The sequence below is a fragment of the Enterobacter asburiae genome, assembly GCF_001521715.1.
Classification (GTDB): domain Bacteria; phylum Pseudomonadota; class Gammaproteobacteria; order Enterobacterales; family Enterobacteriaceae; genus Enterobacter; species Enterobacter asburiae.
On sequence record NZ_CP011863.1, the window covers coordinates 1762039 to 1875796 of the forward strand.

114 protein-coding genes and 5 pseudogenes (2 of these 119 running past the window's edge) are annotated in these 113758 nt (G+C 55.5%); 36 read left to right on the forward strand and 83 right to left on the reverse strand.

Features of this window, described 5'->3' with window-relative positions; all coding sequences use genetic code 11:
• Positions 1-216, reverse strand: the beginning of a protein-coding gene (locus ACJ69_RS08625; protein ID WP_059346898.1) for a hypothetical protein. Its footprint begins 774 nt before the window's first position; only the first 216 of its 990 coding nucleotides appear in the window; it begins with the start codon at positions 214-216; its stop codon lies beyond the left edge, outside the window.
• A gap of 444 nt (positions 217-660) precedes the next feature.
• On the opposite strand from ACJ69_RS08625, the gene ACJ69_RS08630 reads away from it, so the two are divergent.
• Positions 661-1641 carry an IS5-like element IS5 family transposase gene (locus tag ACJ69_RS08630; protein ID WP_000019402.1) on the forward strand — a complete coding sequence of 327 codons (981 nt, stop codon included), beginning with the start codon at positions 661-663 and terminating at the stop codon, positions 1639-1641.
• 367 nt (positions 1642-2008) lie between these two features.
• On the opposite strand, the gene ACJ69_RS08635 is transcribed toward ACJ69_RS08630, so the two are convergent.
• The 11 genes from ACJ69_RS08635 to ACJ69_RS08690 all read right to left on the reverse strand — a co-directional run bounded on the left by ACJ69_RS08635 (position 2009) and on the right by ACJ69_RS08690 (position 14565).
• Positions 2009-2491 (reverse strand): Hcp family type VI secretion system effector, encoded by a 483-nt coding sequence (locus ACJ69_RS08635; protein ID WP_008502640.1) that lies wholly within the window; start codon positions 2489-2491, stop codon positions 2009-2011.
• A 179-nt stretch (positions 2492-2670) separates the two neighbouring features.
• Positions 2671-3060: a T6SS amidase immunity protein Tai4 family protein gene (locus tag ACJ69_RS08640; RefSeq protein ID WP_054830383.1), complete on the reverse strand. Its 390-nt coding sequence runs from the start codon at positions 3058-3060 to the stop codon at positions 2671-2673.
• 368 nt (positions 3061-3428) lie between these two features.
• Positions 3429-4928, reverse strand: coding sequence for a type VI secretion system contractile sheath large subunit (gene tssC / locus ACJ69_RS08650; RefSeq protein WP_059346899.1), 1500 nt, complete (start codon positions 4926-4928; stop codon positions 3429-3431).
• Between the two features lie 3 nt (positions 4929-4931).
• Positions 4932-5456 (reverse strand): type VI secretion system contractile sheath small subunit, encoded by a 525-nt coding sequence (tssB, locus tag ACJ69_RS08655; protein ID WP_008502644.1) that lies wholly within the window; start codon positions 5454-5456, stop codon positions 4932-4934.
• A gap of 75 nt (positions 5457-5531) precedes the next feature.
• On the reverse strand, positions 5532-6548 hold the full coding sequence (gene tssA, locus ACJ69_RS08660) for a type VI secretion system protein TssA (protein ID WP_029740103.1): 1017 nt from the start codon (positions 6546-6548) through the stop codon (positions 5532-5534).
• Between the two features lie 11 nt (positions 6549-6559).
• Positions 6560-7276, reverse strand: coding sequence for a type VI secretion system-associated protein TagF (gene tagF / locus ACJ69_RS08665; protein WP_059346900.1), 717 nt, complete (start codon positions 7274-7276; stop codon positions 6560-6562).
• A 16-nt stretch (positions 7277-7292) separates the two neighbouring features.
• Positions 7293-10913, reverse strand: coding sequence for a type VI secretion system membrane subunit TssM (gene tssM, locus ACJ69_RS08670; protein ID WP_059346901.1), 3621 nt, complete (start codon positions 10911-10913; stop codon positions 7293-7295).
• Positions 10914-10915: 2 nt separating this feature from the next.
• Positions 10916-12154 carry a DotU family type VI secretion system protein gene (locus ACJ69_RS08675; protein ID WP_059346902.1) on the reverse strand — a complete coding sequence of 413 codons (1239 nt, stop codon included), beginning with the start codon at positions 12152-12154 and terminating at the stop codon, positions 10916-10918.
• A 17-nt stretch (positions 12155-12171) separates the two neighbouring features.
• Complete coding sequence (gene tssK / locus ACJ69_RS08680) at positions 12172-13515, reverse strand: type VI secretion system baseplate subunit TssK (RefSeq protein ID WP_059346903.1); 1344 nt, start codon at positions 13513-13515, stop codon at positions 12172-12174.
• A gap of 28 nt (positions 13516-13543) precedes the next feature.
• Positions 13544-14047: a type VI secretion system lipoprotein TssJ gene (tssJ, locus tag ACJ69_RS08685; RefSeq protein ID WP_054830274.1), complete on the reverse strand. Its 504-nt coding sequence runs from the start codon at positions 14045-14047 to the stop codon at positions 13544-13546.
• Positions 14048-14070: 23 nt separating this feature from the next.
• Positions 14071-14565: a hypothetical protein gene (locus ACJ69_RS08690; protein WP_032658425.1), complete on the reverse strand. Its 495-nt coding sequence runs from the start codon at positions 14563-14565 to the stop codon at positions 14071-14073.
• A 1001-nt stretch (positions 14566-15566) separates the two neighbouring features.
• Between ACJ69_RS08690 and ACJ69_RS08695 the strand changes: the two genes are divergently transcribed.
• Both ACJ69_RS08695 and ACJ69_RS08700 read left to right on the forward strand, forming a co-directional pair.
• Complete coding sequence (locus tag ACJ69_RS08695) at positions 15567-17837, forward strand: FdhF/YdeP family oxidoreductase (RefSeq protein WP_059346904.1); 2271 nt, start codon at positions 15567-15569, stop codon at positions 17835-17837.
• Positions 17838-17859: 22 nt separating this feature from the next.
• On the forward strand, positions 17860-18756 hold the full coding sequence (locus tag ACJ69_RS08700) for a LysR family transcriptional regulator (protein WP_054830277.1): 897 nt from the start codon (positions 17860-17862) through the stop codon (positions 18754-18756).
• On the opposite strand, the gene ACJ69_RS08705 is transcribed toward ACJ69_RS08700, so the two are convergent.
• Positions 18735-19493 carry a phosphate/phosphite/phosphonate ABC transporter substrate-binding protein gene (locus ACJ69_RS08705; protein ID WP_059346905.1) on the reverse strand — a complete coding sequence of 253 codons (759 nt, stop codon included), beginning with the start codon at positions 19491-19493 and terminating at the stop codon, positions 18735-18737. The two genes, ACJ69_RS08700 and ACJ69_RS08705, sit on opposite strands and share 22 nt — an antisense overlap.
• Positions 19486-20457, reverse strand: coding sequence for a fatty acid desaturase (locus ACJ69_RS08710; RefSeq protein ID WP_059347824.1), 972 nt, complete (start codon positions 20455-20457; stop codon positions 19486-19488). The genes ACJ69_RS08705 and ACJ69_RS08710 overlap by 8 nt, the downstream gene beginning before the upstream one ends.
• A gap of 149 nt (positions 20458-20606) precedes the next feature.
• On the opposite strand from ACJ69_RS08710, the gene ACJ69_RS08715 reads away from it, so the two are divergent.
• Together ACJ69_RS08715 and gap are read left to right on the forward strand one after the other, a co-directional pair.
• Positions 20607-21587 carry a GlxA family transcriptional regulator gene (locus ACJ69_RS08715; protein ID WP_054830275.1) on the forward strand — a complete coding sequence of 327 codons (981 nt, stop codon included), beginning with the start codon at positions 20607-20609 and terminating at the stop codon, positions 21585-21587.
• Positions 21588-21665: 78 nt separating this feature from the next.
• Positions 21666-22676, forward strand: a complete 1011-nt coding sequence (gene gap / locus ACJ69_RS08720) for a type I glyceraldehyde-3-phosphate dehydrogenase (RefSeq protein ID WP_054830276.1) — start codon at positions 21666-21668, stop codon at positions 22674-22676.
• Positions 22677-22686: 10 nt separating this feature from the next.
• Here gap and ACJ69_RS08725 read toward each other — a convergent pair.
• Both ACJ69_RS08725 and ACJ69_RS08730 read right to left on the reverse strand, forming a co-directional pair.
• Positions 22687-23384 (reverse strand): IS1-like element IS1A family transposase gene (locus ACJ69_RS08725; RefSeq protein WP_103215986.1). Its coding sequence is split into 2 segments (ribosomal slippage): positions 22687-23135 and positions 23135-23384, totalling 699 coding nucleotides; the frame shifts between segments, so codons are not numbered across the junction.
• A gap of 75 nt (positions 23385-23459) precedes the next feature.
• Entirely contained in the window at positions 23460-24647 is a 1188-nt protein-coding gene (locus ACJ69_RS08730; protein WP_047647475.1) for an MFS transporter, read from the reverse strand.
• Between the two features lie 115 nt (positions 24648-24762).
• Here ACJ69_RS08730 and ACJ69_RS08735 point away from each other — a divergent pair, with 115 nt between their 5' ends.
• Both ACJ69_RS08735 and ACJ69_RS08740 read left to right on the forward strand, forming a co-directional pair.
• Positions 24763-25719: an AraC family transcriptional regulator gene (locus ACJ69_RS08735; protein WP_029740088.1), complete on the forward strand. Its 957-nt coding sequence runs from the start codon at positions 24763-24765 to the stop codon at positions 25717-25719.
• A 102-nt stretch (positions 25720-25821) separates the two neighbouring features.
• Positions 25822-27507: an alpha,alpha-trehalase gene (locus ACJ69_RS08740; RefSeq protein ID WP_059346906.1), complete on the forward strand. Its 1686-nt coding sequence runs from the start codon at positions 25822-25824 to the stop codon at positions 27505-27507.
• A gap of 64 nt (positions 27508-27571) precedes the next feature.
• Here ACJ69_RS08740 and ACJ69_RS08745 read toward each other — a convergent pair.
• Together ACJ69_RS08745 and ACJ69_RS08750 are read right to left on the reverse strand one after the other, a co-directional pair.
• A pseudogene (locus tag ACJ69_RS08745) lies at positions 27572-29673 on the reverse strand (TonB-dependent siderophore receptor).
• A 112-nt stretch (positions 29674-29785) separates the two neighbouring features.
• On the reverse strand, positions 29786-30040 hold the full coding sequence (locus ACJ69_RS08750; RefSeq protein ID WP_008502662.1) for a GlsB/YeaQ/YmgE family stress response membrane protein: 255 nt from the start codon (positions 30038-30040) through the stop codon (positions 29786-29788).
• 207 nt (positions 30041-30247) lie between these two features.
• On the opposite strand from ACJ69_RS08750, the gene ycgR reads away from it, so the two are divergent.
• On the forward strand, positions 30248-30979 hold the full coding sequence (ycgR, locus tag ACJ69_RS08755) for a flagellar brake protein YcgR (RefSeq protein WP_023312174.1): 732 nt from the start codon (positions 30248-30250) through the stop codon (positions 30977-30979).
• A 37-nt stretch (positions 30980-31016) separates the two neighbouring features.
• On the opposite strand, the gene emtA is transcribed toward ycgR, so the two are convergent.
• Positions 31017-31628, reverse strand: a complete 612-nt coding sequence (emtA, locus tag ACJ69_RS08760) for a membrane-bound lytic murein transglycosylase EmtA (RefSeq protein WP_023312175.1) — start codon at positions 31626-31628, stop codon at positions 31017-31019.
• Between the two features lie 107 nt (positions 31629-31735).
• Between emtA and ldcA the strand changes: the two genes are divergently transcribed.
• Positions 31736-32650 carry a muramoyltetrapeptide carboxypeptidase gene (gene ldcA, locus ACJ69_RS08765; RefSeq protein ID WP_059346907.1) on the forward strand — a complete coding sequence of 305 codons (915 nt, stop codon included), beginning with the start codon at positions 31736-31738 and terminating at the stop codon, positions 32648-32650.
• A 97-nt stretch (positions 32651-32747) separates the two neighbouring features.
• A complete protein-coding gene (locus tag ACJ69_RS08770; protein WP_059346908.1) occupies positions 32748-34481 on the forward strand; it encodes a potassium/proton antiporter in 1734 nt (577 codons plus the stop codon).
• Positions 34482-34573: 92 nt separating this feature from the next.
• On the opposite strand, the gene dadX is transcribed toward ACJ69_RS08770, so the two are convergent.
• On the reverse strand, positions 34574-35644 hold the full coding sequence (gene dadX, locus ACJ69_RS08775) for a catabolic alanine racemase DadX (RefSeq protein ID WP_039263625.1): 1071 nt from the start codon (positions 35642-35644) through the stop codon (positions 34574-34576).
• A gap of 9 nt (positions 35645-35653) precedes the next feature.
• The gene (locus tag ACJ69_RS08780) at positions 35654-36952 is read right to left on the reverse strand and encodes a D-amino acid dehydrogenase (RefSeq protein ID WP_059346909.1); all 1299 of its coding nucleotides are present in this window, start codon (positions 36950-36952) and stop codon (positions 35654-35656) included.
• A gap of 321 nt (positions 36953-37273) precedes the next feature.
• Here ACJ69_RS08780 and ACJ69_RS08790 point away from each other — a divergent pair, with 321 nt between their 5' ends.
• Positions 37274-38806 (forward strand): SpoVR family protein, encoded by a 1533-nt coding sequence (locus ACJ69_RS08790; RefSeq protein ID WP_023293929.1) that lies wholly within the window; start codon positions 37274-37276, stop codon positions 38804-38806.
• A 70-nt stretch (positions 38807-38876) separates the two neighbouring features.
• On the opposite strand, the gene fadR is transcribed toward ACJ69_RS08790, so the two are convergent.
• The gene (gene fadR / locus ACJ69_RS08795; RefSeq protein ID WP_023312180.1) at positions 38877-39596 is read right to left on the reverse strand and encodes a fatty acid metabolism transcriptional regulator FadR; all 720 of its coding nucleotides are present in this window, start codon (positions 39594-39596) and stop codon (positions 38877-38879) included.
• A gap of 200 nt (positions 39597-39796) precedes the next feature.
• Between fadR and nhaB the strand changes: the two genes are divergently transcribed.
• Positions 39797-41335, forward strand: coding sequence for a Na(+)/H(+) antiporter NhaB (gene nhaB, locus ACJ69_RS08800; protein ID WP_059346911.1), 1539 nt, complete (start codon positions 39797-39799; stop codon positions 41333-41335).
• Positions 41336-41478: 143 nt separating this feature from the next.
• Positions 41479-42009, forward strand: a complete 531-nt coding sequence (gene dsbB / locus ACJ69_RS08805; RefSeq protein WP_024909807.1) for a disulfide bond formation protein DsbB — start codon at positions 41479-41481, stop codon at positions 42007-42009.
• 123 nt (positions 42010-42132) lie between these two features.
• On the opposite strand, the gene ACJ69_RS08810 is transcribed toward dsbB, so the two are convergent.
• The 3 genes from ACJ69_RS08810 to ACJ69_RS08820 form a co-directional block, all read right to left on the reverse strand.
• The gene (locus ACJ69_RS08810; protein WP_047652292.1) at positions 42133-42573 is read right to left on the reverse strand and encodes a YcgN family cysteine cluster protein; all 441 of its coding nucleotides are present in this window, start codon (positions 42571-42573) and stop codon (positions 42133-42135) included.
• 93 nt (positions 42574-42666) lie between these two features.
• On the reverse strand, positions 42667-43326 hold the full coding sequence (locus tag ACJ69_RS08815) for a fumarylacetoacetate hydrolase family protein (RefSeq protein WP_029742142.1): 660 nt from the start codon (positions 43324-43326) through the stop codon (positions 42667-42669).
• Between the two features lie 47 nt (positions 43327-43373).
• Positions 43374-43649 carry a YcgL domain-containing protein gene (locus ACJ69_RS08820; protein WP_029742143.1) on the reverse strand — a complete coding sequence of 92 codons (276 nt, stop codon included), beginning with the start codon at positions 43647-43649 and terminating at the stop codon, positions 43374-43376.
• Positions 43650-43772: 123 nt separating this feature from the next.
• On the opposite strand from ACJ69_RS08820, the gene minC reads away from it, so the two are divergent.
• Genes minC through minE form a run of 3 tightly spaced genes read left to right on the forward strand, consistent with a single transcriptional unit; the run spans position 43773 to position 45589 of the window.
• Positions 43773-44480, forward strand: coding sequence for a septum site-determining protein MinC (gene minC / locus ACJ69_RS08825; RefSeq protein ID WP_059346912.1), 708 nt, complete (start codon positions 43773-43775; stop codon positions 44478-44480).
• Positions 44481-44503: 23 nt separating this feature from the next.
• Positions 44504-45316 (forward strand): septum site-determining protein MinD, encoded by an 813-nt coding sequence (gene minD / locus ACJ69_RS08830; RefSeq protein WP_029742160.1) that lies wholly within the window; start codon positions 44504-44506, stop codon positions 45314-45316.
• A 3-nt stretch (positions 45317-45319) separates the two neighbouring features.
• The gene (gene minE / locus ACJ69_RS08835) at positions 45320-45589 is read left to right on the forward strand and encodes a cell division topological specificity factor MinE (RefSeq protein ID WP_008500504.1); all 270 of its coding nucleotides are present in this window, start codon (positions 45320-45322) and stop codon (positions 45587-45589) included.
• Positions 45590-45664: 75 nt separating this feature from the next.
• Here the strand turns inward: minE and rnd are convergent, their stop codons facing one another.
• From rnd to ACJ69_RS08860, 5 genes are all read right to left on the reverse strand, one after another.
• Positions 45665-46792, reverse strand: a complete 1128-nt coding sequence (rnd, locus tag ACJ69_RS08840; protein WP_153251260.1) for a ribonuclease D — start codon at positions 46790-46792, stop codon at positions 45665-45667.
• Positions 46793-46863: 71 nt separating this feature from the next.
• Positions 46864-48549, reverse strand: a complete 1686-nt coding sequence (fadD, locus tag ACJ69_RS08845) for a long-chain-fatty-acid--CoA ligase FadD (RefSeq protein WP_133549346.1) — start codon at positions 48547-48549, stop codon at positions 46864-46866.
• Positions 48550-48752: 203 nt separating this feature from the next.
• A complete protein-coding gene (locus ACJ69_RS08850; RefSeq protein ID WP_032658483.1) occupies positions 48753-49334 on the reverse strand; it encodes a Slp family lipoprotein in 582 nt (193 codons plus the stop codon).
• Between the two features lie 37 nt (positions 49335-49371).
• The gene (gene tsaB, locus ACJ69_RS08855) at positions 49372-50067 is read right to left on the reverse strand and encodes a tRNA (adenosine(37)-N6)-threonylcarbamoyltransferase complex dimerization subunit type 1 TsaB (protein ID WP_054829572.1); all 696 of its coding nucleotides are present in this window, start codon (positions 50065-50067) and stop codon (positions 49372-49374) included.
• Between the two features lie 66 nt (positions 50068-50133).
• Positions 50134-52044: an ATP-dependent DNA helicase gene (locus ACJ69_RS08860; RefSeq protein ID WP_059346914.1), complete on the reverse strand. Its 1911-nt coding sequence runs from the start codon at positions 52042-52044 to the stop codon at positions 50134-50136.
• Between the two features lie 133 nt (positions 52045-52177).
• On the opposite strand from ACJ69_RS08860, the gene ACJ69_RS08865 reads away from it, so the two are divergent.
• Positions 52178-52522, forward strand: coding sequence for a RidA family protein (locus ACJ69_RS08865; protein ID WP_029742004.1), 345 nt, complete (start codon positions 52178-52180; stop codon positions 52520-52522).
• A gap of 6 nt (positions 52523-52528) precedes the next feature.
• Here the strand turns inward: ACJ69_RS08865 and ACJ69_RS08870 are convergent, their stop codons facing one another.
• Positions 52529-52720, reverse strand: a complete 192-nt coding sequence (locus ACJ69_RS08870) for a YoaH family protein (RefSeq protein ID WP_023336068.1) — start codon at positions 52718-52720, stop codon at positions 52529-52531.
• A gap of 61 nt (positions 52721-52781) precedes the next feature.
• On the opposite strand from ACJ69_RS08870, the pseudogene pabB reads away from it, so the two are divergent.
• The 4 genes and pseudogenes from pabB to ACJ69_RS08890 all read left to right on the forward strand — a co-directional run bounded on the left by pabB (position 52782) and on the right by ACJ69_RS08890 (position 57969).
• Positions 52782-54106: pseudogene (gene pabB / locus ACJ69_RS08875) on the forward strand (aminodeoxychorismate synthase component 1).
• Between the two features lie 6 nt (positions 54107-54112).
• Positions 54113-54691 (forward strand): CoA pyrophosphatase, encoded by a 579-nt coding sequence (locus ACJ69_RS08880; RefSeq protein WP_023312196.1) that lies wholly within the window; start codon positions 54113-54115, stop codon positions 54689-54691.
• A 184-nt stretch (positions 54692-54875) separates the two neighbouring features.
• A complete protein-coding gene (gene sdaA / locus ACJ69_RS08885; RefSeq protein ID WP_059346915.1) occupies positions 54876-56240 on the forward strand; it encodes an L-serine ammonia-lyase in 1365 nt (454 codons plus the stop codon).
• 130 nt (positions 56241-56370) lie between these two features.
• Positions 56371-57969 (forward strand): EAL domain-containing protein, encoded by a 1599-nt coding sequence (locus ACJ69_RS08890; protein WP_059346916.1) that lies wholly within the window; start codon positions 56371-56373, stop codon positions 57967-57969.
• Between the two features lie 6 nt (positions 57970-57975).
• Here the strand turns inward: ACJ69_RS08890 and yoaE are convergent.
• Together yoaE and ACJ69_RS25970 are read right to left on the reverse strand one after the other, a co-directional pair.
• A pseudogene (gene yoaE, locus ACJ69_RS08895) lies at positions 57976-59533 on the reverse strand (CNNM family cation transport protein YoaE).
• Positions 59521-59730, reverse strand: a complete 210-nt coding sequence (locus ACJ69_RS25970) for a protein YoaL (RefSeq protein WP_071886553.1) — start codon at positions 59728-59730, stop codon at positions 59521-59523. The pseudogene yoaE and the gene ACJ69_RS25970 overlap by 13 nt, the downstream one beginning before the upstream one ends.
• Before the next feature lie 266 nt (positions 59731-59996).
• On the opposite strand from ACJ69_RS25970, the gene manX reads away from it, so the two are divergent.
• The 5 genes from manX (at position 59997) to mntP (ending at position 64150) form a co-directional block, all read left to right on the forward strand.
• A complete protein-coding gene (manX, locus tag ACJ69_RS08900; protein ID WP_059346917.1) occupies positions 59997-60962 on the forward strand; it encodes a PTS mannose transporter subunit IIAB in 966 nt (321 codons plus the stop codon).
• A 46-nt stretch (positions 60963-61008) separates the two neighbouring features.
• Positions 61009-61809: a PTS mannose transporter subunit IIC gene (gene manY, locus ACJ69_RS08905; RefSeq protein ID WP_008500490.1), complete on the forward strand. Its 801-nt coding sequence runs from the start codon at positions 61009-61011 to the stop codon at positions 61807-61809.
• A 12-nt stretch (positions 61810-61821) separates the two neighbouring features.
• On the forward strand, positions 61822-62673 hold the full coding sequence (locus ACJ69_RS08910; RefSeq protein WP_006810994.1) for a PTS mannose transporter subunit IID: 852 nt from the start codon (positions 61822-61824) through the stop codon (positions 62671-62673).
• A gap of 54 nt (positions 62674-62727) precedes the next feature.
• Complete coding sequence (locus ACJ69_RS08915; RefSeq protein ID WP_054829575.1) at positions 62728-63186, forward strand: DUF986 family protein; 459 nt, start codon at positions 62728-62730, stop codon at positions 63184-63186.
• Between the two features lie 397 nt (positions 63187-63583).
• Entirely contained in the window at positions 63584-64150 is a 567-nt protein-coding gene (gene mntP, locus ACJ69_RS08920) for a manganese efflux pump MntP (protein ID WP_029741998.1), read from the forward strand.
• Here the strand turns inward: mntP and rlmA are convergent.
• The 7 genes and pseudogenes from rlmA to mgrB all read right to left on the reverse strand — a co-directional run bounded on the left by rlmA (position 64147) and on the right by mgrB (position 69380).
• The gene (rlmA, locus tag ACJ69_RS08925) at positions 64147-64962 is read right to left on the reverse strand and encodes a 23S rRNA (guanine(745)-N(1))-methyltransferase (RefSeq protein ID WP_059346918.1); all 816 of its coding nucleotides are present in this window, start codon (positions 64960-64962) and stop codon (positions 64147-64149) included. The two genes, mntP and rlmA, sit on opposite strands and share 4 nt — an antisense overlap.
• Before the next feature lie 65 nt (positions 64963-65027).
• The gene (gene ftsI, locus ACJ69_RS08930) at positions 65028-66746 is read right to left on the reverse strand and encodes a peptidoglycan glycosyltransferase FtsI (RefSeq protein ID WP_047647460.1); all 1719 of its coding nucleotides are present in this window, start codon (positions 66744-66746) and stop codon (positions 65028-65030) included.
• 219 nt (positions 66747-66965) lie between these two features.
• Positions 66966-67175: a transcription antiterminator/RNA stability regulator CspE gene (gene cspE, locus ACJ69_RS08935; protein WP_001062678.1), complete on the reverse strand. Its 210-nt coding sequence runs from the start codon at positions 67173-67175 to the stop codon at positions 66966-66968.
• Positions 67176-67188: 13 nt separating this feature from the next.
• Positions 67189-67333, reverse strand: a pseudogene (locus ACJ69_RS08940) (DUF2627 domain-containing protein).
• Between the two features lie 525 nt (positions 67334-67858).
• Positions 67859-68848, reverse strand: coding sequence for an MBL fold metallo-hydrolase (locus ACJ69_RS08945; RefSeq protein ID WP_059346919.1), 990 nt, complete (start codon positions 68846-68848; stop codon positions 67859-67861).
• Positions 68849-68871: 23 nt separating this feature from the next.
• Positions 68872-69162, reverse strand: a complete 291-nt coding sequence (locus tag ACJ69_RS08950) for a YebO family protein (RefSeq protein WP_029741994.1) — start codon at positions 69160-69162, stop codon at positions 68872-68874.
• Between the two features lie 74 nt (positions 69163-69236).
• On the reverse strand, positions 69237-69380 hold the full coding sequence (gene mgrB / locus ACJ69_RS08955; RefSeq protein WP_006175995.1) for a PhoP/PhoQ regulator MgrB: 144 nt from the start codon (positions 69378-69380) through the stop codon (positions 69237-69239).
• A gap of 161 nt (positions 69381-69541) precedes the next feature.
• On the opposite strand from mgrB, the gene ACJ69_RS08960 reads away from it, so the two are divergent.
• The gene (locus tag ACJ69_RS08960; RefSeq protein ID WP_054829576.1) at positions 69542-69781 is read left to right on the forward strand and encodes a YobH family protein; all 240 of its coding nucleotides are present in this window, start codon (positions 69542-69544) and stop codon (positions 69779-69781) included.
• A 68-nt stretch (positions 69782-69849) separates the two neighbouring features.
• Here the strand turns inward: ACJ69_RS08960 and kdgR are convergent, their stop codons facing one another.
• Positions 69850-70641, reverse strand: coding sequence for a DNA-binding transcriptional regulator KdgR (gene kdgR, locus ACJ69_RS08965; protein ID WP_054829577.1), 792 nt, complete (start codon positions 70639-70641; stop codon positions 69850-69852).
• Between the two features lie 179 nt (positions 70642-70820).
• On the opposite strand from kdgR, the gene ACJ69_RS08970 reads away from it, so the two are divergent.
• A complete protein-coding gene (locus ACJ69_RS08970) occupies positions 70821-72194 on the forward strand; it encodes an MFS transporter (protein ID WP_059346920.1) in 1374 nt (457 codons plus the stop codon).
• Between the two features lie 50 nt (positions 72195-72244).
• Here ACJ69_RS08970 and htpX read toward each other — a convergent pair whose 3' ends face one another.
• The 4 genes from htpX to ACJ69_RS08990 form a co-directional block, all read right to left on the reverse strand.
• Positions 72245-73126: a protease HtpX gene (htpX, locus tag ACJ69_RS08975; protein WP_014884290.1), complete on the reverse strand. Its 882-nt coding sequence runs from the start codon at positions 73124-73126 to the stop codon at positions 72245-72247.
• A 193-nt stretch (positions 73127-73319) separates the two neighbouring features.
• The gene (prc, locus tag ACJ69_RS08980) at positions 73320-75368 is read right to left on the reverse strand and encodes a carboxy terminal-processing peptidase (RefSeq protein WP_059346921.1); all 2049 of its coding nucleotides are present in this window, start codon (positions 75366-75368) and stop codon (positions 73320-73322) included.
• A gap of 19 nt (positions 75369-75387) precedes the next feature.
• Positions 75388-76074, reverse strand: coding sequence for an RNA chaperone ProQ (gene proQ / locus ACJ69_RS08985; protein WP_023336085.1), 687 nt, complete (start codon positions 76072-76074; stop codon positions 75388-75390).
• Positions 76075-76170: 96 nt separating this feature from the next.
• Complete coding sequence (locus ACJ69_RS08990) at positions 76171-76668, reverse strand: GAF domain-containing protein (protein ID WP_008500476.1); 498 nt, start codon at positions 76666-76668, stop codon at positions 76171-76173.
• A gap of 132 nt (positions 76669-76800) precedes the next feature.
• Here ACJ69_RS08990 and yebS point away from each other — a divergent pair, with 132 nt between their 5' ends.
• The 4 genes from yebS to ACJ69_RS09010 all read left to right on the forward strand — a co-directional run bounded on the left by yebS (position 76801) and on the right by ACJ69_RS09010 (position 82552).
• Positions 76801-78084: a membrane integrity lipid transport subunit YebS gene (gene yebS, locus ACJ69_RS08995; RefSeq protein WP_059346922.1), complete on the forward strand. Its 1284-nt coding sequence runs from the start codon at positions 76801-76803 to the stop codon at positions 78082-78084.
• A complete protein-coding gene (locus tag ACJ69_RS09000) occupies positions 78053-80686 on the forward strand; it encodes a PqiB family protein (RefSeq protein WP_054829579.1) in 2634 nt (877 codons plus the stop codon). Before yebS ends, ACJ69_RS09000 begins: the two co-directional genes overlap by 32 nt.
• 77 nt (positions 80687-80763) lie before the next feature.
• The gene (gene rsmF, locus ACJ69_RS09005; RefSeq protein ID WP_054829580.1) at positions 80764-82206 is read left to right on the forward strand and encodes a 16S rRNA (cytosine(1407)-C(5))-methyltransferase RsmF; all 1443 of its coding nucleotides are present in this window, start codon (positions 80764-80766) and stop codon (positions 82204-82206) included.
• Positions 82207-82312: 106 nt separating this feature from the next.
• The gene (locus ACJ69_RS09010; RefSeq protein WP_008500472.1) at positions 82313-82552 is read left to right on the forward strand and encodes a YebV family protein; all 240 of its coding nucleotides are present in this window, start codon (positions 82313-82315) and stop codon (positions 82550-82552) included.
• Positions 82553-82586: 34 nt separating this feature from the next.
• Here ACJ69_RS09010 and pphA read toward each other — a convergent pair whose 3' ends face one another.
• Positions 82587-83231, reverse strand: a complete 645-nt coding sequence (gene pphA / locus ACJ69_RS09015; RefSeq protein WP_033145837.1) for a protein-serine/threonine phosphatase — start codon at positions 83229-83231, stop codon at positions 82587-82589.
• A gap of 166 nt (positions 83232-83397) precedes the next feature.
• On the opposite strand from pphA, the gene ACJ69_RS09020 reads away from it, so the two are divergent.
• The 4 genes from ACJ69_RS09020 (at position 83398) to ACJ69_RS09035 (ending at position 87728) form a co-directional block, all read left to right on the forward strand.
• Complete coding sequence (locus ACJ69_RS09020; RefSeq protein WP_059346923.1) at positions 83398-84339, forward strand: VirK/YbjX family protein; 942 nt, start codon at positions 83398-83400, stop codon at positions 84337-84339.
• Between the two features lie 173 nt (positions 84340-84512).
• On the forward strand, positions 84513-85409 hold the full coding sequence (locus tag ACJ69_RS09025) for a glycosyltransferase family 17 protein (RefSeq protein ID WP_059346924.1): 897 nt from the start codon (positions 84513-84515) through the stop codon (positions 85407-85409).
• A gap of 663 nt (positions 85410-86072) precedes the next feature.
• A complete protein-coding gene (locus tag ACJ69_RS09030) occupies positions 86073-86654 on the forward strand; it encodes an antA/AntB antirepressor family protein (protein WP_054829581.1) in 582 nt (193 codons plus the stop codon).
• A gap of 114 nt (positions 86655-86768) precedes the next feature.
• Positions 86769-87728, forward strand: a complete 960-nt coding sequence (locus ACJ69_RS09035; protein ID WP_059346925.1) for a glycosyltransferase family 2 protein — start codon at positions 86769-86771, stop codon at positions 87726-87728.
• Positions 87729-87735: 7 nt separating this feature from the next.
• Here the strand turns inward: ACJ69_RS09035 and ACJ69_RS09040 are convergent, their stop codons facing one another.
• The 37 genes and pseudogenes from ACJ69_RS09040 to ACJ69_RS09200 form a co-directional block, all read right to left on the reverse strand.
• On the reverse strand, positions 87736-88275 hold the full coding sequence (locus tag ACJ69_RS09040; RefSeq protein ID WP_081051426.1) for a tail fiber assembly protein: 540 nt from the start codon (positions 88273-88275) through the stop codon (positions 87736-87738).
• A complete protein-coding gene (locus ACJ69_RS25565; protein WP_197937148.1) occupies positions 88272-89633 on the reverse strand; it encodes a hypothetical protein in 1362 nt (453 codons plus the stop codon). Before ACJ69_RS25565 ends, ACJ69_RS09040 begins: the two co-directional genes overlap by 4 nt.
• Positions 89620-90207 (reverse strand): YmfQ family protein, encoded by a 588-nt coding sequence (locus tag ACJ69_RS09050; RefSeq protein ID WP_041910491.1) that lies wholly within the window; start codon positions 90205-90207, stop codon positions 89620-89622. The genes ACJ69_RS25565 and ACJ69_RS09050 overlap by 14 nt, the downstream gene beginning before the upstream one ends.
• Positions 90207-91286: a baseplate J/gp47 family protein gene (locus tag ACJ69_RS09055; protein WP_054829587.1), complete on the reverse strand. Its 1080-nt coding sequence runs from the start codon at positions 91284-91286 to the stop codon at positions 90207-90209. Before ACJ69_RS09055 ends, ACJ69_RS09050 begins: the two co-directional genes overlap by 1 nt.
• Positions 91279-91692, reverse strand: a complete 414-nt coding sequence (locus ACJ69_RS09060) for a phage GP46 family protein (protein ID WP_054829588.1) — start codon at positions 91690-91692, stop codon at positions 91279-91281. The genes ACJ69_RS09055 and ACJ69_RS09060 overlap by 8 nt, the downstream gene beginning before the upstream one ends.
• A gap of 3 nt (positions 91693-91695) precedes the next feature.
• Positions 91696-92229: a phage baseplate assembly protein V gene (locus ACJ69_RS09065; protein ID WP_054829589.1), complete on the reverse strand. Its 534-nt coding sequence runs from the start codon at positions 92227-92229 to the stop codon at positions 91696-91698.
• On the reverse strand, positions 92229-93284 hold the full coding sequence (locus ACJ69_RS09070; protein ID WP_059346927.1) for a phage baseplate assembly protein: 1056 nt from the start codon (positions 93282-93284) through the stop codon (positions 92229-92231). The genes ACJ69_RS09065 and ACJ69_RS09070 overlap by 1 nt, the downstream gene beginning before the upstream one ends.
• Entirely contained in the window at positions 93281-94624 is a 1344-nt protein-coding gene (locus tag ACJ69_RS09075) for a DNA circularization protein (RefSeq protein ID WP_054829590.1), read from the reverse strand. Before ACJ69_RS09075 ends, ACJ69_RS09070 begins: the two co-directional genes overlap by 4 nt.
• A 33-nt stretch (positions 94625-94657) precedes the next feature.
• A complete protein-coding gene (locus tag ACJ69_RS09080) occupies positions 94658-96580 on the reverse strand; it encodes a phage tail tape measure protein (protein WP_059346928.1) in 1923 nt (640 codons plus the stop codon).
• A gap of 84 nt (positions 96581-96664) precedes the next feature.
• Complete coding sequence (locus tag ACJ69_RS09085) at positions 96665-96991, reverse strand: phage tail assembly protein (RefSeq protein ID WP_054829591.1); 327 nt, start codon at positions 96989-96991, stop codon at positions 96665-96667.
• Positions 96988-97344, reverse strand: coding sequence for a phage tail tube protein (locus ACJ69_RS09090; RefSeq protein WP_054829592.1), 357 nt, complete (start codon positions 97342-97344; stop codon positions 96988-96990). Before ACJ69_RS09090 ends, ACJ69_RS09085 begins: the two co-directional genes overlap by 4 nt.
• Positions 97344-98858, reverse strand: a complete 1515-nt coding sequence (locus tag ACJ69_RS09095) for a phage tail sheath subtilisin-like domain-containing protein (protein WP_059346929.1) — start codon at positions 98856-98858, stop codon at positions 97344-97346. The genes ACJ69_RS09090 and ACJ69_RS09095 overlap by 1 nt, the downstream gene beginning before the upstream one ends.
• On the reverse strand, positions 98842-99012 hold the full coding sequence (locus ACJ69_RS24025) for a DUF2635 domain-containing protein (RefSeq protein ID WP_071886554.1): 171 nt from the start codon (positions 99010-99012) through the stop codon (positions 98842-98844). Before ACJ69_RS24025 ends, ACJ69_RS09095 begins: the two co-directional genes overlap by 17 nt.
• 3 nt (positions 99013-99015) lie before the next feature.
• The gene (locus tag ACJ69_RS09100) at positions 99016-99576 is read right to left on the reverse strand and encodes a phage tail terminator protein (RefSeq protein ID WP_054829593.1); all 561 of its coding nucleotides are present in this window, start codon (positions 99574-99576) and stop codon (positions 99016-99018) included.
• Positions 99573-100085, reverse strand: coding sequence for a hypothetical protein (locus ACJ69_RS09105; RefSeq protein ID WP_059346930.1), 513 nt, complete (start codon positions 100083-100085; stop codon positions 99573-99575). Before ACJ69_RS09105 ends, ACJ69_RS09100 begins: the two co-directional genes overlap by 4 nt.
• Complete coding sequence (locus ACJ69_RS09110) at positions 100057-100461, reverse strand: phage head closure protein (protein ID WP_054829595.1); 405 nt, start codon at positions 100459-100461, stop codon at positions 100057-100059. Before ACJ69_RS09110 ends, ACJ69_RS09105 begins: the two co-directional genes overlap by 29 nt.
• Positions 100458-100781 (reverse strand): head-tail connector protein, encoded by a 324-nt coding sequence (locus tag ACJ69_RS09115; RefSeq protein WP_054829596.1) that lies wholly within the window; start codon positions 100779-100781, stop codon positions 100458-100460. The genes ACJ69_RS09110 and ACJ69_RS09115 overlap by 4 nt, the downstream gene beginning before the upstream one ends.
• Before the next feature lie 79 nt (positions 100782-100860).
• Positions 100861-102090 (reverse strand): phage major capsid protein, encoded by a 1230-nt coding sequence (locus ACJ69_RS09120; protein ID WP_059346931.1) that lies wholly within the window; start codon positions 102088-102090, stop codon positions 100861-100863.
• A 9-nt stretch (positions 102091-102099) separates the two neighbouring features.
• Positions 102100-102702, reverse strand: a complete 603-nt coding sequence (locus ACJ69_RS09125; RefSeq protein ID WP_059346932.1) for an HK97 family phage prohead protease — start codon at positions 102700-102702, stop codon at positions 102100-102102.
• Positions 102695-103912 (reverse strand): phage portal protein, encoded by a 1218-nt coding sequence (locus ACJ69_RS09130; protein WP_059346933.1) that lies wholly within the window; start codon positions 103910-103912, stop codon positions 102695-102697. Before ACJ69_RS09130 ends, ACJ69_RS09125 begins: the two co-directional genes overlap by 8 nt.
• On the reverse strand, positions 103906-104064 hold the full coding sequence (locus ACJ69_RS25475; RefSeq protein ID WP_167347075.1) for a hypothetical protein: 159 nt from the start codon (positions 104062-104064) through the stop codon (positions 103906-103908). The genes ACJ69_RS09130 and ACJ69_RS25475 overlap by 7 nt, the downstream gene beginning before the upstream one ends.
• Positions 104061-105791, reverse strand: coding sequence for a terminase large subunit (locus ACJ69_RS09135; protein ID WP_059346934.1), 1731 nt, complete (start codon positions 105789-105791; stop codon positions 104061-104063). Before ACJ69_RS09135 ends, ACJ69_RS25475 begins: the two co-directional genes overlap by 4 nt.
• Positions 105791-106228, reverse strand: a complete 438-nt coding sequence (locus ACJ69_RS09140; protein WP_059346935.1) for a phage terminase small subunit P27 family — start codon at positions 106226-106228, stop codon at positions 105791-105793. Before ACJ69_RS09140 ends, ACJ69_RS09135 begins: the two co-directional genes overlap by 1 nt.
• Before the next feature lie 108 nt (positions 106229-106336).
• Positions 106337-106705 (reverse strand): HNH endonuclease, encoded by a 369-nt coding sequence (locus ACJ69_RS24030; protein ID WP_071886555.1) that lies wholly within the window; start codon positions 106703-106705, stop codon positions 106337-106339.
• On the reverse strand, positions 106686-107336 hold the full coding sequence (locus ACJ69_RS09145; RefSeq protein ID WP_054829597.1) for a class I SAM-dependent methyltransferase: 651 nt from the start codon (positions 107334-107336) through the stop codon (positions 106686-106688). Before ACJ69_RS09145 ends, ACJ69_RS24030 begins: the two co-directional genes overlap by 20 nt.
• Positions 107317-108183 (reverse strand): glycosyltransferase family 9 protein, encoded by an 867-nt coding sequence (locus ACJ69_RS09150; RefSeq protein WP_059346936.1) that lies wholly within the window; start codon positions 108181-108183, stop codon positions 107317-107319. The genes ACJ69_RS09145 and ACJ69_RS09150 overlap by 20 nt, the downstream gene beginning before the upstream one ends.
• Positions 108184-108190: 7 nt before the next feature.
• Complete coding sequence (locus tag ACJ69_RS24035; protein WP_071886557.1) at positions 108191-108730, reverse strand: hypothetical protein; 540 nt, start codon at positions 108728-108730, stop codon at positions 108191-108193.
• 72 nt (positions 108731-108802) lie between these two features.
• Positions 108803-109213: a gas vesicle accessory protein GvpU gene (gvpU, locus tag ACJ69_RS09155; RefSeq protein WP_059346937.1), complete on the reverse strand. Its 411-nt coding sequence runs from the start codon at positions 109211-109213 to the stop codon at positions 108803-108805.
• Between the two features lie 106 nt (positions 109214-109319).
• Entirely contained in the window at positions 109320-109511 is a 192-nt protein-coding gene (locus ACJ69_RS25700) for a hypothetical protein (RefSeq protein ID WP_054829602.1), read from the reverse strand.
• Positions 109462-109725 carry a hypothetical protein gene (locus tag ACJ69_RS09165; RefSeq protein WP_054829627.1) on the reverse strand — a complete coding sequence of 88 codons (264 nt, stop codon included), beginning with the start codon at positions 109723-109725 and terminating at the stop codon, positions 109462-109464. Before ACJ69_RS09165 ends, ACJ69_RS25700 begins: the two co-directional genes overlap by 50 nt.
• A gap of 22 nt (positions 109726-109747) precedes the next feature.
• On the reverse strand, positions 109748-110377 hold the full coding sequence (locus ACJ69_RS09170; protein WP_054829603.1) for a glycoside hydrolase family 19 protein: 630 nt from the start codon (positions 110375-110377) through the stop codon (positions 109748-109750).
• On the reverse strand, positions 110374-110670 hold the full coding sequence (locus ACJ69_RS09175; RefSeq protein WP_081051427.1) for a phage holin family protein: 297 nt from the start codon (positions 110668-110670) through the stop codon (positions 110374-110376). The genes ACJ69_RS09170 and ACJ69_RS09175 overlap by 4 nt, the downstream gene beginning before the upstream one ends.
• Positions 110667-111071, reverse strand: a complete 405-nt coding sequence (locus tag ACJ69_RS09180) for a putative holin (RefSeq protein ID WP_054829604.1) — start codon at positions 111069-111071, stop codon at positions 110667-110669. Before ACJ69_RS09180 ends, ACJ69_RS09175 begins: the two co-directional genes overlap by 4 nt.
• Positions 111072-111402: 331 nt before the next feature.
• Positions 111403-112017, reverse strand: a complete 615-nt coding sequence (locus ACJ69_RS09185; protein WP_054829605.1) for a hypothetical protein — start codon at positions 112015-112017, stop codon at positions 111403-111405.
• Positions 112014-112370: a RusA family crossover junction endodeoxyribonuclease gene (locus ACJ69_RS09190; RefSeq protein WP_059346938.1), complete on the reverse strand. Its 357-nt coding sequence runs from the start codon at positions 112368-112370 to the stop codon at positions 112014-112016. Before ACJ69_RS09190 ends, ACJ69_RS09185 begins: the two co-directional genes overlap by 4 nt.
• Position 112371: 1 nt before the next feature.
• Positions 112372-113613: pseudogene (locus ACJ69_RS09195) on the reverse strand (DNA cytosine methyltransferase); the annotation flags it as partial.
• Positions 113606-113758 carry the 3' portion of a Ref family recombination enhancement nuclease gene (locus ACJ69_RS09200; protein ID WP_054829607.1) on the reverse strand. 144 nt of this gene lie beyond the right edge of the window, so the window shows 153 of its 297 coding nt (coding positions 145-297); the start codon falls outside the window, past its right edge; its stop codon occupies positions 113606-113608. The gene ACJ69_RS09200 and the pseudogene ACJ69_RS09195, both read right to left, overlap by 8 nt.

Sequence of the window (113758 nt, forward strand, 5' to 3'; positions counted from 1 at the left end):
CTGTAATTGCTTAAGCTGCACAGAATTATTACTTCCTGGTGCACCAAGAATCAACATCTGCCCAGGTTTTGACCACTGCACATCACTATTAACCTGCATGAAATAACGTGCAGCATCACTATTTGGATCGTTGAATAAAAACCTTGTCTGGAAATCCAGGGTTCCGGGTTGCTGAACAATACAATATCCCGGATTAACTAATGATTGGCTAGCCATATTCATTCCCTTTGATTTTTACAAAAACGCTCACAAATAAGCATACCCATTTAAATAAAAACGGAGTTAAATTAATATCCAAAGGTTGACACTTTCTTAAAAACATCAACATTTGAAAACGCTCCTATTCTATTCTTGCCAGCGATAATTCGCCTCTGGAATTTACACTGAGAATAAAGCGAGTCGCATATCGAACAATAGTATTATGATTTCTCGATTGTAATACCACATCATACTCCCCTGACTGCCAGTCTACTTTATCCCAGCGTAGGCACTCTTCAGATTTCAAAAAGCGGCTGGAAGGAAATGCTCCTGGAGAGAAGATGCTTTCCCATTCGTTACCTACACGTCGAGATATCGAGGGTTCATAAACTAGGGAAGGTGCGAACAAGTCCCTGATATGAGATCATGTTTGTCATCTGGAGCCATGGAACAGGGTTCATCATGAGTCATCAACTTACCTTCGCCGACAGTGAATTCAGCAGTAAGCGCCGTCAGACCAGAAAAGAGATTTTCTTGTCCCGCATGGAGCAGATTCTGCCATGGCAAAACATGGTGGAAGTCATCGAGCCGTTTTACCCCAAGGCTGGTAATGGCCGGCGACCTTATCCGCTGGAAACCATGCTACGCATTCACTGCATGCAGCATTGGTACAACCTGAGCGATGGCGCGATGGAAGATGCTCTGTACGAAATCGCCTCCATGCGTCTGTTTGCCCGGTTATCCCTGGATAGCGCCTTGCCGGACCGCACCACCATCATGAATTTCCGCCACCTGCTGGAGCAGCATCAACTGGCCCGCCAATTGTTCAAGACCATCAATCGCTGGCTGGCCGAAGCAGGCGTCATGATGACTCAAGGCACCTTGGTCGATGCCACCATCATTGAGGCACCCAGCTCGACCAAGAACAAAGAGCAGCAACGCGATCCGGAGATGCATCAGACCAAGAAAGGCAATCAGTGGCACTTTGGCATGAAGGCCCACATTGGTGTCGATGCCAAGAGTGGCCTGACCCACAGCCTAGTCACCACCGCGGCCAACGAGCATGACCTCAATCAGCTGGGTAATCTGCTGCATGGAGAGGAGCAATTTGTCTCAGCCGATGCCGGCTACCAAGGGGCGCCACAGCGCGAGGAGCTGGCCGAGGTGGATGTGGACTGGCTGATCGCCGAGCGCCCCGGCAAGGTAAGAACCTTGAAACAGCATCCACGCAAGAACAAAACGGCCATCAACATCGAATACATGAAAGCCAGCATCCGGGCCAAGGTGGAGCACCCATTTCGCATCATCAAGCGACAGTTCGGCTTCGTGAAAGCCAGATACAAGGGGTTGCTGAAAAACGATAACCAACTGGCGATGTTATTCACGCTGGCCAACCTGTTTCGGGCGGACCAAATGATACGTCAGTGGGAGAGATCTCACTAAAAACTGGGGATAACACCTTAAATGGCGAAGAAACGGTCTAAATAGGCTGATTCAAGGCATTTACGGGAGAAAAAATCGGCTCAAACATGAAGAAATGAAATGACTGAGTCAGCCGAGAAGAATTTCCCCGCTTATTCGCACCTTCCCTAGCACAGAGTCACCTGGTTCAGTGTCATTCGAAACGCCAAAACAGGGTGCATTTTTTTCCACCTTAACAGTTAAACTCTGAAACTGAGCAGGGTGGGATATGCAGGCGCTACATGATAATACAATGGGTATAACCGTTAACGCTCTTTCCATCGCAAATACGCGCCGAATAGTGAAGCAATCATAATGACCGGGGAAAACTCCCCGGCCACATACGCAATTACGCTTCTTTGTTTTCTTTGATGTTCCAGCCAGCGCTGCTTTCAGCACCTTTACCACCAGACGTGGTCTGCTCCCAGTACTGCTGTTTCACTTTCGCGGCCTGGAATGCATAGGTCACACCAACGGTATCGCCGTTGTCTGCACCGGTGTACTGAACAGAGGTGACCAGCACATCTTCCAGCGTGATGCGGGAGTATTCCACCTGCTGGCCGCCGGCTTTACAGACGGACAGCTCAACTTTGGTCAGGTGTTTACCGCTGGCGCAGTGTTTCAGGATAGCGGTGGTGGATTTGTCGATCAGCGCGTTAACGTGCAGGTCGTTAAAGTTAACTTTACCGGCACCGCCGCCACCGCCAACGCTCATATTACCTGGCTGGGAAGCGCCCCAGGAGAAGGAGGTAATATCAGTCCAGCCGGTGTGGTTAGAATCTTTAGATTCGCCCGTAACACCCTCGACCTTCAGAAACATATCAATAGCCATAATATCTACTCTTCGTGGATGAACAATATTGCTTTCGAAAAAGCACTTATATGGCAAACAGGAAAGCATGGGGCTGAATAAAACCGTCCATATTTTACCTCTGCCTCACATCAAATGACCCGTGTCATTTGACAGTCTTACATTCTCCCTGAATGAACGGAAAGAATGTGAAGTCTTTACTACTGCGGGTTATCCTGAATCCAGGTGCGGTCAGGATCGCCTATGATGACCTGCGGAACCAGTTTGTTCAGCTCATCGCTATGATAAAGACGTAAACAGTTTAAGGTTACGCCTTTGACATCGGGTTTTCGCTCTGAATGAAAACCGTTAATTTGATTTTTATATTTTCCGATGAGGGCATCCACTTTATCAGTGCCATTTTCGGCATCAAAAGGTATCCACTCAATGAATGCACTCGCACTGCGGGCAGCATCAGCAGAAAACTGGCTGCCTTTATCTGCTACCTGCGCCAGGCAGCGCGCCAGAACAATATCTTTTAAAACCTGCCGGTATGTTTGCTGATGATAAAAATCAGGATAGTTATTTCCGGCACACACATAAAAGGTCATAAATACGAGGAAAAAACAGAAACGTTTCACCTTAATATCCTTTGCCTTAGGATCCGCAGCGCATCAGTCCGCGTAAAATACTAACTTTTTTCTTTCCATTTCTCTGCCACAACGTATATCGCTATCGCTAATGCATTAAGTCCAGTGCATAAGAATCCATGCATTGCGATTCGCGGGACATCTTCCGGCCAGTCAAAGATAAACAGATAGTAGCCGGATACCGTCACAAACAGCATGAATGAAATTATTAGCAACGTATAAATGGCTAAATAGCTGATGAATTTTCGTATTAACGCTGTCAGAGTCAAATTCATTAGCTATCTCATATTCACCGAAAAGTAGCCGACCCAATGGGCCGGCTACACTCATTACGCGTCTTTCGTCTTCAGCGACGGCAGTTTAGAAACCAGACGCAGGGAAACGGTCAGACCTTCCAGCTGGTAGTGCGGACGCAGGAAGAACTTCGCGGCGTAGTAGCCCGGGTTATCTTCAATCTCCTGCACCTGCACTTCCGCTGCCGCCAGCGGTTTACGGGACTTGGTCTCCTGAGAGGAGTTCGCCGGGTCACCGTCGACGTAGTTCATGACCCAGTCGTTTAGCCAGCGTTCCATCTCTTCGCGCTCGCGGAAGGAGCCGATTTTGTCGCGCACGATGCACTTCAGGTAGTGCGCAAAACGGCAGCAGGCGAACAGGTACGGCAGACGAGAGGCCAGACGCGCGTTGGCGGTGGCATCCGGGTCATGGTACTCGGCCGGTTTCTGCAGCGACTGCGCGCCGATGAAGGCGGCAAAGTCGGAGTTTTTGCGGTGAACCAGCGGCATAAAGCCGTTTTTCGCCAGCTCGGCTTCACGACGATCGCTGATGGCGATCTCGGTCGGGCACTTCATGTCCACGCCGCCGTCATCGCTCGGGAAGGTGTGGCACGGCAGGTTTTCAACCGCCCCGCCCGACTCCACGCCGCGAATCGAGGTGCACCAGCCGTACTCTTTGAAGGAGCGATTGATGTTGGCGGCCATCGCATACGCGGCGTTAGCCCAGGAGTAGCTGTTGTGGTTCGCGCCGTCGGTCTGCTCTTCAAAGTCAAAGCTGTCGACCGGGTTGGTGCGAATGCCGTACGGCAGGCGCGACAGGAAGCGCGGCATCACCAGGCCCAGATAGCGGGCATCTTCGGATTCACGCAGCGAACGCCAGGCGGCGTATTCGGTGTTCTGGAAGATCTTGGTCAGGTCGCGCGGGTTAGCCAGCTCCTGCCAGGACTCCATCTGCATCACGCCCGGCGCGGTACCGGTGATAAACGGACAGTGCGCCGCAGAGCCGATGCGCGCCATTTCGCCCAGCAGCTCAACGTCCTGCGGGCTGTGGTCGAAGTAGTAGTCGCCCACGATGCAGCCAAACGGCTCGCCGCCGAACTGACCGTACTCCTGCTCGTAAATTTTCTTGAAGATCGGGCTCTGATCCCAGCCCACGCCCTTGAAGCGCTTCAGGGTGCGGCCCAGCTCCTGCTTGGAGATGCTCATAAAGCGGATCTTCAGCATCTCGTCAGTTTCAGTGTTGTTCACCAGGTAGCTCAGACCGCGCCAGGCGCTCTCCAGCTTCTGAAACTCTTCGTGGTGAATGATCTGGTTTACCTGCTGCGACAGCTGTTCGTCGATACCGGCGATCAGGTTCTGAATGGTGCGGTAGGTGTCGTTGGAGAAAGTGACGGTATTTTCCAGCGCCTGCTGCGCCAGAGTTTTAACCGCGTTTTCTACGGCTGAACGGGCCTGATCGGTTTTTGGGCGGAACTCTTTGTTCAGCAGCGCGCTGAATTCATCCTGGCTGAACGCCTGACCCGCCTGCTGCTCGTGTTGTTGAGTCTGGTTGCTCATCGATTATTCCTCGCTACCTTTCGCGCTTTCGTCATTTTTCGGCAACTGGCTCAGGGATTTGAGCAGCGTCGGATCCTGCAGAATTTTAGCGATCAGCTCTTCCGCACCGTTTTTGCCGTCCATATAGGTCAGCAGGTTGGAGAGCTGGGTACGCGCTTCCAGCAGCTTGTTCAGCGGCTCGACCTTGCGGGCCACTGCATCCGGCAGGAAGTCGTCCATGCTGTCAAAGGTCAGATCCACGTTGAGCTTACCTTCGCCGGTCAGGGTGTTATCCACCTGGAACGCCACGCGCGGCTTAAGCGCCTTCATGCGTTCGTCAAAGTTGTCGATGTCGATTTCGAGGAATTTACGCTCGTCGACGGCCGGCAGATTTTCTACCGGTTTGCCGACCAGATCGGCCATGACGCCCATCACAAACGGCAGCTGGATTTTACGTTCTGCACCGTAGATCTCTACGTCGTACTCGATCTGCACGCGGGGGGCACGGTTACGTGCGATGAATTTCTGCCCACTGTTACTCATTGCCATGATGTTCTCCATCAAAGATGCGCGGTGAAGGTGAAACGGCAGGCTCCATGCCTGTCGTCATAATGCCTGGACGCGTTATTCGCGGCGCCCAAAGATGTTTTCAAGTTGGTTAACGCCGTCTGGCGCCAGGTCGCGAATAATGTCCATAAAGTTAAGTTCTGACAGCCGCTGCACCCGTTCAATCATCAGCGGTGCGGGGTGGCTCGGTTCGTACTGCGCAAAATACTGCTTCGCTTTTTCCAGCATCAGCTGCGCGTCGGCGCGGCTGGTGACCTGGACGCTTCGCCAGTCGGTGACCGGCTGAGCGGGCTGCGCTGTCGCCGACTGCTGCTCGGCCTGTGGTTCTGCCTGCGCCTCACGGTTCGGCAGCAGCTTGCTGATGTCGGTTACCTGACACGCGCTGGCGACCAGTCCGACGGTTTTCAGCAGCTGCTCCATCTCGGGCACGCCGCTTTCACCGAGATGCCCGGTGAGCAGCTCGCGAATCGCCAGCAGACGTTCGTTAATGACGATAACCGCGGCGGTTCCCGGCTGGTCGCCGCGGGCCAGTTCGTCAATCAGCCGTGGACGGCCGCCGGGATAGTCCGGGCATTCCGTTTTGCTGCCGTCCAGCAGTGCCTGGGCATCCCGGAGCGAAATTTCATCGCCGTTTGAACGCAGAAGCGAGGCGTTTCGCACGGCGACGGTGAGGTCGGATTTATCGCTCAGCCCTGCCAGGGCGTTAATGCGATAGAACGGATCGGTTTCGCCATACTCTTCCAGCAGCGGATAGAGCGTCTCCCAGTAACGGGCGATCGCCTCCTGCACCAGCAATAAACCGTCCGCGTAGCCCGCAAGCCCGCGCCGGCGCGTCCAGGCATGGGTTAAAGCCAGCAGTACGCGAAGATCTTTGGTGCGGGTCAGCAGGCTGGTGGCATATTTTTCCACCGTGTTCCAGTCAGCTGGCTCTGCCGGGATAATGGTGTCGCCAAACTGCTGTTCCGCTTTCCCCTGACTGGCCTGATTCATGATCTGGAAGTCGGCGTCGTACTCCAGGTTTTCGCCGCAGGGTTTTTCAGGACTGATTGGCGCGAGAAATTCTTCGATATTCATAAGATCCCTGCTTATTCAAACATGGGCGGATAAAGACCGTGACGCCCCGGACGGGCGCCCCCTGCCGGGTCGAACAGCAGGGTGAAAAGCTGCCCGGTAAAGTTACCGCTGTGCACGTGGGTGTACAGCGGGTAGCCGTCACAGCGGTTGGTCCACCAGTAGCTGGTCTGACGCAGCGGATCAAAACACTCGGCCGCCTGCGGCCAGCCCAGCGTGCTCTGGCCGTCCTCGTCATAGCCAATCACATCAAGTATGTCGGAACGCTTTTGCGGCTCGACGGGCTGCGGTGCCGGGATGGTCATCAGCATCTCATCCAGCTGCGAGGCGGAAAAACTGTTGCGCACCGCGTACAGCCCCAGGCGCCCAATCTGCTGGTACCAGCTTTCGGCCTGGCTGAGCAGGCTGGTCGACCACTCTGACGGGGCGAAGCTCAGCTGAAGGCAAACCGGATACTGGCGACCAACGCTGTCGCGGCCGGGCAGCAGACAGCCCATCTGGATCATCTGGCTGCCCAGCATGGGCGGTACCACAAAATTCCAGACTGGCGCTTTCTGGAACTGGCGCTCGCCGCTGCGCTGCTCTTCCTGCTGCCAGGCCAGCAGACCGACCTGGAACCAGTGTGACCACTGGCGCTGTAAAGTGTCAGGAAAGCGACGCTGCAAAAAATCTCCGGCGCTGGGTAACTTGCCATACCAGCTGTAGCGGTTCATCGCAGGGGTATTCGTCATACGGCTGTCCTTGCGGTTATGGGCATGAGAAACGGGGAAGCTGGAACGGGTTACGAATGCTGTTAGGCGCAAACTCCAGCGTGACCTGATGTCCGTCGACGCTGAAGGTGGCCTGACGGCTCAGGCTACCCGCGCCCGGGCTGGTGCTCGCTTTATCGAAGAAGCGGTTGAGCGCCCAGGCGCCGTTGGTGACCAGCGTCGCCGTGCTGCCGTTAGCCAGCCCCAGCTGCATGCGTACCTGGTTGGTGCCGCCCGGCCCCGGCCAGTTCATGATCTGCACGGCCTGCGGACCGTGGCTGTAGCGCAGCAGCTGGCCGTCAACGTCCAGCGTCAGGTTCAGAATGGTGTTATCCATTCGCACGGTGCGAACCGTCACCTTGAAGGACGGCGTCGTGGCGCCATTAGCAAAGAAAGCGTCGCGAATCGACTGGGCCTGCTGGAACGGTCTCAGCAGCCCTTCGCTTCCCGGCAGCGTTTTACCGTCGATGCCCGGCATAAAGCGCCAGTTTGCCTGCGTGGTATCCACTTTATTGGTCAGATTGTCGCGGAAGAAAGCGTCCATCAGCCCGGTTCCCGGCGCAAACATGCGCGCGAGATCGTCAGGGGTGACCTCGGTGCTGGCGCTGCGTACCAGCGGGTAGCGACCGGCGATCGCCTGACGGCAGAATCCGCCCACCTCAACGTTAATCCGCTTACGCACGTTTTCGAGGTCTCGGCGCTGGGTATCGCTGCTGGCACCCACCGCCATATTGCTGAACATGGTTTGCAGCCCGCCCGGCAGGCGACCGGCGCTGGCCTGCAGACGGCTGATCGCCTCGCCGCCCGGTGCAGGCATGCCGCTGTTGGCCGCGTCCTGGACGGCGGTCAGGTAGCGATAGAGCTCATCCACCTGCTTGAGAAAATCATCAAACACGATGGTCTTCCCGCCCTTCTCCAGCGGCTGCGCCAGCTCAATCATCGGCGCGTAGTGGTCGGTGACCAGCTGTTCCGGCGCCTGGGTGACCACGGCGGCCTGGGTCGGCGCAGCGTCATTGTTGCTGAATAGCGCTTCCAGCGTGCGGGTGGCGCGGTTGCTCTGCGCCTGCGCTTTATCCGCATCTTCCGGCGCTGGCGCATTGCGTGACAGCGTCAGGACCTGGCTCAGGTTCTGCACCAGACGGCGCAGCGGCGAGTTTGCGCCGGAGAGCAGGCGCGCGGTGTTGATGCGCTGGGAAAGATCGGCGCTGTTATTGAGCTGGATGTCGGCGAGGAAGCGATCCCAGTTCGCGATAAAATCGCGCATGTAGAGCTGGCGCACGGCGTTATCGATCTGCTGTTTATCCTCCTGCGCCGTGGCGGCCCCCAGCACCCAGGCGTCGTCCTCGTGCAGAGCGGTGGTTACACTGTCAATCTGGCCGTTAAAGCTTTTCCAGTAGCCGTCCGGCGTATACAGGCCCGGCACGTCTTCGCTCACCGGCTTGCCGCTTTTGCGTGAAAACACCAGCTCGCTCTGCGGTCCGCCCAGGTCGGAAAGGGAGACCGGCTTGAGGTTGTCATCATGCTCCAGCAGGCGTTTGAGACGACCATATACGCGCGTGGAGAGCGGCTGCTGGCCGATCATCGCTCTTTCGCGGGCAACCAGGGATTCATCCTGCGCGTACGGCGAGGCCTGAATTTTCGGTTCCAGCAGCTGCGTCAGGTGCCATTCAAGCTGCTGCAGCTGCGCCTTCGTGACGTTCTGCGGCAGATTTCGCTGCAGGTTGAGCATCACCCACGAATGCAGGAATTTACCGTCGTAGTGCTTCGGCTGATACAGCATCTGATAGGCTTTCAGCGCTTCATAGCTGTATTCCACGTCGCTGCCGTTGTCGTTGCGAAGCCAGGTGGTGATGTGCATGGCAACGGCAGGCAACAGCATCTGATCCAGCGCTTTCTGGTACAGAGACTGCGCGGCATCGCTGACGTCATCCCCGCGATAGAGACCCATACGTCGGGATACGGGCGGATCGTTGACATCAAAGTCGTCGCTTTTCGGCAGGTCGACCAGACCGTTCAGCAGCGGCAGCAGATCGAACAGGTCACGCTGGGTCTGGTTCTGTAACGCCTTGCTCTGCTGGTCCAGCAGCGGCACCTTCGCATCCACCTCTTCCAGATAGGCCTTGTTTTTGGCATAGCTGGTCAGCCACAGACCGCCGAGGATCGCCAGCAGGGCCAGCAGCGCCGCGTAGCCGGACCAGATCACCGCCCGGTTGCGCAGCTCCCACCAGCGGTTTTCGCCCGCGATCCCGGCTTCCTGGAAGATGACGTTTTGCAGGAGGTTCTTAATGAAGAAACTCTGACCTTTTGCCCCCGGGATAGGCGCTTCTTTGCTGACCGAATCCCAGTTATCCGCCTCTCCCCCTTCCGGCAGCGACAGCGCGCGGTTCAGTTCGCCCATCACGCGGTCGAACGGCATGCCTTCCTGCGTCCCGCTGGCGAAGTAGATCCCGCGCGGAGAGAACTCGGTTTCGAAGTTGGAGCGGGCGAAGACCGTGCTCAGGTAGTCCGCCAGCAGCGGACGCAGCGCGGCGAACTCCTGCGGGAAGAGATACGCTTCCGCGCGGGTTTTCGCGTCATGCTCTTTCAGCATGGTTTCCGGCAGCCCGGCATCGAGGCGCTGCTGCAGCAGAGAAAACTCCTGCTGGAAGTTGCCCATCAGGTCGTAATCGGCGTGTTTGGTTTGCTCCCACGGCAGCGTGAAGCCCCAGATCTGGTCGCGCTGCGCTTTATCGTAGTCGGCAAACCAGGCGCGGAAGCCTTTAAGCAGGTCGGCCTTGGTCACCATCACGTACACCGGGAAGCGGATGCCCAGCTGTTCATGCAGCTCGGAAAGACGCTGGCGCAGGTTCACCGCCTGCTGGCGGGACGCCTCGGCGGACTGGGTGAGCAGGTCAGAAATGCTGATGGTGATGATGACGCCGTTGATCGGCTGGCGGCGGCGATACTTACGCAGTAACCCCATGAACTCCAGCCATTCGCCGGCGTCCTGCACCTGCTCGCTCTCCTGGGTGGTATAGCGGCCCGCCGTGTCCAGCAGCACCGCCTCATTGGTGAACCACCAGTCGCAGTTACGCGTGCCGCCAATGCCCCGCAGCGCGGTCTTACCGAAACGATCGGCCAGCGGGAACTGCAGCCCGGAGTTAACCAGCGCCGTGGTTTTACCGGAGCCCGGCGCGCCGATAATGACGTACCACGGCAGCTGATAGAGATATTGTGTGCTGAAGCGCTGCGTCCACTGGGCGCCCTGGCCCGCTTTGCTGAAGTGCGCTTTTTTAAGCATCTGCGCGGCTTCATCAAAGCGGCTGGCGAGGATCTGCTCCTCGCTGTTCAGCCGCTTCTGCGGGTCCGCCGCTTCCGGGCTGGCGGTGTTCTCTTTGAGCTTGTCCATCAGCTTGCGGTTCAGCCAGGCATTGTACAGGCGCGGCAGAATGTGGCCCTGCGCCCAGAGCAGATAGACCACGGCAATGCTGATAATACGGTTCTGTTCAGACTCAAGCGGTCGGGTGTCCACGATGGACAACAGGGGACCAATCATCCAGATCACCGCCGCAAGCGCCGTTACGCCGAGGAAGCTCCACAGAATGCGGTTGGTCAAAATGGAAAGAAGTGTAGTCAGCATCCTTAGTTTCCTTGCGGCAATCCGTTCAGCTCAGCCTGAGTGTTTTCAGGCGACACCAGCAGAGTAATTTCCACACGGCGGTTACGGGCGCGGTTTTCAGGCGTCGTGTTCGGCGCCACCGGGTTAATCTCGCCCCGCCCTTCCGCTTTCACGCGGCCAGGCTGAGAGAGGCTTCCCTGCAGCATTTTCTGTACCGAGCGGGCGCGTTCCAGAGAGAGTTCATAGTTAGAGGCAAAGCGCGCGCTGCGGATCGGCACGTTGTCGCTGTAGCCCACCACCAGAATTTTGCCGCTGACGTTATTCATCGCCTGCGCAATGCGGTTGATGACCGGTTCAAAGCGGTCACGCACGACGGTAGAGGCAGAGGCAAACAGCCCGTCGCCCTTCAGGATAACGACGCTGCGATCCGCTTCGTCTTTCACCGCAACCAGGCCAGCCTCGATTTCAGGCTTCAGGAAGCCGCGCAGGTTCAGCACCGCCGGTAGCTGACGGGCCGGCTGCTGAATAGTGGTTTCCGGCAGCTGGGACTGATAAATCTTCGCCAGCACCGGGTTGGTGTTATCGCCAAGGCGCCAGTTAAGCACGATATAAAACAGACAGGCGATAAACCCGGCCAGCGCCACGCATGCCCACAGGGGAACCATCGGCCGCCAGAGCTTGCGCAGCACCGGACGATCTTCCGGATGGGGAGAAAGCGGCGGCGGATAGCTGCCGCGCACGCCGCGGATCATCTGCCACAGCCGCTGCTTGATGGTTTCAAGCTGCGTGCGGCCATTATCCAGCACCCGATAGCGTCCTTCGAAGCCCAGCAGCAGGCAGTAGTTGATCATCTCCAGCAGCAGAATATGCTCGCGCGGGTTCTGCGACAGGCGAGCCAGCAGCTGGAAGAACTTCTCGCCGCCCCAGGTTTCGTTATGGAACGTCACCAGCAGACCGTTGCTTGACCAGACGCCGCTGCTGCCCCAGGGGGTGAGCGCGGCGGCCTCATCGAGCGCCGTACACAGGCAGTAACGCGCCCCGACGATCACTTCGTAGGGCAGCCCCGCCTGCTGGCAGCGGACTTCGAAACGGCGAATCTCATCGATCAGGCGCTGGCGTAACGCCACCTGATCGTCATGGGAGACCGAATGACGGATCTGCGGAATCGCGTTGAGCAGCGGATTGGCGGCCGCCACCAGCTGATTGTTGCTACTGGCTCCGGTAAACCCGGCATCACTGCCGGTGTCCTGTCGTTCCTGCATATTAAGCGCTCGCTTTATTATTCTGTCGGGCTACGGATGGCCCAAAACTCCATATCCAGCCCCGGGAATTCGCCTGCAAGATGCAGGGCGAATGCGCCGGACTTATCAATCTCGTGCCACAGCTCGCTGCCCTTCTCCAGTTCAAAGTAGCTGTAGCCGGCATGCCACGGGATCTGCGGCGGCGCGACCGGCATGGCGCGCAGCATAATGCCCGGCAGCTGAAGCTGAACCAGATCGCGGATTTTCGACACCGGCGCGACCTTCATCTGCGCCGGGAAATGGGTTTGCAGGTGTTCGCCAGGCACGTTGGCTTTTACCGCCAGCACGAAGCCGAACTCGCGCACCATGCTGGTTTCAGGCACCGTAGCGATGTTCAGGCCGTGAGAGCGTTCGTTAAGCGGCAGCTGAATCGCGTGGTCTTCCATCACCAGCGACAGCCCCTGACGCAGCATCAGCATCAGTTTGCTGAAGCAGTTAGCCAGATCGTCATGATCGTAAATCGGCAGCACGCTTTCGGCGGTACGCTGCGACGTCCAGGTGGCGAGCTCGGTCGCAAACGGCAGCCAGCTGCGCCAGAGCGTTTCCGGATGCAGCAGCGGGAGGGTTTTTAAATGAGAAACCTCGCCCAGATGACGGTTAACCAGCGACAGCAGCGTGAACTCAATCAGTTCGGAGGTGTTAAAGCGGCCAGGCTGGCGCAGACGACCGCCAATTTGCTGGCTGCGCTGGACCAGCAGACCGTGCAGATCGTTGATCATGCTGTAGATCTGCGGGCTGTTGTTGGCGTTGAGCATCGGCGGGATGTAGCTGTTATCGAGGCGCACGTGGTTGTCGTTACGTTTCTCCGTCACAAACGCCACGCCGATGGCGGTCCATTCTGCCGTGAGGTCTTTTTCCAGCATCAGGGTCAGACGCAGACGGCCAAACTGGACGGTGGCATCCCCCACCGACATGGCGTTGTCGTCTTCCACCTCTTGCTCGAAAGCGATGAAGCGCGCCAGCGAGGCCGGCTCTTCGCTAAAAATCACCTCTTCTCGCTCGCCGCGACGAACCGGCAGCGCGAGCACCACCTTTTCGTTGGTGAGGTTGTCAGGAATTTTTAGCGGTACAGGACCGTTGCGCCCGTTACGCACCTGGAAAAAGGTGCCGTCCGGCAGCAAACCACTGCAGTAGCTCAGGGCAATGCATCCCTGACGAAGCATCGCTTCATCCAGTTCAACGTCAAGAAAGCCCCAGAGATATGACCGCTGTAGCGCACCCCATTCACGAACATGGTTGAGCAGATAACTTTCAGTCCGCTGAAAATGGTGTGGACGCAGGAACATGCCTTCGGTCCAGACGACCTTTTCTGCTTTCGTCATGATGATGTGTTTCCTGTGTTGAAGCGCGTTACTGGCTGATGACCCGAATGCCGTTCACGTCGAGAAAAACGTTGGCCTGAAGTTCATCCGCGGACCATTTCCAGAACTGGTAGATATGATTTTCGCCATGCACAGGCAGAGGGAGTGAAACGCGCCATTTTTTGCCATCCAGCATCTGATACTCCGCCATCACGCCGATGTAGCGGGCCTCCGGAGAGCTTTGCCCGCTGAGGGTTTTGGACAGCTGTCCCGGCATCAGGAAGAACACGTCGCTGTTCAGCAGATTCGCGCCAAGCGTGGCTGACGCGTTGTTCTGCAGGGAGTAGAAGTCGCTGGACATGAAATCCGCATCGGATTTCAGCAGCAGCACCCGGACCTTAAGCGGCGCAGATTCATTGATTTGTGGATGAGCCTGAAACTGCAGATTGTAGCGGGAGGGGTCGCTGTGTGAAGACGACGAACAACCACTGACCAGGGCGAAAATCACCGCGTAAAAGAATAACCACAGCTTATGAAAATTTTTATTATTCATAAAAATGCGCTCATGAAAGCCGTTTAGTTCAGGATCCAGGTACCGTTAGCGCTGTCTTTGCAGGCTTTGCTGTTGCCATCGACATCGACACAGGTCGCTTTTTTACGCGCTTTCGGACGAATAGCCTGTTTACGCACGGCGGCGTCGTACAGGTCGGCCTTGATCACGGCGCGCATCGGGACGTAACCAATCAGCTGATCGTTACCTTCATCGGCAAGCGCCATCCAGTAGTGTTCAACCTGCCCCAGCACCACGTACGTTTTTCCGGTCTCGAGATTACGGATAACTTTGCCGCCGAAGTCAGGACGGCTCATCAGGGAAGCCGGATACATGGCGCGATACGGTTCGTTGACCGGGTTAAACTCCGCCGGCGGCGTAACAGCGTGACGGTGGGTTAAGGTCACGCCGTTGACCTGGCTGGTCTCGATCGTATCGTCGTTGATCACAGGTTTCTGCGGCGCTTTACAGCCCGCCACCGCCATTACAAACAGAAGTGAAAACAGTACGCGCATTTTCATATGCTTTTCCGTAGCGATATTTCGATGATGAAGATAAGGGAGTGAAGTTTGACTTAAGTGCTATTGTTAAAATAGCCAGGATATTTTCGGGGCGTTACTATTTTAAGGGCATAGCTACCGCACGAGCCCTTCAGAATAAGGCCCAGTGTCTTCCTGACATATTTTGACAAACGGTAAACAAGTTTACATGAGCTTCGCATCAATTCAATATTTACCGCTACGTAACTGTTGGTAAATGAAGCAGTCGGAAAATTATAGGATTAATCCTATGAAAAAACCCGATATGACCTACACTCTGTTATTTCCCCACCACAACGTCACGCAAGCACATGTTTTATATACAAAAAACACAAAAGAGAACCACTTTCATTAACGCAATACTGCTATTATCGCCACTACCATAATTAGTAGAATTCGCGTATTGGTGAGGTCCACAGAATATATGAACGCTGAATTATTTGTTGCACTAGAAGGGTATCTTTAATATTGAATGCATGCGACAACGAGAGTGTGACTATTTCACTTATGTTGCACGACGTTAATTTCACGACTCAAAATAACTTTATATTTCGCATTGTGACAATGACCCGGTCAGGCCTGAATTTTATCCTTTAATCATTAAGCCAGAGTTAACCTTCCTGACATTTTCACAGTTGAAAATGCTTGCGATGACCCGCCAGCTGCGAAAAGTGTTTATTGCTGTCGCTCACAGGCTTCATTCGAAATTTTATTGCTGCTACATCCTCTCCGGCTCGCCCCATCTATCTTGCCTACCGTTTGATAGATAATATTTATTATTAAAATGATAAAATTTCGTTATAATTTCTTTAAATATTTAAGCATCAAATCTGATAAATCGCTGTAATAAAACGAATTTAAGATAAAGCATTTTTCCACGCCGCATGCGCATAGCCATTCGGTCGTCATTGCTTTCACTTATTGTCCGTTACAGCGTTTTTATGGGTTCAGACGTTGTGTGACCGAAGAAATCAGGAGTGGGTATGAATAAGAAAAGACGCTCGGTGCCGGGTATCAGACACTATGACGGTCCTGCCGGAGGCTGGGGCGCGTTAAAAGCGACGGCTATCGCGGTACGTACCCAAATGGATACCCTTGATGCTCCCGCCACGCTGCTGCGCACCAACCAGCCTGACGGTTTTGACTGCCCGGGCTGCGCGTGGCCCGATAAAGAACACAAGTCGACATTCCAGTTCTGTGAGAACGGCGCCAAAGCCGTGACCTGGGAAGCCACCAGCAAACGCGTTACCCCCGCGTTTCTGGCCGAAAACAGCGTCTCCTCGCTGCTGGCAAAATCGGACTTTGAACTGGAAGGCTACGGTCGACTGACGCATCCCCTGCGCTATGACCGGGCAAGCGATACCTTCCGGCCCGTCGACTGGGACGAGGCGTTTCAACGCATCGGCGAAGCATTGCGCGGGCTCGAACCGGACCAGGTCGAGTTCTATACCTCCGGACGCGCCTCTAACGAAGCGGCGTATCTGTTCCAGCTGTTCGCTCGCGAATACGGCACCAACAACTTCCCCGACTGCTCGAATATGTGCCACGAGGCCACCAGCGTCGGTTTGCCGCGCTCGATTGGCATCGGGAAAGGCACCGTCTCGCTGGACGACTTCGATAAGACCGAGCTGGTGATCTCCATCGGCCACAACCCCGGCACCAACCATCCGCGAATGATGGGGACTCTCCACGAGCTGGCCCGTCGCAACGTGCCGATTATCGTCTTTAACCCGCTGCGCGAGCGCGCCCTCGAACGTTTCGCCGACCCGCAAAGCGTGATTGAAATGGCAACCTACGGCTCAACGGATATCGCCTCGACCTATTTCCAGGTGAAGGCCGGGGGCGATGCCGCCGCGCTGAAAGGCATTGCCAAACACCTTCTCGAAATGGAGGCCGAGCGCGGTGACGTGCTCGACCATGCGTTTATTGCCGAACACACCCAGGGCATAGAGGACTTCGCCGCCGATATCGCGCAAACCCGCTGGGACGAGATCGAGCGCGAGTCGGGCCTGAACCGGGCGGCGCTCGGGAAGGTGGCCGACGCCTATGCGAAATCAAATGCCACCATCATTACCTACGGAATGGGCATTACCCAGCACAATAAAGGCACGGCGAACGTCCGCCTGATCGCTGACCTGCTGCTGCTGCGCGGGAATATCGGCAAGCCCGGCGCGGGTATCTGCCCCCTGCGCGGCCACTCAAACGTTCAGGGGAACCGCACCGTCGGGATTAGCGAGAAGCCTACCCCGGCCTTCCTGAACCGTCTGAAGGACGTTTTCGGCTTTGAGCCGCCGTCTCACCACGGACACGATGCGGTGCAGGCCACGCAGGCGATGATCGACGGCCGCGCGAAGGCGCTCATCTGCCTTGGGGGTAATTTTGCCGTCGCGATGCCCGATCACGAGCGAGGTTTTCCGGCGATGGGTAACTTGGATGTGAGCGTGCACGTCGGTACCAAGCTCAACCGCACTCATCTTCTGGTGGGCAAAGAGACCTTTATTTTTCCGTGCCTCGGCCGTACCGAGCTGGATCTCCAGGCCACCGGTCGTCAGTCCATTACCGTCGAAGATTCCATGTCGATGGTGCACGCCTCGTCCGGCAAGCTGAAGCCCGCCTCGCCGTTGCTCCTCTCGGAACCGGCTATCGTCGCCGGCATGGCGAGAGCCACGCTGCCGGAAACCCGCGTGGACTGGCTAACGCTGGTTGAGGATTACGATCGGATCCGCGATCTGATCGAGCAGACCATTCCGGGCTTTGAGAACTACAACGCGCGGATCCGCGTTCCCGGCGGCTTCCGCATGCCGCTGCCGCCAACGCAGCGCATCTGGCCAACGGCGACGGGAAAAGCGATGTTCTCGGTGTTCGACGGCGTTCACGAGAACGCCAGCGGCGAAGGTGAGCACGTTCTGCGACTGATCACGCTGCGCAGCCACGACCAGTACAACACCACCATTTACGCCCTGGACGACCGCTACCGCGACGTGCTGTTTATGAACGAAGACGATATGGCGCAGTCAGGCCTGGAACACGGCGACCGCGTGGATATCGAAACCGCCCTCCCCGGCAGCGTTCAGCGTCTGAAAGACATCACCGTGGTGGCGTATAACATCGCGCCGGGCACCGTCGGCGCCTATTACCCGGAGGCCAACGTGCTGGTACCGCTTGATTATCTGGATAAGGACAGCGGTACGCCGTCGTATAAATCCGTTCCGGTTCGCATCACCCTGCGCTCGAAAGAGATCCGCATGCTGTAAGGCTGCTCGCGCAGAGAATATGATGGATATTAAACAGTTAAAATATTTAATCGCGCTCGACGAGACCCGTCACTTTGGTAAAGCGGCCTCGCAGTGCAACGTCACCCAGCCGACCCTCTCCATGCGCATCCGCAGCCTGGAAGAGGAGCTGGGGCTGGTGCTGATTGTGCGCGGGCAGCGCTTTGAAGGGTTTACGCCGGAGGGGGAACGCATCCTCGCGTGGGCCCGCGCCCTGCTTGCCGCGCATGACGGGCTACAGGCGGAAGCCGCGCTGTGTAAAGGTCAGGTGGTAGGCGAATTACGTCTGGGGATGGTGCCGCTAGCGAGCGTGGATCCGATGATCTTTATTCGTCTGCTGACGCAAAAATACCCGGAGCTGACCTACAGCCTCTATTCCATGTCCTCAGCGCAGATTGCCGACGGCGTCAGCCGCAATCAGCTTGAGCTGGGAATTTGCTACCTCAACAGCATCGACACCAGCCTGTTTGACATTATCCAGCTGCCAAAAACGAAGATGGGCCTGCTGCATGACGTCCGCCATTTCCAGCTCGGCCAGGCAACGCTGACGTGGCACGACCTGACGGATTTTCCGCTGGGGTTCCTGACCAAAGGGATGCACTACCGGGCGCACATGGAGGCCAGCTTTAAATCTGCTGGCATCGAACCGACGTCCGTTTTCGAGAGCGACTCGACGTTCCAGATCATTCAGGCGGTTCAGAGCGGCGTGTGCTGCGCCGTCATGCCGCTGAACAACGGGCTGGAAGCGCTGAACAGCAACTTCAGGATTGTCCCCATCAAAGATGCGAACATTGAGGCTCCCGTCGGCCTGATTATGCGCAGACAGAAGCCCGTCTCCTCGCTGGCGCTACGCTGCTTTACCGACGCGCAGGAGATTTATCACGCGGACAATGAGGCGTAGGCCTCGCGCGTCACCTCGCTAAAACCGCCGATCAGCACCGCGTCGCGCACCTCCCGGTATTCCGGTGCATCCACCAGCTCGCGGAGCGCATCGCGAATGGCGTTAAGCGTTTCAGGCGAGGTGTTATGCGAGGTAATCAGCGGCAGTCCCGGCGTCAGCGGGGTACTGTCAATGATCGCCAGCCCCGCAAGCCGTTCCGGCTCATGGCGCTGCAGTAGTGCCCAGGTTACGCAGTCGATGGCCGCGATATCCCCCGCCCCGCGTTTCACATCAATCAGCGACTGGCGATGGCTGCCGCTAAAGGACGTTTGCGCGAAAAAGGGACTGCCGCTCGCCAGGGGAGCCACTATTTTTCGCAGCGCATTGTAGCCGGACTGGGAATCCGGGGAATTACAGACCGCCCGGCGTCCGCGAAAATCCGCCAGCGTCAGGTGCCGATCCTCCTCGCGCACCGCCAGAAAGCTGCGGTACTGGATCCCTTCGCAGCCCGGCGCCGCGTAGTGAAAACAGCCGACCACCTGCACGTCCGGGAGCTGCGTGACCAGCGGATAACCGCAGGTCTGGCTGAGGATAAGCGCAGGCTGTTGCCAGTGGGTCAGCAGATCGGACTCCGGCCAGCCGGGGTCACGATCGACGGACACACCGCGCGCGGCCAGCAGCCCCTTTACCGCCAGCCAGAGCGCGCGGGTGTCGGCGCGATCCACGGCATACATGGGAAACGCCAGCAGGTTACTCATACCCTTCCCCCTGTTGTTTTGCGGGATGAACGGTGACGTCGACGGGCCTGGCCCAGAACTGACGCAGCCATACACCATAGCCCCTGACGACAAAACCGTGGTTTCGCTGCTGGTACGCCTCCCGGTTTTGCTGGTAGATGGCCTTCAGCCCGTACCAGGGAACGCCCGGCAGATCGTGATGGACTGAATGATAGTTGAGATTCAAAAACAGCACCCGCCAGAATAACCCGGCCTCGTTAATAACGGAGCGCGCCAGCGGATCGTCCGCCGCGCGATGTTCGAAAAACGATCGGACCTTGGTCAGCGCCAGCGCCGGATAGCTGACAGCCAGCACGAACCAGACGGGTGAAAAACCGGTATGCGTCATCCACGCGAAGAGCGCCAACAGCAGCAAAACGTGAACCAGCCACATCGCCATCGCCCGCAGGTGAAGGTGACGAAACGCCGCCACGGCGCTGCCCAGCGTCTGCAGGATATCCAGCAGCGGCGCCAGCACCAGCCGCCCGGCGAAAGTATTCCGGGCGCGGATCGTACGCTTCTGCCAGGGGCAAAAGCGCGCCCAGCTCTCGTCGGTAAAATAGTATGACTCCGGGTCATCCACCGGATGGGTCAGGCTATGGTGCCGATGATGGGCAAGATGGGAGTCCCGGTACAGGCCATACGGATACCAGACCGCCAGCGGGAGCGTGCCAAACAGCTGGTTGAGCCAGGCATAACGCGTGGGGTGCCCGTGGATCAGCTCATGCTGCAGGGACATGTACCAGGCGGTAAACCCGATGAGCAGCAGCGTGGCGGGCAGCAGGCCGAGCGTTTGCCAGAACGCCAGCGTGGCAAACCAGCCTACATAAATAGTGATAATCAACAGCCACGTGGGCAGTTCGCTTCGCCATAAAAAACCCGATGCAAGGTGGCGGATTTGTTCGCGTTGTTGCGGATGTAAATAGAGGGAGCTTCGTTGACTCATTCCTTCAGACGCCGTTTCGCCAGAGATAATTCTCTGACGATCGGGGATAACGTCTGAAATAACAAAGAACTTAAATCGCATTGCTTTGCCAGAAACGTGGGGCGCACGCGTCGCTTGACTTATTTTGTGATAAAGGTACTTTTCAGGACATGAAGAAGATCCTGATTATTGTTCCCGACGGCGGCATGCTGTTTGAAGCCGCCGGTATCGCCGACATTCTGATGCAGGCCAACCGGCTGCATCCGGAAGGGCTTTCCCACCCCCGCTACCGGATTATCATTGCCACCACCCAGCCTCACCAGGTGATCCACGGCCAGTCCGGCCTGAATCTGCTGGCGGACTATCGCCTGCCGGAGCTGGATCCGCGTGAACCGCTGGATACCATTATCATCACCGGACGCGGCATGAACGAGCAGGAGAGCACGGCGGTGGTGGACTGGCTGCACCTCGCTGCGCCGCACGCCCGGCGGGTAGCCTCTATCTGCGGCGGCGCGATGCTGCTGGCCCAGACCGGTCTGCTGGATGGTCGCCGCGCGACCACCCACTGGCGGCTGCTGGAGACGATGCAAACCCAGTATCCGGCTATCCACGTCGAAGGCGGTCCGCTGTATATTCAGGATGGCCCCATCTGGACCTCCGGCGGCGTGAGTTCCGGGTTCGATCTGACCCTGGCGCTTGTGGAAGACGACTACGGATTTACCCTCGCCCGCGACGTGGCGCAGGATATGGTGATGTATCTGCGCCGTCCCGGCGGCCAGCTGCAGTTCAGCCGCTACAGCCTGCAGCAGCCCGGCACATCCGGTCCGATAAGCGAGCTGCAAACCTGGATCCTGCAAAACCTCACCGCCGACCTGTGCGTGGAAAATCTGGCCGAGAAAGCGGCAATGAGCCCGCGTAATTTCACCCGCGTGTTTACCCGCGACGCGGGCGTTTCTCCGGCCCGCTACGTGACCGAAGCGCGTCTGGCCGCGGCCCGACAGCTGCTTGAGCAGACCCATGACTCCCTTGAACGCGTTGCCGAGCAAAGCGGGTTTGGCACCAGCATTAATTTGCGCCGCATCTTTGAGAAACAGCTCCACCTCACGCCCGGCGAGTACCGCCAGCGATTCCACTGCCGCAAGATGGCGTAATCTGATCCTTTTTTGTCGTTTACGCCAACCGGCCCGACGCCTACAGTGACTCCAGACAACAGAGATAAGGAGTGCACCATGGTTAAGGTCGGTATTAACGGTTTCGGCCGTATCGGACGTAATTTCCTGCGCGCGGCGCTGGGCAACCCGGATCTGCAGATTGTGGCCATTAACGATCTGACGGACAGTAAAACCCTCGCCCACCTGCTGAAGCATGATTCCCTTCTGGGCAAGCTGCCCGCACCCGTAGAAGCGGCAGACGACGCGCTGCAGGTAGACGGGCAGCGGATCGCCGTATTTAGCGAACGCGATCCGGCGAATATCCCGTGGCGTGACGTCGGCGTTGACGTGGTGATTGAGGCCACCGGCTTCTTTACCGAGCGGGAAAAAGCGGCGGTGCATATTACCCACGGCGGCGCTAAGCGCGTCATCATTTCCGCCCCCGGGAAGAACGACGACCTGACGATTGTGATGGGGGTTAATCACGAGCAGTACGATCCTGCCCGACACGCGGTGGTGAGTAACGGGAGCTGCACCACGAACGGTCTGGCGCCAGCCGCTCAGGTACTGCATCAGCAGTTCGGGATTGAGCATGGCCTGATGAACACCACGCATGCCTACACCAACAGCCAGGCGCTGCACGATCAGCCGGAGAAAGACCTGCGCGGCGCGCGCGCGGCGGCGCTGTCGATTGTGCCTTACTCCAGCGGCGCGGCAAAAGCGCTGGGGAAAGTGATCCCTTCCCTTGACGGTAAACTGACCGGGTACTCCCTGCGCGTGCCGGTGCCGGTGGTGTCGATTGTGGATTTAACGGTAACGCTGAGCCGTAACGTAACCGTCGAACAGGTGAACGAGGCGTTCCGCAACGCGGCCGCCAGCGGGCCACTGAAAGGTGTTCTGGGCTATAGCGATGAACCGCTGGTCTCCAGCGATTACCAGGGCGACCCACGCTCCTCGATTATCGACGGGCTTTCCACGCTGGTGATTGGCGGGAATATGGTGAAGATCCTGGCGTGGTACGACAACGAGTGGGGCTTCTCTAACCGTCTGGTGGATCTGGCGGTGTGGATGGATAAGAAAGGGCGGTAATGACTCCAAATTATTGATAGTGTTTTATGTTCAGATAATGCCCGATGACTTTATCATGCAGCTCCACCGATTTTGAGAACGACAGCGACTTCCGTCCCAGCCGTGCCAGGTGCTGCCTCAGATTCAGGTTATGCCGCTCAATTCGCTGCGTATATCGCTTGCTGATTACGTGCAGCTTTCCCTTCAGGCGGGATTCATACAGCGGCCAGCCATCCGTCATCCATATCACCACGTCAAAGGGTGACAGCAGGCTCATAAGACGCCCCAGCGTCGCCATAGTGCGTTCACCGAATACGTGCGCAACAACCGTCTTCCGGAGCCTGTCATACGCGTAAAACAGCCAGCGCTGGCGCGATTTAGCCCCGACGTAGCCCCACTGTTCGTCCATTTCCGCGCAGACGATGACGTCACTGCCCGGCTGTATGCGCGAGGTTACCGACTGCGGCCTGAGTTTTTTAAGTGACGTAAAATCGTGTTGAGGCCAACGCCCATAATGCGGGCGGTTGCCCGGCATCCAACGCCATTCATGGCCATATCAATGATTTTCTGGTGCGTACCGGGTTGAGAGGCGGTGTATGTGAACTGTAACTGCCATGTTTTACGGCAGTGAGAGCAGAGATAGCGCTGATGTCCGGCAGTACTTTTACCGTTACGCACCACCCCGTCAGTAGCTGAACAGGAGGGACAGCTGATAGAAACAGAAGCCACTGGAGCACCTCAAAAACACCATCATACACTAAATCAGTAAGTTGGCAGCATCACCCCCAAGGAGAGGGAAAAGGCTCACTCCGCTTTTACTTTCACACCCATAAACACAATCACCATCGCCGTTACCAGCAGAAGCCCGCTGCCCGCGAATACGCCGCTGGCGCCGTTGAGATCAAATACCGCGCCGCCCCCGGCCGCACCGGCACTGATTGCCAGCTGAATTGAGGCCACCAGCAGCCCGCCTGCACTTTCGGCTTCATCCGGAACGGTGGTAGCAAGCCAGGTTGACCAGCCCACCGGAACCAGACCAAATGCAAAGCCCCACAGCGCGACCAGGAACCCGTCCAGCATCGCCAGATGACCGAACGCCACCATCGTGAGCGCGAGAACGCCCATCGCGAACGGCACCAGCGCCAGCGTCAGGCGCAGATTACGCGCCAGCAGATGCCCGGCAACGGAGGTGCCGACAAAGTTGGCGAGCCCAAAACCCAGCAGGATCAGCGAAATGGTCTCAACGCTCGCCTGACCTACCGTTTCCAGGAACGGGCGCAGGTAGGTAAAGAAGGCGAAATGGCCGCTGAAGATCAGGATGGTCGCCAGCATGCCGCCGATCATCCCCGGACGACGCAGCACGCGGAACAGCGTACTCAGGCTGCCGCTGCTCTCCGGCTTCATGGACGGCAGTACCCACAGCTGCCACAGCAGCGCCAGCATGCTAGGCAGGATGCAGAGCACAAAGACGTTGCGCCAGCCGATCAGGCTGCCCAGATAGCTGCCGAGCGGCGCCGCGACCACCGTGGCAATCGATACGCTGGAGAAGATCACCGCCAGCGCCTTCGGCACTTTATCTGCCGGAACCAGACGCATCGTGGTCGCCGTCGACATCGCCCAGAATCCCCCGATGGCGATACCCAGCAGCAGGCGCCCCATCAGCAGGACGTGCAGCGTCGGCGCAAAGGCTACCAGCAGGCTGGAGATAATTTGCAGCACCGAGAAAAACATCAGCACCCAGCGGCGGTCGATGCTTTTGGTGGCCGGCGTAATCAGCAGTCCGGTTACCAGCGCAACCAGCGCGGTGGCGGTGACGGCCTGTCCGGCCATTCCCTCACTCACGCCCAGGCTCGCGGCCATCGGCGTTAACAGACTGGCGGGCAGAAATTCTGCCGTAATCAAACCAAACACCCCCAGCCCCAGTGAATAGACGGCCCGCCAGGCGGGTTTTGCAGGCGCTACCGCCTCGCTCGCCGCGACACATGAATTCATCTGTTTTTCTCCCGTTATAAAAATGTGACAACTGTCGCAAAAGCATAGAAGGTTCACCCTGGACGATCTATGACATATAATCTCCACTTATTGATTATTCGTCCGGAGTTGCGCCATGACCGTACAGTCACCCGATCTGATCAGCGAACTTTTACGCGGCATGCGCCTGTCAGGGGTGAAATACCGGCGGATTGAAGCCAGCTCGCCGTTTGGCGTCGCGTTCCATCACGCCCCCGGCAAAGCGCAGTTTCATTTCGTAAGCCACGGCAGCGCCCTGCTGCGAATGGAGAGCGGCGCGGCCTTTCAGCTGAGCAGCGGAGACGCCCTCTTTATTCCAGGCGGCAATTCCCATGCCCTGCTCTCCGACGAGCGGGCCACTATTACCCCGGTCAGCGACTTTCCCAGCGAGCCTATCTGCAGCTCGGTCTGCGCCATCACCTGCGAGCCCTGCCCGGAAAGCGAGAACACCATCATCTTTAGCGGGTGCATGGATTTTGAGCTGGGCGGGATGCAGCCGCTGATCAAGGCGATGCCGGAAGTGATGATGGTCAGCCGGCTGATGTCCACCTGGCCGGAGATCCACCCGCTGCTGGCGGCGATGGAGCGGGAGTCCGTGGCGCGTCAGGCTGGGTACGCCGGGATCCTCGCGCGCCTGGCCGACGTGGTGGCGGCGTTAATCGTGCGCGGCTGGGTTGAAGGCGGCTGTGGTAAAGCCACCGGCTGGGTGCAGGTTCTGCGCGACCCGCGCCTGAGCCGGGCCATTTACGCTATGCACCAGCAGCCCGGCCTGAACTGGAGCGTGGCGGATCTGGCAAAAGAAGCGGGCACGTCCCGTTCCGTGTTCGCCGAACGGTTTCTGGCCGCGACGGGAACCACCCCGGCAAAATATCTCAGCGAACTGAGGATGCGCCTGGCCATCCAGTACATTCGCCACGAAAATCAGCCGATTGAAACCGTCGCGCTGCGGCTGGGGTACGGCTCTCTGGCGGCGTTTAGCCGGGCATTTAAGCGCATCATTGGACATGCGCCGGGCACGCTGCGGGAAGCCAGCCAGACGCCGGAAGAGGTCTGACTGGCAAGCAATATTTAACGCGAAGCGGGCAATATTCGTCTAAGGTTTTCAGGTGATTGACAACAGCGGTCACGCTGTTTAGTGAAGACAGGAGACGAACTGATGATAAGACCTCGTACACTACGCCCCGCGTTCTTACCCCTTGCGTTAGGAGGCGCGCTGCTCGGCGTCACGACTTTCGGCTATGCCGACGATAGCCCCGCAGCCCAGACAACCTCACCCGATATTTTGCTGGGCCCGCTGTTTAATGATGTGCAAAGCGCCAAACTGTTTCCCGACCAGAAAACCTTTGCTGATGCCGTCCCCAAAAGCGACCCGCTGATGATTCTGGCGGATTACCGGATGCAGCACACGCAGTCCAGCTTTGACTTACGCCACTTTGTCGAGATGAACTTTACGCTCCCTGCGGAAGGGGAAAAATATGTTCCGCCTGCTGGACAAAGTTTACGTGAGCACATCGACGATCTCTGGCCCGTGCTGACGCGCACCACCGATAAAGCCAGTAACAAATGGGATTCCCTGCTGCCGTTACCCAAACCTTACGTTGTGCCCGGCGGACGTTTCCGCGAGGTCTACTACTGGGACAGCTATTTCACCATGCTGGGCCTGGCAGAGAGCGATCATTGGGACAAAATCAGCGACATGGTGGATAACTTTGCGTATGAGATTGACACCTTCGGCCACATTCCCAACGGCAACCGCAGCTATTACCTGAGCCGATCCCAGCCGCCGTTCTTCTCGCTGATGGTGGAACTGCTGGCAACGCACGACAGCGATGCGCTGAAGAAGTATCGTCCTCAGATGGAGAAAGAGTATGCCTACTGGATGGACGGCGTCGACGCCCTTCAGCCGGGGCAGGCTAACAAACGCGTGGTGAAGCTGGATGACGGCGCTATCCTCAACCGCTACTGGGACGACCGCGATACCCCGCGCCCGGAGTCCTGGCTTGACGACGTGAATACCGCCAAAAGTAACCCTAACCGGCCTGCGACCGAGATCTACCGTGATTTGCGTTCCGCTGCGGCCTCGGGCTGGGACTTTAGCTCCCGCTGGATGGACGATCCGCAAAAGCTCGGCACCATCCGGACCACCAGCATTGTCCCCGTGGACCTGAACGCCCTGATGTTCAAGATGGAAAAACTGCTGGCGCGGGCAAGCCAGGAGAGTGGCGACGCCGCCGGCGCAAGCAAATACGAGGCGCTGGCGACGGCGCGTCAGAAAGCCATCGAGAGCCACCTGTGGAATGATAAAGAGGGCTGGTACGCGGATTACGATCTGAAAAGCAAGAAGGTACGCAATCAGCTCACGGCGGCAGCCCTGTTCCCCCTTTACGTGAAGGCGGCGGCGCAGGATCGGGCCGATAAAGTCGCCGCGGCAACTTCATCGCGCCTGTTGAAACCGGGTGGTATTGCGACCACCACCGTCAATAGCGGCCAGCAGTGGGATGCGCCAAACGGCTGGGCCCCGCTGCAGTGGGTGGCCGCGGAAGGGCTGCAGAATTACGGGCAGGAGAAGGTCTCGATGGACGTGACCTGGCGCTTCCTGAAGAACGTTCAGCATACTTACGACCGCGAAAAGAAACTGGTCGAGAAATATGACGTGTCGACAACCGGTACGGGCGGCGGCGGCGGCGAGTATCCGCTGCAGGACGGCTTCGGCTGGAGCAACGGCGTGACGCTGAAAATGCTGGATCGGGTCTGTCCGAAAGCAAAACCGTGCGACAGCGTGCCGGAGAATCAGCCTGCGGCGAATGAGGAGGCTGCGCCGGTGAAAGCTGCGGCGCAGTAAGGGAGTATTGCCGGGTGGCGGCTACGCCTTACCCGGCCTGCATTTTGGACTCACAGGGAGTTACTTAGAAACTATAACTCGCCCCTAGCTGATACGTCCTGTCACGCCCAATCCAGCAGTTGGTCGCATCGTAGCAGGTGAGCGTCTCTTTATTGGTGATGTTCTGCGCGCTGGCTTTGAGCGTTAGCCCTGCCAGCGAGGGCAGGATTTCGCCCATCCGGTACGAGGCCGCCAGATCGTACTGCGTGGTGCCGCCCAGTTTACCCGCATCGTTTGCCGGAGAGATTTCCATCGGCCCGGTGTAGCGTGCGCCCGCTCCCAGCATCAGTCCTTTCAGCGGCGTGTTCTCAAAGGTGTAATCCCCCCAGAGGTTGAAGGCATTCTCCGGGACCTGCGTTGGGCGTTTACCTTTGTACTTGTCATCTTCCCGGTTGATCGCGTGGGTGTACGCATAGTTGGCAATCAGCGTCAGGTTGTCCGTCGGACGGCTGATGGCGGACAGCTCTGCCCCTTTGGATTCCACTTCCCCGGTCTGACGATAGTTCAGGAAGCCCGGATCGGAGGTGACGACATTTTTCTGACGGATGTTAAACACCGAAGCGGTAAAGGTGGTGGCGTAGTCGGCCAGCAGATATTTCACCCCGCCTTCCACCTGCCTGCTGGTGGTCGGCTTGACGTCTTTCGCCACGAGCGTGCCCTGCGGTGACACCGGCGCAAAACCTTCTGAATAGCTGATAAACGGCGAAATCCCGTTATCGAAGGCGTAAAGCGCGCCCAGGCGTTTGGTGACGCGGTCCTGCGATACCCAGGCTTTATCACCGTTTTGCAGGTAGTTAGTGGTGACGGAGCGGTAATCGTCGTAGCGCAGGCTGCCCAGCAGGTTGAGGCCGCCAAACTCTACCTGATCCTGCAGGTAGTAACCGTTTTGCTGGTAGCTGAGGCGGTTTTTCTGGGCGGTATACAGCCCCAGCGTGCTTTCGCCGATCTGCGAATAGTCAGGATGCCGCATATCGATACCCGGCGTGGCCGACGCGTAGCGATAGTGGAAATGGGAGTTCAGCTTCTGATAGTCAAACCCGGCCAGCAGATGGTGTTTCCACTCGCCCAGCGCAACGGTTTTAGTCACCTGATTGTCGATGTTGAAGCTCTTAAGGTCTTCATCGGTGGTGTAGGCAAAGCGGTTGAGCTGATACACCTCGCTTCCCGTCCCTGTGGCGTAGACGCTGCGCTGGTGGGTATCGACGTCGAAATAGCGCGCCTTCTGGTTAAAGCCCCAGCCGCTGTCAAATTCATGTTCAAAGCTGTAGCCCAGCATCCACTGACGCTGCTTAAACCCGCTCCACTCGTCTCCGGCGTAATCGCGCTTGCCCGCGTATTTTGAGCGCAAGTAGGCGAGCGGCAGCGGGTTAGACGGCGTCAGGCTCGGGGTGTTTTGCGCCAGCGCGTCCAAGGTGAGACGGGTTTTGCTGTCCGGCTGCCAGGTGACGGACGGAGCAACCAGGTAGTTTTCATACCGGGCGGTGTGCGGCTGATCGTCGTTTTCCGTGGCTTTGCCCAGCAGACGGTAGTTCCAGTCGCTGTCGGCAATCTGCCCGGTTGAATCGAGATAGCCCTCTTTAAGATTACGGTTTCCGGTGTTAACGCCGATTTCGGTTCGGGCTTCCCGCTGCGGTTTTTTACTTTGAATATTCACCAGCCCGCCCGGCGAACCGCCGCCGTAAAGGACCGATGAGGGGCCTTTCAGGATATCAACGCTGTCAATCAGCAGCGGATCGATGCGCGCTTTGGTATTGCCGGTGACGTTATAGGGCAGCTGCAGCCCGTTGTAGAACTCCTGGTCGACGGTAAAGCCACGAATTTTATATTCGCTCATGTAGGAGGTATTGCCCCGCACCTCGGTTGAGACGCCCGGGCATAGCGCAGGATTTCATTCACCGAATTCGCGTGACGCTTTTCAATTTCCGGCGCAGAGAGGGTCGTGATGACCTGCGGCGTTTTACTTTCGGCAACGGCCGATTTCGTGGCGCTGTTCGTCCAGGCCGGCAGCGCGCTGCCCTGCTCTGAACCTGTGACGACGATGGTGGATTCTTCGGCGAGCGCCGGGACCTGCAATGCCAGCGTGACGGCCCCTGCCAGGGCGCAAAGCGTAAAACGTGAGGTATTCATAATGTCGTCTTGTTGTTAGATGCAATACGGAACGACAATTATTATCATTTAGATTAACAAATCAATACTCAGGCAAAAAAACGGCCCTCCGCAGAGAGCCGTTCACGTCAATTTATGCTCGTCGCAGTAACCTGAATATGCCCAGCACCACAATGGCACCCACGACAGCGACCAGAAAACTGTGCAGGTCGAAACCACTTATGTTGCCTCCAAAGCCAAACATCGTCGCCAGCCAGCCGCCCACAACCGCACCAACGACCCCGAGTACACAGGTCAAAATAAAGCCGCCGCCATCGTTTCCCGGCATGATCAGTTTAGCGATAGCGCCAGCAATAAGACCAAAGATAATCCAGGCGATGATACCCATAGCGATGCCCTCTTGCAGGTTTAACGCGTGCGCAGAAAACCTTCTGCACAGCTAACGTAAGTATAGGTCATCGCCGTAAAACCATTTTCATCTCACCGACTTATCTTTGCTTAAACAGGCAAAAAAACTCACCGGTTTGTATTAAGTTTCATTGCAGATTGCCGATAACGCTAAGACAGTCTGTCATCTATCAAGGAGCCATCCGGCGTGAGTCATTACAGTGAGCAGTTCCTCAAGCAAAATCCGCTGGCTGTATTAGGGGTGTTACGCGACCTGCAAAAAGGTGAAGTGCCGCTGCGCATCAGCTGGTCGAATAATCAGTTCATCAGCAAGATCCTTGACGCCTCGCAGGATCGGCTGGTGATTGATTTAGGCAGTCAGGAGTATGAAAACCGCGCGGCGCTTAAAGCGGAGAATATCGCGGTGATGGCCGAAACGCAGGGCGCCAAAGTAGAGTTTGTCCTGTCGCGGCTGGAACTGAGCGAATATCAGGGACTGCCGGCTTTTGTTACCCCGCTTCCGACCAATCTCTGGTTTGTTCAGCGTCGTGAATATTTCCGCATCAGCGCCCCGCTCCACCCCGCCTATTTTTGTAAGGCCAAAATGCCGGACAAAAAAGAGATCCGCTTCCGCCTCTTCGATTTGTCGCTGGGCGGCATGGGCGCGCTGATGGATACGCCGAAACCTGACGGGCTGGTAGAGGGCATGCGGTTTACGCAAATTGAACTGGATATGGGGGGCTGGGGTCGTTTTTATTTCGATGCACAGCTGATTGCCATCAGCGACCGCACCGTCGTGGACAGCAAAAATGAGACCATCACCACGCCGCGTCTGAGCTTCCGTTTCCTGAACGTCGGGCCCGGCGCAGAGCGTGAGCTTCAGCGTATTATCTACTCCCTGGAGAGGGAGGCGCGGGAACGCGCAAATAAAGTCCTGTGAAGAAATCGGGCAGCGTGACCGCCGCCCGTCTGCGGCATTACATGGCATCCATCGCTTTCTGCACTTTCCAGATATAACGAGGCGCCTGTGGTGCCGGGTGATTTTTCGCCACATGTTCAAAGAATTCGTCTTTGTCCATATCGTTAATCTCTTCTATCGCCTCTTTGCGGTCAGAGGAGAAGGTTCTGAGCAACGCGCCGGCACCGTTAACGTACGACACCACCAGCGCGTACTGCATCACCTCTGGATCCTTAATCCCCTTCAGCACGCCATGCTCCATAATGCTCAGATAGGCCGTGCCCATTGAAATGTTGCGTTCCGGGTTTTTCAGCTCGCTGGTCGACGGCTGGCCGCTCCAGCCCATGTAGCGATAAACCTCTCTCCCCGCCGTTGACGCTTTAAGCTGCATCAGCCCCACCGCGTTGGATTTGCTGACAAGCGTGGGATTACCGCCGGACTCCACCGCAATGATCGCCGTGATGAGACGCGGGCTGACGCCCCAGGCCTTCCCGGCTTGTTCACTGATCGGCATCCACTGCATGGCCCGTTTCACCGGCACTTCCGGATTCCAGGGCGGGTTTTGATAATCATGTTTTGAACTACAGCCAGCGAGCAATACAATCAAAAAAGCAAACCATCTCAATTTCACGTCATCTATCCTTATAGCCGGTCATCGCGGTGCGCCGCCACTTGAAGCAGGCAGCGTATAAGCGGCATGATATAGACAATTAGTTTCTCATTCAGCAAGGAATTGCCATGTCTCAGTTTCATCTTATCGCGCCGTCGGGCTACTGCATTAACCAGGACGCGGCGCAGCGGGGCGTTCAGCGTTTGCTGGAATCTGGCCATCAGGTAGAAAATCAGACGATTATCCCCCGCCGCCAGCAGCGTTTTGCCGGTACCGAAGCGCAGAGGCTGAATGATATCAATAGCCTGGTGAACCTGACGGGCGAAAACCAGATTGTGCTTGCGGTACGCGGCGGATATGGTGCGAGCCGGCTGCTGGAGAGCATTGACTGGCAGGGGCTGGCACTGCGCCAGCAGCAGGATCCGCTGCTGATCTGCGGCCACAGCGATTTCACCGTCATCCAGCTCGGGCTGCTGGCCCTGCATAACGTCATCACCTTCAGCGGTCCGATGCTGGCTGGTAACTTTGGCGCACCGGAGCTGGATGCGTTTACCGTGGAACATTTCTGGCGCGCGCTGCGCAATTCCACCTACAGCGTGGAGTGGCAAGGCAATGGACCGCACTGGGAATGTGAAGGTCAGCTCTGGGGCGGCAATCTGGCGATGCTGGTCTCGCTCATCGGCACGCCGTGGATGCCGCAAATCGAGGACGGCATTCTGGTGCTGGAAGATATCAACGAACATCCGTTCCGCGTCGAACGCATGCTATTGCAGCTTTATCATGCCGGTATTCTTGAACGCCAGTCCGCGGTTGTGCTGGGCAGCTTCAGCGGCTCTGCCCCGAATGACTATGACGCGGGCTACTCCCTTGAGACCATGGTCGACTTCGTTCGTTCGCGGCTGGATATTCCGGTCATCACCGGTCTCGATTTCGGCCATGAGCAGCAAACCGTGACCCTGGCGCTGGGGGCGCATGCCTCCCTGATCCACAACGATTCCGGCAGTCGGCTGACCATCAGCGGCCATCCTGTCATAAAGGCATAAAAAAGCCGTTATACCCCCTTAATAAAACGCTGTTGCCGTTGTTAATATGTTAGGGTTTTAGTAACAGCGTTAACATTGAGGTGGGAGTAAGAGAACATTGGATGCCGCAGCGATAATCAGCCTTTTCATTTTGGGTTCCGTCCTTGTAACCAGCAGTATTTTATTAAGTTCATTTTCATCGCGTCTCGGCATACCTATTCTTGTCATTTTTCTCGCCATCGGCATGCTCGCCGGCATTGATGGCATTGGCGGTATCCCATTCGATAACTACCCCTTCGCCTACATGGTGAGTAACCTCGCGCTGGCGGTGATCCTGCTGGACGGCGGGATGCGCACCCAGGCAAGCTCCTTCCGCGTGGCCTTAGGGCCTGCGCTGTCGCTCGCCACGGTCGGCGTGTTGATTACCTCTGGCCTCACCGGGATGATGGCCGCGTGGCTTTTCCATCTCAATATCATGGAAGGTTTGCTGATTGGCGCCATCGTGGGCTCAACCGATGCGGCAGCGGTGTTTTCCCTGCTCGGCGGAAAAGGGCTTAACGAACGCGTTGGCTCTACGCTTGAGATTGAATCCGGCAGTAACGATCCGATGGCGGTATTTCTCACCATTACGCTTATCGAGATGATTCAGCAGCATGAAAGCGGGCTGAGCTGGATGTTTGCGTTACATATCCTGCAGCAGTTCGGTCTGGGGATTGTCATCGGCCTGGCGGGGGGCTATCTGCTACAGCAGACGATCAACCGTATATCGCTTCCTCTGGGGCTTTACCCTCTGCTGGCGCTGAGCGGCGGCATTCTCATTTTTGCCGTCACCACCGCAGTGGACGGCAGCGGTATTCTCGCGGTCTATCTCTGCGGGTTCCTGATGGGCAACCGCCCTATTCGCAACCGGCATGCCATTTTGCAGAACTTCGACGGCCTGGCGTGGCTGGCGCAAATCGGCATGTTTCTGGTGCTGGGCCTGCTGGTTACGCCATCGGACCTGCTGCCGATCGCCGTTCCGGCGCTGCTGCTGTCCGCGTGGATGATCTTCTTCGCCCGTCCGCTGTCGGTGTTTGCCGGCCTGCTGCCGTTTCGCGGCTTCAACCTGCGCGAGCGGGTCTTTATCAGCTGGGTGGGCCTGCGCGGCGCGGTGCCGATTATCCTTGCGGTGTTCCCGATGATGGCCGGTCTGGATAACGCGCGGCTGTTCTTTAACGTGGCGTTCTTCGTGGTGCTCATTTCCCTGCTGTTCCAGGGAACCTCGCTCGGGTGGGCGGCGAAAAAAGCCAAAGTCGTGGTCCCGCCCGTGGGCTGGCCGGTCTCCCGCGTGGGGCTCGATATTCATCCGGAGAACCCATGGGAACAGTTTGTCTATCAGCTGAGCGCCGACAAATGGTGCGTAGGAGCCTCGCTGCGCGATTTGCACATGCCGACCGAAACGCGCATTGCCGCACTGTTCCGCGATAATGTCCTGCTGCACCCTACCGGCAGCACCCGCCTGCGCGAGGGGGATATTCTTTGCGTGATTGGTCGCGAGCGCGACCTGCCCGCGCTGGGCAAGCTGTTCAGCCAGTCGCCTCCGGTGGCGCTGGATCAGCGTTTCTTCGGCGATTTTATTCTGGAAGCCAGCGCCAAGTTTGCGGATGTGGCGCTGATTTACGGTCTGGATGAAGGGGCTGAAGACGGTGAAAACCCGCAAACGCTGGGTGAAATCATCCAGCAGCGGCTTGGCGCAGCCCCGGTCGTGGGCGATCAGGTTGAGTTTGCCGGGATGATCTGGACCGTTGCCGAAAAAGAAGATAACGCGGTGCGGAAAGTCGGTTTAAGGCCGATGGAAGAGGAAGCGGAGTAGTTTTTTTGCCGGGTGGCGGTTTCGCCTTACCCGGCATACAAAACCCTCGAACGTAGGCCGGGTAAGCGTTAGCGCTACCCGGCGAACATAGGTTACACCGTCACAACCGGCACTCGAGGCGCCAGCGCGCACATCAATTCGTACCCCACCGTGCCCGCCGCGGCAGCCACGTCATCAATTTTGATTTCGTTACCCCACAGCTCGACCGGTGAACCAATGCCCGCCTGCGGGCATGGCGTCAGGTCAACGGCCAGCATATCCATAGATACGGTGCCCACCGTTCCCGTGCGGACCCCATCGACCCAGACCGGCGTGCCGGTCGGCGCGATGCGCGGGTAGCCGTCGGCATAACCGCCCGCCACGATGCCAATCCGCTGCTCGCCCTTTGCCCGGTAGCGGCTGCCGTAGCCCACCGTGTCACCGGCCTTCAGCGTCTGCACGCCGATGATTTCACTGCGCAGGGTCATGACCGGCTTGAGGCCGCTGTTGGCGATGTCCTGCCACTGGCCTGAGGGAGACGCGCCGTAGAGAACGATCCCCGGACGCACCCAATTATAGTGCGCCTCGGGATGCCACAGCGTGGCCGCCGAGTTCGACAGCGAGCGCGGGCAATCCAGCCCTTCAGCCGCCTGCTCAATGCGGACCATGGCATCGGCAATACCGTCGGGTTTTTCCGCGTCGGCAAAATGCGCCATCAGCGTCATTTCGCCCACGTTCTTCATCGCGCGCAGCTGCTGCCAGACCGTATGCACCCGCTCAGGCTGAAAGCCCAGGCGGTTCATGCCGCTGTTCACCTTGAGGTAGATATCCAGCGGAGCATGGAGCTTCGCATCCTGGATCGCCTTAATCTGCCAGTTGCTGTGAACGCTGGTGGTCAGACGGTACTTGTCCAGCAGCGGCAGATCGTCCGCGTGGAAGAACCCTTCCAGCAGTAGAATCGGCCCTTTCCAGCCGCGCTCGCGCAGCAGAATGGCCTCTTCCAGATTCAGTAGCGCAAAACCGTCGGTCGCGCTCAGCGCGCTCCAGATACGGTCAATACCGTGGCCGTAGGCATTCGCTTTCACCACCGACCAGACGCGCGAACCCGGTGCCGCCCGACGAACAATTTGCAGATTATCCTTCAGGGCCTGCAGGTTCAGCTGGGCCAGAACAGGACGGGACATGACAACTCCTTAGCTATGCGCGCCGTGCAGGTGCTGTGGACGCGAAGGCGTAAACCCCGATTGATAGCGCGCGGCACTTAAATCATCAAACGGAATTGCCGGCGTGCGCCCGGAAATCAGGTCGCTCAGCAGCTGGCCCGATCCGCAGGCCATCGTCCAGCCGAGCGTGCCGTGTCCGGTATTGGTCCACAGGTTTTTGTACGGCGTGCGGCCTACGATCGGCGTGCCGTCCGGGGTCATCGGACGCAGGCCGGTCCAGAACGTCGCCTGCTCAACAAAACCTCCGCGCGGGAAGAGATCGCCCACGACCATCTCCAGCGTTTCACGACGCGGCTGCAGCAGTTGGGTGTTGAAGCCCACGATCTCCGCCATGCCGCCCACGCGAATACGGTTGTCGAAGCGGGTAATAGCGATTTTGTAGGTTTCATCCAGAATGGTCGAGACCGGCGCGCCGCTCTCTTCTTTCACCGGAATGGTCAGCGAGTAGCCCTTCAGCGGATAAACCGGAATGTCGAGAATGCCTTTCAGCATGGCGGTGGAGTACGAACCAAACGCCATCACGTAGGCATCGGCTTTGATCACCTCGTCGCCGCACTTCACGCCGTAAATTTTTTCGCCTTCCGACAGCAGCTTGTCGACGGAGGTGTTAAAGCGGAACTTCACTCCCGCCTGCTCGCACATTTGCGCCAGACGTTGCGTAAAGAGCTGGCAGTCGCCGGTTTCGTCATTCGGCAGGCGCAGGCCGCCCGTCAGCTTATGCGCAACTTCCGCCAGCGCCGGTTCAACCTGACCAAGCTGGCTGGCTTCCAGCAGCTGGTACGGCACGCCGGCATCTTCCAGCACGGCGATATCGCGGGTGGCATTTTCGTACTGTTGCTCGGTGCGGAACAGCTGTAGCGTGCCACCCTGGCGGCCTTCGTACTCAATCCCCGTCGACGCGCGCAGCGCTTTCAGACAGTCGCGGCTGTATTCCGCCAGGCGCACCATGCGCCCTTTGTTCTCCATGTAGTGGCGGGTGTCGCAGTTGCGCAGCATCTGCCACATCCACTTCAGCTGGAACTGCGTGCCGTCAAGGCTGATGGCCAGCGGCGCATGGCGCTGGAACATCCATTTAATCGCTTTCAGCGGAACGCCCGGCGCAGCCCACGGCGCCGCATACCCCGGAGAGATTTGCCCGGCGTTCGCCGCGCTGGTTTCAAGCGCGGGACCGGATTCACGATCGATAACGGTTACGTCATGTCCCGCCTGACTTAAATACCAGGCGCTGGTTACCCCAACGACACCACTTCCCAGTATGACAACACGCATAGCCACTCCATTATGTGCAAAAGAACAATCTTCTAATTACAGATTGATAACCTAGTTGAAAATATTATTCAACATACGACTTTTTTATGGTGACTTACCTCACACATCCCCCAGCATCAGGGGATAGTGCCAATTTGGGATCTCCTGCTGCGCGTTATTTTTAACCAGCATAATATGCTGAGACATACCGTTTTTTTGCCGTATCAAAAACGCGAAATCGCAAAGAAAAAATTTCTGCCCCAGCACGCTTTTTAACACGTTGATCTATGCTTGAAAGGAGGCTCTCCAGACAGAGAGAGCACCCACAACGAGGGCGCGCTAATGGCTACTATTGATTCCCTGAACAAGGACAACACACGTCTGAGCGATGGACCCGACTGGACCTTCGAGCTGCTGGATGTTTACCTCGCCGAAATCGACCGGGTCGCAAAGCTGTATCGTCTGGATACCTATCCCCATCAGATTGAAGTCATTACGTCCGAGCAGATGATGGACGCCTATTCCAGCGTCGGGATGCCGATTAACTATCCGCACTGGTCGTTTGGTAAAAAATTTATTGAAACCGAGCGGCTGTATAAGCACGGCCAGCAGGGGCTGGCGTATGAGATTGTGATTAACTCCAATCCGTGTATCGCCTATTTAATGGAAGAGAACACCATTACCATGCAGGCGCTGGTGATGGCGCACGCCTGCTACGGGCACAACTCATTTTTCAAGAATAACTACCTGTTCCGCAGCTGGACGGATGCCAGCTCCATCGTCGATTACCTGATCTTCGCCCGCAAATACATTACCGACTGCGAAGAGCGCTACGGCGTGGACGAAGTGGAAAAACTGCTCGACTCCTGTCACGCGCTGATGAACTACGGCGTGGATCGCTACAAACGTCCGCAGAAAATCTCCCTGCAGGAGGAGAAGGCCCGGCAGAAAAGCCGCGAAGAGTACCTGCAAAGCCAGGTGAACATGCTGTGGCGTACCCTGCCGAAGCGTGAGGAGGAAAAAACGATCGCCGAAGCGCGTCGCTATCCGTCCGAGCCGCAGGAAAACCTGCTCTATTTTATGGAGAAGAACGCCCCGCTGCTGGAGCCGTGGCAGCGTGAGATCCTGCGCATCGTGCGCAAGGTGAGCCAGTATTTTTACCCGCAAAAGCAGACTCAGGTCATGAACGAAGGCTGGGCGACCTTCTGGCACTACACCATTCTTAACCATCTGTACGACGAGGGAAAAGTTACCGAGCGGTTCATGATGGAGTTCCTCCACAGCCATACCAACGTGGTGTTTCAGCCGCCCTACAACAGCCCGTGGTACAGCGGAATAAACCCGTATGCGCTTGGCTTCGCCATGTTCCAGGATATTAAGCGCATCTGCCAGTCGCCGACGGAAGAAGACAAGTACTGGTTCCCGGATATCGCCGGTTCTGACTGGCTGGAAACGCTGCACTTTGCGATGCGCGACTTTAAGGATGAGAGCTTCATCAGCCAGTTTATGTCGCCGAAGATCATGCGTGACTTCCGCTTCTTCACCGTGTTGGACGATGACCGCAACAACTATCTGGAGATTTCCGCGATCCATAACGAAGAGGGGTACCGTGAGATCCGCTCTCGCCTCTCTTCCCAGTACAACCTGAGCAACCTTGAGCCGAATATTCAGGTGTGGAACGTCGATTTGCGCGGTGACCGCTCCCTGACGCTGCGCTATATCCCGCACAATCGCGCGCCGCTGGATAAAGGGCGTAAAGAGGTGCTGAAGCACGTGCATCGCCTGTGGGGTTTTGACGTGCAGCTGGAGCAGCAGAATGAAGACGGGAGCGTCGAGCTGCTGGAACGTTGCCCGGCGCGGTTGAATACGCTTTAGTGACGTTTTTGCCCGGTGGCGCTACGCTTACCGGACGAAAAAAAACCTCTCGTATGAGAGGTTTTTTCTTTTAGCGGGTCTGAATCGCTAAATCACCCGGCAGCGTTTTCTGCATACGGTGCCAGATTTCACCGGAATCGTGACCGTAGCGGCGCACCGTCTCATAAACCTGATCGTGCAGGCCTTCGGTACAGAGCTTGCTCAGCTTATGGTAGAAGCCCAGCGCCAGGCTACGCGCTTCCGGATTGGCAAAGTAGTGGCGGCCAATGCGGGTGTAAAGCCCCTTCATACCGTTGAGGATCAGGCCGTACACCGGGTTGCCGGAGGCAAACGCCAGGCCGCGAAACACGTTGTAATCGAGGGTGGCAAAAGCATCGGCATGATCTTCCACCTCGTTCGCTGTGGCCAGTACCGCAAGGGCGTCTTCAGGATGCTGACGGAAAGCGGTACGAATAAAGATCGTCGCGATGTTGGTACGGACGGAGAGCAGATTATCAATGAGCTGCGGCACGCTTTCATGGTCGAGACGCGCCAGCGTTTCAAGAATGTTCAGCCCGGACGTTTCCCAGAAGTTGTTCACTTTCGTAGGCTTACCGTGCTGGATCGTCAACCAGCCATCGCGCGCCAGCCGCTGGAGCACTTCACGCAGCGTGGTGCGAGTGACGCCAATCAGTTCAGAGAGTTCGCGTTCAGCCGGAAGAATGGACCCCGCAGGGAAACGATTATTCCAGATGCTTTCAATGATGTACTCTTCCGCGAAACCCGCCGGGCTCTGCGCCTTAATGACCATAGTGAGATTTCCATTACACAGCTTTAGCAAATTGGACTCATCATACCAGAGGCACGCAGTGGCAGGTAGCGCGGCAAAGAGAGAAAAGAGGGATCGCCGTTTCATTTTTGTGAAATTTACAATGCTGCCTTATCCGCCTCCAGGCCGCGATTTTTGCGTATACTGATGTTTTGTCTTACTTGACGGGAAGGACGTCTGTTGTGGAAATTTCTTTTGGGCGCGCGCTGTGGCGCAATTTTTTAGGTCAGTCTCCTGACTGGTATAAACTGATACTGCTGGTTTTCCTGGTCGTAAATCCCATCATTTTTAGCGTGAATCCCTTTATCGCCGGCTGGCTGCTGGTGGCGGAGTTTATCTTCACCCTGGCCATGGCGCTGAAATGTTATCCCCTGCTGCCGGGCGGATTGCTGGCGTTTGAAGCCGTCGTCATCGGTATGACCAGCGCCGAGCATGTCAAAGCAGAGCTGGCGTCAAATCTCGAAGTGCTTCTGCTGCTGATCTTTATGGTGGCGGGCATCTACTTTATGAAACAGCTGCTGCTGTTCATCTTCACGCGCCTGCTGCTCAGCATTCCGTCGAAAATGTTCCTCTCGCTGGCGTTTTGCCTTGCCGCCGCCTTCCTGTCGGCCTTCCTGGATGCGCTGACGGTCGTCGCGGTGGTGATAAGCGTTGCGGTTGGGTTTTACGGTATTTATCACCGCGTGGCCTCCTCTCGCCCAAATGAGGACCTGCAGGATGACAGCCACGTCGAGGCGCATAACCGTGACGTGCTGGAACAGTTCCGCGCGTTTCTGCGCAGCCTGATGATGCATGCCGGCGTGGGTACCGCGCTGGGCGGCGTGATGACCATGGTGGGCGAGCCGCAAAACCTGATCATTGCCAAAGCGGCGGGCTGGCACTTCGGTGAGTTCTTCCTGAGAATGGCCCCGGTGAGCGTACCGGTGCTGATCTGCGGGCTGGCGACCTGTCTGCTGGTGGAGAAGTTTCGCCTCTTCGGCTATGGGGCGCAGCTCCCGGAGCCGGTACGTCAGGAACTGCATAAATTCGATGTGCAGAGCCGAAGCCAGCGGACGCGCCAGGAGACGCTACGACTGATTGCTCAGGGGATCATCGGCGTCTGGCTTATCGCGGCGCTGGCGTTCCATCTTGCCGAAGTGGGGCTGATTGGCCTGTCAGTCATTATTCTCGCCACCACCTTTACCGGCGTGACGGATGAACATGCCATCGGCAAGGCGTTTACCGAAGCCCTGCCGTTTACCGCCCTGCTGGCGGTGTTCTTTGCCGTCGTGGCGGTGATTATCGACCAGCACCTTTTCGCGCCGATTATTGCCTTTGTACTACAGGCATCACCGGATGCTCAGCTCTCGCTGTTTTACCTGTTTAACGGCCTGCTCTCATCGATCTCAGATAACGTCTTCGTCGGGACGGTCTACATCAACGAGGCCAAAGCTGCCATGGAGCAAGGCGTTATCAGCGCCGGACAGTTTGAGCTGCTCGCCGTGGCGATCAACACCGGCACCAACCTGCCGTCGGTAGCGACGCCAAATGGCCAGGCCGCCTTCCTGTTCCTGCTGACCTCCGCCCTCGCGCCGCTCATACGTCTTTCTTATGGCAGGATGGTGTGGATGGCGCTGCCCTATACGCTGGTGCTCACGATCGTCGGATTGCTTTGCGTCAAAATTACCCTCATTCCCTGTACGCAATGGCTGGTACAAGCGGGTATACTTGCGGCGCAGTAAACTATGCATCTCGGGCAGTTCGCTGCCCGTTTGCCTTTTCGCACGATAAACATCCAATTACGTTTTATTTCGCCAGGTACAGGTGGCGCGAAAAACGAATTCGTTTACACTGCGCTTTCTAAGCATGTTCCAGGGAAATGATTATGTTGAGATTTTTAAACCAGTGCTCCCGCGGTCGCGGAGCGTGGTTGCTAATGGCCCTGACCGCCTTTGCGCTGGAAATGGTCGCGCTGTGGTTCCAGCACGTAATGGGACTGAAACCTTGCGTGCTGTGTATTTACGAACGCTGCGCGCTGTTCGGCATTATGGGTGCGGGCCTGGTCGGCGCGATTGCCCCAAAATCGCCGCTTCGCTATGCCGGTATTGCCATCTGGATCTACAGCGCCTGGAAAGGAATTGAACTCTCCTGGCAGCACACCATGATGCAACTGCATCCGTCACCGTTTATGACCTGTGATTTTGCCGCCCGCTTCCCGAGCTGGCTGCCGCTGGACAAATGGCTGCCGCAGGTGTTTGTCGCATCCGGTGACTGCTCCGTTCGTCAGTGGGAATTCCTGACGCTGGAGATGCCGCAGTGGCTGGTGGGTATTTTTGCCGCCTACTTCGTCGTGGCGCTGCTGGTGCTGATTGCCCAGCCGTTCAAACCGAAGAAACGCGATCTGTTCGGAAGGTAAAAGCAAAACGGCAACCTCGGTTGCCGTTTTTAGCGTTTGCGCCCTCTCCCGTGGGAGAGGGTTGGGGTGAGGGCATCAGGCCGCACAAACACAAAAAAACCCGCCTCGGCGGGTTTTTTATTCTCAACGGGTCGGGTGGTTCATGATGTGATCTTCCCAGTCACGCACCTCGGACTCTTTCACCGCGATGTGGCGCACAGAAATACGTTCACCGTGCATCGCCGCTTTTGACCCGGTCAGCAGCGGGTGCCAGTTCGGTAAATCTTTCCCTTCCGCCAGCAGGCGATACGCGCAGGTATGCGGCAGCCATTCAAACGTTGGCAGATTATCCCGGGTTAGCTTGATGCAGTCAGGCTCAAATTCAAACCGGCGCTCATAGTTGCGGCACTGGCAGGTTTTAATGTTTAACTGCTTGCAGGCAACGTTGGTGAAGTAGATTTCGTCCGTATCTTCATCCATCAGCTTGTGCAGGCAGCACTGCCCGCAGCCGTCGCACAATGATTCCCATTCCGCGTCAGTCATGTCGTCGAGAGTTTTGCTTTGCCAGAAAGGGATGTCGTTCATCAGGATGTCCACACGTCAAAAGAAAGCGCACCTTATAACGAGTCTGGCACGTTGTTGCAAGTTTTGCCGCCCTCTTCAGGCGGCAAGATGGGGTTACAGCACGCGGGTTTTCAGCGACAGGCCGTTAAAACCGACCTCTAGCTCGTCACCGCTGAGTAGCGGACCAACGCCTTCTGGGGTCCCGGTCAGGATCACATCGCCTGGTTTAAGGGTAAAGAAGCGGCTCATGTAGGCGATCAGCGGCACAATCTTATGGATCATGTCTGCCGTGGTGCCCTGCTGGCGGATCTCGCCGTTGACCTTCAGGCTGAGCGGCGTGTCCTGCGGATCGCCGGTAAATTCGCTCACCGGCACAAACGCCGAAATCGGGCAGGAATTATCAAACCCTTTGGCTTTTTCCCACGGCTGCCCTGCTTTCTTCATTTTGCCCTGCACGTCACGCAGGGTGAGGTCCAGCGCCACGCCGTATCCGGCAATCGCTTTTTTAACATGTTCTTCTGAGGCCTGGCGCAGCGTCGCGCCGATCAGCACCGCAAGTTCAACTTCGTGATGCACCGAGCCCAGCCCCTGCGGCAGCGCCAGCGGCTGGCGAATATCGCAAAGCGCCGTTTCAGGCTTAATAAACAGGACCGGCTCTTCTGGCGTCGCGCTGCCCATCTCCTGAATATGTTTTGCGTAGTTGCTGCCCACGCAAACCACTTTGCTGACGGGATAATCCAGTAATGCACCTTGCCAGTTATGATGTTGATACATGGTCGACCCCTAAACGGTTGATGTGTTGTGCCCAAAAACAGTTGAGACTATTTTTTACCGTTCGCCTCAAGATGCTGTTTTAATAAATTCTCGGGTGGCGGTGGAAGCTGTAAATAATAGCCTTGCTCGGCTAAGGCCGTTTTCACTTTATCCAGATCGGCATTAATCAGTTTCTTACGACCATCAAGCGGCAGCAGCATCGCCAGCTGTGGTCGGCCAAAGTTCTTCATTAATTCTTCAGGCACGCGTGAAAAATCGTCTTTCTTTTCGACATAAAGATAGGTCTGGTCACGGCTTGTACTTCTGTAGATCACACAAAACATGTTTTTACTCTGAATTAATGGGTGGTTGCTTGCCTCAATATACTCCTGACTATAACATGCCTGATACTCTTCGGAATATCGCAGCGAGTGGTTGCGGTTAATAGCAAATTGAGTAAGGCCAGGATGTCAAACACGCCCATCGAGCTTAAAGGCAGTAGCTTCACCTTATCAGTGGTACATTTGCATGATGCAAAACCCGAGGTTATTCGTCAGGCGTTAGAAGACAAAATCGCCCAGGCTCCCGCCTTTCTGAAGCACGCCCCTGTTGTTATCAACGTCAGCGGTCTTGAGGCTCCGGTTAACTGGAAACTTCTCCAGCAGGCCGTCTCCTCGACCGGACTGCGAATCGTGGGCATCAGCGGCTGCAAAGATGCTGAGCTGAAAGCGGAAATTGAGCGTGCGGGGCTGCCCCTTCTGAATGAGGGCAAAGAAAAAGCCTCGCGTGCGGCACCCGCTGCCGTGCAAACGCCCCCTCCTGCGGTGCAAAACGTTACTACCGTCACAAAAACGCGAATGATTGATGTGCCGGTTCGTTCCGGTCAGCGCATTTATGCACCAAACTGTGATCTGATTGTTACAAGCCACGTCAGTGCTGGCGCTGAGCTGATTGCAGATGGCAATATTCACGTATACGGTATGATGCGTGGACGTGCGCTCGCAGGTGCAAGTGGCGATCGAGATGCGCAAATATTTTGTACTCACCTGACGGCGGAACTGGTGTCCATCGCAGGTGAATATTGGCTGAGCGACAAGATCCCAGCCGAATTTTATGGCAAAGCGGCTCGCCTGCTTCTGGCAGACGACGCGTTGACCGTTCAACCGTTGAATTGATCCCTTTTTAACAAGGAATTTCTATGGCACGCATTATTGTTGTTACTTCGGGTAAAGGAGGCGTTGGCAAGACCACCTCCAGCGCGGCCATCGCTACTGGTTTGGCCCAGAAGGGAAAGAAAACCATCGTTATCGACTTCGATATCGGTCTGCGTAACCTCGACCTCATCATGGGATGCGAGCGTCGCGTCGTGTATGACTTTGTAAACGTCATTCAGGGCGATGCCACGCTTAACCAGGCGATGATCAAAGACAAGCGCACCGAGAACCTCTACATTCTCCCGGCTTCTCAGACGCGTGACAAAGACGCACTGACCCGTGAAGGCGTGGAAAAGGTGCTCGACGATCTGAAAAAAATGGATTTCGACTTCATTGTCTGCGACTCCCCTGCGGGCATCGAAACCGGTGCCCTGATGGCGCTCTACTTCGCTGATGAAGCGATCATCACCACCAACCCTGAAGTTTCATCCGTGCGTGACTCAGACCGCATTCTGGGCATCCTCGCCTCTAAATCCCGTCGTGCGGAAAATGGCGAAGACCCGATTAAAGAACACCTGCTGCTCACCCGCTACAATCCGGGCCGCGTGAACAAAGGTGACATGCTGAGCATGGAAGACGTGCTGGAGATCCTGCGCATTAAGCTGGTAGGCGTTATCCCGGAAGATCAGTCCGTGTTACGCGCGTCTAACCAGGGCGAGCCAGTGATCCTTGATACATTGGCAGATGCAGGTAAAGCTTACGCCGATACCGTTGACCGTCTGCTGGGAGAAGAACGTCCTTTCCGCTTCATTGAAGAAGAGAAGAAAGGTTTCCTCAAACGCCTGTTCGGAGGATAAGTTATGGCATTACTGGACTTTTTTCTCTCGCGGAAAAAGAACACCGCCAACATCGCAAAAGAACGTCTGCAAATTATCGTTGCGGAGCGTCGTCGTAGCGACGCCGAGCCTCACTACCTGCCGCAGCTGCGCAAGGACATCCTGGAAGTGATCTGTAAGTATGTGCAGATTGACCCGGAGATGGTCACGGTGCAGCTGGAACAAAAAGACGGGGATATTTCGATTCTGGAGCTGAACGTTACGCTCCCGGAAGCGGAAGAGTCACGTCCGTAGGTTTGTGTTTTCGTCGCCCCGGTAAGCGCAGCGCCACCGGGGAAATATGCCGGGTATATCGCCCGGCATATTTTTTTATCGCGGATAACCGTCCAGCAGCGTATTCAGGCGATCGGCCATCAATTCCCCGCGCCAGCCCGCCATCATCTCCGGCACGCCATTCTGCGGCTTCAGCTTCCAGTGCCAGTTCAGCAGCTGGTTAATCTGACGACGTGAGGCGAGCAGTTCCGCGCTCAGCTTGCTTTCCGTTGCAACTGCCTGCACCAGCGCTTTGATATCCTTAAACGCTTTGCGATAGCCCGGCATGTCCATCAGGTTCAGCAGCGGTTCCGGCAGCGCATCTTCCGGCAGCTCCTGCGCTTTGGCGACCAGCGCCAACAGGGTTTTACCGTGGAAGCGGATCTCGCTGCCCGAAAGGCCAATGCTGTCCAGCTCGCCCAGGCTGCCAGGCATATAGCGCGCGACAGCCCAGAGATGCTCTTCGCGAACCACGAAGTTAACGGCCAGATCGCGCTCGCGCGCTTTACGCAAGCGCCAGTCTGCCAGCAGCTGCAGGCATGCCAGCTGACGCGTACGCAGCTGCCAGGCGTTGCTGATATCGCGCCAGGCCTCTTTCGGGTCAACCACTTCCTGACGACGCTGCTGGGTCATACGGCACTCGTCCAGCGCAGCAGACAGCCAGCCGGAGGCTTCCGCCTCTTTCATCAGCTGTCCGGCAATCGGCAGCAGGTAAAACACGTCTGCCGCCGCATACTCCAGCTGACGCTCGGTAAGCGGGCGCGCCAGCCAGTCGGTACGGGATTCGCTTTTATCCAGCGTCAGGCCCGTATACTCCTCCACCATGGCAGCAAAGCCCCATGAGAGCGGACGATTGCTGAATGCCGCGAGGATCTGCGTGTCAATCAGCGGCTGGGGCATGATGCCAAAAGTGTTCAGAAAGACTTCCAGATCTTCACTGCCTGCGTGCAGGTATTTCGTCACGGCGGTATCGAGCAGCAGGTCACGCATCGGCGTCCAGTCGGTAATGCCGAGAGGGTCAATCAGCGACACGTGTTTACCGTCGTACATCTGAATCAAACCCAGCTGCGGATAATAGGTCCGGGTACGGACAAACTCGGTATCCAGGGCAATGGCAGGAAAGTCGCGCGTCACTTCGCACAGCGAAGCCAGCTCGTCGTTGGTCGTGATCATCTGGTAATTCAAAACGGGTTCTCTTTTGTTTGCGCCCATAAAAAACGCCGGCTTAACCGGCGTCTGGGCGATTAGCGTGAAGCTCAGGCCTTATTGTCTACTTTGCCACGGGCTTCGTCACGTAATTCTCGTCGTAATATCTTTCCGACGTTGGATTTAGGCAGCTCATCGCGGAACTCAACCAGCTTCGGCACCTTGTAGCCCGTCAGCTGACGACGGCAGAACGTTACCAGCGCCTCCTCCGTCAGGGAAGGATCTTTCTTGACCACAAATATTTTAACCGCTTCACCGCTGCTGCCGGAAGGGACGCCGACAGCCGCCACTTCGAGTACGCCGCTGTGCTGCATAACCACGTCTTCGATCTCATTCGGATAGACGTTGAAGCCGGAGACCAGGATCATGTCTTTCTTGCGATCGACGATGCGCAGGAAGCCCTCGTCATCCATTACCGCAATATCACCGGTGTGCAGCCAGCCGTCTTTGATGATTTCGTCGGTCGCATCGGGACGCTGCCAGTAGCCCAGCATCACCTGCGGACCTTTGACGCAAAGCTCACCCGGCTCGCCCGGCGCGACTTCGTTATCGTTATCATCGACCAGTTTGGCCTCGGTGGAAGGAACCGGCAGACCAATGCTTCCACTGTGATAATCGATATCGTGTGGGTTCACGCTGACCAGCGGAGCACATTCCGTCAGCCCATAGCCTTCCAGCAAATACTGGCCGGTGAGCTTCACCCAGCGCTCGGCGACCGCCTGCTGAACCGGCATGCCGCCGCCCGCAGAGAGATGCAGCGTGGAGAAATCCAGTTGCTGGAACTCTTTGTTATTAAGCAGCGCGTTAAACAGGGTGTTCACCCCCGTCATGGCGGTGAACGGATATTTCGCCAGCTCTTTCACCAGGCCCGGGATATCGCGCGGGTTGGTGATGAGGATGTTCTGACCACCCAGTTCAATAAACAGCAGGCAGTTCATGGTCAGCGCAAAGATGTGATACAGCGGAAGCGCGGTGATCACCACCTCTTTGCCCGGATGCAGCAGCGGCCCGTAGGTGGCGTTCACCTGTTCAAGGTTTGCCAGCATATTGCGGTGGGTGAGCATGGCCCCTTTGGCGACGCCGGTGGTCCCGCCCGTATATTGCAGAAACGCAAGATCTTCCGCGACCACTTCGGGTTTCACATACTGCATACGGTAGCCCGCATGCAGCGCGCGGCGGAAGGAGATGGCGTCCGGCAGGTGGTATTTTGGCACCAGACGTTTGACGTATTTGACGACAAAGTTAACCAGCGTGCCTTTGGCGGTTGAGAGCTGATCCCCCATGCGCGTCAGGATGACGTGTTTAACCTGAGTTTTGTCGACCACTTTTTCCAGGGTATGGGCGAAGTTGGACACAATGACAATCGCGGCCGCGCCGCTGTCGTTCAGCTGATGCTCCAGCTCGCGCGGGGTATACAGCGGGTTAACGTTGACGACAATCATCCCGGCTCGCAGGATACCGAACAACGCCACCGGGTATTGCAGCAGGTTTGGCATCATCAGCGCGACGCGGTCCCCTTTTTGCAGCCCCAGCCCTTCCTGAAGATACGCCGCAAAGGCGCGGCTACGCTCCTCAAGCTTACGGAACGTCATGACCTCGCCCATATTCACGAATGCGGGCTGGTCCGCGTAGCGCCTTACCGAGTGCTCAAATAATTCCACCAGGGATTGATAACGGTCAGGATTGATCTCAGCAGGAACATCTGCGGGATAACGGTTAAGCCAAACCTTCTTCAATGCATCACCTCTGAAATGAGTGTTCGTCGTCATCACAACCCCGATAATAAACAGTTTGTTAACATTATATTAACTCAGCGTACCAGTTTATTAATTGTTCACATTTAAGGTTGCGAAGCGCGTCACTCTTTTTTTTCGTTTTATCCGTAAAAAAACAGAGACAGCGGCTGAGCCGCTGTCTCTTTTCTAACAATAACAGTAAGTTACTCAGTAACGATCGTCTGAACCTGTGCAGGACCCGGGTTATACCAGCCCCAGCCCGGGTAGCCGTAACGATAAGGATGTGGACCCCACATCCACGGATCCATCGGCTGAGGCGGCATGATCACCTGCTGTGCCAGCCGCCAGCGTTTATACCCGTTGACCTGCATGGTCATAAATTTATACGGCGTGCTGCCGATTTTACCCTGCACGGCGCCGGTAATCGGCCCGACGACGGTCACCAGCTGTCCGCGAAAATCGACCGGATCGAGGAAACCACTGACGTCCGCATAGATACGCCCGCGAGAGGCCTCACCCAGTACCGGCCGCGCGCCGCTGTCCAGCGGAACGGTCGCGATCTCCAGACGGGTTTTCCCCTGCTGGTTTTGTACGTCGATGACCTTACCGCCAAAGCGCGCTTCCTGGCCGACGTAAAGCTCAGGCGCATTCATCACTCGCACCAGATCCTGCTGTGGCGTCGGGCTGCTGCCCTTAATCGCATCAGGAACGGAAACGCATCCGCTCAGTGCTATGGCAACCGCGCCTGCCATAATAAGGCGTACTACTTTAGTCTGAACCGCCATGATGCGACTCCTTTTTCTCAGTTCCTGTTACTGAGATTCACTCGCGGCCCGGAAGTTTCTTCCACGCAACGGTGTTTCGCAAATAAACCGGCTCCGCGTGTTCAACGGCAACGGTTTTTCCTGCCGCGAGCAGCTGGCAGGCAATCGGAAGCATGTCTTCCGCAGCCGGCAGCAGCATGTTGCCGTCCACCAGCATCACCCCGGTGTCGTTTGCCATGTCAGGCCACGCCGGCCAGCCGGTACCGACGGTCGCCCACTCACCGGAGAGCTGCTGCAGCCGCTCAGTGACCGCTTCCGGCTTGAGCACGGCTTCCGTCTCTTCACCGTGCCACACGCCCTGCTCGTCGCGGGTGTATTCGGCCCAGTAAACTTCGCCCATGCGGGCATCAATCGCGGCCAGCACGCGCGTTGCCCCGGTCATGCGCCATGCGCCCTGCGCCATGGTGGCGAGGGTAGAGACGCCGATCATCGGCAGTTCGGCGCCCAGCGCCAGCCCCTGCGCAATGCCGATCCCGATACGTACGCCCGTAAAGCTGCCGGGGCCACGGCCAAAGGCCAGCGCGTCGAGGTCGGTTAAGGAGGTGTTGCCCTGAGTTAAAATGGCTTTTACTAGGGGCAGAATGCGTTGGGTGTGTTCCCGTGGGCACTCTTCGAAATGAGCAGAAACAGCACCGTCGTTCAACAGAGCGACAGAGCAAGCCTCTGTCGCGGTATCAATAGCCAGAATTCGCATCAGTCGTCGCGCTCTCGCAAGGGTCAGTCACAAAATGGCGCGCATCTTAGCACACTCCGGGGTAAATTACTCCGCCGTTGGGTTTGCCAGGAAACGCACCGCGCGTTTTATGTCCCGCGTCCGCGGCGCGGGCGGCAGGCTGGCGAGGAAGGTTGCCCCGTAAGGACGCATCACCAGCCGGTTATCGCAAATGACCAGCACCCCGCGATCGGTGACGTCGCGGATCAATCGCCCTACCCCCTGCTTGAGGGTAATCACCGCATCCGGCAGCTGTACCTCTTCAAACGGATCGCCCCCGCGCAGACGGCAGTCTTCCATCCGCGCCTTCAGCAGCGGGTCGTCCGGAGAGGTAAATGGCAGCTTATCAATGATCACCAGCGAGAGCGTATCGCCGCGCACGTCCACCCCTTCCCAGAAGCTGCTGGTTGCCACCAGCAGGGCATTTCCGGCGCTGACAAACTGCTGTAACAGCTGGCCTTTGCTGGTTTCTCCCTGCAGCAGCACCGGTAAGGTCATGGTGGCGCGGAACTGCTCGGCGAGGTCACGCATCATGGCGTGAGAGGTGCAGAGCATAAAACAGCGGCCGTTGTTGGCCTCGATCATCGGTTTCAACATCGCGGCCAGATGGCGCGCAGCGCCCGGCTGGTTCGGCAGCGGCAGATTACGGGGAACGCAGAGCAGCGCCTGTTTTCCGTAATCGAACGGGCTGGGCAGGAGCAGGGATTCCGCCTCCTCAATGCCAAGACGTTCCGTGAAGTGATGTAGATCGTCGTTCACCGACAGAGTTGCCGAAGTGAAGATCCAGCTTCCCGGCTTTTGCGCCATCACCTCTTTAAATTTATCGGCCACCGTCAGCGGCGTGAGCGCCAGCGTGAAGTGCCGCGAGGTGCACTCATACCAGTAGCTGAACCCCGGCTGGTTAATCTCTTTCAGCCGCTTGAGCCGCCCGCGATAGAGCGTGGCGCGTTCGAAGGCCGCGTCCAGCAGCGCGGAGCGGCCGAGGGACAGTTTTGCCACGTCGTAGCAGAGTTCCAGGGCATCATCGAGCAGCAGCAGCGCGCGCTGGATGTTTTTGTCCGCCAGCAGCTCGCGCAGGTTGCCGCGATAACCCGGATCGCCGAGCTGTAAGCGGAAATCCTGCGCGCTTTGGGCCAGACGGTCGGCGCACTTCTGCAGCTGCTGGGTATCTTTGAGTTCGGTCCGGTAAGCGATGGTGAAATCTTTCGCCAGATCCTGCAGCTGGCGGCTGGAAAGCGACTGGCCGAAGTACTGGCTGGCGATGTCCGGAAGCTGGTGGGCTTCGTCGAAGATCATCACGTCAGCCTCCGGGATCAGCTCGCCGAAGCCGCTGTCCTTGACGACCATATCCGCGAGGAACAGATGGTGGTTCACCACCACCACATCCGCATCCATCGCCGTTTTGCGCGCCTTCACCACAAAGCAGTCTTTATACAGCGGACAGTCGCTGCCGAGGCAGTTGTCGTTGGTGCTGGTCACCAGCGGCCAGGCAGGCGAGTCTTCCGGCACGCTCGCGCAGGTGCTGATATCACCCTCTTCGGTCTGGTTCGCCCAGGCGCGAAGGATAATAACGTCGCTGAGGGTTTGTACCGGCAGGTCACCGCCCGCCAGCGCCTGCTGCTCAAGACGTTCCAGGCAGAGATAGTTTGAGCGCCCCTTCAGCAGGGCCAGACGTCCCTTGTATTTCAGCGCTTTCGCCACCGTGGGCAAATCGCGGCTGTAGAGCTGATCCTGCAGCGCCTTCGAACCGGTGGAAATAATCACCTTCTTCTTCGCGCGCAGCGCCGGAGCAAGGTAAGCATACGTTTTACCCGTGCCGGTTCCGGCTTCGACCACCAGCGGCTGAGCCTTATCGATGGCGCGTGCAACGGCGTGCGCCATCTGGCGCTGAGGCTCACGGGGCTTAAAGCCGGGAATAGCCTGCGCTAATTGACCTTCAGGGGAAAAATCGTCTGCCACGGTGCTCTCTCACTGTATTTTTGCACAGGGATTATGTCAGCCCATCCTCTCCTGTGCCACCCCAAATAGTGACGACAGGAGAACAATATGGCAGTCTTGCCGCCTGACGACGAAAAATAACGAGGAAACGTTTATGACAATTGTGCGCATTGATGCTGAAGCCCGCTGGTCTGATGTGGTGATCCATAACCAGACGCTTTACTACACCGGCGTACCGGCTAACCTGGACGCGGATGCGTTCGAGCAGACGGCTAACACCCTGGCGCAGATTGATGCGGTGCTGGAAAAACAGGGCAGCGACAAATCCCGCATTCTGGATGCGACGATTTTCCTGGCAAACAAAGATGATTTCGCGGCGATGAACAGAGCCTGGGATGCATGGGTAGTGGCGGGTCACGCGCCTGTACGCTGCACCGTACAGGCCACGCTGATGAAACCGGAGTATAAGGTTGAGATCAAGATTATCGCGGCGGTGTAAGCCCGATTACTCTTCTGGATCTTCATCTTCATCTTCGAATCGCGCCACGATCCGCTCGCCGGAATGACTGGCGCGAATCTCCTGAGCGACAACGGTAATCGCCTGTCCGCTGCTCATCCCCTGGGACATCAGTTCCTGAATTCGCTCAACCGCTTTCTGCTGCTGTTCATGGCTCAGAGAAGGTAAACCTGCAAACATCGTCAACTCCTGCTAAATTATTCGCGCTAATTATTTCACGCTGCCCGGTAGTATGCCACACATGAACATGCGCTTCCCCACTGTTATTACCTTGCCCTGGCGTGCAGACGCCGCTGAATTCTGGTTTGCCCGCCTGAGCCATCTTCCGTATGCGATGCTGCTGCATTCCGGCCATGCGGACCATCCCTATAGCCGCTTCGATATTCTGGTGGCCGATCCGCTAAAGACGCTGACAACCGATGACCTGTCGTTAACGGACGATCCCCTGAAGCAGCTGCAGCAAGCCATTAACGCGCTGGGCTTATCTGCCGCGCCGAACCCGGACTTCCCTTTTCAGGGGGCGCGCTGGGCCTGTTTGGCTACGATCTGGGTCGCCGTTTCGAAACGCTGCCGGAGCATGCGCAGGCAGATATTTCCCTGCCAGACATGGCCGTGGGGCTGTATGACTGGGCGTTAATTGTCGATCACCTGAAAAAAAAGGTTTCCCTGCTGAGCCATCATGACGTGCAGGCGCGTCTGGCGTGGCTGGAGGCGCAACAGCCTGCACCGGCACAGACGTTCACGCTCACCTCAGGCTGGCGTTCAAATATGAGCGCAGCGGAGTATGCCGAAAAATTCGCGCGCGTTCAGGCGTATCTGCAAAGCGGTGACTGCTATCAGGTTAACCTCGCCCAGCGCTTCCAGGCGACATACCGGGGAGATGAGTGGCAGGCATTTACCCGTCTTAATGCCAGCAATAAGGCGCCGTTCAGCGCGTTTGTCCGTCTGGAACGGGGGGCCATACTCAGCCTGTCTCCGGAGCGCTTTATTCATCTGGCCGAGGGCACGATCCAAACCCGTCCGATTAAAGGCACTCTGCCGCGTCTTGCCGATCCCGACGCCGATCGCCAGCAGGCGGAAAAGCTGGCCGCCTCGCCGAAAGACCGCGCCGAGAACCTGATGATTGTCGACCTAATGCGTAACGATATTGGCCGCGTCGCCGAACCGGGCAGCGTGCGCGTGCCGGAACTGTTTGTCGTCGAGCCTTTCCCGGCGGTGCATCATCTGGTCAGTACCATTACCGCGCGTCTCCCTGCCTCTCGCACCGCCAGCGATCTGCTCCGCGCCGCGTTCCCGGGCGGCTCCATCACCGGCGCGCCAAAGGTGCGGGCGATGGAGATCATTGATGAGCTGGAGCCGCACCGCCGCAACGCCTGGTGCGGCAGCATCGGCTATATCAGCCTGTGCGGCACCATGGATACCAGCATTACCATTCGCACGCTGACGGCCTGCGACGGAAACCTTTACTGCTCGGCCGGGGGCGGCATTGTTGCCGATAGCCAGGTCGATGCGGAATATCAGGAAACCTTTGATAAAGTTAACCGTATCCTGAAACAACTGGAGTAATCACGGGTGGAAAAAGAGAACCTGACGCTTGACGATTTTTTATCTCGCTTTCAGCTATTACGACCGCAGGTCAACCGCGAGGCGCTGAACCAGCGTCAGGCGGCCGTACTGATCCCGGTCGTGCGTCGCGCGCAGCCGGGCCTGCTGCTCACCCAGCGTTCTCCCCATTTACGTAAGCACGCGGGTCAGGTCGCCTTTCCGGGTGGCGCAGTAGACAGCTCCGACGCCTCGCTGATTGCCGCCGCGCTGCGGGAAGCGCAGGAAGAGGTTGCCATTCCGCCGGAGGCCGTGGAGGTCATCGGCGTGCTGCCGCCCGTCGACAGCGTTACCGGTTTTCAGGTCACGCCGGTGGTGGGCATTATCCCGCCCGGCCTGCAGTATCATGCCAGCGTCGATGAGGTGTCTGCGGTGTTTGAAATGCCGCTTGAAGAGGCGCTCCGGCTAAGCCGTTATCATCCGCTGGATATCCATCGTCGCGGGCATGACCATCGGGTCTGGTTGTCCTGGTATCAGCATTATTTTGTCTGGGGCATGACGGCGGGCATCATTCGCGAACTGGCGCTGCAAATCGGCCTGAAACCTTGACTATACTTTACATTCCATCCTTTTTTGCAGGTTTGCGATCCGCGTCGCGCTATTAGCAAAACCCATCGTTAACCATTAGTTTAATTCATGTGAATAGTTAAGCCGAGGTCGGTGTTCCCTCTTACACTATGCGCAGTTATAACATCGTTACTGGAACCCCGGTAACCCTGTCAGGAGTGTGAAAGTGATTAGTATATTCGACATGTTCAAAGTGGGAATTGGCCCTTCGTCTTCCCATACTGTTGGCCCGATGAAGGCCGGTAAACAGTTCGTCGATGATCTGGTCGAAAAAGGATTACTGGAAAGCGTTACCCGTGTCGCCGTGGATGTTTACGGCTCGCTGTCATTAACGGGTAAAGGCCACCACACCGATATCGCCATTATTATGGGTCTGGCAGGCAATATGCCGGATACCGTAGATATTGATGCCATCCCGGCATTCATCCGCGACGTGGAAACACGCGGCCGCCTGCTGCTGGCAAACGGCCAGCAGGAAGTCGATTTCCCGCAGGATGACGGCATGCGTTTTCGCAGCGACAACCTGCCGCTGCATGAAAACGGCATGACCATTCACGCTTACAGCGGTGAAAAAGAGATTTACAGCAAAACGTACTACTCCATCGGCGGTGGCTTCATCGTGGATGAAGAGCATTTTGGCAAAGACAGCGTCGGCGACGTCAGCGTACCGTACCCGTTCAAATCGGCTACTGAAATGCTGGGCTACTGCAAAGAGACCGGTCTTTCACTGTCCGGCATGGTGATGCAGAACGAACTGGCCCTGCACAGCAAAAAAGATATTGAAGACTATTTTGCGAACGTCTGGCAAACCATGCGCGCCTGTATCGACCGCGGGATGAACACCGAAGGCGTTCTGCCGGGTCCACTGCGCGTACCGCGTCGTGCCTCTGCCCTGCGCCGTATGCTGGTGACCACGGACAAGTTCTCCAATGACCCGATGAACGTGGTCGACTGGGTAAACATGTTTGCCCTGGCGGTTAACGAAGAGAACGCCGCCGGTGGCCGCGTCGTGACGGCGCCAACCAACGGTGCGTGCGGTATCGTTCCGGCAGTGCTGGCCTATTACGATCACTTTATTGAGCCCGTGACGCCGGACATCTATATCCGCTATTTCCTGGCGGCAGGTGCCATCGGTGCGCTGTACAAAATGAACGCCTCCATCTCCGGCGCGGAAGTGGGATGTCAGGGTGAAGTCGGCGTTGCCTGCTCCATGGCGGCGGCGGGTCTGGCAGAGCTGCTGGGCGCAAGCCCTGAGCAGGTCTGCGTAGCGGCGGAAATCGGTATGGAACATAACCTCGGCCTGACCTGTGACCCGGTCGCGGGCCAGGTGCAGGTGCCGTGCATCGAGCGTAACGCGATTGCCTCGGTGAAAGCCATCAACGCCTCACGTATGGCGATGCGCCGTACCAGCGAACCTCGCGTATCGCTGGATAAGGTGATTGAAACTATGTACGAAACCGGCAAGGACATGAACGCGAAATACCGCGAGACGTCCCGCGGTGGCCTGGCCATTAAGGTGCAGTGCGACTAATACTGCCTTTCGCCCATCTGCAACGGATGGGCGAATTTCCCTCTTCTTTCTCGTCTCCTTCAGCTTTCCCCACTACACTTTTACTGTTGCGTCCGGCTTTTGTGGCTGGTGGCTTATCAGGCGACCGTTCATGCAAACTGCACAAACGATCATTAAAAACTATCGCCGAAAACGCGTTATCGTCTGTGTCACGGTTGCGCTCCTCACGCTCATCCTGACGTTAGGCATTCGCTTTATTTCACAGCGCAATGTTAACCAACAGCGGATCCTCGATTTTACCAGCCACACCGTTCGCGCCCTTGATAACGTCCTGCTTTCTTTAGAGAACCGCCGCAGCGTGCTGCAGCCCCTGGTGGGGCAGCCCTGCCCGCAGGCGCACCTGGCGCTGCGAAAGCAGGCCGCCATTTTGCAGACGGTACGCTCCATCGCCCTGATTAACGAGGGTATCCTGTATTGCTCAAGTATTTTCGGGAGCCGCAACGTGCCCGTTCGCGACTTCCTGAAAGAACTCCCCGCCAGCACGGCAAAGCTGATTTTATCGACCGACCAGTGGCTGCTTAAAGATAGCCCGATATTGGTCCAGTGGTATCCCGTCTCACAGGACGGTGAAGCTGGCGTTATCGAAATCATCAATATCGATCTGATCGCCAAAATGATCCTCGAGCCCCAGCGCCCGCTCATCAATGACGTGGCGCTGACCGTAGGCGATCGCTTTCTGCGCTATGGACAACGCGTCAGCGACAGCCTGACCTTTGATGAGGAAGGTTCTCTTTTCCAGCAATCGTCAACCCGAAACCCTTTCACCATTACGGTCAGCGGGCCAGGCTCTGGAGAGTTAGCCTTAAAAAGCCTGCCAGCCCAGCTGCCGCTTGGACTCATGCTCAGCCTGCTGCTGGGCTATCTCGCCTGGCTGGCAACGGCAAACCGGATGAGCTTTACGTGGGAGATCGATATGGGCATTGCGGCGCGGGAATTTGAGCTTTTCTGCCAGCCGCTGGTGAATGCCCGCACCCAGGCGTGCACCGGCGTGGAAATCCTGCTGCGCTGGAATAACCCCCGTCAGGGTTGGATCACCCCGGAGGTATTTATCCCTCTGGCAGAAGAACATAACCAGATTGTCCCTCTGACCCGCTACGTCATCGCCGAAACGGTGCGCCAGATAGGCTACTTTCCTTCCAGCGCCGGTTTTCACATCGGTATTAACGTCGCCGCCAGCCATTTCCGTCACGCGGTGTTGATACAGGACCTTAATCGCCTCTGGTTCAGCGCCAGTCCGCGCCAGCAGCTGGTGATTGAACTCACGGAACGGGATGCGCTGCTGGATGCGGATTATCGCATCGTGCGCGAGCTGCATCGCAAAGGGGTGAAGCTAGCCATCGACGATTTTGGTACCGGGAACAGCTCCCTCTCCTGGCTCGAAAAGCTGCACCCGGACGTGCTGAAAATTGACCAGTCGTTTACCACCGCCATCGGCACCGACGCCGTGAACTCGACGGTAACGGATATGATTATTGCGCTGGGACAGCGGCTGAATATCGAACTGGTTGCTGAAGGGGTCGAGACGGAGGAGCAGGCGCGCTACTTGCGCCGCCATGGCGTACCTGTCCTGCAGGGGTTTTTCTATGCGCGGCCCATGCCGCTACGGGATTTTCCGAAGTGGCTGGCGGGGAGCGCGTCCCCGCCAGCGCATCATAACGGGCACATCGTGCCCTTAATGCCGCTGCGCTAAGCCGGCTTACTCATCTTCGTCGTGGGCTGATTGTTCTTTAACAATACGAACCATATCAACGCGATAGTCGTTGGCTTCAACGATCGTAATGTGCAGCGGCCCCAGCTCGATCACATCTCCGACGCGCGGGATTTGCCCGTTAACGGCGATAACCAGACCGGCAACGGTCGCGATGTCTTCTTCATCGTTGATCACGTTTTCCAGCCCCAGCGTGTGCGAGAGCGCGTGCAGGTCGGTGGTACCTTTAACCAGCCAGCCTTCACCGTCGGCAACGATCTCAGGCGTTTCGTCGGCATCCGGGAATTCACCGGCAATCGCTTCCAGCACGTCCAGCGGCGTAACCAGCCCCTGCACCACGCCAAACTCGTTGGTGACGATAACAAAGCTACCGCGAGCGCGGCGCAGCACCCGAGCAGGTTTATAGGATCCAGCGTTTCCGGCACGACAATCGCAGGTGACGCGGCGGCAACGGCTTCCACGTTGACGCCCTCTTCCAGGGCCACCAGCATCTCTTTTGCCCGCACCACGCCGATGATCTCATCCAGCTCTCCGCGACACACCGGGAACAGGCTGTGCGGAGAAGAGAGCAGCTGCTGGCGAATTTCATCCACGCTCAGGTTTGCATCGACCCAGCTGATCTCCCCACGCGGCGTCATGATGCCGCGCAGCGAACGGGAGGCCAGGGAGAGCACGCCGTTGATCATATAGCGTTCTTGCTCCACAAACGCCCCTTCCGGGACCGGAACCGGGTTATGGTTTTCGGAATCAGACTGGACGTTCACCTGACGACGACCGCCCATCAGGCGCAGAATCGCATCTGCGGTACGGGCGCGCAGCGGCTGATTCGACTGCTGCTTAATAAAGTTACGGCGCGCAATCTGGTTGAACAGCTCGATCAGGATCGAGAAGCCAATCGCGGCGTACAGGTAGCCTTTCGGAATATGGAAGCCAAAACCTTCCGCCACCAGGCTCAGACCAATCATCAGCAGGAAGCTAAGACACAGCACGACCACCGTTGGATGCTGGTTAACGAAGCGCGTCAGCGGCTTCGAGGCCAGCAGCATTACCGCCATCGCAATGACGACAGCCGCCATCATTACCGGCAGATGATTCACCATGCCGACCGCCGTGATCACCGCATCCAGCGAGAAGACCGCATCAAGCACCACGATCTGCATCACTACAACCCAGAAGCTGGCATAACCCTTACCGTGCCCATCATCGTGCTGACGGTTTTCCAGCCGCTCGTGTAGCTCCGTCGTCGCTTTGAAAAGCAGGAATATCCCCCGATCAGCATGATTAAATCACGCCCGGAGAAGGTGTAGTCCATGACGGAGAACAGCGGTTTGGTCAGCGTGACCATCCAGGAGATGACGGAGAGCAGCCCCAGTCGCATAACCAGCGCCAGCGAGAGACCAATCAGTCGCGCTTTATCACGCTGTTTTGGCGGCAGTTTGTCCGCGAGGATGGCGATAAACACCAGGTTATCAATGCCGAGAACAATCTCGAGCACCACCAGCGTGAGCAATCCCACCCAGATTGACGGGTCCATTAAGAATTCCATGACAAGCTCCTGCTAAAGGAATGACGAAACGGTGCCCCACTCAACGCGGGCAAAACAGAGGTAAACAGAGTCGATACGTGGCGAGGATCGCCGGTGAATAAGGCGCGAAATGGCCTGGCAGATGACTGACGTCGGTGACGGTCCATATAGTGGGCTGTAGCCCTATACTCCTGAACTATTAAACGGAGGCTAAACATATCAGAGACACTGTGTTTTTAGCAAAGATTTACGTTCCTTTGCAAAGTTCTGTAACACAGCGGCTTTACGCTACAGATAAATCTGTAACGCGTGGCTAAATTACGGATCTTCATCACATAAATTATTTTTTCACTATCTAAAATAATTCGCGGAAGTCTTAGTTTTTTTGAACTCTAACCCTTATCTGAATCGATTCGGTTCGCCAATACGATTCTCAGTACGGCTGCCTGGCAGGCGTATTAATGATAATAAAAGGAGGTAGCAAGTGACCATTGCTATTGTCATAGGCACACATGGTTGGGCTGCTGAGCAGCTACTCAAAACGGCAGAGATGCTGTTGGGCGAGCAGGAAAACGTCGGCTGGATCGATTTCGTTCCCGGTGAAAACGCCGAGACGCTGATAGAGAAGTACAACGCTCAACTCGCGAAGCTGGATACCAGCAAAGGCGTGCTGTTTCTCGTTGATACATGGGGCGGCAGCCCGTTCAATGCCGCCAGCCGCATTGTCGTCGATAAAGAGCACTATGAAGTTGTCGCCGGGGTTAATATTCCCATGCTGGTGGAAACCTTCATGGCTCGCGACGACAATCCGGCGTTCGATGAGCTGGTGGCGCTGGCCGTTGAAACCGGTCGCGAAGGGGTAAAAGCCCTGAAGGCGCAGCCAGTTGAAAAACCCGCCCCTGCGCCTGCAGCGTCACCAAAAGCGGCAGCACCGGCAAAACCGATGGGCCCGAACGATTACATGGTCATCGGCCTGGCGCGTATTGATGACCGCTTAATCCACGGCCAGGTCGCCACGCGCTGGACCAAAGAGACCAACGTTCGACGCATTATCGTGGTCAGCGACGAAGTGGCCGCCGATACCGTTCGTAAAACCCTTCTGACTCAGGTTGCTCCTCCTGGCGTTACCGCGCACGTCGTGGATGTCGCCAAGATGATCCGCGTGTACAACAACCCGAAATACGCGGGTGAACGCGTGATGCTCCTGTTCACTAACCCGACAGACGTTGAGCGCATTGTTGAAGGCGGCGTGAAAATCACCTCTGTGAACATTGGTGGTATGGCATTCCGTCAGGGCAAAACGCAGGTCAACAACGCCATTTCAGTCGATGCGAAAGATATCGAGGCATTCAACAAGCTGAATGCGCGCGGTATTGAACTGGAAGCCCGTAAGGTTTCCACGGATCAAAAACTGAAAATGATGGATTTGATCGGCAAAGTTGGGAAATAAGCCCGCGCCGGTTCTCATATAAAGTTTATGTAATAGGAGAAGTGCAATGGAGATTACCACTCTTCAGATTGTGCTGGTGTTCGTCGTCGCATGTATTGCGGGTATGGAATCCGTACTTGATGAATTTCAGTTCCACCGCCCTCTGGTGGCCTGTACGCTGATTGGGGCCGTTCTGGGTGACATGAAAACCGGTATCATCATCGGTGGTACCCTGGAAATGATAGCCCTGGGCTGGATGAACATCGGCGCAGCGGTTGCGCCCGATGCCGCTCTGGCCTCTATCATTTCGACCGTTCTGGTTATTGCCGGTCACCAGAGTATTGGTGCCGGTATCGCGCTGGCGATCCCGCTGGCAGCAGCTGGCCAGGTTCTGACCATCATCGTTCGTACTATTACCGTAGCCTTCCAGCACGCAGCGGATAAGGCGGCCGAAAACGGCAACCTCACGGCACTGTCGTGGATCCACGTATCATCCCTGTTCCTGCAGGCGATGCGTATCGCGATCCCGGCGGTTATCGTGGCGATCTCTGTTGGTACCAGTGAAGTGCAGAGCATGCTGAACGCCATTCCAGAAGTGGTCACCGGCGGTCTGAACATCGCGGGCGGTATGATCGTAGTTGTCGGTTATGCGATGGTCATCAACATGATGCGCGCAGGCTACCTGATGCCGTTCTTCTACCTCGGCTTCGTGACCGCTGCCTTCACCAACTTCAACCTGGTTGCACTGGGTGTGATTGGCGCGGTGATGGCGATTCTCTACATCCAGCTCAGCCCGAAATATAACCGCGTCGCGGGTGCCCCAGCGCAGGCTGCTGGTAACAACGATCTCGATAACGAACTGGACTAACAGGTGAGCGAAATGGTTGATATGACAAAAACTACCACTGAGAAAAAACTCACTCCGGGTGATATTCGTGGCGTGTTCATCCGTTCTAACCTGTTTCAGGGTTCATGGAACTTCGAACGTATGCAGGCGCTGGGTTTCTGCTTCTCCATGGTGCCAGCGATCAAGCGCCTGTACCCGGAAAACAACGAAGCGCGCCGTCAGGCGATCAAGCGTCACCTGGAATTCTTTAACACCCATCCTTACGTAGCGGCTCCGGTTCTGGGCGTAACGCTGGCGATGGAAGAACAGCGTGCGAACGGCGCAGAGATTGACGATGGTGCCATCAACGGTATCAAAGTCGGCCTGATGGGGCCGCTGGCCGGTGTCGGTGACCCTATCTTCTGGGGTACCGTGCGTCCGGTCTTCGCGGCGCTGGGTGCCGGTATCGCGATGAGCGGCAGCCTGCTTGGCCCGCTGCTGTTCTTCATCCTGTTCAACGCCGTGCGCCTGCTGACCCGTTACTACGGTGTGGCCTACGGTTACCGTAAAGGGGTGGACATCGTTAAGGACATGGGCGGCGGCTTCCTGCAGAAACTGACTGAGGGGGCGTCAATCCTCGGCCTGTTTGTCATGGGGGCGCTGGTTAACAAGTGGACGCACGTGAACATCCCGCTGGTGGTATCGACCATCACCGGTCAGGATGGTCAGACGCGCGTCACCACCGTGCAGACGATTCTGGACCAGCTGATGCCTGGCCTGGTACCGCTGCTGTTAACCTTCGCCTGCATGTGGCTGCTGCGTAAGAAAGTGAACCCGCTGTGGATTATCGTTGGCTTCTTCGTCATCGGTATCGCGGGCTACGCTGTCGGCCTGCTGGGTCTGTAAGTTTCAATGCTATAGGCCGGGGGCTTGCCCCCGGTTTTTTTATCTGGAGGATGAATGACTGTCACGGACATCGTACTGGTTTTATTTATTGCTGCCCTTCTGGCTTACGCGATCTATGACGAATTCATCATGCCCCGCCGTCACGGCGAGACGCTGCTCTCCCTTCCCCTTCTGCGACGCGGGCGCGTGGATGCGTTTATCTTCGCGGGTCTCATCGCTATTCTTATTTACAATAACGTCACCGGCCATGGTGCAATATTAACCACATGGTTATTATGTGCGCTGGCATTAATGGCGGTTTATCTGTTCTGGATCCGCACGCCGAAAATCATTTTTAAATCCCGCGGATTTTTCTTCGCCAATGTGTGGATAGAATATAACCGTATTAAAGAGATGAATTTATCCGAAGACGGTGTGCTGGTGATGCAATTAGAACAACGCCGCCTGCTTGTTCGGGTGAAGAATATTGACGACCTGGAAAAGATTTACAATTTACTCGTTAAAACTCAATGATTTAAATATATAGCAATGGCTATACTCTGTGTTTATCTTGCGCAAGAAATATAGCCTAAGCTATATCCCCTTCGTTAATTTGTTCTCTATTTGTTAACGATACTTTCACGCTTAAAGACAAATGAAAATCGTTATCACCAAGCGTTTAAATAATGCCTCTTCGTTGTTGTTTTATATTCTCAAAATATGTTAAGGTTGCGCCCGTCGTTGGGGAGTAGCCGATTTCCTGTTCGCAGGAAATGTACGTGTCAACATACTCGTTGAAAAACGTGGCGCGTACGGATCGCTGACAGCACATCTTATGTGCGGCGCGATCAGGCGAGACCATAGATACATCAACTGCTGTTTACTGGGGGCAGTGATGTGTCATATGGATATCCCCGGTCTGGACGCTGTTATGAATATCTCCGCTACGATCCTTCTCGCTTTTGGCATGTCCATGGACGCATTTGCTGCTTCCATCGGAAAAGGCGCCACGCTCCACAAACCTAAGTTCTCAGAAGCCCTGCGTACCGGCCTCATTTTTGGTGCTATCGAAACGCTTACGCCGCTTATCGGTTGGGGACTTGGCATGCTCGCCAGCCAGTTCGTGCTGGAGTGGAACCACTGGATTGCCTTCGTACTGCTGGTGTTTCTCGGCGGCCGAATGGTGATTGAAGGTTTTCGCGGCGGTGATGATGAAGACGAGGAACCGCAGCACCGCCACGGGTTCTGGCTGCTGGTCACCACGGCGATTGCCACCAGCCTTGATGCGATGGCCGTCGGCGTCGGTCTGGCATTCCTGCAGGTCAATATTATTGCCACCGCGCTGGCCATCGGCTGCGCAACGCTGATCATGTCCACGCTGGGCATGATGGTCGGACGGTTTATCGGCCCGCTGCTGGGTAAACGCGCCGAGATCCTGGGAGGAATTGTGCTGATTGGCATTGGTGCCCAGATCCTCTGGGCACACTTCGCCGGTTAATCCTCGCGCTGCCAGACGTGGATACTGAAATCCGTCTGGCAGTTAAATATTGATTGTACAGCTAACGCTTCCCACACTTCCGGTTTTGCCCGCCACGCGAACGGCGTCATCTGCAGCAACGCGGTTGCCTCTTCTCCTTTCAGCGTCATTTCATACGCCACGCTTTGCTCCTGCTTCAGGCTAAAACCGGCCAGCTGTTCAGAATGAGGGGCATGGAGACGCACTTCGTCGTAGATCAGCCCTTTCAGCTCCATCAGATGACGCGGGCCCGGCGTTACGGTGACCACCCATCCGCCCGGCTTCACCACGCGAGCCAGCTCTTCCGCCTTGCAGGGCGCGTAAATGCGGATAACAGCGTCCATGCTGGCATCGTCAAACGGCAGCCGGTGGCTGGATGCCACGCAGAACGTCACGTCCGCGTAACGCTTTGCCGCCGCGCGAATGGCCACTTTCGACACGTCAAGACCGAATGTCAACGCGCCCTTCTCACGGGCGATCCCGGCAAAGCGTGCGGTGTAGTACCCTTCCCCGCAGCCGATATCGAGCATGGCGGTGGCTGAACCCGGCAGGATGTCATTCAGCATCTGCGCGACGGTCTCCCGCAGCGGCAGATAGTGCCCGGCATCCAGAAACGCGCGGCGCGCCTGCATCATCTCTGCACTGTCGCCTGGATCGCGGGAGCGCTTATGCTGCACCGGCAGAAGATTCACGTAGCCTTCTTTTGCCATATCAAACTGATGCCCCTGCGGACAGGTATAACTTTTATCTGAATGCGTCAGGGGGGCGTGGCAAAGGGGACAGCTGAAGGACATGGTGACTCCGGAGCATAATCAAAGGGCGAAGTGTACCGCTATTCGCCCTGGTTATAAACGCCCGGTTAACGCATAACGATAAGGTGATCGGAGCCCGCCGGTAACCCGTCAGGTTTCACATTCTCCAGACGCAGCACGTTACCCATAATCTCGCTGAAGACAGGCGCGGAAACGGCACCGCCGTAGTAGGCGCCATTTTGCGGATCGTTAATCACCACCACCAGGGCAAAACGCGGATCGCTGGCGGGCGCAACGCCGGCCGTATAGGCGACGTATTTATCGACGTACTTCCCGCTGTCGTCAATTTTCTTCGCCGTACCGGTTTTCACCGCCACCCGGTAATCACGAACGGCGGCCTTAACGCCCCCGCCGCCGGGCAGCGCAACGCTCTCCATCATGTGCTCCACCTCGTGCGCGATCTCTTCCGGCATGACGCGGTGCCCGATAACGGGTGGATCGATACGCGTAATCGAGAGAGGTCGCTCGAGCCCGAAGCCGCCGATCGTGGCGTAGACGTGCGCCAGCTGGAGCGGCGTCACCATCAGCCCGTAGCCGAAGGCAAAGGTCGCACGATCGAGCTGGCTCCAGTATTTACGATTTGGCAACAGCCCCGAGCTCTCGCCCGTTAAGCCAAGCCCCGTATTCGTGCCAAACCCAAAGTTTCTATAGGTATCAATAAGATGCTGGACAGGCATTGCCAGGGAGAGTCGGGAAACGCCGGTGTCGCTCGATTTTTGCAGGATCCCGGTCATCGTCAGTTCAGGATAATAGCCCACGTCGCGGATACGATGCCCGGCAAGGGTGTACGGGTGAGTGTCAATCACACTGTCCGGCTGGACCAGGCCCTGCTGTAGAGCCGTCATCAGCACCAGCGGCTTGACCGTCGAACCGGGTTCGAACGTATCGCTGATGGCGCGATTACGAAAATCGTTTATCGTCGCGCCTTCCCGATTATTGGGGTTGAAATCCGGATAGCTCGCCATGGCGAGTATTTCCCCGGTTGGGATATTAATTAGCACCGATGCACCAGACTCGGCCTTGTTCCAGGCCACGGCATTATCGAGCGCATCTTCGGTGATGGTTTGCAGCCGCTCGTCGATACTTAACTGGATGTTATGCGCCGGCGCGGGCGCCACTTCCGTCAGGTTTTCAACCACGCGACCGTAGCGGTCTTCCCTTACCTGCCGTACTCCGGCTTTGCCGGTCAGCTGCGCGTTAAAGCTTTTTTCCACGCCTTCAATGCCCTGCCCGTCAATATTGGTGAAGCCAATCAGGTTCGCTGCCACATGGCCGGCAGGATAAAAACGGCGGGATTCATCGCGTAAATTGATGCCGGGCAGATTCAGCTTATCGATCCACTTTGCCTGTGCGGGATCGACCTGACGGGCAAGATAAATAAAACGCCCCTGCGGGTTGGCGTTGATTCGCGCCGAAAGTGTGCCCAGGGAGAGATGCAGCGCACTTGCCAACGCCTGCCAGCGTTCGTCAATGCCAACGCCTCCTTTTGCCAGCACCGTTTTAGGATCGGCCCAGACGGCCCGGACGGGCACGCTCACCGCCAGGGGGCGACCTTCGCGATCCATTATCATGCCGCGCGGCGCATCAATCGCCAGCTGGCGAAGGGAGCGCATATCTTCCTGCTTCACCAGATTGTCAGGCTTGATGATTTGCAGCCAGGCAACGCGGCCCAGCAAAAAAGCCAGACTACAAAAAATAGCTAAACAGAGCAGCACAAAACGCGCTGGCGTGAAATTGCCAGCGGTCGTTATCAATTTCTTCTTCACCTGAACCCCAGGACTGTTAAACAACGCCCTGATTTAACGGGAAAAGATGGGTTTAAGGTGGCAAAACAGTGCTACTAACCTCGCAGCTTTGCAACAAGTTACTAACAAGACCGCGAATGGTAATATTTTGAAAGATAAGGGACATAAAAAAGCCCCGCGTTATGCGAGGCTTTATGTCTGAGATTGAAGTGCTAAGCGCTTCAGTCAGCAGCGGTTCGATCAGATAGCAGTTACGTTAACTGCAGCTGGGCCTTTCTGGCCATCCTGAATTTCGAACTCAACGTTCTGGCCTTCAGCCAGAGTTTTGAAGCCGTTACCCTGGATTGCAGAGAAGTGTACGAACACGTCTTTGCTGCCGTCAGCAGGAGTAATGAAACCAAAACCTTTAGACTCGTTGAACCACTTAACTTGACCTTTAATCTTTGCCATTTTGCAAAATTCCTTAGAGTGTTTTCTTAGCCCGCAGGCATTAACTGAGATAAAACTGAGACATTACTGCATGAGGCACTAATATAAGGTTCGGCAGAGAAGCGGTATTCAACGACAACGTGTTTACTCAGGACTTCTTTACTGAAAATGCCACACATAAACAGAACTGTACCTCGTTTGACCCAAAACGTGTTATCACACACTATGTTTAATATGGCAAGCCATTTTTAAACATGTCTCGATCCGCCGCACAAATTCGAACAGTGCCTGTCAGGTTTTGCACAATTATGCGCATCACTCACAGACAGCTCTGCTGCGTAACAAAGACCCAGCGTTGCTTTCACAAGCGCTGTAATCTAAGACTTTTTTAACATAGCTCAATCATTACGAAGCGTCCAGCAACCGGGAAAAGAAATCTTACGTCCTGATTGAGTTAGAACAATTTGTGAAAACTTATGCTTAAATCATTGTAACGCGACCAAATTGTTTCAGAGAAAAAACACTGTTAATAACCCGCGCCGAACTGTATTAAAATGCACCAGCTAATAAACAGTGTTATGCACCAAAATAATGAAATTTTTATGACTCTGCATCAAAAGAAGGCAAGCAAAACGTTTCGATAAAAATAAAACATTCCTGCACGCGTTTACATACAGAATATATGCACTACGTTATCGCTTCGTTTATAAGGATAAATATTCACCAACTTTCAGTATCCTGAAAGAATGATTAACCGGTGCTAAATTATCTAGCGCGTCAGTTAACTCCCGCACAGGTTCATCGAGGGCTTCATCTGCCAGTTCAAACACGCCCCAGTGAATGGGAAACGCCAGAGGACAACCCAGCTGCTGCCACAATGCCACCGCAGATTGCGGATCCATATGATGGACAGCCATGAACCATCGTGGGGCATAGGCACCTATTGGTAACGCGGCAGCATCGATATGGCCAACGCGTTCAGGTATCAACAGCAGTTCAGGCGAATACCCCGTATCTCCGCTGAACCAGAAACGATGATGTCGACCTTCCATAACCCAGCCGCACCATAATGAGCGATTGCGGTTCCATGGCGTGCGCATACTCCAGTGCTGTGCCGGTACGGCGGTCAGCGTCATCCCCTGCCAGGTAAAGCTCTGCCACCAGTCGAGCTCAACCACGCGTTTTGCCCCACGGCGGCGAAACCAGTCGGCCAGGCCCAGCGGAACAAAAAAACTGACCTCGGGGAAGCGTTTGAGAATACGGCGAATGGTCGCATCATCAAGATGATCGTAATGATTATGGGAGATGACGACCGCATCAAGCTGATTGAGTTGACTGACTGACAGCGCGGGAGGCGTTTTGCGCTGTGGTCCCAGGAAAGGGAGTGGAGAAGCGCGCCGTGAAAAAACCGGATCGGTAAGGATGATATTGCCGTCCAGCTGCAGCATTACGCTCGCGTGTCCCAGCCACCATACCCCATCTTCATGAGGTTGCGTAAGCTCAACCGGTTGCCACCACTGTTGGATAAAGTCTTCATAGCCCAGCGCGGGTGGCTTCGGTAAACCGGCCTCTTTACGCGCTTTACGCCAGCGGTCAAGATCGCCGGGTTGATGTCCGACAGGATCGGTATTACGAAAACCGTTCGGGGTGTGATGTTTCAGGGAGGGGTCATACCAGGGATTTTTCCAGACCACAGCCACCTCCCAGCATAAAAAGATTAACGCTCAGCCACCAGGCGGATAAAGTCGTCTTCGTCTTTGCTATCTTCAGCGACCGCGTCTTTCGGCGCGTCTTTCTCTTCCGGTTCGTTAGCCTCACACAGACGGCGTAGCAGCGCATTCTGACGTTTTTGCTGATCGAGCAGCGCTTCCAGCAGTTCAATCTGCTCGTTAGTACGGGAACTGGCGCGGTTCACGAAAAACCAAATGACCAGGCCCACAAGCAGAACAACCAAAGAAATCATCAGGGATGCCATATTCAGCAGCCCTGAATTCAGTAACTCACCCATTTCACCACCTCAATAAAAACGTCTATTTTACCACTGGCGCGAAGGAAGGAAATCACCTTGAGAAAAAATGCGTATTACCACGGAATAAACTTATTGATTGCGCAAACGCCGCTAAAAAACTGTACATCCTGATCGCACATCACATTGATCGTCTGCGTCCATAACACCACGCACGCTATCAGCACGATAATCAGAATTACCCAGCGTATTTTTTTCACTCCACACTCCGTCTAAAAACCTGATGTAACGAGGTTATCACGCTTATCTTAAACAAGGACTAACTGTACCGCCATCGCACTTTTTTCAGAATCCTGCACTTGTTTCATCGTGTAAACCGTTTAGGCTAGCTTTATGATAACAACGACAAAAGAGGTTAATGATGCGCTTAATCATTCGAACAATTATTGCGCTGGCCATCGTCTGGATTGGCCTTCTGCTTACGGGTTATGGCGTGCTTGTGGGAAGCACCGAAAACGCAGCCGGGTTAGGGATTCAATTTAAATATTTAACAGCACAGGGCGTGAGCACTGCGCAATATTTGCATACTGACAGCGGGATCGTTGGCTTGACCAACTGTCCGGTCCTGCGAAAGACATCCGTCGTGATTGATAATGGCTAATCAGCCGGTGACATGACTGATATAAAAAACGCCGCAACAGATGCGGCGTTTTTTTATGCGAGCAGAGATTAAAACGGGTAGTCGTGATAACCCATTTGTTCAGAAATCTTACGTGCGGCAGTGTGCAGAATAGCCACATACTCATGCAGGCGCTCTTCGGAGAAGCGTAAGGTTGGGAAGGAGATACTTAAGCCCGCGATTACTACGCCAAAGCGGTCAAACACCGGAACGCCGATGCAGCGCAGCCCTTCTTCCTGCTCTTCGTTATCTTCGCCATACCCCTGCTCGCGTACGCAATCGAGCACCGTTAACAGCGCGTCAGTGCTGGTAATGGTTCGTGAAGTACTTTGCTTGTATTCCACGCCTTCAAGGATCTGCTTCACTTCTTCACGATCGCGCCACGCCAGCAGAACCTTACCAATCGCGGTGCTGTAGAGCGGGTTGCGACGACCAATGCGCGAGTACATGCGCAGATTGTACATGGAGTCGATTTTATGGATGTAAACAATGCTGTCTTCATCCAGCGCACCGAGATGGATGGTCTCTTTGGTCAGGCGAGAGATTTCACGCATCTGAATATCGGCGCTGCGGATCAGGTCAACATTTTGTAGCGCACGGGCGCCCAGCTCAAACAACTTCAGCGTCAGAGAGTATTTTTCAGATTCGCCTTCCTGGGCAACGTAGCCCAGCGACTTCATGGTTTGCAAAAAGCGATATACGGTGCTTTTAGACATCATCACGCGCTGCGACAACTCTGTAATACCTATTTCACGCTCTTCCCCCAGCGCCTGTAAGATGCCAAACACCTTCAGCACGGAAGAAACAGAATCTGGCTGTTTATCCAAATCCGCAATAGCCATTTACCACCTCATAGAGAGTGTTTTATAAAAATCAGAACCGGTTTTTATTATAAGTTCCCGTCATGTCACCTGCAATCAATCCACGTTTACTTCGTTACAAATCTGCGACATATCGCAGCTGTAACAATGCTAAAATAGTTACCCTGAGAATAATTTCACGCTGAGCTTTTTTAATCCTAATGGAAAAGACCCTTTCCGATGGCCTGCCTTTACCCCAGCGGTATGGCGCTATAGCGACCATCATTATCGGTATCTCAATGGCCGTCCTTGACGGCGCAATTGCGAACGTTGCCCTGCCAACCATCGCCAGCGACCTGCATGCCTCTCCCGCCAGTTCGATATGGATCGTTAACGCCTATCAGATTGCGATTGTGGTTTCCCTGCTCTCGTTCTCTTTCCTGGGCGATATGTTCGGTTACCGTCGGGTGTATCAGTGCGGTCTGGTGGTTTTCACCTTCACGTCCTTGCTATGCGCCCTTTCAGATTCACTGCATACCCTGACGCTTGCCCGCATCGCGCAGGGTTTTGGCGGCGCGGCGCTCATGAGCGTAAACACGGCGTTGATCCGCTTAATTTATCCGCAGCGTCATCTGGGGCGCGGCATGGGGATAAACTCGTTTATTGTCGCCGTCTCTTCCGCCGCCGGGCCAACTATTGCGGCGGCGATCCTTTCCGTTGCGTCATGGCAATGGCTGTTTGCTATTAACGTGCCGCTGGGCATTGTCGCTATATTCTTTGCCCTGCGCTTTCTTCCCGCTAACGGCCCTAAAAGCACCATGCCGCGATTCGATGTGGCGAGTGCGGTGATGAATGCCCTGACCTTTGGCCTGCTGATTACGGCGCTGAGCGGCTTTGCGCAGGGACAGTCTCTGATGCTTACCGCCGCGGAGCTCATCGCCCTGCTGGCGATCGGCTTCTTCTTTGTTCGCCGCCAGCTCACTCTCCCTGTGCCTTTACTGCCGGTCGATCTGCTGCGTATTCCCCTCTTTTCCCTCTCCATTTGCACGTCTGTCTGCTCGTTCTGCGCCCAAATGCTGGCTCTGGTTTCTCTGCCCTTCTTTCTGCAGAGCGTGGTCGGCCGTTCAGAAGTGGAGACCGGCCTGCTGTTAACCCCCTGGCCGCTGGCGACCATGGTGATGGCGCCGCTGGCAGGTTACTTAATTGAACGCGTCCATGCCGGTTTCCTGGGAGCATTGGGGCTTGCGGTGATGGCGACAGGCCTTTTCGCGCTGGCACTGCTACCGTCCTCGCCAACCGATCTGGACATCATCTGGCGCATGATCCTGTGCGGCGCAGGGTTTGGCCTGTTCCAGTCCCCTAACAATCACACCATCATCACCTCCGCGCCGCGCCATCGCAGCGGAGGTGCCAGCGGCATGCTGGGAACCGCTCGCCTTCTGGGGCAAAGCAGCGGCGCGGCGCTGGTCGCCCTGATGTTTAACCTCGCCGGGCAAAACGGCAACCATGTTGCGCTTCTCACCGCAGGTGCCCTTGCCTCGCTCGCGGCGGTCGTCAGCGGCCTGCGTGTGACCCAGCCCAGGGTTCAGGCATAAAAAAAGCCGGGCGGAGAGTTCTCCTGCCCGGCTTATTAGGGTTCTTAGCGTTACTTCAGGTATTCCCCACTGCGCAGCGCTTCGATACGTTTATCCAGCGGCGGGTGAGACATAAACAGCTCGCTCAGCGATTTGGATTTACCGTTAATGCAGAAGGCCATCATGCTGTTCGCTTCCTGCGGCTCATAGCTGGTTTTCAGACGCTGCAGCGCGGCAATCATCTTCTCACGACCAACCAGCTTCGCCGAGCCGGCATCCGCGTGGAATTCACGGTGGCGGGAGAACCACATGGTGATGATGCTGGCCAGAATACCGAATACCAGTTCCAGAACCATCGAAACGGCGAAGTAGATCAGCGGGTTGCCGTTGCTCTCTTCACCTTCGTCACGGTTTCCGCCCATAAAGCCTGCCGCGATCTGCGCCAGAATACGGGAGATGAAGATCACGAAGGTGTTCACCACGCCCTGAATCAGGGTCATGGTCACCATGTCACCGTTGGCGATATGGCTGATTTCGTGAGCAATAACCGCTTCGGCTTCGTCACGACTCATGTTCTGCAGCAATCCGGTGCTGACGGCAACCAGTGACGCATCGCGACGGGCGCCCGTGGCGAAAGCGTTGATGTCCGGGGCATGGTAAATCGCCACCTGCGGCATGGCGATCCCGGCCTGACGGGATTGCTGAGCCACCGTATTCATCAGCCACTGTTCCATATCGTTACGCGGCTGTTCAATAACCTCACCACCCACCGATTTCAGTGCCATCCACTTCGACATCAGCAGGGAGATGAACGAGCCACCAAAACCAAACAGCAGCGCCATAATCAACAGACCCTGAACGCTGCTCGACTGAATTCCTGTCAGGCTTAGCACGAGCCCGAAAACCACCATGACCGCCAGGTTGGTGAGCAGGAAGAGCGCGATTCGCATCATAATTTTCTTTTTACCTCAGTTTAACAAAACGCACTATGCGATTACCCACATCGTATGGGTATTGCGTCTATTTTCAAGCATCCGGCGGGCGTAAGTCACCAGAAAGACACAACTTTACACAATTGGAAATCTGGCTGACGGAAGGATGCAGAACAAAAAGAAACAGGCACAATTTCTTGTGCCTGTTGGGAGGTTATTTTGCCGGAGCGGGCTGTACGGCTGGTTTCTCTTTTTCCTGATTCGCCAGGTCGAGAGCAATATGCACCGTCTCGTCCAGATACGGATCCGGCTCATGGTAATCTTTTGGCAGATCGTCCAGTTTCTTGAGCAGAGGCTTGCCTTCGCGCTTGAAGCGATCGTTGATACGCGCCAGGCGGGTTGCATCGTCTTCGTTGTTCTCTTTCTCACGCTGTGCGTAGTTCAGAGAAACGATATTCCGCTTATCTTTCAGGGCATTGAATCGTGCAATGTCCTTCATGATGTACTGGAACTCCGGATCTTTCGCGATGCGGTCGTTATGCGCTTTCAGCAGTTCTGGGCCAAATTGCGTCATATCACCCGCTTTCACGTAGGTCGCGGCATTGATGCTGTCCCACGGCAAGGCGTTATCTTCAAACTTCTCGCCGGTTTCCGTCTCTTCTGTGCCTGTCGGCATCATGATGTCCGGCGTTACGCCCTTACGCTGCGTACTGCCGCCGTTCACGCGGTAGAATTTCTGAATGGTGTACTGAACCGAGCCCAGCGCAGGCCATTCCGGACGCAGCATCTGATCGTAAATACGATTCAGAGAGCGATATTGCTGAACGGTGCCTTTTCCGAAGGTTGGCTCACCGACAATCAGCGCGCGGCCATAGTCCTGCATTGCAGCGGCAAAGATTTCAGACGCGGAAGCACTGAAGCGGTCAACCAGGACCACCAGCGGGCCTTTGTAGTAGACCACACCGTCGTTGTCGGCATCTTCACGCACTTTACCGTTGTTATCGCGCACCTGAACCACAGGACCTGATGGAATGAACAGACCGGAGAGTGAAACCGCTTCCGTCAGCGCCCCGCCGCCGTTACTGCGCAGGTCGATGATAATGCTGCTGACGTTCTGCTTTTCAAGCTTCTGCAGCTGTACCTTCACATCGTCAGTCAGCCCCACGTAGAAGCCAGGAATATCCAGAACACCCACCTTCTCTTTACCCACGGTTTTCACCGACATTTTCACCGCGCGGTCTTCCAGACGGATACGCTCGCGGGTCAGGGTAACGATACGGGTTTTGGTGCCTTTACCGGCAGGCAGAATTTCCAGACGAACCTTGCTGCCTTTCGGACCTTTGATCAGCGCAACCACGTCATCGAGACGCCAGCCGATCACGTCGACCATGTTCTGGCCGGTTTGTCCTACACCCACAATGCGATCGCCTACGCTAATCGCTTTGCTTTTGGATGCCGGGCCACCCGCGACCATGGAATTGATCACCGTGTAATCATCGTCCATCTGCAGCACCGCGCCGATACCTTCCAGAGACAGGCTCATCTCGGTATTGAACTGTTCGGTGTTGCGCGGAGAGAGATAGTTGGTGTGCGGATCGATTTCGTGAGCAAAGGCGGTCATGGCCAGCGAGAAGACATCCTCACTGTTGGTCTGGGCCAGACGACGAATGGCGAATTTGTAACGACGCGTCAGCGTGTCACGGATCTCTTTTTCGTCTTTGCCGGTCAGCTTAAGACTCAGTTCGTCGTATTTAACTTTACCGTCCCACAGCGCATTCAACTCGGCCTCATCTTTCGGCCAGGGTGCTTTACTGCGATCCAGATTAAAGGTGTCAGTGCCGGTGAAGTCCATCGGACGTTCCAGCACTTTCAGCGCGTACTGATAGCGTTCAAAGCGGCGCTTTTGCGACAGGTTGTAGAGATCGTAGAACAGATCCAGCTTGCCTGAACGCAACTCGTCACCCACCTCGGATTTGCGCTTAGCGAACTGCTCGACATCGCTGGCGAGCAAAACGTTATGGCTGTAATCCAGCAAGTTCAGATAGCGGTCAAAGATTTTGGCCGAAAAGGCCTGATCGAGATCGAACTGACGATAGTGCGAGCGGGTAAAACGTGAGGTCACGCGCTCGCTCACCGTCGCGTGCTGCGTCTCTTCCTTGAGTACCGGAATTTGATCAACACGCGTGATATCGTCCACTGCAAAAGCGTGACCTGTTATGGCAAACAGGCCCGCCAGCGCGGTGAGCTTAAAAAAAGTGTTCATGCCAGGCTTGGCCTCCGTTTCAGAACAACAAGTGTTCTGCGCGTACAATCATTGACATACCAGAAGTCAGCTGTACACGAACGCCATCTTTGGTGATTTCCAGTACGGTGGCGTCCATAGCATTGTTACCCGCTTTTACCTTCAGCGCCTGACCTACGCTCAGGGCGTTAATGTCAGAAACCGGCGTATGGCGCGGCTCTTCACGAGGGGCACGCGGGGCTTTTGCTGCTGGTTTGTCTGCACGCGGTTTGCGATCGTTATTATCGTGACGACGCGGCGCAGGGCGTGGTTTACGCTCACGACGAGGCGCTTCTTCCTGGCCGTTTGCCGCTGCGGCTTCGCGTTTTTTCGCCTGCTGTTCTGCACGTTGTGCCTGAACGCGTGCTTTGGCTTCTTCAAGCTGCTTGCGCGCGTGCTCAACGTGCTGCTCGTCCAGCTCACCACACGGGTTGCCGTCGAGATCCACGCGGGTCGCGCCAGCTTTGATACCGTACAGGTAACGCCAGCTCGAAGTATAAAGACGTAAGGCGGAACGCAGCTGAGTTTTGCTGAGGTTCATTTCCCCTTCAACACGCGCCACCAGATCCTGAAAAATACCGACTTTCAGGGGACGAGCTTCACCTTCCGCGCTGAAGCACTGCGGGAAACGCTCGGCCAGAAATGCGATAACTTCTTTACTGCTATTCAACTTAGGTTGATTTTCCATGAAATTTCCTGATTACAACGGACGTTGCCAACAAGCGCAGGCATGAACAGGCGTCATTATAATGACGCTATCAGTAAATGCTACGTTATCCGTTGATTATCCTGCGACGCTCGCAAAGAATTTTTGATAATCGGTTGCAGCGAGTACGTTTTCCAGATTCGCCACCAGCTCGCGTAGCCCCTGTTCGTCCTCGGTTGTAAAGCGACTGAAGACCGTGCTGTCGATATCCAGAACGCCAATAATCTGATTTTTCACCACCAGCGGCAGAACGATTTCAGAATTACTGGCAGCATCACAGGCAATGTGCCCGTCAAACGCATGAACGTCTTCCACACGCTGGACCTGATTCTCAGCCACCGCCGTGCCGCATACGCCACGCCCTACCGGAATACGCACGCAGGCCAGTTTGCCCTGGAACGGACCGAGCACCAGCGTTTCACCTTCCAGGAGGTAAAAGCCGGCCCAGTTCACGTCAGAGAGACGTTCAAACAGCAATGCGCTAGTATTTGCCAGAGTGGCTAAGAAGCTGGTCTCACCCGCCATCAATGCCTTAAAATCGCGGTTCAGATCCGCGTAGAATTCTGTTTTGTTCATTATTCAATCACTTAGTTGTCTTACAAATTTACCGCATAGCCTATTAAAATAAGCATTAAATGCGCTCATGCTCAAGATGAATCCGTTCATGAGTTATTATAACTTTCAACAATACTTATTTGTGCGCAGCTGATGGCCTTAAAAACAACCAAAATTACGCCGACAAGAAAGATAACTGTCCATACGGTAAGCGAAGCTTTGCCACGTGCACATTATCAGCGTTGCCCCCAGTGCGATACGCTTTTTATGTTGCCGAAGATGAAATCGCACCAAAGTGCCTTTTGTCCCCGCTGCGACGCCAAAATTCGTGATGGTCGCGACTGGTCGCTAACCCGACTCGCCGCCATGGCCGTCACCATGCTGCTGCTGATGCCCTTCGCCTGGAGCGAACCGCTGCTGAAACTCTACCTGCTTGGGGTACGTATTGACGCCAACGTGCTGCAGGGTATCTGGCAGATGACCCGTCAGGGGGATCCCATCACCGCTGCCATGGTGCTGTTCTGCACCGTTGGCGCGCCGCTGGTGCTGGTCGCCGCCATTGCCTATCTTTGGTTTGGCAATATTCTCGGCATGAACCTTCGCCCGGTGCTGCTGATGCTCGATAAGCTCAAAGAGTGGGTGATGCTGGATATTTATCTGGTGGGCGTGGGCGTTGCGTCAATAAAGGTACAGGACTACGCCTTTTTGCAGCCCGGCATCGGACTCTTTGCTTTCATCAGCCTGGTATTGCTGAGCATACTGACGCTTATCCACCTGAACGTTGAACAGCTCTGGGAACGATTTTACCCTCAGCGCCCCGCCACGCGTCCTGATGAAAATCTGCGCGTCTGTCTGGGATGTCACTATACCGGCCTGCCAGACGCGCGTGGTCGCTGCCCGCGGTGCCACATTCCGTTGAGAGTGCGGCGCAACAACAGCCTGCAAAAATGCTGGGCCGCGCTGATCGCCTCCCTGGTGTTTCTGATCCCAGCCAATATGCTGCCGATTTCCATCATTTACGTGAATGGCGGGCGTCAGGAGGATACTATCCTCTCCGGGATTATCTCCCTTGCGCACAGCAACGTCGGGGTGGCGGCGATCGTCTTTATTGCCAGTATCCTGGTTCCCTTTACCAAAGTGGTGGTGATGTTTACCCTGCTCATCAGCATTCACTTTAAGTGTGAACAAGGCTTACGGACCCGCATTCTGCTGCTGCGGTTCGTCACCTGGATTGGCCGCTGGTCAATGTTAGATCTGTTCGTGATTTCGCTGATGATGTCGCTCATCAATCGCGACCAGCTACTTGCTTTTACAATGGGACCCGCGGCTTTTTATTTCGGCTCTGCGGTGATATTGACTATTCTTGCTGTGGAATGGCTGGATAGCCGCTTACTTTGGGATGCACATGAGTCAGGAAACCCCCGCTTCGCCGACTGAAGCGAGAATTAAAACAAAACGCCGCATTTCGCCATTCTGGTTGCTGCCCGTCATCGCCCTGATGATTGCAGGCTGGCTTATCTGGACGAGCTATGAAGATCGCGGGAGTACCGTCACCATTGATTTCCAGACCGCCGACGGCATCGTCGCCGGGCGAACGCCCGTTCGCTTCCAGGGGGTTGAAGTGGGTACGGTTCAGGACATATCCCTTGGAAAAGGGCTGAACAAGATTCAGGTGCGGGTCAGTATTAAATCTGACATGCAGGATGCCCTGCGCAGCGAAACGCAGTTCTGGCTGGTGACGCCGAAAGCCTCTCTGGCCGGCGTGTCCGGGCTGGATGCGCTCGTGGGCGGTAACTATATCGGCATGATGCCGGGTAAAGGAGAGCCGCAGGATCACTTTGTTGCCCTGGATACACAGCCCAAGTACCGCCTCAACAACGGCGATTTAATGATCCACCTGCAGGCGCCGGATCTCGGTTCTCTGAACAGCGGTTCGCTGGTCTATTTCCGCAAAATCCCGGTTGGCCGCGTGTACGATTACGCGATCAACCCGAATAAACAGGGCGTCACCATCGACGTGCTGATCGAGCGTCGCTTCACCAATCTGGTGAAAAAAGGCAGCCGCTTCTGGAACGTCTCCGGCGTGGATGCGGACGTCAGCCTGAGCGGTGCGAAAGTGAAGCTGGAGAGTCTGGCCGCGCTGGTGAATGGTGCCATTGCCTTTGACTCCCCGGAAAATTCAAGCCCTGCCACCGCGGATGACTCATTTGGATTGTACGCTGACCTGGCGCACAGCCAGCGCGGCGTGCTCGTCAAACTCGCCCTGCCCGATGCTAAGGGGCTAAAAGCCGGTTCGACGCCGCTGATGTATCAGGGGTTGCAGGTTGGTCAGCTCACCAAAATGACGCTCAACCCGGGCGGCTCGGTCACCGGCGAAATGACTGTCGACCCGAGCGTGGTCGATCTCCTGCGCGAGAAAACGCGTATCGAAATGCGCAGTCCAAAGCTCTCTCTGAACGATGCCAGCCTCAGCACGCTGTTGACCGGCAATACGTTTGAGCTCATCCCCGGCGAAGGTGAGCCCAGCAATAGCTTCGTGATTGCCCCGGCGGATAAATCCCTGCTGCAAAAGCCGGGCGTAGTGACGGTCACCCTGAGTGCACCAGAAAGTTACGGTATCGAAGCCGGACAGCCGTTAATTTTACACGGCGTGCAGGTCGGCCAGGTGCTGGAGCGTAAGCTGTCTGCGGATGGCGTGACGTTCTCGGTTGCCATCGATCCGCAGTACAGCGACCTGGTGCACGGTGACAGCAAATTCGTGGTGAACAGTCGCGTCGACGTGAAGGTGGGTCTGGACGGCGTGGAGTTCCTCGGTGCCAGCGCCAGCGAATGGGTTAACGGCGGTATCCGCATTCTGCCCGGCGATAAAGGCCCCGTGCGGGACAGCTATCCGCTGTATGCCAACCTGGAGAAAGCGATTGAAAACAGCCTGAGCGATCTTCCTACCACCACGCTGACGCTAAGCGCCGAGACGCTGCCGGACGTACAGGCGGGATCCGTGGTGCTGTATCGCAAGTTTGAAGTCGGGGAAGTGATCGCCGTTCGCCCGCGTGCGGACGCGTTTGATATCGAACTGCATATCAAGCCGGAGTATCGCAAGCTGCTGACGCCAAACAGCGTCTTCTGGGCCGAAGGCGGCGCAAAAGTTCAGCTTAACGGTAACGGCCTGACCGTGCAGGCCTCCCCGCTGTCACGCGCGCTGCGCGGGGCGATTAGCTTCGATAACCTCAGCGGCGCGGGCGCGAATCTGCGTAAAGGCGATAAGCGTATTCTCTTCCCGTCCGAAACCGCCGCGCGCGCCGTGGGTGGACAGATTACCCTGCACGCGTTTGATGCCGGTAAGCTGGCGGAAGGCATGCCAATCCGCTATCTGGGCATTGATATCGGGCAGATCCAGAAGCTGACGCTGATTACCTCGCGCAACGAGGTGCAGGCCACCGCCGTGCTTTACCCGGAATATGTGCAGACCTTCGCCCGCACGGGTTCGCGCTTCTCGGTGGTGACGCCGCAGATCTCGGCCGCGGGCGTTGAGCATCTCGACACCATTTTGCAGCCGTACATCAACGTTGAGCCGGGCCAGGGCAATGCCCGTCGTGATTTCGAGCTGCAGGAAGCCACGATCACCGACTCGCGCTACCTTGGCGGCCTGAGCATCGTGGTGGAAGTGCCGGAAGCGGGCTCGCTTAGCATCGGCACCCCGGTACTGTTCCGCGGTATTGAAGTGGGTACGGTCACGGGCCTGACGCTGGGCACGCTCTCCGACCGCGTGATGGTGGCGTTACGCATCAGCGAACGCTATCAGCACCTGGTCCGTAATAACTCGGTATTCTGGCTGGCATCCGGCTATTCGCTGGACTTTGGCCTGACGGGAGGCGTGGTGAAAACCGGCACCTTCAACCAGTTCATTCGCGGCGGTATCGCGTTTTCCACGCCGCCGGGCACGCCGCTGGCGCCGAAAGCGCAGCCGGGTAAACACTTCCTGCTGCTCGAAAGCGAACCGAAAGAGTGGCGTGAATGGGGAACCGCCCTGCCGCGTTAATCTGAAAGGCTCCGGTGTCAACGCACCGGAGCCTTTATGTTACACTGCGCGCCTGAACTTTTCCCTGTGGTGTGCCCGTGGCTCAAAACTCCGTATTTCTTCCTGAACAATTCCTGGCGCAGATGCTCGAGGCGCTTCCCTCTCACCTGTCGTTAGACGATTTTATCTCCGCCTGCCAGCGTCCGTTACGGCGAAGTATTCGCGTCAACACGCTGAAAATCAGCGTCGATGATTTTCTGGCGCTGGTCTCGCCGTACGGCTGGCAGCTTACGCCGGTCCCGTGGTGCGCCGAGGGTTTCTGGATCGAACGTGATGACGAAGCCTCACTGCCGCTGGGCAGTACCGCTGAACATCTGAGCGGTCTGTTCTATATTCAGGAAGCCAGCTCGATGCTGCCGGTGGCCGCCCTGTTTGCCGATGGAAATGCGCCCGAGCGCGTGATGGATGTTGCCGCTGCGCCCGGCTCAAAAACCACGCAAATTGCCGCGCGGATGGGTAACCACGGGGCGATCCTCGCCAACGAGTTTTCCGCCAGCCGCGTGAAGGTGCTGCATGCCAACATCAGCCGCTGCGGTATTCATAATGTTGCCCTGACGCACTTCGACGGACGCGTGTTTGGCGCCGCCTTACCGGAAGCCTTCGATGCCATTCTGCTGGACGCCCCCTGCTCCGGCGAAGGGGTGGTGCGTAAAGATCCCGATGCGTTAAAAAACTGGTCCGTGGAAAGCAACCTGGAGATCGCCGCCACGCAGCGAGAGCTGATCGAGAGCGCATTTCACGCGTTGCGCCCCGGCGGCACGCTGGTCTATTCAACGTGCACCTTAAACCGCGATGAAAACGAAGACGTCTGCCTGTGGCTGAAAGCGAACTACCCGGATGCCGTGGAGTTTCTGCCGCTTAACGATCTGTTCGCCTCGGCACAGGAGGCGGTCACGCCGGAGGGTTTCCTCCACGTGTTCCCGCAGATTTACGACTGCGAAGGGTTCTTTGTGGCGCGTCTGCGTAAAACGCAGGCCGTTGAGCCCCTGCCCACGCCTAAATTTAAGGTCGGCAACTTCCCGTTTGCTCCCCTTAAAGGTCGCGATGCAGCACAGCTTGAAGCCGCCGCCAAAAAGGTTGGGCTGGTCTGGGATGAGAGTCTGCACCCCTGGATGCGTGATAAAGAGATATGGCTGTTCCCCGCACAGATCGAGCCGCTCATCGGAAAGGTCCGTTTTTCGCGAATCGGGATCCGCCTGGCAGAAGTGCATAACAAAGGCTATCGCTGGCAGCATGAGGCCGTTATCGCCCTTGCCGGTCGCGAGAATACCTTTGCCCTGACGCATCAGGAAGCCGAAGAGTGGTACCGTGGTCGCGATGTCTATCCGGACAGCACGCCATCAGGCGATGAAGTGATAGTGACGTATCAGGGATATCCGCTGGGGCTGGCAAAAAAAGTCGGCTCAAGGCTGAAAAACAGCTATCCGCGCGAGCTGGTTCGGGATGGCAGTCTGTTTACCGGTAACGATCGCACAGCCTGAAAAAAAGCGCATTTTTTTACTGGCGATTTTGCTCTCCTTGTCTACGATCAAAAATGGGTGATCGCACTGGTCATACCAGATTTTGACAACCGACCCGGAGAGCACTATGACGAAAACCAGCGTGCGTATTGGCGCTTTTGAGATCGACGACGCAGAGCTGCGCGGCGAAGCACAAGGCGATCGAACGTTAAGTATTCCCTGCAAATCCGACCCGGATTTGTGCATGCAGCTCGATGCATGGGATGCAGACACCAGCGTCCCGGCAATACTTGATGGCGAACATTCTGTCCTTTACCGTGAGCATTACGATAGTAAAACCGATGCCTGGGTCATGCGTCTTGCCTGACCTAAAGAGAACCCGCCCGAAGGCGGGTTATTTATTACTGCAGCTGCGCCAGCGTGAAGTAACCGTCGAAAACAGCCCCCGTATCAATGTAGTGAAGATTATTAAAATCGTATCTTCTGTCGAGGGGCGTATGCCCAAACCAGAAATGATCCGCGCCGCTGATGCCCTCTCCTTTACCCACCATAAATCCCATCAGCCTGTCGCGGTTCCATAAGACGCGCTGAGCGCTAACCGGTTTTTGCCACCGGTATTCCGCGGCCGGATAATCAGCATGGGCAATCACATTCAGACCGTTCGCACAGGTTATCTCGATGATATGCGGTAAATCGCGACAGGCGTCGAGCAACGACAGGGCAAGCTGCTGCTGGTCGCGTTCAAGATGCGAAAACCATATTCCACCATTCATCGTCCAGAGAGAAAAATCGTTATTATCCAGACTGTCGAGAGCCATTTGCTCATGGTTTCCCCGCACGGCACGAAACCATTTTTCATGGATTAACTGCAGACATTTAACGCTATCAGGGCCACGGTCAATCACATCCCCGACTGAAATAAGTAAATCCTCATATGGGTTAAAATGACGGCGTTTAAGCTCATCCATAAGCCACTGGTAACAACCGTGTATATCGCTGACAACCCAGACGTGACGCCACATCCCACCTTCAATTCGCTGATACATAGGACCTCCTTTAAACAGTATAGCCGCCGCAGAAAAGGCAACAGACATGCGCGGTCATCACGAAGTCAAACAAACGGTAAACCAAACAGAAATAAAGATCCTCGCGCTATTAATCCCTTTTTATTGGCTCTTTAGAATAAGGGTATAAAAAAAGAGGGGTCTTCACGTGTCTAATACGCACCTGCATAACGATGTTTTTTATCCGCATCGCACAAATATTATTTCCGAGCTGGTGAACGGCAAACGCGTGCCGGGTCCGATCTGGCGCAAACGCGAATATCGTCTGAAGTTCCTTTTACGCTCGCTTCTGTTCTGGTCTTCCACCCATCGCATGCTGGAAGCCCTTTCGGGTCGCGACGATTTCGACAGGCTGCTGGCCTCTCAAATTACGTTGCCCAGCAAGACCCACCGACAGTATCTGATGCGCGGCCTGACGGCTAACGATCGCGCCGACGCTATCGTCAACCATTACTACTGGATTGATAGCCTGAAAGAGAGCGGTCTCGCTCAGGCCCTGACGAGCCCGCAGGAGCAAACCGTTGTGCAGTTCCATGCTAAAGACGGTGTAACCTATACGGTCAATGCTTCCTCTGCGGGAAAAGCCGAGCGCGAAGGAGAAAGCACGCTGTGGCTACACGACAACGAGGATACGCTGCTGGCCAGCCTGACCTTTAGCGTCGCGCGCAGCAATGGTCAGCAAGTGATGGTCATCGGCGGGCTTCAGGGGCCCCGTCGCTGCGTATCGCGAGACGTCATTAAACAGGCCACCCGCGCCTGTCACGGCCTGTTCCCTAAGCGCGTGTTGATGGAAGTTCTTTTTCAGCTGGCTGCGCAGTCATCTGTCCGGGCGATTTTTGCCGTCAGCGATGAAGGGCACGTTTTCCGCGCGTTGCGATATCGCCTGAGCAAAGGCCGCCATTTCCACGCCAGCTACGATGAATTTTGGGCATCTCTGGACGGTAAAAAGCTCTCAGCTTTCTGCTGGCAGCTGCCGCTGAAAATGGAGCGTAAATCCCTTGAAGAGATTGCCAGTAAAAAACGCGCCGAATACCGCCGTCGCTTTGAGCTACTCGATGAAATAGAGGCATCCGTTAAGTCCCACTTTTAAGCCTGGCTGGCGTCTTCGCTCACTGCATATCGGATGCATTCCGTTTAAAAAAGCATGATAAAGCAGTGCACTATTGCACAGGGCGAGGGCGCTCAGTTAGCATTGCGCGAAATGAAACCGGCGAATGCGTTGGGAAGAGCGCAATGTGGGCGCAAAAATGAGGGACTTCGGTAATGATCTATGACTGCTTCTTATATTACGATGAAGATATGCTTCTCGAAATCAGGCTAAACACGCTCGCGGACGTTGTCGACCGCTTCGTTATCGTTGAGTCAACGCATACCTTTACCGGTAAAAAGAGGCCGCTGCATTTTGACATTAATAAATACAGCCAGTTTAAAGATAAAATTATATACGTTGTTCATGATAAAGAGCCGATTACGAAAGCCGCTGAAGAATCACACCAGGCTCGGGAGGTGATTCCGGGTCTGCCAGTGGGAATGGAGGTGGATGCGTGGGCAAATGAAGCCGCGCAGAGGAATGCCATCATGCAGGGTTTGACGCAGGCCAGCGATGATGATTTGATTTTAGTTTCCGATGTCGATGAGATATTTTCACCACAGGTGGTAGCATCGATAAATCCCAAAAAGCTCTGCACCACTATTTATCAGAATTTCTATAATTATCAGTTCAACCTGCAGGTTTTTAATACTGACAACACGCCAAGAAAATGTAAATTGCCGAGAGCCACACAATATAAAAACCTCGTTAGTTTCTTTGGCGGCGAACCTGAATCATTCAGGAATCTTAAACGCACCCGAAGCGTTAAAAACTGGTCCTGGCTAAAGTGGAACTGGTTCAAGATTAACAACAGCATTATTGACAATGGTGGCTGGCACTTCTCATGGGTAATGACACCCGAGCGCATCTCAGAAAAAATGTCGACCATATCCCATACTGAATATGATCTTCCTGAGTTTAACAACCCGGAACACATCATGAAGGTCATTAAAAATGCGGAAGATATCTGGGGACGCGACAGGACGTTAACCAGGCAAGAGCTGACGGTTGAAAACTTCCCGGAGTACATTGTCCGCCACAAAGATAAATTCAGCGCGTTCATTATTTAACTTATGGGCTGCCCTTTTGCTGGCCGGAAGACTTTTGCTTAGCGATCTCTCGGACACAAAATTTTAACAAAGATCCCAAAAAACCCTGGACGCACGCGGTCCTGAGTATGTTATGGTTTAGACAGGATATGGAATGTTCGAGTAATTTTCGGGGGATTTTGTGTTGAGACCGAAAAAACCCTTGAGAAACAAATAGATAAAAAGAGACCGAATACGATTCCTGTTTATACCCGCAAATTATTTTTTCTTTCATAATCAAGACGATACGCACCAATCAGATTAAAATATATACATTTGATGGTGCGTTTTCAGGCACTAAAAATCATATAGTTACACAAATTTTCGGACATGTTCGGACGAGGTTCGGACACATTTTTTTCGCTTACGTTGACATGAAAAATTTTTTTTCTCATACTCGCCTTGCACCAGCAAAATCTGGTGTCGGGATTGGCGTCCCGGATAGAGACCGCGACAACAACACGCCGCGAGCGTGTTTTTTATTGTCGTTTGCATAGTCACATCTTCGCATTATGGTGGGCTGTGTGGGGGCGGAGAAATCCGCGCCGGTTGGTTTCCCGGTTACGCCAACCCTGCACAGTTCACCACCTAACTGATTGGCGTCAGCGGTGGTGGTTAATCTTGAAACCACATGAGGACGTCACTATGACCACTCAACTTATCCCCCTCTTTAACGGCAAGATTTGCAATGAAACAACCCTTCTCTGTGATGCGCGTGATCTTCATGCGTTCTTATCCGTAGGAAAAATTTTCGCAGCCTGGATAAAAGATCGCATTGCCGATTATGGCTTCATTGAAAACCAAGACTACGTTTTGCTTACCAATACTGGAAAGCAAAATTCTGGACGAGGTGGCCACAACCGAAAGGATTACCATCTCACACTCGACACCGCCAAAGAACTGGCTATGGTTGAACGAAACGATAAAGGCAGACAGATTCGCCGCTACTTCATCGAATGCGAAAAACAATTAAAACAGCAGGCCTCCAGCCCCACCTTTCCGGGGAATTACGCGGTAATCACCTACTTCGAAAACGGTCTGCCGGTGGCGTGCCACCCTCTTATGCCTGGCGAGGTGATCATGAATCCAGATTCATGCCTTGAGCACGTGATCCGCTCTGGCTACGTGGTGATGCCGTGCGATGAAGCGGAAAAATTCACGCTCGGCGAGATACAGGAAATGATCGCCATAGCACGGCGCGCACGTGATCGCTGGCTGCAACCTTAACCACGCAGGGCAGCCCGCTATTGCATATTGCGAGGCTGCTCAGTTAGCATTAAGCAATAATGAAGCACTGGCGAATGTTCTGCAATAAAGCGTGAATTTGGAGCAAAATTTAGAATGGATAAGGTTAAGTTAAGCGTTATAGTACCATGTTATAATTCACGTGATTTCATTGCTGAATGCCTACAGTCGATTCTTCCTTATTTGTCGAATACGGTTGAACTAATTGTTGTTAATGACGGTTCTACTGACGACAGTGCTGATATCATTGAACGCACTATACAAACATATAAAGATAAACTCATCACAATTATTCATCAAGATAATGCAGGCATTTCCGCCGCAAGGAACGCAGGGATAAAAATTGCGAAAGGTGAATATATAGCCTTGTTAGATTCCGATGATTTTTTTCACTCTGATTTCTGGGCTGAAGTGTTACCTTTGATAAATGACTCCACAATCGATATAGTAGAATTTAACGCTGAACAATTCGATGGTAAAATAACCAATATAGTTGAACATATAGATTGTTCTGTTTTCACAGGAAGGGTTGTTATCGCCTCTGTGGCAGAATTATCACCAGCATTCAAAAGATCCAAGTGGTATCCATGGGCAAGGGTTTATAAAACTGCATTATTCCATGAATTTGACATTCAATTTCCCACAGGCCGTCTCTATGAAGATATGAGCACAGTCCCGGCCATATATTTGCATAGCAAAGTTATCTATGGCCTTAATAAATCCTTGATTTGGTATCGCTATCATAAAAAAAGTATAACCCAAACTTTCAGACAAAAAGATATTGTTGATTTAGTTTACGCAGTAAAATTACTTTCGCTGCAGGCAAAAGATAATGCAGAGATAAAACGAGCCCTTTTCCCTACCGTGCAAAGAATATTCAATCTCCTCAAATACATGTTGGTGAAAAACAAAGGCGCAAAGCTTCCTTTCGTAGAACAGAAAGCACTACGCCGTGCCTTGCTAAGTTTCATTGGAAACTTTAAGATATCTCGTAAAGTTCAAATATTAATATTACCATTGTACCTAAATACGATCATTCGATTTAGGAAAAAATAGCCTTCATTCATTGGGTTGGTTTTAACGGCCAGTCAGGTTCGTTTGGATTAACCCTATTCAAAAGCACCCGATATATTTTCCATTCACGTAGACTTTCGACTTCCTGAGTGGTTGCAATTGATAAATCTACAGCATCTTGTAAAGTCGCTATAACTGCTGTAGCTTCATTTATCAAACGAATTTTTTTACTATTGATTTCATCCAACGGGTCAGGATTTATTTGAATTAGTTTTTTGCCATCAAATTTCCAACCACCCAATATATCAATACCCTCTGGAAATTCTGTTTCAGAAATCTCCGCCACATAAGAATCAATCGGATTTAGTGAAGATGCATCGAGAGAGTATGATGTGATAATTCCATTTTCATCATAAACTATTTTCATAGTTTCTTGTGAGAATTTCGATTGAATTTCATACCAATCATCGCCTCGTTCATTTTGCAGAAAAATAACATCCATCCCAGTAAGATTTTTTATAACGCTAGAATCTTTCAACAATTTTCCACTTGTAGGGATATATCTTGTAAATTTACCAGCAATCATCATATTGCACCTGTGTTATACCATGTTCCATTTAGATTATATTGTGGATATCTATAATACACCGCCGTATAGTTAGCATCTTGATATGATGCAGTCAAAACTGCACCATTTGGTGCAACGGCCCATCCACCATTATTATTGTTAGCAGCTCCCTGAGCACCTAACCGCATACCCTGCAGGAAATTACCTCTAACCCAGTCTTGAGGTGCAAGTTCTATAACTGCACCTGTAGACTCCTGCCGCATATATGGGTATGCAGGATTGTTTGATGAAAGCCCAACGGTAGTAATCGAGTCACGTCGCGCGTATGGGCTTAAATCCTGTTGTGGCGGTGGGTTATTGGGCGAGTACACCCGCACTCCTGGCGTGTCGTACAGGCCCGCCCCCGCCTGAATCAGCCCCACGCTGCTGATATTCCTCCCTGAGTGAATATCATCCTTAGCCTCAAGATAATTAGGCGCAATCACATTTCCATTTGACTGAATATCTACTGACGGTCCCTGCGCTGCGCGTAAATGAAGCACTTTATCGTCAGAGGCATAAACGAGCCCCATTTCTGCACCGGAAGCATTAAAAAACCAGAGGTGTTTATTCCCTGCCCCACGAATGTTTATCGCATTTTGTGAAAGCTCTGCACCGCCATTGACAGCCTTAAGCGCCCCCGGAATAGTTACCGTATTATTATCAGAATCGTATTGCACCGCCCTGAAATAGCGCCAGCCTATGGTAGTACCATCATCTTCCCGAATGGCGAGGATCAACTTCGAATTCGTGTAACTGACGAACTGGATCAACGGCCTGTTTACCCTCCCCCCCTGAGCGGGGCCGGTGGCGCACACGACATCTATATAATAAAAATCCTGCGTAATGAACGGTGGGTTATTGGTACACCCACGCGTATCAATAAACAATGATTCACCGACGACAAAGGGGTAAGTCGCAAAATCAATCGCGCCGTGATTAGAGTCGGCTGTAAAATTCCCCTTGTAACCAACAGGCACCAGAGCGTTGTTATTGCTGTTGTCAGCGGTGTTACGAATAGCTGCGGTTCCCAGCTCCAGATTCGAGCGCGCCAGTGCTTTATCCACCACATCAGCAAGATTCTTGCTGCGTAAAAGCGCATCAGGCACACGGTCAGTGATGAGCTTAACGATAGCCTGATATAGCTGATCATGTTGCCCTTTATTCAGCACCGCGCCTGATTTCTCGATAGCGTTACAGATTTCCTCCTGAACGGCATCCCACATATCACTGTTCAGATCAGTAGCACGGCGGCCGGTGGCCGGGTCACCATTTGTAAAACCATTTTTGCCCTGACCAAATTTATCGGCCTGAGCCGTGGGTGTATCAATTCGATGCATTGTCTGTTCCTTCCGGGTAAGCAAAAACGACGACGGTATGTGACGGCGCAAGTTTTTCTATAACGCACTCAGCGACCGTGTCGCCCCAGGTTCTGATTGCGGAGTTGCACGCACTGGTGCAGGTCTGCCAGTTAACGTTGGCGTCAGCCGGGATATTCACACGCCAGTAATAGCGCCAGAATTCCCCCCATTCCGGGTTAGGGCTGCTGTCGAGGTTCTGAAACTGTTCAATCGTTGCGGTGGTATAACCCAGCGCGTCCAGCTGGTTACGGTAGAACTGTTCGTTGATACCGCCCGCCACGTTGGCCTTTGCATCCAGACGTTGCTGACGCTGGACCAGCGATTGCACCCCGTCAGGGGTACAGGAGTCCGGCAGGCCGTAGACGGTTTCATAGCGGTCAATCAACTCTGTTGTCTGCGCCGGGTCAATTTCCTTCATCAGCGCATCGGCACGTTGATGCACGCGCGTAAGCGACGGGGCAAGGCCTTCAATTAACGGGATCTCACCCTCCCATGCCGGGCCAGGCGGAAGCAGCCTGTAGAGTAGCTGCTCATATTCATCCTGCATTGCCATCAGCTGCTCGCCTCCGTATAGGTTTCCCAGGTGATGGTGCCAACAACGGGCAGTTCGGTAGATCCCAGCGCAACGTCTGCAACCGGCGCACGCAGCTGGTGAGCAACCTCCCCTGTTGCCAGGCTTATCGCTTCGCTGATGCGTGACAGGTACACTTTTCCGTCAGGAACACCGTCGCGCAGCATCAGTGAATTCAGCTCCGCGGATACGGCTGCGCGGATTTCTGCGGTATCTTTCGCCAGCGCGATCGTCATCGGAATTACTTTTTCCGTGGCCGCGAAAACGAAAAGACCTGCGCCTGCAATGGGTGCCAGCGGCAGGATATGGTTACGGACAGCCTGAACCAGATCATCGCCCGGTGCCGGGTGCGTCGGGTCGCCGGTTGCCACCATGACGCCTACGGTTCCGGTCCCCTTATAGTGCCGGAGAGTCCACGCCCGGGTGATACCCGCAATCTCTTTTGCCCAGATGACATAATCAGGATCAGCACCGCCCTGTGGGATCCAGTAATAACGCTCCATGACGCGGGCGCGCCATGTCTCCAGTTCTTCTATGTCATCGCCGCCCACCACCGTGTCGGCATACCCCGTAGACGGGATGCCACTTACCGGCGTGCCCAGACGTAAGGCAATTCCGTCATCGGTATTTCCTGCAGCACCGGGGTTATCCGCCACCAGCGGCACGCGCAACACGCCACCTGCTGCTTTCACGGTTTGCGTGGTGGTAAAGGTCACCTGGTCATCACGCTGGATCTGCGTACCGGCGGGCAGCGTCGGCGTTCCGCTGATCCCATCCCAGCGCACATAGCCCGCCGCGGCCACGGCATCCTTTCGGGGGCAGCGCTTGATTCTGCCGTGACGGTATAACCAGTCCTCATCGCACAAATCAGGCAACATATTGCGCGCCAGATAATCGATATAGCCGTAAAGAGTATGAACGGATGCGGCCATAACCCGCGCGTACACTTCCGCATCCATCCGGCGTAAGAGCACATCCTCCTGGAAGCGCGTCATCAAATCGCTGCGGATGGTGGCTATCAGTTGCGGGAGTTCAGGCCGTGAAAATTGACTGTCAGCCATCGAGTTCACTCCAGATGTCATCAAAGGTAATGTTGTGAATGGTGCCGTCACGCTGGTAGATAGTTATCCCCGCCGCCAGCGTATCGATCCCGGTACGTTCTGCGGTTACGTCAACACGTGCGGCCACGCCGTCCTCGGTCATCCACGCCAGCGCCTGCTGCATATACTCGCGGGCATCCTGAGGCGTTTTATTGGTGAGTTTCCGGCGTTTCAGCAGATACAGACGGGAGCCTATACGGTCGTTCTGCACTGTCGGCCAGGTATCGCCCCACCAGCCGTAGGGGTCTTGTGTACGGTCGTCGCTCTCGGCGCGCCGCCACGAAAACAGAGAAATAACAACAGCACGTGTTAAAAGGTCGAGTGGATCCGTGGACTCCTTCAGAAGCCCGTTTACGTAGAGGATCATGATTTATCTCATCGGTTGTGTTGGTGGATTTGTCGTTCCGCCGCCGTCGCCATTTTCCTGGTGGGTATGCCCGTTGTATGTCGTGCGCATGGCAGACATCGTTTTACCTGCGCCGTCGCAGAGATCTTTAATCTGACCGGTGGCCTCAATATCCATTTCGAAACGGGCTTTTGGGGCGTTGGTGAAAATAACCGGTTTACCGCCGCCGTTGACAACGATCCCGGCACGGGTCAGCGTTACCGACTGCCCCTGATCGTCGTAAATGGCGACCTCTCCGCGTGTCAGGCCTTTAAGGCGGTACCGCCGGTCAGCAACCACCACGGCAACACCGTGTGAACGGTCGCCACCAGGAAACAGCATCACGGCCTCTGCACCATCCTGCGCAGCAGACGTAAAGCCATACGGCTCCAGATGCTCCACGTTTTCTTTTTGTTCGCCGGCGATCAACCGCAGACCAGCGGCCTGGCATTTTTTTGCGGTATCGAGCGCGGTGATAACTGCTCGCGTGACAATGTTCTGAAGAGAAGATCCAGCCATCAGAATTCTGAGCCTCCCGATGTCTTTTTCTTTTTCGGTGCTGCCGGTTCCGGCAGGTATGCGTCAGCAGGACCAACGCGGATTTCGCACGTGGTGCCGTTGTTGTCTTTAATGTATGTCACTTCAGCGATAACAAGCGTCTCATTATCGAAGCCATTCAACGGGTCGTAGACGATGACCGAAAGATTTGGCCGCCAGAGTTCGCCATTGCCCTGCCGCCATCCCTGAACCGTGTACGTGGTTTCACGGGTTTTTGCAGCACGTTGTCTGGCCTCAAACTCACAGCGGGCTTTGCAGCTGTCCGTCGTCGCGGTACCGGACTGCTGAACGGTGTGCGGACGATAGCGGGTCACTCCACTATCTTTTGTACTCTGCCGGATGGCGGCAATCGTCGCTTCACCGAAATCGTCATCAGTGCCGGGGCGCTGGCCGGTTACCAGGTAGCTGGAAAACCGATCGCGGACACTGCGCTCTGTATCGCAAGAAAGAATATTTTCGCCCAGTACCAGCGCCGTGGCCGCTTTCTCACCCCCTGGTTTACCGAGCACCAGCCTGCCCTGTGCATCATCGTAGGCCAGCGCCTGCACCTGCCCCAGCAGGCGGTTCAGACACTCCACCACCGTTTCACCGTGTTCCGGCTGCGCGTCAATGACTGCAGTCGCAGGTGTACCGGCGTCCACGACGTCCACGCCGAACGGTTTAGCCAGCGCGGTGGCGATTCGGAACAGATTTTTACCATTGTGCTGCGCAGGTGCCGCTGAGCAGTCAATAAGGTCTGCCGTTTTGCTGCGGCCAACGATCCCCATTGTTATTGCCGTTGCATCGTAGCGCAGCGGTAACGCCTCAACCCAGCCTGTAATCACCAGATCATCACCTATCATCACCTCAACGCGATCGCCGTTTTGAATCTGCGGCACACCATCACTACCCGGCCACTGCCTGGTGATCGACACGTTGAAATCGCGGGCAACACGGTCAATGCCCGCGCTGATGCGGGAAGAGGTCCAGCCCCCCCACTCGCGGCCATTCACTCGTAAAAAAACGGTATTGTTCATCGGACCGGTACCCTCAGAGGTTTAACAGGCACAAATCCCGGATGGGGAACCACATTGCGGGTAAGAATGTCATTTTCCCGCGCCGCGTCGTCATACCAGCCCGCCGCCAGCACCAGCGCAGGGAGGACTTCCGGGGGCGTCCGCTCAGCCGTTATTTCCACCTGTGCAAGACGCGCGGAAATATCCCGGTTCAGGTCTGTTCTGAGCACAGTGATTTGCTGGAAAATCCCGTCGTCGGTAATGCGCAGCTGCTCCTGATCAATAGCGGTATTCAGAGCCGAGCGAATTTCAGTTAATTCATCCCATGTAGGCGGATCTTCTTTCACCGTCGTACTGCCCGAACCGTCCAGCGCGGGATGGGAAATGTTGATGATATCGTTAGTTGACGCACCGCCGGTTACCTTCCCGGTTTGCCCCTGCGGCGCCGCGATGGTTTTCGGCTGTGCCAGTGTTGCAACGGTCTGGGATGCCGTGCTGATTGCCGTGGAACGGATCGCTGCGGCGACCATGTTACTGCGGGATTTTTGCATCCCGACGGAACCGGAATCTGTCGGCCAGGTTCCCCGTGGCGCCAGCCCCGGATCAAGCGTTACGCCGGACATCGTCTTAATCATCGTCACAAGGTCTGAAGTATCGCCAGTTAGCCGGTCCCCGGCGCGCCAGGCTTTTTGCAGCGCTCGCACGAAATCACTGGCTGCGCTGGGCGGCATTAAAATGACTGACAAATCCCCCTGCAGTAGTCGCATCGCCGCTGAGACGCCGGAGTCAACCATCCGGAACGCGTCAGCAACATCGCCAAGCATCGCGGCTGCGTCGGCCAGCACATCATTCTGGATGAAATCAGCAATGCCGGAGAGTGAAAAGGCAGAGAACATGCTTTCGATCGCTTCATCAAACAGGCCGCCTGATTGTGTGAGGCGCTGCGCCGTCGCCATGCCCGCAACAGGAAATGAGAGTTCGCCGCTCTCCACGAACTGGAAGGAAACACGGCACATGCGCCCTTCTGCATTGCTGTGCGTGACCCTCACCTGACCGTCGATACTGCCCTGCATTTCTCCATACTGAGGATGGACAAGCGTACCCGGCCCGGCGGTTTCGATAGCGCCAATAAGGCGATCGCGCTTGTCCGCATAGTCGTCGCCTACCAGATAGGCGTTAATAGTCATCCGGCGCGTTGCCCGCCCTAAATCCTCCGTGAACGGTTTATCGCGATTGGGATATTCATGCACCTGAACACGGCGCCCAAACGAACCTTCATCATCTTCCACTGAAAAAGGTACGCCACGAAACGACGCATCACGAAGACGATCGCGCCAGTCGTTTGAAGAAAAAAAAGCCATATAGCCCCCAAAAGAAAACCCGCCGAAGCGGGTTTAACGTGGTGTGCGGAATGGTGAATAACCGACATCGTGAGTCACATCCATCATCGGATTTCCCGATTTCGGGATATCCAGCACTCTCATGCCTGGAGGAGCATTATCAAATGTCACTTTCAACTCACTGCGTTGTGCAGCTGGCGCAGCTGCACGATCAAGAACTGGTCCCTGACGCAGTAACGGTGAAGATAGCGAAAAATTATCCCTTGTCGTCTGCCCTGTCAGCATGTCACGCTGCTGGACCTGCTGCTTATTGTTATACCAGCCCCCGGCGTTCCAGCGATTTTTCAGTGACTGCCAGAATGAATCGGTATGGTCGGCTTCCTTCGCTGCATCGGCTATCTCTTTAAGCTGCTCAAACATGTAGATCGCAACAGCAATCTGAACGGTGGTCGCCCCCAGCGTGGCGATTTTCCCCAGCACACCGGAAAGCTGTGTTGCTAAGGTCAGGGCGGTGCGCAGCGTACCCAGCGTTTTAACCGTGAATACGCCTGTCATATACAGGCCAACACCGCCCAGAACAGTTTCCCAGCCGCCAAACGCCTGGGCAACTTTATCCACTTCAACCCATGCCGCCTTTATCACCGGGGCAACATCATCCCAGTTCTGGATAATCAGCATAGCGCCCGCCGCCAGCGCACTTATCGCCAGTTTGGCCGGTGAAAGGTTGATCACCGTATTCAGTATTTTTATTGCACGCGATAACACGCCGATAGAAACGCCAACACCCAGCAGCGCCGCGCCGAATTTAGCAGCCGACTGTACCAGCTCAGGATTCGCGCGAACGAATGTCCGGAGCTGTTCCAGATAAGGCATGACCGCTTTCGCGGCTTCGTTAATGGCGGGCAGGAAGGTATCACCCAGCGTCACCGAGATCGCATTCACACTGTTTTTCAGCAGAACCAGCTGGTTTTCTGTCGTGGCCGCGCGTGATGCGTATTCCTTCTGCATCGAGCCGCCATATTCCTGGGCATCTGCCACGCGGGTAAAATTGGTACGTAACAGATCCAGGTTAGTCAGCAGCGGGGCAATTGCACTCAATGACTCTTTGCCAAACAGCGCGTTCATGACGGCGGCCTGCTTCGCTTTAGGTACTTTTGCGAGCGAGTCCAGTACCTTCAGCATCGCGCCGCGTGCATCCTTCTGCATATCCTCAGCAAGTTTACGTGGGTTTAGCTTCAGGAAAGCCAGCGCATCCTTCTGTGACTTTGTTGCCGAGTTGCCAGCAGTAAGTGAGAGCATGAAGTTTTTGATGCCGGTAGAAGCAATTTCAGATTCAACACCCATACCGGCGATGGTCGCGCCCATTGCTGCAATTTCACCGGAGGCCACACCCGCGACACTACCGAGCGGCCCGATCCTCGTGACGATATCAGAAATTTTCTTCGCGTTAGCCGGACCGGTATTTCCCAGATAGTTGATCTTATCGGCAAGAACAACCACATCATCCTGCGTCAGTTTGAATGCCGTTCGCCATTGCGCCATCATCTGGCCTGACTCTTCGGCTGTGGTGTCAAACGCCACTCCCATTTTCACGGCATCGTTGGCGAACTGCATCAGGTCGCTGCGCGCGATCCCCGCCTGGCCACCTGCCGCAACAATCTCTGCGATCCCCTCTGCCGCCATCGGTAACTGCGTGGACAGCGTCAGGATATCGTCACTCATCTGCGCAAAGGCTTTTTTATCATCGAGGCCGTCAACCACCTTGCGGATATCAGCCATTTTTGACTCAAAGCCCATCGCGGAATTCACCGGAAGCGCCAGCGCGCCGAGAATGGCGGTACCCGCAGCCGCAGCCCCCAGCGCCAGACTGCCCATTTCCTTCTGGAATCCCTTAAGCTCGCGCTGCATCCCTTTCATCGGCCCGGTCAGCTGGTCAACGGCGGTGATGATTGCCTTTAACTGGAAACTGTCAGCCATTTTTTACTTCCTCGTTGATGCGGACGGCCTCTGCTTCCAGTTCAAGGAAGTCTGAAATGGCCGTCCGCCGAAGCTCAAGGGGGTTTAATTTCCAGAACCAGGCGACGTTGTAGAGTCGTCGCCTGAGGTTTGATCCGTCTCCGATTGGGTAAAAAAATTCAGGATCAGCATGCAGGTTTTGAAGATGTCCAGCTTTGCCAACTGCGCGGCAGACGAACGGGGGATCCCCGCCAGCACCGGGATATACTTCAGCGCCACGGCACTATCCAGCTTTAACCCTCCGTCGCCGGACACGGTAAACGGGAAGCCTATACTCTCAATTTCGTCGTAAGTGGGCTCGCGCAGCTCCAGCACGTGCAGTTTTTCGTTATGGGCAGTAATCGGCTTTTTCAGAACCAGTTCAGTTGTCATTGATAAAATCCTTCTTCACCGTGGAATTCCAGATCCACCGTGCCCTCTTCGGGGTTATGGTTTGCCTCGCCGTGCAGCCAGGCATTCGACAGAACATAAACCTGCCCGTTCGCCAGCTCAGAGGTGATGGTCATGTTGTCTGAGGTGGTGATTTTGTTCACCGGGAAGTTTTTCGGCACCTTCGCCGTCACCTTCGTATAGGGCGCGCGGTGCGTTTCTTTATAATCGACATCACCAGCCAGGCCGATCACGTCATCACGTACGCGGGTGTTCATCGGCACCTCGATCCCGCCGGTGATGGACAGCTGCTGTCCGTCGATTTTGAAATAAGTGGTACCCGCAATCTTTGCCATTATGCGGCCTCCTCGTTGTATTGCAGACGGAACTGGTTAAGGACAGCGAACACGCGCAGCTGGTTGACGTAATCCGGCGGGAACAGCACATCCAGACGGTTCGGGTCATTCGCGTTACGTTCGACAATCAGGTATTGCTGGAAGAGGTCGAAGTTTTCAACGATGCCCTCACGCTCCAGCTGTCGATAAACTGCCCCCAGCTCACCCCGGATGACTGACGGCGTAACAATCGCCTGGCCGGGACCAAATCGGGTGCCGTCATTCGCCAGCTTGTGGCGACCGTATTTGCTGGTGATCACCGACTTCAGGCGTCGCAGAACGTAAGCACTGGTATGCAGCGTTTCGCTGTCCAGATAGCTGTTATCCGCCACGCCGTAAGCATTTTTCCGGTAGGTGGTGATGTCGCGCTGAATGCGCAAAATGCCGGATTCGGTATACGCCGTCGCAATACCATGCGTCAGCAATGACTGCTGCTCCGTGATGGTAAAGCGCTTTCCGGTTGGCGCAGGGAGAGCCCCTGTCAGTTCACCGGTCTGCGTCGGGCGCGCCGGGTCATTGCGCAAAAACACAGCCTGACGCGCCAGACGATATGCCACCAGCTCATCCACCGGCGTCTGCACATCCTTTTCATAACCCGCGATAGTGATGTGCTGATAATTAAACGTATCGCCATAGGCGACCAGCTCGGACAATGAACCGGTTCGGGCCGTATACACGTGGCCGTACAGCTGGCGAATGTAACTCCAGCGCCCGGAACTGTCGTTCATTTCTGTCGCCATCAGCTGCAGCGAGGCGCTGTCGCTGAACGGCAGGCCAATATAATCAAACGGCTCGTCACCCATCGCGGCGATGGTTGCTGATAAATCAGGATCACCGGCACCGCCGCTCATTTTCCCGATTTGTACGCTTAAGCCTGCAGGTACTTCTTCGCCGCTGGCCGTGCCGTAATAATTCAGCGTCAGAGGAATGCTGTTGCCGCCGGTACCGCTATTAACAGCAGTGAGCTCAAGCGTTCCCTGCGCAGGTCCTGCCGAGGTCATTTTATACTGAGCGGTGACCGGCAGATCCTGATTGCCGTTAATGGCAGCCAGCAGCGCCTGCGCTGCATCCGCGCCGGTGTCTTTAGCGGCCACGGTAATCTGTACACGGGTGGTACCGATATACAGGTTGACCGCCCCCGCATCTGTTGCCGTGCCTGAGAAGGTGATCGTGCCGGTTGCCGCCTGCCCGCTGTCAGGCACAGCGATAACCCACAATTCGCCGAACGGGTCAACACGGCGATAGGCTTCCACCATGCGCGCCAGCTGGCTGCCACGGCCTGCCATTTTCTTCGCCAGGTCTTTCGACGGCATGATGACCAGCTGGTTAACGGGCATTTCAGCGTCAGACAATGCCATGCCAATCAGCAGGGATGGCGCGCTGTCCTGTGCCGTATTGGCGGCGCTGTTGTCCATTTCGGCATAAAACAGCGGTACCCGGTTATCAGCCGGGATGTAATTAAAGCTTACTGTCATCTTTAGCCCCTTTTGGTTGAATTACTTCGATTTCGCCAGCGGCTTTCCGGCGGAACCAGTACGCGGACGCTTCGACGTTTCGCCCTTTTTCCGGCAAAACATCACCACGGGCAGGATCCGGAACGGACTGCCCTTTGACGGGTTTCACAAACATGAATTAATCCTGAAAGGTTATTTCGGTGTGGTGCTCAATGTTGCCGTCTGGCCCGGTACCGGGTTCGATAAAATCAACATCTATACTGAGCGTTTTAAGGTCGGGTAATGCGTCCAGGTCGTCCTGCTGGCGGGTGTCCTCTTCGGTGATTTCATACTTCACCGTGAAGTCAAACTGGTAATAGAGTTCGTGGCGGTTCAGATCCAGCAGCATCCCACCGGCGTACTGAATTTCATGCGCCTGAGGGTCAGGCTCCCAGCCCAACAGCGCTTTCCAGATAAGCTGCCTGACGTCATGAACGGCGTCATACGCTGCCCACTGCCCTTTTTCATCCCGTTCGTTGCTGAGCACGACGATGACGGAAAAACCCTCCGTCAGATCCTGCCAGTAGTCCGTCTGCGACTTCTGCTCGCCAGTGACGTCTTCAGATGGCACGACATACGCAGCTGGCAGCCTGAGCTTTCCGGCTTCGGGGATCGCTTTAAACTGCGCGGCGCCGCCAACACGGTCTTCAAACAGCGGACATCGGGCGCGCAGCGCCGCAATAATCGGGGTTAGTTTCATTTTTTCTTCCTGCGTTGAGGCCGGAGGGATTTACGCAGCTCGCGGGAAAGCACGTAACGTGTCCAGCTGCGGCGTTTTTCCAGCACCTCCGTCATGTAGTTGTTACGCGGTGCAACGCGCCAGCCGCTGCCTCCCGAAGCGCCGCGATGATGCCCTTTCTTACGCTTCGCGCCACGGCGAACACCGTAAAACAGGAAGGCAGGGTAAAACGCGCCGTTGATATGGCGGTTGCCCTCCCCGTTCTTCTGGTTCGGTGCAATCTTTACCATGAGCCCAGGACGCTTTTTAGAAGCGCGGGGCACGTAATAACCGATTGAGCGCGCCAGCTGCCCCGTCCGGTATGAGGGGTTTTCGCCAGGCTTCGAGCGACCACGTTTCATTACCAGCCGCCGGGCATCGCGCATGTGAACCTGACCGATTTTGACGAACGCCCGTCGCATCCTCGCCCGGTTAAAGACCAGCTCGTCCGGCTGTTCGAAATCAACGTGTAAAAATGCTGTCTGCGGCATAGTCACTCCCGCTGTCGGTACCCAGCTCTTCGCACTCAAGCAACAGGAAACGGCGTTTACTGTTCAGGTCACGGACGCGTTTGACCCGATAAGAAATATCGTCGTGAACCACTTCATGATCGGCTGTAATGCCGCGGCGAAAACGGATGGTGAAATAATGGGTCACCTTATTTTCAACCTGCACAGACCCCTGATACGCTGCCGCGCCGGGTTGTGCCTTTTTGGCCCACGTCCGGATCTGCTCCGGATAAGTAGGTGACACGCCAAAATCATCCGCTGGCACATCGACGCGCCGCCGGATAATGATTCGCTGGTCCAGTTCGCCCGGGTCGGGCAAAAGGTATGTGGCGCTGGCCTGCGCCTGCCTGAGTTTCATAGCGGGATATACCTGTATGGACCGACGAGCCAGTTAAAGCTCATCGGCAGTTCGACTTTCTCCACTTCGGTGACGGTTGAGCGGTTCTCGTAGAAGTGCGTCAGCAACAGCAGCATCCCCATCCTGATGTCATCCGAGAGAATAAGCCCCTCAGGATCGTCGGCTGGCACCCCCGCCTCCGCCGCATAAAGTTTCCGGTTCAGAAAATTTTCTGTCCGGGCCTGAACCGCCCGCCCCAGCAGCTCAAGAAACTTGTCTTCATCGGTGTAATCCTCATCCAGCCTGAGCTGAGCTTTAATTTCCTCAGGAGAAAGCAACATAGGATCCTCCTGCGCCCGCCAGATGGCGGGCACAAAAAAACCGCTTAACGCGGCATGGTTTCTTCAGTGATGGATTTTATTAGCTGCTTGCAGAGCCCTTGCCCACCAGCGCTTTAATGGCAGAGGTGTCTTCCAGGATGCAGTCAAAGCGATGGAATGCCAGGAAGCCTGTCTGGTCGAATTCTGCGTAACGCTCCACCAGGCGTTTCAGGATCATGTAACGAACACGGCGGATGATGAAGCGATCGAAGTCGCCGCAGAACATGAATTTTTTACCCGCGCCGATATCGTCAATTTCCTGGTCGATGACATACGGAACATTAAGAACTGACGCTGGCGCCACGCCGACGATATCCGGCAGCCAGAGCGGGCGTCCCTGACCGTCTTCCATCTCGCTGATGAGTTTCAGCGTGTTGTCATTGAACGCCAGGCGGAACTTCGGCCCGCGGCGATACGCCGGATCAATGCTGTGTTTCAGCGCAAGAATTTCCTGCCATTTCACAGCGGTGGCGGCGGCCGTCTGAGTGGTGCCGGTTACGGAGGCTTTCAGCCCCTTCGGCTGTTTTGGCGTGCCGGTGCCGGTACCCTGAATGAGATAACGTGCTTCACCGCGTCCAATACGCTCTGCGATACGGCGGGCAAGATAGGCTTCCATGTCGATCGCACTGTCCTGCAGCAGCTCGTTGGACACACGGATGATTTTGGACGTCATTTTCACCGCGCCCAGGGAGTCCATTCCAAACTCGGTATCTTCTTCACCAGCTTCTTCGTTCTCACCCAGCAGCACGCCCATTTCAGCGGTACCGTCAGCGGTTGCCCACTCCATAGTGCGACCGTCGGAAGTCGTCAGGATTTGCGCCACGCTGGCAATACCGCCATAAGCTTTCATCTGCTCAACGACTTTCGCCAGGAAGGTATCAGGCACGGTATAACCGCCCTTCTCATCTGGCGCCACGCCCTGCGCGCGCAGCTCACGCAAAGCCTTGCGCTCTTCTGAACTCAGTTCGCTGGCACCGTGACGCATCCATTTATCAAAGATCTGACCGCGCTTTTCGTCCTGCAGCGTATTTTTATCAGGATCCTGATTATTGCGCTGCTCTTCCTCGTTTTCATCAACATAGGTCTGGTCCTGGCGGCGCAGCTCCTCTTCGCGGGCAATGCGCTCATCGAGGGCTTCCAGCTCTGACTTCGCTTTATTCCACTCGGTGCGCTGCTCTTCCGTCCATGCGTTATCGCCGATTTTTTCATTCAGCGCGCGCATATCGGTCGCGATGGTATTACGTTTTTGTTTCAGTTCATGCAATTTCATGGTTTTTCCTTACGCGTTAAGAAGGGTCAGGACGCGCTCACGCGCCATTCGTTGGTTAATGGCTTTCTGCAGCGCGCCACTGTCGCGCGCCTCCTGCCAGGCTTTCATTGAGCGGACGGCGGAATCCGCCTCCTGGTACGCCGGATATGTCACAGGGCTGACATCCAGCAGACGGGAAAAACGGGTAATTTCACGAATTACCACGCCTTCCTCGTCCTGGTACCACTCCTCTCCGTCGCGGGCGACGCGAAAAGCAAAAGAGGACTGGTTAATATCGCCGCGCTGCATTGGTGCCAGCACCAGATCGCGGATTGTCTGGGTTTCTGGCGCGGTGATGTCGTAACGCAGACCGCGTTCATCCACCGTCAGTGCAAGCGTGCCCGCGCAGGTGCGCCCCAGAATAAAATTTGGATCATGGTTAAACAGTGCCCGGACATCGTCCTGAAGCACATCATCAAACGCACCGCGCCGGATGATTTCGCGAAACGAACCGAAAATCAGTTCGGAACGGCTGTCAAAAACCGAACCGTACCCGATGATCCGGCTGGGTTCGCTGTCGTGCGTTTCAGCGCGCACTTCGCCGCTGTAACAGCGAATTTCTCGTTCACTCATCTTGAGTGTTCTCCTGGGTAGTTGATTTGGCTGGCTGGGAGGCGTTGACGCTGACGAGCATTTCATCGAGGCCGTCTTTCGGGTTCATGTCCTCAAACGCGCGAGCCTCGTTGCGGCTCATCCAGCCATCGGTGATGGCGTAGTGATAGAACTCAGCACGCTCTTTTGCGGTGCCGCGCAGCAAACCGGCCAGATTAAATCGCACGTAATAACCGGCTGCCCGTTCGGCGCGGGTGAATAACCTGCGGTTAAGCTCCTGCTCCCAGTTCGTCACCCACGGCATCATCGTGTAGCGGACAAACTGAATCGCCTGCTCGGAAATATTGGAGAAAGTGGCTTTTTCGAGGTCGTTGATCATGTGTGCCGGCACGTTGAAAATACCGGCAATCATCGAGCGGTTGAGCTTCATCATATCGATGAGCTGGGCATCAACCGGAGAGACTGTCAGCGCCTTATAGTCAAGGTCGGCCGGTAGCAGCATGGTTTTATTTTCCTTGCTGCGAAGCATCGCTGTAGCCTTTTGCCACTGATCTTTCAGCCATCCCCAGCTATCTTTATTCAGCGGACCTTTCACTGACACAATCCCGGCAGGACGAGCATTTCCGCTGAAAAAACTTTCCGTGTACTTCTGCCCGCTCATGCCCATTCCGATGGTTTCAGCATGCTGAAGTACCGGGCTGAGCCCCATTTTCTGATCGTTACCCAGCGCCCTGACGTGGATCATGTCGTCAGGATTGATGGCGAAGGAGCCCTCTTCGTTATAAACGCCGTAGGTATAGCGCCCGCCGGTGTTGAGCAGCGTTGTTTCCCATGGCATACAGGCTTCGAGACCGGTCACTTCACCGGTCCGGCGGTGTCGAATTACCCGCGTGTAGCCATTCCCCCAGCCCAGAATGTGCCGCTGTTTCAGCTCGCGCCACTTATAGCTGGTCTGCCAGGCGTTCGGCTCGTCGTGAACCAGATAAAACGCCGGATGATCGCGGGCGGCCTCGACCTTCTTTCCGGTGCGCCGCATGACGTGCAGCGGCATCTGCGCAACGTTGGACGAAATAACGTAGATACAGGCGTACACCGCAGCCAGTTTCATCGCCGTCCGGGGATTAACAATCACGTCACCGTTAAAAATCCCGTCATTTTCGGCTGATTCAACGGTGAGCGGTACCGCGGGGTTTTCCAGAGAGTTACTTCGAAAAATGGCATCAATCAGCATGACTTTATTCTCCTGGCGGCCAGCAGCGCCCACAGCAGCAGACCGCTACCGCCAGCCATGAGAGCAACCGCCACGCCAAATTTGAGGTAAACGCCTCCCACCAGCGCGCCGAAGCCTGCCAGCCCGGACACATCGATAATTAGTGATTTCACAGGAATAACAGTTCCTCATCAGGATCGAGGTTAGAAAGGAAGTCTTTCGGCTCATTCAGCATTGCGCGGCCAACACCCATCATCAGGCCAACTGCACCATCGATTTTGTTGCCTGCGCCCTCTTTTACCGGGCGAACAACATCATCACTACCCGGTAAATATTTGCCGACCACGTTTGATATGCACCAGGTCATCAGCGGATTGCCGTCGTGATGGAAGCGGCCAGCAGCGATCGCAGCCTCAATCTCCCTCATCGGGTCGCTCATGTTGGTGTAGTTCTGGGTAATGGTGACGGGCTCCAGCCCTTCATCCTGCAACATGTGAGAAAGGCCGGTTGCGCCATAGGGGTCAATCGGGCTCGCCGCTATTTTCACGGTTTCACGTAATTTCAGGATCGCTTCGTAAATAAGGCGGTAATCCACTTCTGCACCGTCGGATGGAACCAGCACGCCCTGATTAACAAAGGACTGGTATCGGTCGGCGATCGTTTTCAGCGCCGGGTCCGTGGCGTAGACAGTGTCTTCCGGCACCCAGAACAGAGGCGAAACGCAGTAATAATGGCTTACTCCGTCGATTTCCCGGCGGAACACCGGCACCACCGCGTTGAGGTCGAGTTTTGATGCCAGGTCGATGCCGAGATAACACTCTTCCCCCGCAAAATCGGACAGTTTGAGCGTTTTGTCTGCCGCGGCCATCCACTTCTGCAGGTTGTAGAATGCCGCTTTAGAGCTCACCCATTTATTAAAATGCTTGGTGAGTATTTTGTTGGTCTGGCTGGGCGTGGACATCGCCAGCAGCTGCTTGGCCTTGAGGAATCCCTCTTTCACCGAAATGTTGTAATTCGGGTTGGCCTTTTTCAGCGCTTCCGGCTGCGTCCAGTCGTCATCATCGTCCAGGGTATAGATGATCCCGAAAATTGCCTCGTTTTCACCACCTTCTCTGATGCGCTCCAGTATCTCGACCACCTGCGTGCGCTTCTCATAGCATGGCGAAGCAATATCGAAACCCGCCGTGGTGATGATAAGCGTGATTGGCTGTTCCCTTGCCCCCATCCCGGTTGTCATCGTGGTATAGAGCGCATCAGTATCATGCTCATGATACTCGTCGATGATGGCGCAGGAGGGTGAATCACCGTCGCCGGGGTCACCGATAACGGGCGCGAACAGGGAGCCGTCCGGGCGTGTCATCTTCTTCGCCCAGGGTTTGATGCTGAACTTCTGGCGCAGGGCCGGAAGCTTTTTCACCATCGCCAGTGCAGGCGCAAAGACTTTCCAGGCCTGTTTTTCCGTCGTGGCGCCGCAGTAAACTTCCGCTGCGTACTCGCCATCGGCACAGAACATATAATTCCCGACGGCCGCAGCGATCGCCGATTTACCGTTTTTACGTGGCACCTCAATGTAAATCTCAGTGAACCGACGAAAGCCGGTATCCTTGCGCACCCAGCCAAACGGCACGCCCAGCGCAAATTTCTGCCAGGGCTCAAAATCTATGCGCAGCTTCCGGCGAGCCCACTCCCCGGATGTGTGCGGCATTTTCTGGGAAAAGCGGAGGAAACGTTCTGCTTTATTTTTATCGAAGCGGTAAGGCCAGCGTGGATCTTTGGCGCGTTCCAGGTCGTCCAGATGTCGCTGACAGGCAAGAATGGTTAACCGGCAGGCCAGTATCTTCCCGTTCACGACGTCCCGCGCATACTGGTTCGCCGCATTGACGTTCGGATATGTAGCCATCAGTCAAACTCATCAAATTCATTCCCTTCATCGTCCGGATCATTTTTACCGCTGGTCATTCTTATGCGGCTGAGCGGGTCTAACCCGAGAAGGGAACCCAGACGGGCGAGCTGTGAAACGGAGTCATTACGGACATTGACTGCCGGGTGTTTTTTCTCACCCCCCATTTCACTTGATACGGTCAGGCCGTCTTTCGCGATGACTTTTTCGGCCTCAACCATCAGGTGAAATGCATTGCAGTACGCCAGGAGTAGCGGCGCGTCTTCGAGATCAAAAACGCCGCGTTCGATTAAAATTTTGCTCTGCGTTTTCCAGATGCGGATCGCGATGTCGCTCATTAACTCATCCGGCGGCGCGATCCTTGTCAGTTTGCTCTTCAGGTTTGAGGGCAAATTGCGCTTACGGCCACCACCGGAAGATCGTACAGCAGTACCCATCAAAACCTCCAATTCAATAGGCGGAACCTTCCGGAAAAAAGTTTCTTATTTTGGGCGCGTAAAAATTCGATGAGGCGGGCAGTCCGGAGGGGCAAAGGCTGGCGAGATTTACCCTCCCCCCCGCCTGCCTGACAGGCGCTCTCGCGCTGTCTTCGCCCGATGGCATGGGGTACACAGGCTTTCAAGGTTGTCGTCACTGTCGCTGCCTCCGTGCGCCAGCGGCAACCTGTGGTCTACGCTGGTTGCCTCAGTTATTGCGCCACGACGCAAACACTCCTGGCATAACCCCCGGTCTCTTTTGAGAATGCGGAGACGGGTCTTATCCCATGACGCACCATAGCCGCGCTGATGACGTGATACTCCGGGCTTGTACTGTCGCCAGCCCTCGCCCCGGTGGTCATCGCAGTATCCGCTGCGGTCCGTTGTGGTCTGCCTGCAACCTCGCTTACGACACGCCTTAGGCGTTCTCGGTGGCATGGCTAACTCTCCGGAATGCATAGCTGCTGATGCCGTCACGCCCAAGCATGCTCTCAATGGTGTTGTGCTCAGCACATACAAAACCCTGCACGACAAACCAACGCCGGATGCCTTCATCTGTGAAATACCAGATGTGCTCATCTTTGCGGTAATGCCGGGACGTAAGGATATGTTCTGCATTTTTGAAGACAGGCAGAGACACAAACACCCACAGACCGGCACGCGCCACAGCTGCTTCTGGATCGTCGATGTGTTCCAGCGAATCCCAGAACGTCAGCGCAGGGAAATCACCATCGGGGAAATAAGGGTCGTAAAGGTTCGCCCAGCGTCCACCAGCTTTAAGCCAGGCTATCCCTTCAGGATTAACGTCATAGCCCCATGTATCAGGCCGTGTCTCCACGAACTGACCAGACCCGATCCCCACATCAAGCACTTTGCCCTGATGATGGCGGGCCACCAGCTGTATACGTGCTGCATTCAGCTGAATCCCCATACTGGTCTGCGCCATCTGCCGATACTTTGCAAAATAACTTGCGTCGTATGGCCGCTCTGGTGGTACCGGGAAACGGCCAATGCCCAGCTCGGGCAGCCAGACAAGGCCGTTTTGCATTTCATGTGAGAACAATGTCATGTAACCAGCCTTTGAATTTATCGAGGAAACCGGTGATGTGCTTACTGCAGTCGTGTTGCATGCTCCCGCACATGCAGTAATCATCGGGTTGTGCCCAACCGACGCGGGAAAGATCCATTTCTGGATCGGTAACGATATGCGGGGCATTGTGGGCACCACACCCGCCCTGAATGATGAAAACCGGCGTTTTGTAACAGATGGCCGCAGGCAGCGCCCAGCCAACCCCGGACACCACGACGGCGGCATGTTCCACCAGCGCCAGCATTTCCGTCAGCGACAGCTCGCCTTTATGCAGATAGAGATCAGCCTCTGGATGTTCTCCCACCAGCCACTCTTCCCCCTCTTCAAGGTCAGCCAGGCTCACAACGTAAAAATGTTTACGCAGCTCACGTGCGGCATCTGCCAGGTATTTGGGGTCAGGATTTCGCGCCGGATTCGCCCACTCTTTGCGAACGGTCGCCGGACGGATGACTGCAACAGGCTTATCAACCTGCACCGGCGATTCACCGAATGACGGCAGATCAAACACGCTGGCCATCTTGCCGAACTGCCAGGTCATGGCATCGATGATGGAGCCCTTTCTCAGTTCGTCGGGACTATAAAAAATCGTCAGAATCTCTGACGGCCGCGGCGGCTCCTGCACAAACGCCACACCCGTTTGCTCTTCGTTTTTCCGCTGCGTCCTGAGCGAAGTATTCGAGCGAACAAAATTAATATCGAGATCGCAATAAAGTTCCGGCCAGGGTGTTCGCAGATACGCGCCGGGGAACTGGCGCACAAACGCCCGCTGGTAAATAGAGTCACCAAGCCCGTACATCCCGCGGATGCAGACCTTTCGTCTTTTCATAAATTTCCTACAGAGAAAGTGCAGTCTCGAGAGACTGTCGGGGGAAGCAGGTAAGCCGCGTAAAGCGGGAACAGTTAATTATCTCGACACCACCAGCAGCAGCGCGGAGACGGGAAAATTCATCCTGCCAGCGCGCTACGCTGAATTTGTCCGGATTGGACAACAGAGCATGGTTGCCGTGCCAGTGGGTGCCGTTACGTATTGAGCAGTCATAGCCCAGCAACAAAACGCGGCTTGCTCCAAGGTGGATCGCCAGCTCAATGGCGCGCTGACCAGAATTAAACGAGCCTGGGATTGCAGACGGTAGCCAGTTAATCCCGAATCGCCGGGCCGTGAATTCATCGCCACACCACCGGGAAGCCTCTGATGTTATCCCTGCGCCGTATTCTTCCCACCAGCAACAATCTGATGCGTAGATATGCTGGCATGAAGGAATAGCGCTCCACGAACTGTTCACAGCAATAATTGGCAGGCCGGAGTTGCGGGCATGGGCGCAATCATCTGAAGTCAGCGACGGGCCGCTGGCGACACAAATGAACGTTTTCATTAGGTTAATGGGGTGGCGGTGAAAGGTAGTAATTGATAAAGGAAAAACCGCCTGTCGAGGCGGTTAGTTAATTTATTCGAATTGAGATCCACCTAAAAAGTAACCGTCAACCTCTTCTATTTTCAGACGAAGACAAGCTCCTTTCATACTCCCCATCTGACCGTCGCCTTTGAGGAAAGATACCTTTATAAGATTCATAAAACTCGGCTCTGAATACTCGGTTTTTTCAACGTCAAATTTTTTGGCCCTTTCCTTAAAGTATTCAGCGATCGATGCACCAATATCTCCTGATAACTGCAGGTCATCACTTACTTGGGTGTAATACTTTTTATTAGAGACGAGCATGCCTGACACCAAAAGACCTTTGACCAGCAGGGTAATACCGATATCAATATTCGCTCTTTCAACAACATTTACTAAATACTCTAAGTCTTGGTCATAAATTGAGCGAGATATCACTTCATGACTGATTTGTTGTTCCATTTTTTATCCCCTTAGTTAAAAACAGCGAATCCATTCTAAGGCCAATGGAGGACATCTTCATCAGTCTTCTTTGACTCTTGTGCACAAAACGAAATAAAAAAACCAGCTACTGCGAGGCTATGGATTCTTTCTGGCAGTTTGCCTGCCACGCTTTGTTATGCGCCAGGATGTCTTTCTTCGTCTGGCGGTCCAGCACGTCAATATCGTGGTTTGTCAGATAGATAATCCGGGTCCACAGGCAGCCCGTATCAACTACTACCGGGGCGGGTGAAGTTTTCGCGCAGCTCGCGATCAACATCGTTATCAGGCATGTGATTAACAGTCTGCTGTACATTGCTGGCCTCTTTAGTGACTTCCGCTTTACGTTCCGCCGCAGCAACAGTCGCCGCTGCATTCTCTTCGGTGCGCTGCTGTTTGGCTTTTGCCTCTGCCTTTCCGCTGCCGCGAATATTGCCAGCAACAAACCCGCTGAATGCGACGGCCACCAGCGCAGCAATACCGCCCAAAATCATTTCGATGATGCTCATAGCCACCTCAGACCAGCACGGATTTAGCCAGATTAAACAGTGCGCGGCGTTGCTCCAGCCCGTTTCGGCCGCCGTTGATTAGCAGCGTAACGCGCTCAACATCGCCGGAGTGGAGCAGGCAGCCGCGGGAAGCATAGAACCACGCAGCTGACCGCGCGGCGTTTTCGTCCACCTCCAGCAATTCAGGCTGCGTTACCAAATCCAGCTTCAGCGCCTGACCGCAGCTGCGGTAGTTGCTCAGCCCGGTGATTTGCTTTAGCCCGCGCCCGCGATATTTCCAGCCGTCTCCCGCTACCTGATTACCCAGATTCTTTTTCCCCCACTCGCCACCGTAAACAAGATTGGCGATCGCTTTCTGGTTGGCCGGTTGCGTTGCCGTTCTGCCGAGGGCGGCGGCCTGCTGGGGTGTGATGCGGTGCCTGCCAAATTTGGGCACTAAGTTTTCAGCCGCATAATTCAGATTTTCCACCAGCCGGGTAAAGCCCGTGGACTCATGCCCCATCTGTGCGATAAACATGGCCTGGTCAAGCGGTGCGGTAATACCGTATTCCCGAATAACCTTGTCTATCTGCGGAAACCAGCGCGCAGCCAGCCCGGCGCTGATACCTGCCGCCTTTTGAAATTGTGTTTGGTTCACGTTGTGCTCTCTCCAGTAATACGAGCGATGTTGCCGCCCGCACGCCAGACCGCGACGCAGACAACAACGTTAATGAGGATTTCACCGTAATCGACCTGCACATAATCGCCGTGCCAGATACGGAAAGCCGTGTACGCAGGAGCCAGAATCAGCCCATAGGCCAGAAGCTCCATTATTCTGCGGCGGCGCATACTGCGCTTTCGGAAGAACATCAGGCGAAAAGAAATCATGATGCAGGCCAGTGCGTTAAGGTGAAGCAGCAGCCATGGAAAGTTCTGCATTAGCCACGTCATTCTTCCCCCTTCAGACCGGGTAAGTTTCCGGTCCGTGAACGCTTGAGCACCCTGAGCAGGACAGTCACAGAAACAGTGGATGCCGCCAGCGCCCCAATCGCAGGTGAAACTTTTATGCTGACAGGAGGGCTAAGCTGATTTAGTCCGGCGTTGATAAGGGCGGCAATAATCTCTGAAGCAGTACCGGCACAGTAAACGCCACCGATGAAAGAAATCAGCGCAAAAATAATCTGCTTCCAGATTTTATGGTCCTCAGAACTGAGGATATACAGTGCCGCCCCAGCGAGGGAGCAGACCATAACAGCAGGCGTAGCCTCTGGAAAAAGCGTGGCGAATGTAACTCCGGTTGTGCCAGCAGCCACGCCCGCCGTTACCGTTGCAGTTATTGGTTCTGCGGACATTGAGCCCCCTCTTATTGCTGTGAATCCTCTCAGAAAATTTGAGGGGAAATAAAAAAGGCCGCCGGATGGCAGCCCATAAAGAAGATATTTGGATTGAATTAATCAGGTGAGATCGGCGATATGACAGGGGTACTGGTGCAATGCACCTTCGCGAATACCCCTGTCGTATCGCCGGATAACAAAAAACCCCGGCTGGCGGGGTTTAGAGTTTTTTCAAATTGTCGCTTTACATCGCTGCCATCGTGGAGCAGCTCTGCCAAGCATGAATGGATTATCTGATTTTCTGGCCCGTTTTCAACATCATTCCGAATAAATAGCATTTTTTGCTAACTCAGATCTGATCATGAACCTCTTTCAGGCTGGTCCTCGCCGACAGAAAAACCTTTGCCCTGAATATCTCCAGGCACCAGCGCACGCGCTTTCTGGCTTCCGATTCGGTTAGCCACGGGGCCAGGCCTTGCAGTTCCCTGGTGATGTCAGAGATTTTTTTCCTGGTGGTGTAATACTGGCGGCCAACGATGTAAACCGGATCCTTCAGGTCGAACGCCTGCAGCACTACGCCCTCCATAAATTCACCGTCATCACTACTTATAGCCTCGTCAATAATGCTGGTCGGCGGCTCCGGCCAAAGAATGGCGCGCGCCCGTTTCATTGCCAGCTCACCGCGAAATCCTTCTTCTCTCGCCTGGTTCAGCGCTGCAGTAAACCTCTCAAGGGCTTTGTCTGACCAGTTCTTTCCTCTGATTACGTTCCAGCATGAGTGCCCGCATGGTTTCGCCGGTGCTGTGCCACCGCGTACGCATTCACCCCACACTGTAAGCAGAGATTTTATCCAGCCGGACTGAACATCATTCAGGAGAATACTTTTTCCCAGCCAGCTCTTACGTGGTGCCATTGCTGTTTTTCCCAGCCCTTCAAGATACTGGCGTTTCTGGCGTGGCGTCATTTCATATCCTCGATAATTATCATTCCGGTTTCGCCCCATATTTTTGATGTCCGGGCGTCCCAAATGTGGGAGTCATCCTCAAACAAGGCGTCCAACAGAGATTTTGTTAAGTTGTCCAGATCGGGCTTTTGCTGGTGTGGCTGGCCGTCCATAGACGCGCGCTTTTTCTTGCTCCAGCTCTGGGGCATCGGCAAAACGAAGGTGATATGGGCGCCGTTCTCCGGCACCCGGATTCCATGCAGGCGGGCTTCATCGCAAAACATGCGATAACGCATCACCGGCGCGCGCTGCTTCCACTTATCAGCGCGGGTCATGCGGGGTTTTCCCACTGGGGTGATGATGTATTTAGGCACGCAGCGCCTCCTGTATGCGGAAGCCGATCCATCGCATCACCGGTACCGCCATTGAATTTCCGATCGCTTTATAGCGCGGTCCATCAGCGGCCAGGCGGTAAGCCTGCTCTGCAGTCAGTTCTGGCCGGTGGTGGCGCAGGTAGGCATATTCTTCAGCGGTGAGCTGCTTACGTTTTTGTGTGGGGATCAGGGTGTGGTTATCTGGGAAGCCCTGCAGGCGTTCGCACTCGACAGGAGTCAGGCGGCGAACAGCCATATTTTTCTGTATGTCGTGGTCCTGAGTTCCGTGCACCGACATAACTGCCAGATCGGTTGCGTCTTTATGGTCCCGGGCTTTGCATGTTGATCCCGTTCCATCCTTCACGTATTCACCAAAGGCCCTCAAGCGAAAAGTTCCTACGGGGATGTAGTGTCCAGCTGCCGCCCCTTCAGGTCTTCCACCCGCGCCGCCAGTAAATGAATTGGCGGCAATAGCTCCAACTACTTTCTGAAGATGGCCGGCCTGTTCCTGGCTGTCGTCTGCGCCACCTGTTCCAGCGCCTCGCGCAGTAAAGGCGGCAACGATTTCCGTCGTTTCTCTGCGCGGCGGAGAATTCCGGCGCAGGCCTTCGGACTCAAAAAGAATTTTTGCGGGATCGATATCCCCTCGAGCTGTTGCGACAACAAACACACGTCTGCGTCGTTGGGCCACTCCGAAAAATTGAGCGTCGAGCACTCGCCAGGCAATAGCTCTTTCTGGTCCCAGCACATAACCAGCGTTTGACCATCGCTTCCCAGGTGATTCCAGCGCGCAGCTTTCGCCGGCAAGCCCTGCAAGAAAACATCCGAAAGCGTTATCTTTGCTGCTGAATACGCCGGGTACGTTTTCCCAGACGACGATGACGGGGGATTTTCCCTGTTCTCTGCGTTTTTCATCGATAGCATTAACCAGCTCCACGAAAGCTAAAGTTAACTGGCCGCGTTCGTCAGCCAGCCCATTACGTAAACCCGCAACGCTGAACGCCTGGCAAGGGGTTCCTCCCACCAGCACATCAGGCGCTTCAATTTTTCCGGCAAGGATTGCCGCGGCGATTTGCGTCATATCACCCAGATTGCTGACATCCGGCCAGCGGTACGCCAGAACAGCAGAGGGGAATTTTTCTATCTCAGCGAACCATGCTGGCTGCCAGCCCAGGCAATGCCATGCCACGCTGGCGGCCTCGATGCCGCTGCACACTGAGCCATAACTGACTGGCTTATTCATCGGCAGGCTCTCCCAGCAAATAGAGAACCTGCACCAGCAGCTCTGCTTCGGTACCGTGCTTCATTTCCCAGGCGCGGCGGCCAGCGTGAATCGCCACACCATAACCGCCGTTGCGATGGTGCATATGGCACAGGGGGATTGATTT

Coding starts and splice junctions, on each gene's coding strand:
- ACJ69_RS09125 (WP_059346932.1), bottom strand. CDS start 102,702: ATGAGTGAACGAGAAATTCGCTGTTACAGCGGCGAAGTGCGCGCTGAA.
- ACJ69_RS08815 (WP_029742142.1), bottom strand. CDS start 43,326: ATGTATCAACATCATAACTGGCAAGGTGCATTACTGGATTATCCCGTC.
- ACJ69_RS08695 (WP_059346904.1), top strand. CDS start 15,567: ATGAATAAGAAAAGACGCTCGGTGCCGGGTATCAGACACTATGACGGT.
- ACJ69_RS08865 (WP_029742004.1), top strand. CDS start 52,178: ATGACAATTGTGCGCATTGATGCTGAAGCCCGCTGGTCTGATGTGGTG.
- ACJ69_RS25565 (WP_197937148.1), bottom strand. CDS start 89,633: ATGCATCGAATTGATACACCCACGGCTCAGGCCGATAAATTTGGTCAG.
- ACJ69_RS09030 (WP_054829581.1), top strand. CDS start 86,073: ATGACCACTCAACTTATCCCCCTCTTTAACGGCAAGATTTGCAATGAA.
- ldcA (WP_059346907.1), top strand. CDS start 31,736: ATGTCTCAGTTTCATCTTATCGCGCCGTCGGGCTACTGCATTAACCAG.
- ACJ69_RS08740 (WP_059346906.1), top strand. CDS start 25,822: ATGATAAGACCTCGTACACTACGCCCCGCGTTCTTACCCCTTGCGTTA.
- gap (WP_054830276.1), top strand. CDS start 21,666: ATGGTTAAGGTCGGTATTAACGGTTTCGGCCGTATCGGACGTAATTTC.
- ACJ69_RS08850 (WP_032658483.1), bottom strand. CDS start 49,334: ATGGCGGTTCAGACTAAAGTAGTACGCCTTATTATGGCAGGCGCGGTT.
- ACJ69_RS08780 (WP_059346909.1), bottom strand. CDS start 36,952: ATGCGTGTTGTCATACTGGGAAGTGGTGTCGTTGGGGTAACCAGCGCC.
- ACJ69_RS08990 (WP_008500476.1), bottom strand. CDS start 76,668: ATGAACAAAACAGAATTCTACGCGGATCTGAACCGCGATTTTAAGGCA.
- ACJ69_RS25970 (WP_071886553.1), bottom strand. CDS start 59,730: ATGTTTAGCCTCCGTTTAATAGTTCAGGAGTATAGGGCTACAGCCCAC.
- ACJ69_RS09090 (WP_054829592.1), bottom strand. CDS start 97,344: ATGGCAAAGATTGCGGGTACCACTTATTTCAAAATCGACGGACAGCAG.
- ACJ69_RS09110 (WP_054829595.1), bottom strand. CDS start 100,461: ATGAAACTCAGGCAGGCGCAGGCCAGCGCCACATACCTTTTGCCCGAC.
- pphA (WP_033145837.1), bottom strand. CDS start 83,231: ATGTATCAGCGAATTGAAGGTGGGATGTGGCGTCACGTCTGGGTTGTC.
- ACJ69_RS09035 (WP_059346925.1), top strand. CDS start 86,769: ATGGATAAGGTTAAGTTAAGCGTTATAGTACCATGTTATAATTCACGT.
- ACJ69_RS09135 (WP_059346934.1), bottom strand. CDS start 105,791: ATGGCTACATATCCGAACGTCAATGCGGCGAACCAGTATGCGCGGGAC.
- ACJ69_RS09185 (WP_054829605.1), bottom strand. CDS start 112,017: ATGACGCCACGCCAGAAACGCCAGTATCTTGAAGGGCTGGGAAAAACA.
- ACJ69_RS09120 (WP_059346931.1), bottom strand. CDS start 102,090: ATGAAATTGCATGAACTGAAACAAAAACGTAATACCATCGCGACCGAT.
- ACJ69_RS08950 (WP_029741994.1), bottom strand. CDS start 69,162: ATGGGTGAGTTACTGAATTCAGGGCTGCTGAATATGGCATCCCTGATG.
- tssB (WP_008502644.1), bottom strand. CDS start 5,456: ATGGCAATGAGTAACAGTGGGCAGAAATTCATCGCACGTAACCGTGCC.
- ACJ69_RS08870 (WP_023336068.1), bottom strand. CDS start 52,720: ATGTTTGCAGGTTTACCTTCTCTGAGCCATGAACAGCAGCAGAAAGCG.
- ACJ69_RS08915 (WP_054829575.1), top strand. CDS start 62,728: ATGACTGTCACGGACATCGTACTGGTTTTATTTATTGCTGCCCTTCTG.
- ACJ69_RS09150 (WP_059346936.1), bottom strand. CDS start 108,183: ATGAAAAGACGAAAGGTCTGCATCCGCGGGATGTACGGGCTTGGTGAC.
- ACJ69_RS08790 (WP_023293929.1), top strand. CDS start 37,274: ATGGCTACTATTGATTCCCTGAACAAGGACAACACACGTCTGAGCGAT.
- ACJ69_RS09000 (WP_054829579.1), top strand. CDS start 78,053: ATGAGTCAGGAAACCCCCGCTTCGCCGACTGAAGCGAGAATTAAAACA.
- ACJ69_RS08705 (WP_059346905.1), bottom strand. CDS start 19,493: ATGAGTAACCTGCTGGCGTTTCCCATGTATGCCGTGGATCGCGCCGAC.
- minD (WP_029742160.1), top strand. CDS start 44,504: ATGGCACGCATTATTGTTGTTACTTCGGGTAAAGGAGGCGTTGGCAAG.
- tssA (WP_029740103.1), bottom strand. CDS start 6,548: ATGAATATCGAAGAATTTCTCGCGCCAATCAGTCCTGAAAAACCCTGC.
- proQ (WP_023336085.1), bottom strand. CDS start 76,074: ATGGAAAATCAACCTAAGTTGAATAGCAGTAAAGAAGTTATCGCATTT.
- ACJ69_RS08910 (WP_006810994.1), top strand. CDS start 61,822: ATGGTTGATATGACAAAAACTACCACTGAGAAAAAACTCACTCCGGGT.
- ACJ69_RS09080 (WP_059346928.1), bottom strand. CDS start 96,580: ATGGCTGACAGTTTCCAGTTAAAGGCAATCATCACCGCCGTTGACCAG.
- ACJ69_RS08730 (WP_047647475.1), bottom strand. CDS start 24,647: ATGAATTCATGTGTCGCGGCGAGCGAGGCGGTAGCGCCTGCAAAACCC.
- yebS (WP_059346922.1), top strand. CDS start 76,801: ATGGCCTTAAAAACAACCAAAATTACGCCGACAAGAAAGATAACTGTC.
- ACJ69_RS09105 (WP_059346930.1), bottom strand. CDS start 100,085: ATGCCGCAGACAGCATTTTTACACGTTGATTTCGAACAGCCGGACGAG.
- ACJ69_RS08710 (WP_059347824.1), bottom strand. CDS start 20,457: ATGAGTCAACGAAGCTCCCTCTATTTACATCCGCAACAACGCGAACAA.
- ACJ69_RS09095 (WP_059346929.1), bottom strand. CDS start 98,858: ATGACAGTAAGCTTTAATTACATCCCGGCTGATAACCGGGTACCGCTG.
- tsaB (WP_054829572.1), bottom strand. CDS start 50,067: ATGCGAATTCTGGCTATTGATACCGCGACAGAGGCTTGCTCTGTCGCT.
- ACJ69_RS08810 (WP_047652292.1), bottom strand. CDS start 42,573: ATGAACGACATCCCTTTCTGGCAAAGCAAAACTCTCGACGACATGACT.
- ACJ69_RS09025 (WP_059346924.1), top strand. CDS start 84,513: ATGATCTATGACTGCTTCTTATATTACGATGAAGATATGCTTCTCGAA.
- ACJ69_RS09115 (WP_054829596.1), bottom strand. CDS start 100,781: ATGTTGCTTTCTCCTGAGGAAATTAAAGCTCAGCTCAGGCTGGATGAG.
- ACJ69_RS08750 (WP_008502662.1), bottom strand. CDS start 30,040: ATGGGTATCATCGCCTGGATTATCTTTGGTCTTATTGCTGGCGCTATC.
- ACJ69_RS08690 (WP_032658425.1), bottom strand. CDS start 14,565: ATGAAAATGCGCGTACTGTTTTCACTTCTGTTTGTAATGGCGGTGGCG.
- htpX (WP_014884290.1), bottom strand. CDS start 73,126: ATGATGCGAATCGCGCTCTTCCTGCTCACCAACCTGGCGGTCATGGTG.
- ACJ69_RS09165 (WP_054829627.1), bottom strand. CDS start 109,725: ATGATTTTGGGCGGTATTGCTGCGCTGGTGGCCGTCGCATTCAGCGGG.
- ACJ69_RS08735 (WP_029740088.1), top strand. CDS start 24,763: ATGACCGTACAGTCACCCGATCTGATCAGCGAACTTTTACGCGGCATG.
- ACJ69_RS09145 (WP_054829597.1), bottom strand. CDS start 107,336: ATGACATTGTTCTCACATGAAATGCAAAACGGCCTTGTCTGGCTGCCC.
- ACJ69_RS09040 (WP_081051426.1), bottom strand. CDS start 88,275: ATGATGATTGCTGGTAAATTTACAAGATATATCCCTACAAGTGGAAAA.
- ACJ69_RS09175 (WP_081051427.1), bottom strand. CDS start 110,670: ATGACGTGGCTAATGCAGAACTTTCCATGGCTGCTGCTTCACCTTAAC.
- ACJ69_RS09050 (WP_041910491.1), bottom strand. CDS start 90,207: ATGGCAATGCAGGATGAATATGAGCAGCTACTCTACAGGCTGCTTCCG.
- ACJ69_RS08635 (WP_008502640.1), bottom strand. CDS start 2,491: ATGGCTATTGATATGTTTCTGAAGGTCGAGGGTGTTACGGGCGAATCT.
- ACJ69_RS09130 (WP_059346933.1), bottom strand. CDS start 103,912: ATGCTGATTGATGCCATTTTTCGAAGTAACTCTCTGGAAAACCCCGCG.
- minE (WP_008500504.1), top strand. CDS start 45,320: ATGGCATTACTGGACTTTTTTCTCTCGCGGAAAAAGAACACCGCCAAC.
- tagF (WP_059346900.1), bottom strand. CDS start 7,276: ATGACGAATACCCCTGCGATGAACCGCTACAGCTGGTATGGCAAGTTA.
- ACJ69_RS09010 (WP_008500472.1), top strand. CDS start 82,313: ATGACGAAAACCAGCGTGCGTATTGGCGCTTTTGAGATCGACGACGCA.
- ACJ69_RS09180 (WP_054829604.1), bottom strand. CDS start 111,071: ATGTCCGCAGAACCAATAACTGCAACGGTAACGGCGGGCGTGGCTGCT.
- ACJ69_RS08970 (WP_059346920.1), top strand. CDS start 70,821: ATGGAAAAGACCCTTTCCGATGGCCTGCCTTTACCCCAGCGGTATGGC.
- tssJ (WP_054830274.1), bottom strand. CDS start 14,047: ATGAATAATAAAAATTTTCATAAGCTGTGGTTATTCTTTTACGCGGTG.
- kdgR (WP_054829577.1), bottom strand. CDS start 70,641: ATGGCTATTGCGGATTTGGATAAACAGCCAGATTCTGTTTCTTCCGTG.
- gvpU (WP_059346937.1), bottom strand. CDS start 109,213: ATGGAACAACAAATCAGTCATGAAGTGATATCTCGCTCAATTTATGAC.
- ACJ69_RS09100 (WP_054829593.1), bottom strand. CDS start 99,576: ATGAAACTAACCCCGATTATTGCGGCGCTGCGCGCCCGATGTCCGCTG.
- ACJ69_RS09070 (WP_059346927.1), bottom strand. CDS start 93,284: ATGAACAATACCGTTTTTTTACGAGTGAATGGCCGCGAGTGGGGGGGC.
- ACJ69_RS09055 (WP_054829587.1), bottom strand. CDS start 91,286: ATGGCTGACAGTCAATTTTCACGGCCTGAACTCCCGCAACTGATAGCC.
- mntP (WP_029741998.1), top strand. CDS start 63,584: ATGAATATCTCCGCTACGATCCTTCTCGCTTTTGGCATGTCCATGGAC.
- ACJ69_RS08675 (WP_059346902.1), bottom strand. CDS start 12,154: ATGCAGGAACGACAGGACACCGGCAGTGATGCCGGGTTTACCGGAGCC.
- ACJ69_RS08700 (WP_054830277.1), top strand. CDS start 17,860: ATGGATATTAAACAGTTAAAATATTTAATCGCGCTCGACGAGACCCGT.
- ACJ69_RS25700 (WP_054829602.1), bottom strand. CDS start 109,511: ATGTTGATCGCGAGCTGCGCGAAAACTTCACCCGCCCCGGTAGTAGTT.
- cspE (WP_001062678.1), bottom strand. CDS start 67,175: ATGGCAAAGATTAAAGGTCAAGTTAAGTGGTTCAACGAGTCTAAAGGT.
- tssM (WP_059346901.1), bottom strand. CDS start 10,913: ATGCTGACTACACTTCTTTCCATTTTGACCAACCGCATTCTGTGGAGC.
- dadX (WP_039263625.1), bottom strand. CDS start 35,644: ATGTCCCGTCCTGTTCTGGCCCAGCTGAACCTGCAGGCCCTGAAGGAT.
- ACJ69_RS24035 (WP_071886557.1), bottom strand. CDS start 108,730: ATGAAAACGTTCATTTGTGTCGCCAGCGGCCCGTCGCTGACTTCAGAT.
- ACJ69_RS24030 (WP_071886555.1), bottom strand. CDS start 106,705: ATGCCACCGAGAACGCCTAAGGCGTGTCGTAAGCGAGGTTGCAGGCAG.
- ACJ69_RS08820 (WP_029742143.1), bottom strand. CDS start 43,649: ATGTTTTGTGTGATCTACAGAAGTACAAGCCGTGACCAGACCTATCTT.
- ACJ69_RS08630 (WP_000019402.1), top strand. CDS start 661: ATGAGTCATCAACTTACCTTCGCCGACAGTGAATTCAGCAGTAAGCGC.
- manY (WP_008500490.1), top strand. CDS start 61,009: ATGGAGATTACCACTCTTCAGATTGTGCTGGTGTTCGTCGTCGCATGT.
- fadR (WP_023312180.1), bottom strand. CDS start 39,596: ATGGTCATTAAGGCGCAGAGCCCGGCGGGTTTCGCGGAAGAGTACATC.
- ACJ69_RS08640 (WP_054830383.1), bottom strand. CDS start 3,060: ATGACCTTTTATGTGTGTGCCGGAAATAACTATCCTGATTTTTATCAT.
- ACJ69_RS08960 (WP_054829576.1), top strand. CDS start 69,542: ATGCGCTTAATCATTCGAACAATTATTGCGCTGGCCATCGTCTGGATT.
- minC (WP_059346912.1), top strand. CDS start 43,773: ATGTCAAACACGCCCATCGAGCTTAAAGGCAGTAGCTTCACCTTATCA.
- tssK (WP_059346903.1), bottom strand. CDS start 13,515: ATGACGAAAGCAGAAAAGGTCGTCTGGACCGAAGGCATGTTCCTGCGT.
- rlmA (WP_059346918.1), bottom strand. CDS start 64,962: ATGTCCTTCAGCTGTCCCCTTTGCCACGCCCCCCTGACGCATTCAGAT.
- ACJ69_RS09075 (WP_054829590.1), bottom strand. CDS start 94,624: ATGGCTTTTTTTTCTTCAAACGACTGGCGCGATCGTCTTCGTGATGCG.
- tssC (WP_059346899.1), bottom strand. CDS start 4,928: ATGAGCAACCAGACTCAACAACACGAGCAGCAGGCGGGTCAGGCGTTC.
- ACJ69_RS09085 (WP_054829591.1), bottom strand. CDS start 96,991: ATGACAACTGAACTGGTTCTGAAAAAGCCGATTACTGCCCATAACGAA.
- ACJ69_RS08715 (WP_054830275.1), top strand. CDS start 20,607: ATGAAGAAGATCCTGATTATTGTTCCCGACGGCGGCATGCTGTTTGAA.
- ACJ69_RS09060 (WP_054829588.1), bottom strand. CDS start 91,692: ATGATCCTCTACGTAAACGGGCTTCTGAAGGAGTCCACGGATCCACTC.
- prc (WP_059346921.1), bottom strand. CDS start 75,368: ATGAACACTTTTTTTAAGCTCACCGCGCTGGCGGGCCTGTTTGCCATA.
- ACJ69_RS09065 (WP_054829589.1), bottom strand. CDS start 92,229: ATGGCTGGATCTTCTCTTCAGAACATTGTCACGCGAGCAGTTATCACC.
- dsbB (WP_024909807.1), top strand. CDS start 41,479: ATGTTGAGATTTTTAAACCAGTGCTCCCGCGGTCGCGGAGCGTGGTTG.
- ACJ69_RS24025 (WP_071886554.1), bottom strand. CDS start 99,012: ATGTTTGTGAAACCCGTCAAAGGGCAGTCCGTTCCGGATCCTGCCCGT.
- ACJ69_RS08890 (WP_059346916.1), top strand. CDS start 56,371: ATGCAAACTGCACAAACGATCATTAAAAACTATCGCCGAAAACGCGTT.
- ACJ69_RS09140 (WP_059346935.1), bottom strand. CDS start 106,228: ATGGGTACTGCTGTACGATCTTCCGGTGGTGGCCGTAAGCGCAATTTG.